We start from the raw sequence: 115,343 nt of genomic DNA, 5'->3' as shown, positions 1-115,343 counted from the left end.
ATTGACAATTTCGTTTCGGCTCGCAATCCACTTACATTCAATCCCTTCCCTATATGTTTTTATCTAATACACATAATATGAGCGGGATATATGAAAAGCTTGGACAATATAATTTTAACGTAAGGATATAATTAGTTACGCCTAACATCAATATGGAAATTACACCAATAATAAGTAATAACACATAATTTTTACTATAAATACATATAACAATTTCATCTTTCAATGAAAAAGCGTTATAATGAGGTGCAGCCTCTAAGATTACGTAATAAAGGAGATTAAAACAATGACTAAAATTAAAGTATATCAAGTAAAAGAAGAAAATATGGAAGCAGTAAAAAACATCATTGATGTTGAGGAACAAAACCCAACTGCTGAGAACTTACAAAATCTATATACATGTGTATTAGATACTGAAGATATGGCATTACCTGAATCATACGTTGAAGAAGATATCTTAATTGATTCTATGGAAGTTATGGTTAACGCTTCTCAAAGCAAGCTAAGAGACTTAGGTACATATGATGTAATCGAAGTTCAAAACAAAGGTAAGAAAACACATATTTTATTATTAGCAGACGAAGAATACGAAATTATCGAAGGCTAATTCGACTCCGTACATAAGAAAAAGCTCCTTTCAAAATTGAAAGGAGCTTTTTCTTTACGCTTTTGATGTCTCACTTTTCACCTTGTTTTGTGCTTTCTTATATACCATGCGCTCATTTCCCATAAAGAAAATGAATACGAACGCTAAACTTGCTGGAACTAACGCCCACATAAATGTCTGAACGATTGAACTAGAGAGAGCTTCAATAATTTTATCTAATATTTGCGGCGGAATTTGAGATCTTGCCGATTCTGATAGAATAGCTCTTGAATCTCCTAAAGCGTTTGTATTCATACCCCCGCTCATACCTTTAAACGCTTCTTCTAATTGATCCTGGAAACCAGTCCTTTGAATCATTCCAAAGATTGTAATACCAAGTGTCATACCTAATGAACGAATAAAGTTACTCGTTGAAGTCGCAGACCCGCGCTGTTCCATACCGAAGTTGTGAATAGCTGCCATACTTAGTACAGAGAATGAGAAACCAACTCCAAAACCGATAATAACCATATAAATTGTTAATAATATACGACTTGTTTCTGGCGTTAACGTACTTAATAAGAATAACCCGATTAGCATAATAACAGCAGAAATAATCATAATGTTTCGGTAGCTAAGTTTCGATGTTAAAAATCCACCTAACTGCGCTGTAACTACTGATCCTAACATCATTGGTAATAACAATAATCCTGAGTTTGTTGCAGTCCCGCCGTATACACCTTGAATAAATAACGGAATGTACACAGTTGCTGACATAAATGCCGCCCCGTAACATAAGGCAATAATTGTACTCATTCCGAATAGACGTTGTTTAAACATCTCAAATGAAATGATTGGTTCTTCTACTTTTCGTTCAATAACAATAAAAGCAATTACTAAAATAGCGAACCCAGCAAATAAACTTAAAATAAAGCTAGAATCCCAATCATACTTTTGTCCGCCTAATTCTAAGGCGAACATTAAACAAACTACTGCACCAACTAAAGTAATTGCCCCAAACCAATCAATCTTTTGTTCTCTATGAACTCGTGACTCTTTATAAAATAATGTAATAAAAATAAGTGCTAAAATTCCAAGTGGTAAGTTAATATAAAACACCCAGTGCCAGCTAATATAATCCGTAATATATGCGCCAAGTAATGGCCCGAAAATACTTGATAAACCAAATACTGCTCCGAATAAACCACCCATTTTCCCGCGCTTTTCTGGAGGGAAAATATCAAAAACGATAGTAAATGCGATTGGCACTAGTGCCCCGCCGCCAATACCTTGAATGGCACGATAAATACCTAACTGTGTAATATTTTCAGCAGTTCCACAAAGTGCCGAACCAATCATAAAGACGATTAAACCGAAAATAAAGAATCTCTTTCTACCATACATATCTGATAGTTTACCGAAAATCGGCATACCTGCCATTTCTGCGACCATATAGGCAGAAACGACCCATACAAAGTTTTCAAGGCCTCCTAAATCACCAACGATTGTTCCCATCGCTGTTACGACAATGGTATTATCCATTGATGCCATTAAAATCCCTAGCAATAAACCGGCAACAACGAAGCCGAGTTTATTATTCTTCTCAACCATATTTCTTGCTCTCCCTCATACTACTTATATTTGTTTGTTTTCTTTTACGACTGAATTCCCTTTTTGGTTAAAACTAGTATGATATTCTACAACACTAATTTCACAGCCAGGGCCAATTATAACATGATTTCCTCTTACTACGTCTGCTATTGTATGTTCTAAATAAATATCATCCCCCTCAATAATTGATGTTTGAAGGCTTCCTGCATGACTTGTAAAAGGAATAAATCTCGCTTTTTTACGTACTCTAATCTTTTTCCCACCGATTTCTCTCACTTTACTTCCTTCATAACGAAGTGAGATTTCAATATTTTCAGCATTAAGCAAACCATCACTTTCAAGACCACCAGTTAGTAATAATTCCTCTACTTCTATATCTCCCTTCACATTTAAAGCGCCTTTCACATCTACGAAATCGCCGGATAGCTTCCCTTTAAATTCTATCATACCTCTAACTTTTGTTTTATTAATTTGTCCGTCACCTTGTACTTGGGCATTACCATATATTTTTACATATTCCGCCTCCATATTCCCCTGTACTTCACTATCTCCATACACGACATAATTTTTCGCTTTCATATTGCCACGTACTTCACTCGTACCATACGTTTTAAAATCATTACAACTCAAATGATTAGAGATTGTTCCTTCGCCGCGAATCTTCACTTTATTATAATCTCCACCTGCCGAGCTACCTGATCCATTTACAGTAAGACTATGTTGATTTTCCATATCGATTGCTCCCTTCCTTTAAACCTGCTTAATTTCTTTCACACTTGCGTTTTTATCAACATTAAGTACACCTGTATATTCAATAAGATCAATCTCACAGTTCGGTCCTACTGTAACATTGTTTCCTCTTACTGTTTTAATGTGAGCATAATCAATATCGATATTGTCACCTTCTAACAATTCAGCCTCTAACTGCAGGCCAAATACTGTTTTAAAAAGTTTACTAAAAGTACTCAATCTATGTCTTACTTTAATTGTTTGACCGCCAATTTCTTTCGCTCTACATGTACCGTGAATATTAATATTAATTTCATCTGCGCTTAATAATCCACCAACTGTAAATTGTCCTTCAGAAGAAAAAACATCAACCTCGCAATTACCATCAATCGTCGCTTGACCATTGATTTTAAATTCTTCACCGGTGACATTTCCACCTATCGTACCTTTTCCTGCAATTTTTAAACTGTTCGCCTTTACATCTTGTGTAATTGTCGCTTTCCCATCGATTCGCATCATTTCTGCGCTAACTGTACCATCAACTTTACCCGATCCGCTAATTCTTGCATTACTACTTTTCAAATCACCAGTAACTGCACCGTAACCATTACATTCAAATTGCTCACATTCAACATTTCCATTAACAGTTCCTTTTCCGTTTAGCTGTACTTTGTGAAACTCACCACCATTCGATGAACCGTAACCGTTTATAATTAAATTTTCTGTACGCATGATTTCTCCTCCACTACAACAGTTTAGTTTTTAATGCTTCGGTATATTTCGTAATTGCTTCCCGTAAAACAATTTTTGTTCCCTTTTCAAAAATTAAATCGTCCACATTTGAAACTAAGAAACATGTAGAAATCCCTAACTTTCGAACGATAATTATGTCACAATTTTTATGCTTAATCGCTTCGTAATTTTCACTTAATACTTGTAAGAACATTTTCCCCTCTTCTAAACTAACGTCTCCTGATTGAAGAAGTTCTTCTAACATATACACGTAAAGAATATCTGCAAATTGAAACTCTGCCGTTTTATTCGTTTGTTCTATAAAAAATTGTAAGACTGGTTCTGATGCAATACCCTTACGTAACAAATCATCTTTTGTTAAATGAATTTCTGTCACGCTCGGTGAAAACATATTTGCTAATTCATCAAGTGATAGATCCTCTTTCATCGTTTGAATTTTATCAATACGTTCTAATATCTTTTCTTTCGGAAAAAATGTTTCCTGACCTGTGAACGTTGACTTCCGCACAAACCAATCTTCCGGTATTAAATTTTTTCTCTTCCACCTGTATAACTGTCCGTATGAAATACCAGTTAGTTCTAATAAATCTTTTTTTGAAATTAAATCTGTACTCAACTGTATAACACTCCTTCCTGATAACAATGTAACATAACACTGTTACGCTGTAAACGAACTTTTATAATAAGTATCGTAACAATGTGTAAAACAAACCTCCTTTTTATATAAAAAAAGGTTCTTACGCATTTCATCAAAATGCATAAGAACCTTTATATATCAAGATTTAAACCATATATCGTAATAATCAATCCAGCCTTGTGAATTAATCATTACATTTTGTATTTTTTCGTGTGAACTTACTCGCTGTTTATTACGATATAAAGGAATGATATGTACTTCACGTAACAGTGTGCCCTCAATATCGCGTAACAGTGTCACCCGTTTCTCTAATTGATTTTCTGTAAAATAAAGCTGTAATACTTCGTTAAAGTTTATATTGCTATGCTGATGAATAAAGCTGTTTTTTGTAAGAAACATATATAGTAAACTATCTTCTATCCGTTCGCTAATTGTCGCACTATCGTGCATTATATCAGCCTTTTGTATCGTACTCATTTGCAGTAACTCTTCTTGTTCAAGAAACTCAATATCAATTTTAATTCCGTATTTTGCACATTCTTTTTGTATCCAATGCGCATCTTCAACGTGATCTTGCCCTGTAAATGTATCTAATCGCAGTGTTTCATTACCGTAAGAGCTGCATTTAATAAGTGTATGTATATCCCTGTTAATTTGAATTGTACCGTTCTTTGTGAGTACTAATTCATCCGCTACTTCTCCGCGCTCTCCCTGTAATTCTTCAACAATTTTATTACCATGAATAATTTTATATAAAGCTCTCCGAAACATCACATTTTGCATAGGTCCTTCTTTTGCAGTATTTAACGTAATGTAAGTTACATTCGACTCAAGTCTAGATACTTCTTTATGATGGTTTTCTATATTTTTATAACGTGCTTTCGCTAATATATCGCACGTATTAACTCTGTGCTCTACATTCCATAATTCAATTCGATCGAGAAAAGGTCGTTCGCGAAAATATAAATCATTTGCTTCTAATACGAATACATCCTCATTCTTTTCACATAACCGAAACGGTCCAGTACCGATTAACTTCCCGTCTTCATCTTCATTTACAATAGAACATTGTTCTGTACTTAAAGCATGCAAAAACAGCTTATTATCTGTAGATAAGCGAATCTGCACAATGTAGTCATCAAGAATATGTAAACTTTCAACGTGCTGTAACATCCAAGCATGCGGATTCTTTTTCGCTTTCATAAATCGTTTAAATGTCTGTTCAACATCATAAGCGGTTAGTTCTTTTCTATTATGAAAGTGAACACCTTTTCGTAAGTAGAATGTCCATATATATTTCTGGTCATCATATTCCCAATAAAACGCAAGTCTTGGCTCTACACTGTTTGTATTTCCATCTACATACACTAATGTGTCGTATATATGTTTTACCATATGACATTCCGAACGCATCGTAGCGTAAACAGGATCTAATGCAATATCTAGATTCATTTGGACTTGCAAACGAAGCACATCTTTTCTTCCTTGAGACGTCCTTTCGACTTGATAACCGAATATCGAATCTATCCAAGTTTGAAATTGAGTTTGAAGTGATGGAAAATACGAGCTATACCTTTCAATAAATGCACTCCCGCTTTTTACATCCCCTTGTTTCGTTATTTCTTTTCCTCTTTCTAAAATTAAAGAAAGTGGATGTTTTTGAAATAACAACTTTGAACGATTCCCTCTCCCTCGGCCTGGAAACCACATAATCCAATTTAATTCTTCTAATTTTTTTATGATTAATTTACTATTTCGCTCTGTACAAAATAAAGTTTCAGATATATTTTGTATTGTTATTTCTAATCTTTCGTCCTCTGCTCTCCCTTTTCCATACTGGAGCCATAGGTGCATATATTGCTCCAAAATAATCATAAAACGCCCCCTAAAAGATGAAAAATCTTCCTCTTTCATTCTACCCTTTTTCATTTCTAGCTTCCATCTTATCATTTCAATATAGAAAGGAGGAAATAAAAATGAAGTATCTTTTAAAACGTTATAATAAGCCCATCCTCATTCGATTGTTCGGTGAATTGTTAGTCCGAACGACTGAAGCGATGTTAGCTATCATTTTTATTGTTCATGTTAATAAAGCTTTAAATGGTAATGTCATAGTTACAATGCTTCTTTTCGGATTACAGCCTCTCGCTGATATTGTGTTTACATTAATCGCTGGGGGTGTCACAGATAAATACGGCCGAAAGAAAATCATGTTAATCGGATTACTTTTACAAGCTTTTGCCGTAAGCGGATTCGTTTTTGCTGCATCGGTCGCCTTTTTCGCCTTATTGTATGTAGTAAATGGTATTGGCCGCTCTTTATATATTCCGGCACAACGCGCTCAAATCGCTGACTTAACGAGGGAAGAACAACAGGCAGAAATATTTGCTGTTCTGCAAACGATGGGAGCAATCGCCTCTGTAATTGGCCCATTAATCGGTGCCTTTTTCTATACTAGTCACCCTGAGTATTTATTTATTTTGCAAGGTGTAGCCCTTACGCTATATGCTGTTCTCGTTTGGACACAGCTTCCTGAAACAGCTCCACTCATGAAAAACATTAATAAAACTAAAGAAGTATATCCGCCAAAACAATTTATTTCAAAGCATTATGCTGTGTTTGGACTTATGGTTTCTACGCTACCTATTAGTTTTTTCTACGCTCAAACCGAGTCGAATTATCGTATATTCGCCGAAAGTGTATTTCCGAACTTTTTATTCATACTCGTATTTATCTCAACTTGTAAAGCAGTCATGGAAGTAATTCTCCAAATTTTCCTTGTGAAATGGTCTGAACAGTTTTCTATGGCTAAAATCATTGTTATTTCCTATACTTGCTATACGTTAGCTGCGATTGGCTACGGCTATTCCACAACAATATGGTCATTATTCTTCACATTGCTCTTTTTAGTAATTGGGGAAAGTATCGCTTTGAATCACTTACTACGATTCGTTTCACAAATGGCTCCAAGTCATAGTCGCGGATTATACTTTTCTATATACGGTATACATTGGGATATTTCAAGAACTTGCGGACCTTTTGTAGGAGCATTGTTATTAAGTAAATTAAGCGGTAGTACTCTATTTTATATTTGTGCCTTCTTATTAATAATTGGCGGTATTATTCAAGCTTTTTTTGTTCAATCGTTAGAAAAAAACAAAGTAAAAGAGCTGTCCCTATAGGAACAGCTCTTTTATTTAACCTGCCATTTTATTAATACTATCCTCCGGTGAGAACACAGAAATATGATGTACTTTACCAGTCGATTTCGGAATTATAAATTTTAATTCAAACTGGTCATTTACTTTATAAACGCATATTTTGTCATTACCACTTACTTTAACAGACGCTGGTTTTCCTAAAGCCTTTTCGATTTCTTGCAACGTAATCGATTTGAGTTCTGAATGATATGAGCGAACATCAAAGACTTGAGATCCTTTGTTAAAGCCAAATGCTACATTTTTACTTGTAAAAGTTGCATACATCCCGTTGCCTGCTTGATCAGTTTTATCTGCTTTTCCCCACTCTTTTTCTATTTCCTCGATGTCACCTGTATGTGCTGCATATGGTACGTTAGGTACTTTACCTTCTTTCGCTTGCTCAAATATATCTTTTACATGGTTAATTGATTTTTGATTAAGCACTGTATTTTTCGTATTAGACTCCGTTGAAGGTTTTACCGAATCATGACCTTTTGGTTTTTCCACAGACTCTTTCTCTTTTTTCGAAGCGGTGTCCTCATTATTTTTACCCGTTTCTGACGTATCGCTCTTTTTTTTCGTACTATTTTCTGATGTTGAATTAGTTTGTTTCTTTTCCTCAGCGTCATTACACGCGGTTAAAGCCGCTACACACGTTAAAGTTAGGAATACTATAAGCACTTTCATATATACTTTCATCATTTTCAGCCTCCCTCTTCAACATATTCACTTTTGCAACCATTCCATAACACTGCTCTTCAAATTATTTTCGCTCGAAAAAGTAAGTGCTTCGCTTTCTCCGAAAGTATGGACTATATACTCTATATATGATGTTCCTAAAAAATAACCAAGTCGGTTGTATCCGAAATAGGTCCCTCCTGATAAACGGAACCATTCTTTCTCTTTTCATCTGTCCACCCTTTAATATAATCTTGTGAAAAATGTTTCTTAATATGATCTTTATGTTCTTCATAGCAATACAACAAATCGTCACCATCATTATCATATGAATAATAGACTGATTTTTTTAACCCTTTAGCTATTCTTTGCGATAAATATGTCGCGACTCCTTCACGATATAAACTAACCGCTGCATCATTCCATTCTGCTTTAGTCCAATCCATTCCACTCTCTTGTAATGCTACATTATGATATATATGTCCGATTTCATGGGCAACGATAACATGAAGATGCTCCCTTTCAGGAGATAATTTTTCTGCCGCAAGAAATATATCCTCCATAATATCTCTTTCTACAAATGCATTGGAACCAAATCCACCTACAAATAGATGAAAAGTCAAATCTATATTAAAACCAAATTGAATGCGATACTCCTCACTAATTTCTTGAATAATAGATGGTAAAATTCCCGAAATAATACGAATGTCTTTTAGTTTTTCAGGATACTTTTTAAAATACTCTTCGAAGGCTTCTGGGTACATATCATAATATTTGTTCAAGTCATGTAATCCTATATCATCTCTTTCCGAAATATTCAAAAAGATTGGAATTGTATTGTTAATCATCTTATTCATCTCCTTCTATACACCTTCTCTCATTACTTATTACAATCCTTCTACTATAACTTAAAAGGAATTATCACAAAATTCACTTTAAATAAAAAAACAGAAAAAATTGTCGTTACATAAAAAAGTTCTTTATTAAAAAGTAGTATACATACCACATTTTAATAAAGAACTTTTTTATATCCCATTATTATATACAGTTATTAATAATCTCATTTGCACGGTATGAAGTAGAAAATACATTGAGGTTTTCTTGAGTTCAAAATCATATTTCGCTTTATTCCTGTACTATCAATGATTTAAGTAAGCTTATATCCACATTGAAATTTTTTAAGTTCATGTATATTAAGAAATTTCACACCATTTCAATTCATGTTTGTTCTATTTTTTTCATGTATAAAATTAAGAAGTTGAATATAATCATTTTCTTGTCCAATATCGAATCTTTTTCCATCAATAATTTTGCCATACACGTTCTTAGTCATAAGCAAAGACTCTATTGCATCAGTTAGTTGATACTCACCTCCATGTCCAGACTCAACCTTTTTTAGCAACTGGAATATATTTGGCGTAAAAATATAGCGTCCAATCACCGCAAGATTAGATGGAGGATTTACTTTTGGTTTTTCAACAATATTTGTAATCTGAATATAATCTGCTTTAACACTATTCCCATTTACAATTCCATATCTCCCTAAATCTTCATCTGGTACTGTATGGATACCTAATACACTACTTTTTGTCTCTTCGTATATCTTAATTAGTTGATTTAAGGCAGTTTCTTTATCAGAAATTATGATATCATCCGGCAAAAGCACAGCAAAAGGATGATTACCAATAAATGTTTCTCCTAATTTTATTGCCTCACCAAGTCCTCTCGCATACGGCTGTCTTACATAATGGATTTGAATGTTAGGAATATTATATTTTTTTAACAATTCGACTTTTTGTTCCCTTTCTAAAAATGCCTCTAGTTCTAATGAATAATCAAAGTAATCAACTATTAAGTTCTTTCTACTTGAAAGAACAATTAATATTTGTTCAATACCTGACTTCATAGCTTCTTCTACAATATAATGAATTGCAGGTTTATTACCTATTGGAAACATTTCTTTCGGAACTACCTTTGTAATAGGAAGACTCCTTGTACCATAACCAGCAGCTGGAATGATCGCTTTTTTTATCATTCCTCTCTCCCTCCTTCTTCAACATATTTTCAATATTATATTCAATAGAACCCTTAACCGCGCATCACAAATTTAAAAAAGGCTCCTATCTCACATCGCTTGTATGAATAGGCCTTTTCATATGTCACCATTCTAACTTGTCCGCTAATATACTGTAAAAACTAGTACTAACTTCAGAAAGGTGATTTGCCGTATGAATATATGTATTATAGGATCTGGCTATGTTGGACTCACATCGGCGGCGGTTTTAGCCGAATTAGGTCATTCTATTATTTGTGTAGACAAAAATTATAATAAAATCCAAGCTCTCCAAGGGGGAGAATGCCCAATTTACGAACCAGGTTTAAAAGAGCTTATTTACAAAAATCGAAAACAATTGAAATTCCAGCATGATATTAGTCTAGCTATACAACAATCATCCGTTATTTTTATCGCTGTAGGAACACCTTCTACCTCCAGTGGAAAGACAGATCTAAAATATTTATACTCTGTTATTGACCTACTAGTTCCAGAAATAAAAGAGTATAAAACAATTATTACTAAAAGTACAGTTCCACCTGGAACGAATCAACATCTATATGAAATGCTCATAAAAAATGGTGTACCGTCATCCCTATTTAATATTGTTTCTAACCCTGAATTTCTCCGTGAAGGATCTGCTGTTCAAGATATGCTTATTCCGGATAGAACTATTATTGGTATCCAAAAAAATGACACAAAGTCATTAGAAATTATGCAGAATATATATAAAAAGATTAATGCTCCATTCCTTTGCACGGGTTTAAACGAAGCTGAACTGATTAAATATACAGCCAATGCATTTTTGGCTACAAAAATATCTTTTATAAATGAAATCGCCCGGATTTGTGACGCTTATCACATTAATATTAATGAAGTGGCAAAAGGAATCGGCTACGACTTTCGAATTAATCCCCATTTTCTCCAAGCAGGAATGGGATATGGAGGATCCTGCTTCCCAAAAGATTTACATTCACTCATATATACAGCAAATGATAGACAGATAACAGTTCCTATTTTGCAAGCTGTACAATCCATTAATTCTACACAGATTGACCTCTATGTTGAAAAAATTAAAAATACTATAAAAGTACCATCTTCAAAAAAAATAACTATTTTAGGAATTTCCTTCAAACCAAACACTGATGATATTCGTAATTCACTTGCTGTCGAACTTCTTGAAAAATTACTTCCTCTTGGTTACAACCTTCATGCGTATGATCCAAAAGCTGCTCTTCCTCTGCATTTGAATAAACAAGTTACACAACATAAAAAACTACAATCCTCAATCACAAATTCTGATTGTATTATTCTTGCCACAGAATGGGACGAATTTAAAAAACTTAATTGGCAAGAAGTCAAACAATTAATGAAAGGATGCACAATTGTGGATGGACGAAATTGTATTGATAAAGATGAAATAGAGCAGTACGGTTTACGCTATATAGGAGTTGGTCGTTCATGAAAATACTTGTAACAGGCGCCGCCGGTTTTATTGGTTCTCATTTATGTCAAGCATTACTTAAAAACAAGTCATATCATGTAGTTGGAATTGATCACTTTATTGGTCCTACCCCAATACCCTTAAAAATAGATAATATTCAGACCCTTCAAACGAATCCACGATTTCAATTTATAAGAGAAAATATATTAACTACAGATTTACCCAAGCTTTTAAAAGATGTAAAAGTCGTTTATCATCTAGCTGCTATCCCTGGCGTAAGAACAAGCTGGGGAAAGGATTTCGATCCTTATGTAACCAATAATATACTTGCTACACAATATTTACTTGAAGCATGTAAAGAGGTAAAGTTAGAGAAATTCATTCAGATATCAACATCTTCTGTTTATGGAGAAAAATCCGGGAGGGTATCTGAAAACTTATTACCGAATCCCCTTTCTCCATATGGTGTCACAAAATTAAGTAGTGAACACCTATGTCATATTTACCACAAAAATTTTCAAATACCAATTGTGATTTTAAGATATTTTACAGTTTATGGACCCAGACAACGACCTGACATGGCATTCCACAGATTAATTAAACAAATACTAGAAAATAAACCTCTCACAATATTTGGTGATGGAACACAAACACGTGATTTTACCTATATCGATGACTGTATACAAGGAACCATAGCTGCTTTAGAGACAAGCGAACATATAGTAGGAGAAGTTATAAATATCGGTGGAACAGAACGATCTTCTATTTTAAATATCATTTCTACACTTGAAAAAATATCAGGTAAATCAGCACATAAAATTTTTCTGAAATCAATTCCTGGCGAACCAAAACAAACATGGGCAGATATATCTAAGGCTAATAAATTATTACAATATCATCCAGTTATTTCTTTAGCTAATGGATTGGAAGCAGAATATAAGTATATAAAACAACTTTATAAAGGAGACTAGTTCATGAAAATCGCATATATATGTACTGAAAAATTACCCTCTCCAGCAATTAGAGGTGGTGCAATTCAAATGATGATTGATGGAGTATCCCCCTATATATGTCAAGAATTCGACCTCACTATTTTTTCCATTTCAGACCCAAGTCTTCCAAAACAATCAACACAAAATAATATTCATTACATGTATTTCCCTCAAATAGAATATGAGCAGAATGTTATAAAAGCACTTCAATCCAATGCTTTTGATATTATACACGTTTTTAATCGTCCAAAAAATATCCCCCTATATAAACAAGCCTCTCCAGGCAGTAAATTTGTATTAGGTCTTCATAATGATATGTTTGCTGAACACAAAATATCTTTCCTTGAAGGCAACCTAATTATTGAAATGGTTACAGCTATCGTTACGGTTAGTAACTATATTAGAGAAACAGTAATTGAAAGATTCCCACAAGCTGAACATAAAATTTCGATCGTCTACTCTGGTGTAAATATAAAAACATCTCCTCCAATTTGGACTCCCAACGGACAAAAAATTAGAAACGAATTTCGGAAAAAATACGCTATCCAAGATAAAAAGGTAATTCTATTTGTCGGTAGATTGACCAAAAATAAAGGACCAGATATACTCATCCATTCTATGAAAGAGGTTATTAAAGCCCATAAAGATGCGGTACTCGTTATAGTTGGAGGTAAATGGTTTAGTGATAACGGAGTAAATAAATATATTAAAAAATTGCATAGTCTCGCTAAACCTATTAAAGAACACGTGCTTTTCACTAAATTTATTCCAGCAGATCAAATTCATAATATATTTTTAATGGGAGATATATTTGTTTGCAGTTCGCAATGGCATGAGCCATTAGCACGTGTTCATTATGAAGCAATGGCTGCTGGAACCCCTATCATTACAACAAACCGTGGTGGAAATGCAGAAGTTATAACAGATGAACATAACGGCTGTTTAATTGAACAATATAATAACCCGAAAGAGTTTTCTAGGCTTATCCAAGGTTTGCTATCTCAACCAGAATTCGCAAAATTGATGGCTCAAAATGGCAGACAGATTGTTGAAAAAAACTTTACATTTATGCATACAGCTAATAAGTTAAAACAAGTATATAAACAAGTTACAATACCAACACACCAACCTGTAAAAAATCTAATGCGACCACTTAAAATTCAAATTATATAAAGAAAAACTTTAATCAGTGTTTTTTTACTCCACTAATTACTAGTTGAAACACTCGGATTTTTACAGGCCGTTAATGCGTGAGAAAGTTAAACTTACTGAAGAATATATTTATCCTTTACTTCAACCTCTTATTTAGTATATAAATTTCATAAAATGAACAAAAGCATAAGAAAAATCCCCCCTAATATAAAGGGGGGATTTTTCTTATGCATCGTCTTCTTCGTCTTCTTCATCTTCTTCATCATCTTCGTCTTCTTCATCATCTTCGTCATCTTCGTCATCTTCGTCTTCTTCATCTTCTTCGTCTTCTTCGTCTTCTTCATCTTCTTCTTCTTCTTCTTCTTCGTCTTCTTCTTCTTCTTCGTCTTCTTCGTCTTCTTCGTCTTCTTCGTCTTCTTCATCTTCTTCTTCGTCTTCGCTTCTTCGTCTTCTTCATCTTCTTCTTCGTCTTCTTCGTCTTCTTTCAGTTTCTGCCTTCGTCTTCGTCTTCGTCTCTCTTCTTCTTCTTCTTCTTCTTCTTCTTCTTCTTCGTCTTCATCAGTAAAAGTTATTTCTGTTTCATCATTGTATTGAACTTCTACCTCTACACCAGTATGTGCTCCAGATTGAAATAACTTCAGCCAAAAGTTTGGATACACTTTACATCTTGATCAGAATTAATACTTGTGCTTATCTTCAAAATCTATTTTTATTTTTGCTCTTTTACATCAGCCATTTACATAACTCCTCCCTGTTTGATTTATATTTAAATATGCTAGAAAGTATAAAATGAGATTGTTGTAATGTGACTTTTCTATTATTTTTTTCTGAAATGTTGTTTTTAAAATTTGTATTATCCATGGTCTTTTTAATGGCTCGTTAGGTGTAATAATTTGTATTTTTATTTTTGGTTTTTCTGGTTCAGTAGCAAGTTGAAATCGATTAAATTAAGCCTTTTCTAACGATTTTGAACATCCCATCATTTATTTCATCATTATTCGTCCTTATCTATTGTTGTTGTTTTACTGTTTAGCTGTTTCTAAATTTATAATCCCATTGTAGGTAACTTGAATTGTAATCATATCTTAATAATTGCTAAATTCTAATATAGATGATTCATCAAGTACAATTTCTTTTTGTTTCTCTAGTGTTTGTCATATTCTGACATTTCCCATCCATGTACTTGGTGGAGAAAACATAAATTTTTCTAAATCTAAAATAGGCATGATTATTTCTTCCCATTCAATTTCGCTTTCTTCCTCCTCCACTTTTATTCTTGATTTCGTCATAAATATCTGAAATCGATAACTCCTCTTTAGAATCTTCAAGTGCACGTATTTTGTAATGCCCAAATATATTTTTCATCAGACTACGAACGCTTTTGCCCTAAATAATATTTTCAGAAAAATCATAAAATGTTAAATCAACCAGAAGTATGCGATATTGTTTTTCTGATAATGGATTTTCTGAATCGTAAGCACTCAGCATATGAATCACTAAATTACATTCAAAACTGACATTTTTTTCATTACTTTATTTTAAAATAATACGTAAATCTCTACTGTGTTCAGTTTGTAATAGAATGTAACTCCTTCATAAAAATAGAATCATCTATTTCTCAAATCTTGCCAATGTAAAATCTTGTTGAATAAAAACTTTAGATGCGATTACTTGCTTTGTCCGTCCGCGTAAAATGGTTCATCAATTTCTTGTAATACCCTTTTAGCACGAGCTATCATGTTATCAACATATTCTAAAAACATTGTTGAAAACACGTCATTTGGATAAGATTGTGCAATCCTTTTGTTTCCTTCTAATTCTTGTAATTTCCACTATATAACTAAAAGCATTTTCCAATCAATTTCTTCATTTTACTTTCTTTATAATTGTGCTTGAAGTGAAACTTACCTGCATATAAGCACTTTTTCCATTTGTTCTTTATTATAATAGTAAAATTACTTCTTCTCCTTGATGTTTATCATATAATACATATGTACACTACTCAGCTCCAATACAAAACTCCTCCTCTATTTGTTTTATGCATTTCTGTGATCGGCAATCCTTTGAAAAAGATGTAAATGCGCTCCAGCAATAAATAACATTCTTTTGGTTTCATATGTGCCATGTAATATTTTAATCCTTCATTTGTCTCCACTTCCCAAACAGTTCTCCCACTTCTACTGGATTGCAATACATATTAGATTAAATTTCGGTCGAGACAAAAACCAAGAATTTTATTAAAATGTTCTTCTCCAACTGTTTATTTCTTCCCAATTCCCTTCATCCTCTCTTGAATTCTATAGCACTTCCTTATATACTCCAACAATTAAATTCGCACGCGATTCGTTCAAAATCCTTTTTTCAACTTTCTTTGTCGTCCAGGTGATTTCATTTGGTTTCAGATTCATTATTTCTTACTAGATTAATAATTTTCTCTGCATATGCATCAGGATTCTCCGAAATCATTGACATAGAAGAGTATTGTTCCTTTCCTTCTTCGAATACTTCAGATTACCACCGACACAAGATAATTGCAAACCCGCCGCCATTGTCATAATACCTAAAGGGGAGGTTCCCGCCACTTGAGAAGTATCAGTTCAGTAGATTTGACATAGCGTGCAGTGTTAAATATTTAGGCTTAACAAATTTGATAATATTTACATTATTTTTTGAAACACGTTGTTCAATGTATATAAATGAGCGTATATAATTGTTTACATTGTTTCACGTTTTCAAACCATTTTTGATCCAATAAAACCATTACAATTTCTGGGGTTTTTTCAATGATTTAGGAGAGCTTGTAGCAAAATAGAGGTCCTTCACTTTTACTCAGACGTCCAACAAACAAAACCACCTTTTTATTTTGCAAATTTAATTCTTCTTTACATAATGTTTAATCTCTTTTCCATTTACAGTCCAAGCCGGAGATGGTATTCATTTAAATCTGTACCTGAATATACTGTTTTTGTTTTAGAATTTGCTGTCTTAAAGCGCGAGGTAATTGTTTCTCCAATATAATCACTACCTGTATACAATTTTCTAAAACAGCTTTAATACGCGTTTTTCACCTTCTTGATCACCATTCTTTGTTATATGCGAAATACTTCATTATGCACACTATTGTTCTTGTATTTGTTGTTGATTTAATTTAAAAACGCAATCCACTAGGGCGACATAGTAAAGGAATCACATCAAGATGCTCATTTTCAAGCTGCTCAAGAATATCATGAAGATAACCCTCTTCTGCAAAGCGTATATATCTTACACCACTCTTTTTCTTCCGTTTTTAAATTGATCCAAGTCGGAGATAACTGTTACATCATTTCCTTTAGAAGCAATAATGGAGGCGACGGAACCTATATAAATTTGAATAGCACCCCCTCTCACGGCAGTACTGGTAGCTTTTCAGTAGCAATTATTGCAATTTTCATTCTTTTCCCCTCCCTATTTCATAAAAAATACAATTTTTTTCAATATATGTTGCTTAAATGTTTTTTATCAGTTTGTGAATTAGTCAATGTTTTTTCATTCTTTACAATTAAATTAGGAAAGTATTGTCATTTTTTGTTTGATAGGCGAATGTCTCAAACAAAATGCACACAGCAAATGGTAAAGAAGGTAAGAGAATACAAAAGGATGGTGACATATTTGAAATCACGATAAGGAAGCAATGGTATAATTATCACCCGGAAGAGGAGAAAAATTAATATCATTAGCAGAAAGCATGATTAAAACATTGGGATATTCATACAACTCTACAATCGAACTTATACAAGGTGGGCAACTTACGTCTTAGGTGGAAAATTCATACTTCAGATGGACCATTTTGTTTAAAGAGAATTCATCGCCCTGAAAGAAGGGCTTAGCTTTCAATTCATGCTCAAGATTATCTTTCTAAAAAAGGCATGCGTGTTCCAAATATAATTCCTAATAAAAAGGAGCAACTCTATACAAAAATACTATCCATTTTTATTTGTTTTATACGAGTGGATTGAAGGTAGACCTTTTGAATTGGATTTATGCAAGAAGATCTAGTTGATTATGAAGGGATTAGCAGATTTTCACTTAGCTTTCCGTATTGGTTATAAGCCACCACCAGGTAGTACCCATCTTTGGCTAAAATTAGTCGTTGTACTAATCATTATATTAAAAGATTTCAAATGCAGATGAGGTTTGGAAAAACCTATCTGAGACCTTGATTGATGACCCTTTTTCACAACTATACTTAGCTGAAATCGATCCTTTTATTACAGAAGCAAAACTTACTTATCAACGTTTATTAGAGTTCAGCGAATATCGAAAGTGGATGGAAGAATTACGAGCATCCCCCAATTTATGTCACTATGGATTATGGAACAGGAAATCCTTTTACTGGATACGAATAATCAAATTTGGGTAATTGATTTAGATACCGTTTCGTTCGATCTACCGATTCGGGATTTACGCAAAATGATTATTCCTTTATTAGAAGATGTTAAACAGGTACATGGAACGAAGACCAATTTAACATTATGATTAATGCATATGAATCAGTTTCTCCTTTTAACAGCCGAGCAAAAATCATGTTTATTGATATGCTATTTCCCTACGAATTATATGATGTAATCCGTGAAAAATACGTTAGAAAATCACCACTACTTGCTGCTGAACTCACCGAAGCTATTATGGAGTATGAAAGGATAAAGTCAAGGGCTCTGAATATATTAATAGATAAATTTTAAGTCGATTGATTGTTCGATATGTTAAACTAAATCTACTATTTAAAATTTAATCAAAATATTTCTACGATTCCTAAAGAAAAGTGTGATTTTATGAGGCACATTCCATATGTCTAAGTTTTATGAACGGTTAGGAAATGCGATATTAGAAGAGATGTTCCAATTGAATTTGATACAAGAAATACCTAAATCAAAACAATCTAGTTATCCTTAATAATAAAATGAGGTTAAGAAATCTTTCTTATATAAATAAAGTAAGGTATTTTCTACTGTGGCACATGTAAAGTTATGTGTTAAACTAGTTCATAAATCACGTACACTTATAGTATTTAAATTTGACGTATATAAATAAAAGCACGACATAAAATAATCTGTACCCTTTGTAAAGGACATTTTGAAAAAGTTAGGCAACATCAAGGAGATGATTTCTGTATCCAACAGGAGTCATCTTTTTTAAATTCCATTGATATCTATAGTGATTATAGTACGTCATATATTTCTTAATCTCTTGTTTCAACTCAGTAAAAGACTCGCAAGGTTTTATATGTGCTTCATCTTTCAGATGACCAAAAAATGATTCCGGAGCGTTATCCCAACAGTTTCCTTCTTGACATAGATTGTCCGAGCTTTAGCTTTTTGACTAATTTTTGGTAGGTAGGGCTTGTGTAGTGGGCTCCTTGATCTGAATGAATATATGCACCGTTAGTCAATCGAATCCTCTTATTCCGTTTTAGTTTATGAAGAAGCTGTTGTTGATGATGTCCAATGTCATCTGTTCTTGAAACAGCGGTAAGCTAAAATTTCATTGGCTGAGCTATCTAAAATTGTAGATAAATAAGCTCTTTTATTCTTACCGTAAACTAAATAAGTGATATCTGTAAGAAGTGTTTTTCCTGGTGTTTTTGTTTAAATTCGATTTAATTGATTCGGCACTCACTGATGTTCTTTGAAGCTTTCATTCTTTATAAGGGTTTGCTTTCCGAATCGGACAGACAATCTCATATTTCTTCATGATTCTACGGATACGCTTTTTTAAATTGTAGACAAACCCCTGAAAATGACCCGCCAATGTCATTTTTATTTGACGAGCCCCTTTCTTTCGATTTCTAAATCGAAGTGCTTTTAATATGATTTTTCACGATTTCATCTTGATCGTTCTTTTGTTTCCGTTGTTCTTGAGATGAAATGGAAAATAATTATAGTATCCGAACGATGGCTCCGTAGCTACTACACAAGTAACTCACCATATTTCTTAAGTTATACTTTTTATGATGACAGAAAAATCAGATATATTTCTGACTAGGTGATAACGTTATTTCCTTCATCCTCCCTTCCATAAGTTTGATCTTTTTTAACAATTCATTTTCTGCCTTTAGTAAGTTCCGTTGTTCGGCTTTAAACGAGCATACTTTCTTCTAACGTAAGCCTTCTCAAGAGTTCCTTCTCCTGCTTGGTGTATCTCGTAAACCAAACATAACTGGTTTTTCAGCAGCACGCCATCTACTTCCTGATGATAATTCGTTTCATTCCAATCATATCTATATCAAAAAACCACATTCTTCAAAAATATTTCGGGGTAGTTTTCCCTTTCGCATTCTCCTCAATAAAAATACGCTTAAATTCATCTGTATAAGTGATACCTTTCTGACTTACAGATTTTATATATGGGTTATTTGATAGAATTTGAATGTCTCTTTCTGTAAATAGCTTTTTTGTCATTTTAACCTTCTCCGATTCCAATTTTCTCTCATTATACAAGAAATACCCTATAGAATAGACTTTTTTTCAGTGTCTATTCTATAGGGTACATTTTAAAATTGTCATGCTTTTTATTTTCAATCAATAACTTCTTTAGATTTAACCTGTTACAGAACCCTTTACTCAGTAAAAGACTGTTTTACTTGTTAACAGAAAGATAAATCTTTCCCTTTTGTTCTTGAATTTAATCAAACCATTTGTCGCTACCAGAAATCTATTTTCTGTTATGTAAATCAAAGCATTCATCATAATCCTAAAAACTAAAATAGGACAGTAATTTAACACTTGTACCACCTGCTTTATTCCTATCTTAAACATAAAAAAGCCTTGGCGACCAAACCAAGACTTTTCAAGGACCTAATAATATGACAAGAACGAGAATCAGAACCACCCGAATTCTTGTTCTTTAACCCCTGTCTTACAACCTCATTTTACTATACGTATTCCGAATTTCCAATCGCCTATAAATCTACTATTAAATACTGCTCTAAAAATGAAATCAAGAGGTGAATCTTAACTTCTTTAAATATGTAGAAAAAGTACTTTTTACAGTTTCAAAATTGTGAGCAAATGTATTGTCTCCACTTAACGATGTGATAACAGTTAATCCTGCTGCTTTTATAAAATGTTTTACATCTACGAGCATAGATATAGCCTCCATGAATTTAATTACGCTAATTATAACAGAAGTGTTGCGACTGAAACATGGAGGGAATAAACAATTTCCCCGAAAAGATTGAATTTCCAATCTCAACTTGTTTAACCTATAGGGCTTGAGGGAACGGCACTTGGAATTATATTTTAATAAAATTTAAAAAACTGCCCTATTAAAGGACAGCTTCAAATATGTATTTTTACACTTCGATTGATTTACCATCTTCAACGATATGGTAAAGTAAGTGTGCTAAATGATGAATTGGACCATTTTCTTCCTCTTCTTCATTTGTCTCACCTTGGAATTCAAGATCATTTAAGTATAGTGCTAAAAATTGATAGAACAATTTCAAATCAAATCCGTAGCAAGCACTTGGTTCTTCATGATCTCCTTCATATTGTAACATTAAGTATTGCTCGTTTCCTTCTGTATCTTCAGCATCAAAGAATACGAAGAAACCAACGTTTGTATCTAAATCAAATAGATGACGAGTACCTTTTTCTGTTGCTTTCTCGAAGTCCTCTTCACTTAATTTATGTACTGTTGTTGCCTTTGCATTATCCTCTTGATGAAAATTTACTGTAAATGATTTCAATGCTGACACCTCCTGATTGTATAACAGTAGCATAACAGATTAGACAACATAATACAAAGGGACTGCTTACAAATGTAAACAGTCCCCTGTATTCATTTCCGCATTGCGCGGAATATAAAGCTTACGATGAAAATCAAAACAATCGCGCCTATTAAAGCCGGAACAATCGCATATCCGCCTATAACAGGTCCGAATTTACCAAGTAACGCTGTACCAAGCCAAGAACCGACAATACCTGCAATAATATTACCGATTACACCGCCAGGTACATCCTTCCCAGTAATTAAACTTGCAAACCATCCTAATATACCACCAACGATTAAAGACCAAATCATATCATTTCCTCCTTTATAATTGACCAATAAAAATTATAATCAGAAACAATTGCTTACCATTAGTTATGTTACATTTTTCGTAAGTTATTCGTCTTATGAAAATCATTCAAATCTGCTCACCCTTTTAAGGACAATCTGGCTTCAATATTGTTCTCATAAATTCGTCTTTAAACGCTTGATAATTAAATTCAACGGCAATTTTTTGTATAGGACGATTATCAAACGTCGTTGGCTCAGCTATTTTTCTAAAATCTGCAACACTTTGACCTCTCGTTACATCATTCGTCGTACTAATCCAAACTGCTGATTTTTTATATTCAAAAATATCATCATTTATAAATGAAATGAACGGAAGTAAATCGTGAATCGGACTCCCAGCAATACCTGGATATTCTTTTTTGTAAAAGTTCTCGTAATAAAAATCGATCATTGGCTTTATGAGTTTCGCCTGCCCTGTTCCTTCTTTAGCAATAATATCGACCATTTCAGGGGTAATAAGAGCACGCTGCGTTACATTTAACGGATATATTGTAGCATTCTGCGCATATTTCATAACGATATTCGCGGCAATTGGATCGCCGTAAAAATTAGCTTCTGATACAGGTGTAACGTTTCCCGGAAATAGAAAAGCACCGCCCATTATATAATAAGAACATACTCGATTCATTAAATTGGGGTACAATAAAAATAATGTTGCAAGTGTTGTTAATCGTCCCGTCGCGACTATAATAATATCTTCTGGACAAGGCTCAATTAATTTAATCAATTCACAAAAATTTTCTCTGTCACAAATTCTCATTTTAGGTGGAATAATTGGACCTAAACCGTGATCCCCATGAATTTCAGGGAAAAACAAAGGTTCTTCAGCTGTCATTGGTCTACTGGCACCTTCAATAATCTTCACTTTTGTAGCATAGTATCTTTCTAAAAAATAAACATTTTCCGTAACAATTTCTCTTGATACATTTCCATACTCTGCAACGATACCTATAATATCTAATTTGCATGTTTTATTCGCATAAATTAACGTCACTGCATCATCAATACCAAAATCTCCGAAAAAGATTATTTTTTTATTAACTTTCCTCACCCCTCTCCAGCATAATCTACTATCATTATTATGCGAAAAAGACAAGGTGGTGAAACAGAGATAATTAAAAAAGCCGCCTATTTATTGGCGACTTCAATCTTTTTATAAGATAAATATGCTAGTATACTTTTGCTTGAATCATATTTCGGATTATTCCCTTTTCTTGGTTCTCTCATATGTGTTTTTTCAAACCCAGGAATGTCAGGCATTTTCTCTAAAAATTCAAGCATCTCTTCCTCAGTTCCCTCAATACGTACACGAATCATTATTACTATTCCTCAATTCTCATTTTCTCTGTACTAAGTATATCGTACATCAGAAAGACTGCAAGAAATTTATCTTTTTAATGTTGAACTTTTTTTACATACGAACAGTGCCATTTCAGTATAAAACGATTCTATTTTATTGTTTTCAAATTGAATTTTGAAAAATTCTTGCATTTCATTTGATGTTTTCATCATACACTCTGTTAACTTTACACGTTTTTGCATAGGAACATCCATCATATCGCACCACCAATCAAAATCGAACTTCTTGTCAAAAGTATGACATGACTGCATTTGCAAACCATGTTTTTCTAATAAAGTAATCCATTCTGTTTTTTTCAAAGCTCGTTCATGGCTTGGATCTCTCTTCTTTTCGATAAAGTTATAAAATGTATCAAACTCATTATTTTCTGGTGAAACGTTATCAATTAATATAAATAACCCATTATCTTCTAACGTTCGATTTACTTCAAAAATAAATTGCAAAGGATCAACAAAGTGATGTGCTGCAATTCGGCATGTAATTGTATCAAAGGATTCATCAGCAAATGGTAACCTTTCTGCATGTCCTGCTACAAATGATACATTTTCATGTCCGTTCCCTTCTATAAAACCTTTTGCTTTTTCTAACATTTTTTCTGTTAAATCAAGAGCGACTACCTCTTTGAACATTGGGGCTAACAAATTAGCAACATGTCCGCCACCAGTAGCAATATCAAGAAGACGAATATTATGACGAGTTTCAACTTGCTGAACTACATATTGTAAATCCAGTCCTTTTGCATGAATTTTACTTTTCACATACTTCTCTGCATTACTACCAAATTGTTGTTTCACAAGTTCTTCTTTACTCATTTTTATCATCTTCTTTCTATAAAGTATTATATTTAATTTATAAGTGCTCTTTATATAATTTCAAATCCTCTTTTAGGCTCGCCTCTTGTATTAGAGTCCTTCTATCAAAAAAATTTTACTTTGTTATTTTTAAGTACAAAACAAAAAAAGTTATGGGAACTTATCCCACAACCCCAGAAAGTATCTCTTATATTTGAGAATCTTCTTACATATCTAAATAACTTATATCCCCCTGTAACTTCACAAGAACTTCTACTTCGCTATTAGTAGCCTCTCTTGCATGCAATCCATATTGATCCATGCCAATCCATATCCACCCAGGACTATTATAAAGAATATCTATGTTGAAATGCTCCAACTTAGTAAGTTCTGATCTAATAAATTTATCCCTACTAGCGATTTGCTTATCAATTAAACCATATTCTTTCCCATTTTCAAATAGCGCTATCATCTTTCCTGCAAGTGGATGTATACGAACAATAAAGTGATATTCCTTTTCATTTATATTCACCACAATCGTACTTGAATCAGGTACATCACATCTAGAATTAGGCATATTCATATCGATCAGCTCCTTTATTGGTTTCACCAACATCATAACAGATGAATATTTAAATATTATTAATATAGTGTAAAAAATATAAAAGCTGACTTCCCTTTAGAAATCAACTTTTACACATTGCTTATCTTTAAACTTTTTACAAATTTTATAATGTTTCTTTCTCTTCATCATTTCCGGAAACTAAATCTCCTAAAACATCCAGCGTAACTTCAACTACAAATTCACAAATCCCTGCTACAACTTCTCCAATTACTTCCTCCATCTTTCTACCCCCTTGTTTTATGGAACTTATTTGTAGTATAGGAGATATTGGTTAATTTTAACTATCGGCAAAGGTGACAAAAACATTACAGATTTGTAAGCTATTTCAATGTTTTTTAATTTTATACTTCTCCCCTTTGAAACTTTAAGTATTATTAACAACCAGATAGGTCATCATAATATAAAGTATTTAAGAATCCTAATTTAAAGGAGGCGTGTAAAATATACTACGTAAAATTAATTAAAGGTCAATCTTTCTATGCTTTTGATCATCGATTCTTAGTGTCTCATGAAGAAGAGGTTTCAGAAAAAATTTTTAATTACTTACGCCGGAATGAATTCTTCGAAGTACGTAAAGAAGAATATTCTGCCTAAAGTATGAAAAGCATCAAAAAATGACTCTCATAATTGGGATTTTTTCTTGATGCTTTTATATTATCTCCCTTTATTCAACATTACTCCTCAATTCTCTTAAAATCTTATAGTATATGTTCAAGCTAATTCATCGTTACCTTCATATTTTAGTATATGAGGAGGTGACGAATATGACTCATATCATTGATTATCAAGCTACTCAACCTTTAAATAAAACAGGTGAAACAACTTTTGTAATTCCCTATTCCCCAGAAAAAGCAATTCTAGCAAGTATTAAATTAAAAATTTCAAGAAGAGATTCACGTAATAATCGAGTAGAATTAATTGCTACAGTTGGGGTTAAAGGTATAACTGAGATTTCACAAGTTTTATTCCGAATTTTCCGTGACAATACAGAAATCTTCAACGCTCAAGTAGGGATTGAATCTACAGATTCTGAGCAATTTTACGCGCAAACATTTCAAGCTATAGATCAAAATGTTAGCTGCGGGACTCACGAGTATTCATTAACTGTAGAAAACCTTACTAGTGGTGCAAGTGCAGACATTGTTGGTCCTCTGTCTTTTAGCGGTTTAGCTATTGGACAAGATCATAAGTGTTGCTAATTTAATCTATTTTGGTTTTTTGAGAAAAGTAAGACGTATTATCTGCGTTCTTACTTTTTTTTATTTTCCCCACACTTACCTTCCCTTTGAATTTACTTGTGAATTTTTTGTATTTTTAGTTACCCATTGTATCACTTAATTCATCATTTTTTTACAAATCAAAAAGATTGAAATCCATTAATGAAACACGTAATATAGACTCTGACTCTAAAAAAGTTCGTTAAAAATAATACATAAAATAAGGAGGTTTTATATACGAGTTTTTCATTTTAAAAGACGGAGAGGTTTTACATTATGTGGCGTAATAAAAATGTTTGGATTGTGTTAATTGGGGAGTTTATTGCTGGTCTAGGGTTATGGCTTGGTATTCTTGGTAATCTTGAATTTATGCAAAAATACGTCCCTTCTGATTTTATGAAATCCGTTATATTATTTATCGGACTGTTAGCTGGTGTTCTAGTTGGTCCAATGGCTGGGCGTGTTATTGATCAGTATGAAAAAAAGAAGGTTCTTCTTTACGCTGGATTTGGTCGTGTGATTAGTGTTATTTTCATGTTTTTCGCTATTCAATATGAAAGTATCGCATTTATGATTGCTTTTATGATTGCACTTCAAATTTCAGCGGCATTTTATTTCCCTGCATTACAATCTGTAATCCCACTCATCGTTAGTGAGCATGAGCTATTACAGATGAACGGTGTACATATGAATATCGGTACAATCGCTCGTATTGCAGGTACTTCACTAGGTGGAATTCTTTTAGTTGTAATGAGTTTACAGTATATGTATGCCTTCTCAATGGCAGCATACGCTTTATTATTCCTCTCAACTTTCTTCCTACAATTTGAAGATAAAAAATCCGCTACATTAAGTAAACAATCAGCTAAAGATAATAGTTTTATGGAAGTATTTCGTATTTTAAAAGGAATCCCTATTGCTTTTAAAGCACTTATATTAAGTATTATCCCTCTTTTATTTATAGCTGGATTCAATTTAATGGTTATTAACATTAGCGAAATGCAACATGACCCAACAATTAAAGGATTCATATATACAATTGAAGGTGTAGCGTTTATGTTAGGTGCATTCGTTATTAAACGTTTATCTGATCATTTCAAACCTGAAAAGTTACTATACTTCTTCGCATTTTGTACCGCTTTTGCACACCTTTCGTTGTTCTTTAGCGATATTAAATGGATGGCACTTGCCTCATTTGGTTTGTTTGGATTTAGTGTTGGTTGCTTCTTCCCTATTATGTCGACAATTTTCCAAACGAAAGTCGAAAAAAGCTATCACGGACGTCTCTTCTCATTCCGTAATATGTTTGAAAGAGTTATGTTCCAAATTGTCTTACTCGGCACAGGCTTCTTCTTAGATACGATTGGATTACAGTATATGGTTCTAATTTTCGGAGTCATTTCATTGGTAATTATATTTATTTCCTTATCTAAACAGAAACGATTTGAAAAACAAACGTCGCAATCTGCGAATTTATAAAACTAATACTTCTTAAGAATGGATCCCGTATTTTACTGGGTCCATTCTTTTTGAATTTCAAGGATTAAAATCTATTCTCTTTATGTAGTTCAAATATTTAAAGGATTATCTCCTACTACTTTCGAATAAAATAAATTATAGATTTTTCAAAAAGGAGCTGTGGAAATGTCTGATGGCATCCAATTATTAATTATCCTTCTTTTTTCATTGATCATGTTTGGTGTCCTTAATTTTTTAGCCATTTCCTTATCTCAAAATAACTTTAAAAGAAGGATTGTTGCAGGTTTCCTATTTTTATTGTTAACTCCCATTATCTTTTTGACTACTACAGCATTCACCTCTATATTCGATAAAGGTGGTTTGGGAGCAGCTAACCTAGTCTTCGTTATTGTAAATGTATATATTGTAAATGGAATTGTCATTCTTCTTTCCGCTTCATTTATCCTCAAAAAACATAACATAAGATAGAGAACTAGGCATGAATCTAGCATTACACTAGATTCATGCCTTTTTATTTTGAAAATCTCACCTTTCTCCAAATTTTTATGTGAAATTTAATAATTCTTTATAAAAATTTAAACTTTATTTTTTACAATATTCCTATCGTATTCGCACGTTTATAAAAACTAATAAGAAAGGAGTACACAATGAAAAAGTTTCTATTTATTTTCCCTATATTAATCGTTCTACTTAGTGGATGTAGCAATAATGATATATACGGCTCTTGGGAAGTCATTGATAATAAAAAAGGTGAATGCCCTGTATATTATAAATTTGAAACAGTTGTAAAAGAAGAAAAGAAAGAAAAGGTTGTTCACAATTTAGTGGAAATGCAAACAACAAATAAAAAAGAGGATTTATTTAAAGGATCGTTTGTTAAAAATTCTAACTTGTATCGTATTGATTATGGTAACTCGTTTACATCGGATCAATCTTTAAAAGTTGTCGATAATAAATTAAATGTATACTTTTTTACAACTGAAAAAACATGTACATACAAAAAAACAAACAAATAATTGTCATTTATAACGTGGAAAATATTTTCTGCGTTATTTTTATTTCCTCCTTACTATCCTCCCTCTAAATTTGTCAATCGTTTTAATTTTCATAAAAAAATGATAAAATGTAAACATGTGTTTTCAGAATAATTAAAAATACAGAAAGAAAACACTGTTTTTAGGAGGGGTTTTGATGACTTACACTTTAGCAACTAGAATGAAAGCATTCCAATCTTCTATATTTAGTGAATTAGGGGCCTATAAAAAAGAGAAAATTGCAGCAGGTCATAAAATGATTGATTTAAGTATCGGGAATCCTGATATGCCTCCTGCTGATTTTGTGAGAGAAGCTATGGTACATACTGCGAGTGAAAAAGAAAGCTACGGATATACATTAACTGGTATTCAAGAATTTCACGAAGCTGTAACTGAATATTACAATAACACTCATAACGTTAAATTAAATGCTGAAAAAGAGGTTTTATTATTAATGGGTTCACAAGACGGGCTCGTTCATTTACCTATGGTTTTTGCAAATCCAGGAGATATAATACTAGTTCCTGATCCAGGATATACAGCTTATGAAACAGGCATTCAAATGGCCGGTGCAACATCTTACTACATGCCATTAAAAAAAGAAAATGATTTCTTACCTAACTTAGAAGTTATCCCTGAAGAAATCGCCAATAAAGCAAAGATGATGATTTTGAACTTCCCAGGAAATCCAGTTCCAGCAATGGCACATGAAGATTTCTTTAAAAAGGTAATCGCATTCGCGAAAAAACATAATATTATCGTTGTCCATGATTTTGCTTATGCTGAATTTTATTTTGATGGTCAAAAGCCAATTAGCTTCTTATCTGTACCTGGTGGAAAAGAAGTTGGCGTTGAAATTAATTCTTTATCTAAAAGTTATAGTTTAGCTGGTAGCCGTATTGGTTATATGATTGGTAACGAAGAAATTGTCGGCGCGCTTACGCAATTCAAGTCTAATACAGATTACGGTGTGTTTTTACCAATTCAAAAAGCTGCATCCGCTGCATTACGACACGGCGCTGCATTTTGCGAAAAAAACCGTAGAATTTACCAAGAACGTAGAGATACTTTAGTGGACGGATTCCGCAAATTCGGTTGGAATGTCGATAAACCAGCTGGAAGTATGTTCGTTTGGGCTGAAATTCCGAAAGGATGGACTTCGCTAGAGTTCGCTTATGCACTTATGGATCGTGCAAATGTCGTTGTCACACCAGGCCATGCATTTGGTCCTCATGGCGAAGGTTTTGTACGTATTGCACTTGTTCAAGATAAAGTAGTATTACAAGAAGCAGTTGAAAACATTAAAAATAGCGGTATTTTCTCTATTGAAAAAATAGAAGAATTAGTTAAGAATTAATAATAACTCCCCTGCTTAACTTTAGCAGGGGTATTATTATTCCTGGAGGTACGATATGAATATTAAAGATACTCTTCCCCATCGCTATCCATTTTTTATGATTGATAAAATTACAAACGTTAAAGAATCTCAATCAGCTACAGGATACAAACTGATCACAAATAACGAGTGGTTTATTAATGAAAATCAAAACTATATGCCTCATATGCTAATTGTAGAAGCACTGGCTCAACTTAGTGCTTTTGTAAGTACAGGTGAATCTGAAGGACTTGGTTTCCTCTCCTCTTTAGATGGGGTGGAATTTCATGAAAATGCGTATCCCGGTGATAAACTTGACTTACATTATGAATTAACACGTAACAGACGAGGTTTTGTTCTTGGGAAAGGAATTGCCTCTGTAAACGGTCAATCAATCGTTACCATTGAAAAGCTATTAATATATCAAGCTGATTAAACAGATTACATAGTAAGGGGTAGGGAAATGCGGAATGTTATTGGTATTGATGCTGGGGGAACATTAACAAAAATTGCTTACTTTAACGAAATGAACAAATTAGTTTTTGAAAAATTTTATTCATATGAACAAGAAAGAATTAAAGAATGGCTTCATAATAATAATTCAATTACACAATTATGCATTACAGGTGGTAAAGCTAAACAGTTAGAACAACTCCTTTCAAGTTCATATAAAATAGTAGAATTAAACGAGTTTGAAGCTACTTTAGCAGGAGTACGATACATACTAAAAGAAGAAAAACGTGCTATAAACAACTTTGTACTAACAAATATCGGTACAGGTACTTCCATTCACTATGTTCACGACAAACAATATGTTCGCGCTGGTGGAACTGGAGTTGGCGGTGGTACTATTATGGGTCTTTCAAAACTATTAACAAATATAGATCATTTTGAAGACGTGATTCCGCTTACGAAAATTGGTTCAAGAAACAGTCTAGATATTACAGTTGGAGATATTTATGGCGGGATTCTCTCCCCTCTTGATAATAACTTAACTGCTAGCAATTTCGGAAAAGCGACCATTACAGACTCAAATTATAGTAGTTCAGATATACTAGCTACCGTTCAAGGACTTGTCGGTGAAGTCGTCACAGCATTAAGCCTTCAATTCGCCGAAGCAAAAAACATTGACCATATCATTTACATCGGTTCTACTCTATGTAATAACGTACATCTTCAAAATATTATAAGTAGCTATACAGAATATCAAAACAAAATACCTGTCTTTTTACAAGACGGCGGTTATAGTGGTGCGATTGGTACTTTACTTCATGGTATGAAATAAAAAAGCTGACTTTTGTCAGCTTTTTTGCAATGGTACTTCAAATTCAATAATTGATTCCCCATTCTCACCAATTCGTTCCACACTAATTCTATTGATTACACAGTTCAACTTCTCATGAAAACTAGGAATATCCTTCGCTATTTCAGCCGCTAACTCTGTGCTATGTTTTCTCCCCACTGTTACATGTGGTATGTATGGAATATCCGTTCTAAAAAATTGTAGTAAATGACCTGTATACAATCTATCGTGCAATTCTTCTATTTTTTCTTTCCCTCTTTCAACTTCCAAAAATAGATACTCTCCCTTGCTACTTATCCGGTTAGCAAACTCAATTTCAATCGTATGAATCCCTTTGGACACATTCAGAATATGTAATTTCAGATCATCATTCGAAATGGAACTTTCAAACGGGAATACAATTGTTATATGAGGAGGAATTAATCCAAATAAAGGATCATACTTTTCTCTCATACTTTCTATTTCATCAATGGGCATGTTATGTAAAAACAGTAGAATTGTACGCATTTTTATATCCTCTACTTTCCATCAAATTTTTTTATATTTATCATATTGTATGGTACCTTTCATTTCAACAAATCATTTCCCTTTTACAGAAAAAATAGTAAAAAGCACCACTTGCATATAAAAATAAAAACTTCTCATTTGAGAAGTTTTTATTTTTATATCACATGATTACTATTCCCGCGCCAAACTTTCCTAAATTTTATATAACAAGCAATTCTCCACGGAATAATATACGATACTGCAACTACGTAAAATAATAAACCTATTGTTTGCTGATCTAAGTCAACAATATATTGTCTTGAACCATATCTTAAAATAACAATTCCGATAAAAGTAATTAAAAAGGCAGCACTTTTTTTCGTATAAATGTTTCCGTCTTCTCTTCGTTCATAGTTTGTTAGAAATATAAGTGGGATTGCGAAAATCACCCCAATGGATGCTGCTATAGTCACTTGTAATATAGCTGGATGTACTGGACCAAAAAACAATAAAATACCCGGTGTTAAAAATAGTAATGGCCACAAAATACGTTTTCCCGTTCCCTTTATCGGCTTATACATAGAACGATATCGTCGCCAAAAAATTAGCAGTGCCACGCATAAAAAGACGGTTATTAGTGAAGAAGTATCTCCCATTGTCTTCCCTCTTTCTATAATAATCTAACAATATTTTAAACCGTTTGCTCAAATGAAACTTTACGAATAAATATACTACTAGTTATGATATATAGAATGGTTAATCCAATTGAAATCACAGTAAAATAGGGAATATCTATTAAAGATAGATCGCTTGTAAATAATAAATCTTTTATTCCTACCTCACCATAAAGCACACTGTTTGTTGTTAAAAAAAGTGTTCCACCAATCATAAAACCGATCCACTTAAATCGTTGTTTAAAAACAACTACTACTTGAAAGAAACATGCTGTCGTAACATAAAATAAAAATTGTAAAATAAACTGTTGTGCTAATAGTTCTCCAAAACTAGCATTCCCCATATTATATTTTATATCTTGTAAAAACATTACTTGAAGTAATGAAAATAGTCCGGATTGCAGTACAATATAACAAATCGCTCCGATAAAATATTGTATCCTTGTCACACCAAATGAAATGGCTAAACGAAATAAATCATCTTGTATGATGAAAGTACTCCCTATTATAAACATCATAATTGCTATAGAAGGATTATTGATAAATTCAGGTAAATAACCAATTTTCATTCCATATAAATTAACAGCATTCATAGCCCCTTTTATTAATAAAGCTGCGATCCAAAATATTAAAATTGCCTTATAATGAAAATTTATATGTAACTTCAACTGCTTCATTAACATCGTCATTTCACTTCACCACCAGTTATGTGAATAAATAGTTTTTGTAATGTAATTTCATCAACTGCTAATCCTTCTTTTTCAAGAGAGTAATAATCTTCATTAGTAAATTCTTCCCATATAACAGCAATGCCCTTATTTCCATAAACTTCTCGATTTATAACTTTTTTATTAATCGAAAACGCATCTACTTTATCTTTTTTCCCTGAAATTATATGCCCCTGTTGTAATAAATCTTCCACCGATGATTGAACAACTAGTCTTCCTTCTTTTATGATAATTACGTCTTCAATAACATGGGTTACTTCTTCTACTAAATGTGTTGATAATATAATTGTTCGAGGATACTCACCGTAATCTTCTAATAGTAAACTATAAAATAACTCGCGATGTGCTGCGTCTAAACCAGTAGTTGGTTCATCAAAAATTGTAATTGGTGCCCTACTTGCTAGGCCCTGAATAATCCCTACCACTGTTTGCATTCCGTGTGATAATTTATGATATTTCTCTTTCATATTAAGCTGAAATTTACCTGCCAGTTCTTCAGCGTACTTCTGATTCCAATTTTTATAAAACATGTTACATAACTTAAAAATTTCTTTTACTTTATAACTTAAAGGCGCTTCTTCTTTCACTCTAACAAAACAAATGCTTCGCATCGCTTTACTATTTTCAAAAACATTTTCGCCAAATATAGATACACTTCCACTACTTGAAATAATTTGTCCTGCAAGAAGGTTTAATAATGTTGTTTTCCCCGCTCCGTTTCTTCCAAGCAAACCATATATTTTATGTCTTTCCAATGAAATTGTTACTTCATTTACAGCTAGTTTCTTTTTATATTTTTTCGTTAAATCTTTCGTTTCAAGTGCAAACATTACTCTTTCCCCTCCTTCATAATTTTGTGTATCATGTCCATCAATTCGTCTTTTGATATTTCTAGTACTTTTGCTTCTTCCCACACTTTAGGTAAATACTCGGTCATAAAAGTATTTTGTCTTTTTTTTAGTACGACTTCTTTTGCTCCCTTTGTAACAAACATCCCGATCCCTCTCTTTTTATATAAAATCCCCTCATCCACTAGTAGATTTACTCCTTTTGCAGCTGTAGCCGGATTAATTTGTAACATCTTCGCAAATTGATTTGTCGATGGAACTTGTTCTTCTTCAAGCAATATGTCTTTTAAAATATCAGATTCAATGGTTTCTGCAATTTGTATGTATATTAACTTATTTTGTTCTAAAGTAGGTTTCACGATTTCACCACCTTAAGTTCATAGGTTCATTACTTATGTAATTAACCATAGCACATCGTTATATTTTTTTCCATAATTTTCATCGAAAAAGAGTCATTCGATAATGAATGACTCCCTTTAAAAATGTTCGTATTTTCAATCATGAAATAACCCCATCTCCCTCCCTATAACTTAGATTCCCGTACAGGATGTCCATCAAAAAATTGCTTTCGAAAATCTTTATTATTAACTAGCTTTTCTATTTTTTTTTGATTGCCGTAAAAGAAGTTCATTACGATTCCCCTATTCCATATAAGATCATCCTTTGGCAAATCATTAAATTCTTTATAGAGTATGGGTAAAAGTTCTTCTCTTTTCAATGCAAAACTTTGATTTTCAACCCGAAACTCCTACCCTTTCGCATTCGGTACTAAAACTGCAAGATAAATAGCATTAAAGAGAAAATTCTTCTTCATCGTATCCTTCCCATCAAACCAATACGTCTCAATCATTTCTTCTGTAAGATTTCCATTCTCTTTTGCACCATATTCCACTTTAATATTTTCATTTTCTAAATTTAAACTTTGAACTGTTTCACCACCAGGTAAGTTTTTAACAATCGCAAACACGTCGGAATTATTCCCAACGTATGTCCCTGTATATTTTTTAAAAGCCCCAGGTTCAATATGTGGTATTTCTTTTATTTGTTCCCCATTAGAACAAGCAGTACCAAATATAAAAATTGTTAGCATAACACCTGCTATTCTATTCATATACTTCATTAGACACCCCCACGTTCTATTTATTATCCAATCCATACAATGTATCCTTTTAAATATACGCATTTTAATCAAAATTAAAAATTTTCACTTTTTATGTTTACAATTATCCATTAATTGTATATACTTACTAACGTAAGAAAAATATTCTAAAAGGAGGTCGAAGGAAATGATGAAATTACAATTACATGCTTTAACTTTAGCGTTAACTGCACTTGTGTTTTTCGGACAATTAAATATGAATTCGACCACCCTAATGGAGAATTGAAAATCGTACTTTATTTCTATTAATTCATAAATTCGCCACAGGAGGTCGTATACTTTCCTGTGGCTTTTTCACGCCTAGCCATAGGAGAACGATACCTTCCTGTGGTTTTTTTATGCGATTTTTTAGTCTCTTACATTATTTTTTTAAGAAAGGAGCAACATTCGATGACTATTAACGTATTGTTTTTAAGTATTACGATTCAAAGAAATACACTTTCCAAAGCTGAAATTCTTCATAATGAGCAAATTGCAAAAGCAATGGATCGTGTTAAGGAGCGCCAAGCACATTATTGCGATCACTTGTAATTCCTTTTCGAAAGGAGGAATTCGATTATGACTTTTCATATTTTCTTTTTTACGACTGCACTTCAGAAAAAAACTTTATCTGAAGCTGAAATCTTTCGTAAACAACAATTAAAACAAACTATGGATAAAATAACGGACATTAAAAGTTCATATTATACACAAATGTATTAACTTTTTTTTAAAAGGGGTAATAACCTAATGAAATTTAAAGCTTTCTTTTTAACGATTACCATTCAAAAACGTAAACTTTCAAAAGTTGAAATTTATCGTGAACAACAAATTAAAAATATTATGGACGAAGTAAAAGAACGACAGTCCTCTTATTACAATCGTCTTTACTAATTAAATTATAAAGGGGCAATATCCTAATGAAATTTAAGGCTTTCTTTTTAACTATCACCATTCAAAAACGTAAATCTTCAAAAGCTGAAATCTTACGTGAACAACAAATTAAAAATATTATGGACGGAGTAAAAGAGCGTCAGTCCTCTTATTACAATCGTCTTTACTAATTAAATTATAAAGGGGCAATATCCTAATGAAATTTAAGGCTTTCTTTTTAACGATTACCATTCAAAAACGCAAACTTTCAAAAGATGAAATTTCTCGTGAACAACAAATTAAAAACATTATGGACGAAGTAAAAGAGCGCCGGTCCTCTTATTACAACCGTCTTTACTAAATAAATTATAAAGGGGTAAAAATCCAATGAAATTCAGAGTATTTTTTTTAACTATTACCATTCAAAAAAATAAACTGTCTGAGTCTGATATACTTCATGACCGACAAATTGAACAGTCGATGGACAATGTAAAAGAACGACAAAGTCATTATTGTAGTCACCTGTAATTCCTATTCGAAAGGAGGAATTCATGTATGAAGTTTCACCTTTTCTTTTTAACCATTACGATTCAAAAAGAAACTATATCTGCAAATGAAGCAAAACAAGAGAAACAGTATAAAAAGATTATAGATGAAATTCGTGATCGTAGAAGCAAGTACTACACTCACCTATAATTGCTTGAACTTATATTAGAAATGAAAGGAGTCGATTATGATGTTAATGACGCGGTGTAAAGAAATGATTTGGATAGTTCAGAGGGATTCCACATAGTTTATAAAGTGAAACTTTAATCAGTGGGGGTTTTACTGCCCGCAAATACCGGATAAAGTTTATTTAACAAAAATTTACCGACTGATTTGATGTGTAAAAAATATATAATAATAAGTATTTCATACACTCAAAAAAATAAAAGATACACCACTTATTAAGCGGTGTATCTTTCTCAACATATTCTATTTCCGTTTACTTCGTTTCGTCTTAAACAATCTCACTAAGTTCGAAACAACTGTTTTTGTTACCGCATAAGCTGGTACTGCTAAAATCATTCCGATAATTCCCGCGAAATTACCTACCCCTAAAATAAGGATGATAATTGTCAACGGATGGATATTTAATTTTGAACTCATAATACGCGGTGAAATGATGTTACTTTCAAACTGTTGTACGATTGTTACTATAATAATTACGTACAGAGCTTGCATCGGAGATACGAACAGACCTATAATGACAGCTGGTGCTGCTCCGATAAATGGACCTAAGTTCGGAATTATATTTGTAAATGCTGCGATAATTCCTAAAACGAAAGCATACGGTAAACCGATGATTAAATAACCAGTAAATGTAAAGGCACCAATAAACATACAAACGAGTGCTTGACCTTGAATATATGCAGATAATGTTTCGTTCGTTTCCTTTATGATACGAAGTCCTTCTTCACGGTAAGACTCTGGTAATACACTAACAGCTTTTCCTGGAAATGCATGTCCATCTTTAAACATATAAAATAAAATGAACGGTACTGTAAAGATAACTAACGCCACGTTCGTGATAATACCAAATAAAGCCGTTGCACTCGACGTAAGTGTGTTTGGTATTTCCTTTAAGTATTCAATTGCATTTTTCTCAATTGTCTCAATGGAAACGTAGTTTTGTGTAGATAGCCATTCAAATAATCTATGATGGGATAGATCTTGTATGTATACTTTTCCCTCTTTTATGTAAGTCGGCATATTTTTTACTAAATCCATTAACTGTTGTGAGATGGTTGGAACGACTACTCCAATAGCAACTCCAGTTAATGTAATGATAAAAAGGTACAGTAGTAAGATCGCTAAACCTCTAGGTACTTTTTTATTCTCCAAAAAGACTAACACAGGGTTAAATATGAAGTATAAAAATAGCGCGATTAAAATTGGGAAAAATAATGTTGATATGAAGATACCAATCGGTTGAAATAGAAACGATATTTTTGTGCAAATAAATATAATTCCTACAACCATCAGCACTTCTAATGTCCAAAAGTGCACTTTCGATTTCAAAAAAACGTCCTCCTTTAAACTAGCACTTCTCTTCATTGTACCAAATTAAACTTAGATTTCACATAATATTTTCCTTTACAATATTCCAAAATCCCATTAAATACACTACAATGAGATTACAGACAAATTTGCAGGTAAAGGTGATAAATATGACACAATGCATCATTTGCAGAAAAGATACGAAAGAACTTAGTGAACAATATGTCATTCCAGAGATATTATGTGGATATTATTTCATAAATTCAATTTGTGATTCATGTCATGAACATATGACAACAAATATTGACCGTCCTTTAATTAGACATAAATTAAGTCAATATAAGATTGAGCAAATGAAAAAACAAATCGACTCCCCTCTCTATACGAATGAACATGGTGAGGAGCTAGCAGCCGCTGAGACAGATGTAGTCGAAGTAAGTGATGAGATACTTTATTCCAATGCATTAATTATGAAACTATGTAAAAAGCACGATATTTCATTACATAATGAAATTTGGAAAGAAGAGCGCGTAACAAAAGTAGCTAGTTCTATTCAACGTGAATTGCTTTTAGATAACCGTAAATATAAAATGAGTGTATTAAAAATGGCTTATACTTTTGCTGTACAAACAATTGATGGCTACTTTGACGATCCAGATGCGATTGATATTTCTACCATTCTATTAAATGCCGATTTCATGGAATTAAAGGAAAAGAGTATCGTTCGTGACTTAAGCAAAAGCTCTTTATGGAATACATTAAATACAACGAGCGAAAACCATTACTTTATTTTACTTAGTGATAAAGACGGTCTATTCTGCTTCATTCGCCTATTTGATATTTTTGATGTTGTTGTTCATTTATCAGAAAAAAGATACAATCTTCCATCACCAATTGTCGGCGTAAATAATGTAGACAAAAAAGGATTTTTTGTGGAAAGTTTAAAACAGTATATGGATGGGCTATTTAAAGAAACTACACGTTCTATTTAATCCATATAGGAACATACGGTCTCCTTTCTTCATGAAAAGACACTGTGTTATAATGAGTGTGAAAAGAACAATACAATCACATAAAACAATTAAAACCTGTATATAAATAAAAAAGACTAGTGTGCGGCTACACACTAGTCCACGTAACTTAGCAGATTGGATTGTTCATTTATCCTATTTGTTTCGTACAAACACAACAACCCACTTTCTATAGGCATAGGTGGGTTGTTATTTTTTGAGCTTGTCAATTAAGACGACAATAAACGTTAACAATGCAATGAGAAACAGTCCACCTTGCAATAACAACGCAATTTCACTCACTTATTATCACCCCCCTCCTACTTTGGAGAAGTGATAATTGAACAACCAACCGTACCATAAGTTACCTCTTAATTTTATCATATTTTCTAATAGTTTACGATGAAAACCCGCAAGCTAGTAAGCTGCGAGTTTTTTTTATTTTTCATTATTTTTTTAGTGCATATGCATCAGCAATCATTTCACCAACGATTTTATTTTCTTGTTGCTTCTCGTCTTTTAATAAAGGGAATAACAGTTCTGCCACTTCTTCCCCCTCCTTGAACTGATTCATATAAATGAATGGATTCGGTTTTTCCAATCAGCGATACGTTATAGAATTAACTACATATTATAAAAACATTTCCTATAAGTTAACTAGTCTTTATTTAAAGACACATATGATTCGTTTGAACATCGTTACTGTTTGTTTGAAATACAGTTCGATTTATATTCATAAAAATTGTATATCTCTTTATTTGAAAGGTATTTTTCACTTACTATTTTTTATGGTCCTTAATCCGCTGTAACCAATAAGAAAACTCACATGCTAAATGCATTTGATGTGATTTAATAAGACTATTAGGACAAAGTGCTGAGAACTCAACAACTAGACTTACTTCTATCCCAGTATCAATATCTTTAAATTGATGCCGAACTCCACCAATAATAGTACCATCTTTCATACGTGCAACACCTGTTGATTGGTATTGGTAAGACTTATCTCTAGGTGTTTTCAATCCCGTTTCGTCACCAAAAACAATGAAAAATTGAACTGGGAACGGAGAATTACCTGTAGTTTCGATAACCTCTAATTCATTTTCCCCAAAGGGGCTTAGTACATAGTGATCAGGACAAGCCGATAAATTCACTTGATTATTTTCACTTGATTGTTCAAGCATAAAACTATCAATTCCATTTATAGCTTCTTCTGCTGTAATCCCATCTAAATAGATGCTTGTTTTTGAAAACTTTCGTCTATCACCAGATAAAACAGTACAGATACGCATACCTATTCCACTTAATCTAAGTTTTGATTTCAGTTTATCATACATTTCATTATATGAATATTTCAACTTTACTTCCGTTAGCTTTTTTATCATGACGTCTGTATCATTTATTTCAGGCCCTTTATGTCCTAATGTATTTAATGCTTTTTTAATACGTTCTCTTTTCCATTTTGTAAGTTGCTCTTGCGAAATATTGTTTCCATCGATAATAATCTTCATATACATTCACCTTCTTTTTGATCGTATCGTAGTGTAGTTAATACTAAATTAACCATTTCTTGCTTCGTATCTAGATTCAACTTTACTTCTGAATGAGCAATACTGCTAAGACCGTATAAAATAAATCCAGAAGCTAATGAGGAGTTGTCAGTATAAAAAATCCCCGTTTTCACTCCTTCTTCAATTACTTGTCGAATTAATGGTTGAATTCGTGTGAATAATTTCTGTTCCAGTTGAAAATGTTGTTCCGTCTGAAACGAACTCACATTTTTATAGGGTGCTAATTTTTCAATAAATGTCCAAAATATATCTAGAGAATCTTTCATCTTCTGCATTACAGACCGTTCATTTGAAATAAGTATTTCTTCAATTAACTCCATATTTTTCACAATGAAGCTATTTAAAGTCTCATCAACAAAATCTTCTTTAGATTTAAAGTAATAGTAAAACAACCCTGTTGCTACACCAGCCTGACTAACAACATCTTTTATGCTAAATCCTCCCATACCATTTTTCATATATAGTTCAAAACCAATATCCATTAACTCTTGGCGTCTTATATCGGGTTCTTTTGATATTCTTTTCATACGTCATCTCCTACTATGTTTTTTACCACGACTGAATCTGATTCAATCATAAACGACTGAACTTGATTCAGTCAATCTTATTTGATAAATTTAAAAATCAATTTAGAAACTAAGCAACAAAATCCCTACAAAAAAAGAGTAATCCCAAGAAATATGCTTCTAACCTTAGATTTATCAAAAAAGTTAGATCATATAACTTGAGACTACTCATTTTCATTAAACACGTATTCTCTTTTCAAATCGATTAAACTTTATTTTAGCCGCACCATTTCTGTCTCTACAATCATTTGAGGAAGCGACTTTTGAATTATTTCCTTTAATACATAAAGAGCTTCATCCACATAGCCACCTTCAAAACTCTCTAAGGGCTCAGGTAACTCATCCTCATCTAAAATAAAACATTCTCCACTTGGCATTACCATAATATCAATAATTAAGTCTTCAAATGACACTAGTTCGTCTGTTATTTGCGTATTTTTTACAACATTAAAATAAGCGCCTAAATACATTCCGTTCTTATCTCTCCATATGTATAAATTGTACGGACGATTTTCCCAGTAGTATGCAATGGTGTAACTTCCTTTTGGGATTGTTAAACTCGAATCATTTGTATTCATCGTAAATGAATACTGAACCTCATAAAATAACACGATACTTTGCGATTTCTTTTCAAGTATTAAGCAATTGTGATCTACTATTGTCGAGTCATATCGGATTTTTCTTTCTATAATTTCACTTTTAGGTGTTCGTAATTTATTCTTTTTTTTGTTTCCCCTTATGCTATTTCTAGTCTTAATTATATCCGTTTATATAGCGATAAAGAAGTGTACGGTCTACAATTACACAATAAAACTCCTTCTTATTTAGAAGGAGTTTTTCACTATCCACCATTCATATGTTTTAACCTTTCAGTAACCGCATCATAAAATTTTCGTTTCTCATCAACATTTAAGTGAACACGACTTACTGTTTTAGTAAATCCATACAACAACTGCACTTTCACTGGCTCTTTTAGCGTTATTTCAAAAGTAGCAGGTTCTTTTATGAACTCCATAACAGTTGCATCCAGCACCTCTTTTTCTTCTTTTGCTGTTAGGGATTCCCCCTTGTAGAATGCAATATTATCAATTTGTGTAAATGGCAATACAACTTTCTTTCCTAATCCAATTTGAATGATAACTTGTTCTTCTGTTACGACAATTGGATTTTTACGCATCGCTTGTATTTCAGCTAAAAAATAAATCATCGCATATACGTTTAGTATGAGTAAAATCCAAGCTATTACTGGATTCCATTGATGAAGTAAATAGTGAAAACCAATACTTTCAATTACTGTTGCGTGAATAATCATAATATAAACACCTATAGCGCCGGTCTTTTTGTGATAGGAATATGTGCATTCACCATCTGGTACTTTTTCACGCCACGATAAAAATGCATAATAGATTAATTTACACTCAGTAAGAATGATACTTACAGCCTTACTTCTTTTCATAGTAGCATCAAACGCTGCATCAATCGCATAAGAAAATGAAGAATACTCACTTCTATATTCTTTATATCGTTTTATTATTTTAGGAAGTACTCTTATAATTTTATATATAAGAAACAGTTCAAAACATACGAACACAATTTCTCCAGCAACTATTACATACGAAACAAATGAAAAAGCTTGTAAATAATCACTAGGAATTATAAATCTTGCGAACACGTATCCTGCTATAACTACAGGAAACATATACGTTAACGAATACCTTTTCCGTATAATAAAGAAATATGTGATGACTGGAATTACAAACATAAAATCTAATAATGAACCGAGGACTACTTCTTTCGGGGCAGCTGGCACTATTGGCAGGGCATACAATAAATAGTTTGATAACATAATTAAAGATACGAGTCCAATCCAAATGCCCTTTTTCCTTCGTGAAATTGATGGATTCATTCCTTCTCTCCTCTATTCAAAAACCTCATTTAAATGGTCTTTATAAAATGAAATAGCACGTTCAAATTCTTTTATCTCATCTACTTTCACAACTGTCTCTAACAGTAATTTCATCGCTTCTTCATGTTCGTTTACGTTATATTTTGCTAATGATAAAAACACTTTCATCACGTCATTTTCCGGGAACTTCTTTATCCCTGCTTCTAATAAAGTAATCGCTTTATCATATTCCCCTATACAACGATACGTACTGCCAAGACCGATATACGCACCGCAAAGGGATTCACCATCAAGTCCGTTCGCAATTGCCTGTTCATAATACGGAACCGCCTCCGTTTCAAGACCCATTACATCATGTATCCAAGCGCATTGATATAGTACTTCTGCATCCCTCGTAAAGTTTGTTAATCCTATAAGTATCTCTCTAGACTGCGCATATTTCTTTTCATTTCTAAGTTTAATAGCTTGCTTTAATAAATGTTCCATACAATCCACTCCTCACAAAATGTTCATTATGCATATATCATGTATTACACATTTACGAGCAGCTAATGGCCTATTTATTCCATTGACTCAATTTAATAATTAGTGAGGGCTAAGTTCCCCCACTAATTTAATATTAACTCCATTACATACTATGCGACTGCATCTCTTTCTAAAAGCTTAAATTTACATCGCAGTGATACGATTACATAAATGCTCTAACATATTGACAATTTCTTTTGCAGTTTCATCTTTCCCATTACATAACTTCACATTACCGTCTTGTCCAATAACGTGATGCACAGCACCGCGAGAATATAAAGAATGCGGTGAGTTTGCTACCATTACACTTGCTTTTGCATCTTCCATTCTTTTACTTGCTCTTTCAATAAGTTCTGCTTCATTTACGTCACTTTCAAGTTTAAAGCCAACGAGTATCGTTTCTGGATCCCAACTCTTTACTTGTTTTAATACTTTTGGCGCTTTTTGAAAATGAATAATTGGAGCGATGTCACTTGAAATCTTTCCGTTCATATTAAGAATATTTCCATCTTGATCACAAATCTTTTCGACAACCCAATCTGAGCCAGCAGCAGCCATAATAACTGCATCTACTTTTTCATGTGTAATAATACTTTTCATCTTATCTTGTAAATCAATAATCCCCTCAAATGGGTGCAATTCTAATTGGTTATTTACATCCATTGGCTTCTCAGCGAAATAGCCATGCAAATATATTACATGTGCGCCCTTTGTCATTAGCTCTTCCGCAATAATTCTTCCAATCGTACCTTTTGCTAAATTTGTATGTCCACGTACTTGATCCCATTTTTCTAGGCAGCCGCCGCTCGTAATTAATACTTTTTTCTCCTGCATAATAACCATCCCTTACTGATTTTTCGCACGAAACCACTCTGTTCCAAAGTCAACTGCATCACGCTGCCTCATAAAACGGCACGTCGCATTCCCTATCTTCCCACGCGTAACTGTTCCTTTAAGCTCATATTCAACTCCGATTTCTACAAACGTATCAGAATCGTAATCCATTTCAACGAATTCTTTCCATACTCTTACACCTTCTTCTATAATAGGTGCTCCTACCTTTATTAACTCGCGTGCACCTGTACGTACCTCAGATAAATGTATAGACGTATTAGAGTCATAACCAACACCAAGTAATAATATGTATCCATCAAAATCGTATATTTTTCGTAATGGCGATTCTTCACCAAAACTTATGGAAAGTGAATGATTCGCTGTAATTTCTTCTGCGTGTTGCCCCCATGCTGCAAAACTACTGAGTGGATGATTACTGCGCAATACATTCGGATATGTACGAAAACATTCAACTACTTCTCCCATTGCCCTTGTTGGTGTTATACGTGGATCAAATGCTGGGACGTTATCCCGAATAATTTGCCACCATTCTTCTGGTACAGGTGGTCTTGACCAATGTTTTGGATCGGATAAATCCGAAGATTGCGTCGGCATAATTATCGTTCCTTCTTCTGTAACAACTTTCATTAACGCTTCTACTACGGCAACTGCACCGCCTGATATCCAACCGATTGAACTTAATGAAGAATGTACAATAACTGTCATTCCCTTTTCTATCCCTAATGCTTTTAAATCATTTGTAATTGTTTCGATTGTATTTGGAAATTGTGTATTCGCCACTATGTCATTCATTTTCACGATTGTTCCCCCATTTTGCTTTAAACTAATACATACATATATTATCATACTTTTCTTAATTTTTAACTTAATCATTTCGATTACTATACCTCTGTCGTTTTTATCATATCGGAAACAGTTAAATTATTGTATATTAATTTAAAATAAATATAGAAAGGTGAACACAATCAAAAACTTTCAATCTAGCAATCTTAATTTATACTAATATGAAATAGCCCATCACAAATGATGAGCTATTTATTTTATTCATTCTCTAAATAACAATAAAACCTCTCTACCCCCAGATATTTCTCTCCCAAGCTTTCAATCTTAAAGTTACATTTTTTGTAAAATCCAACTGCCTCTGTATCTGTCTCCGCCTCAATATATGTTAACTCATATTCCCTAATTAGTTCTTTAATCATTTGAAGTGCAATTCCTTGATTACGATATTTTTCATCAACAGCTATGTGACACATTCTCGCTCTATTTGTATGAATTAGCGCTATACCTATGCAACCCTTATTCCCATATTTATATAGCACTGCCTGATCATTTTTATACATTGAAACTGCTTTAAATAAGCTTGCTTCACTCGGACCGGTCGCATGCTTTAATACTTTTTTAATGGGATCTATTTCTAAATACTCAACACGTTGTAACATCCTATTTCCATCCTTTCTCATGAAAAAAGATTAGCTCTTTATTGAAAAAGAGCTAATCTCATTACGCCGTTATTTTCTCTTCTTTTTTCACAACTACAGCTACATAACTATGAAGTATCATTCCGACAATTACAAGACTCATTCCAACCCACGATAAAGAAGACGGAATTGGAGCCGATAACCAGATCAGTTCTCCTACTAATGCAAATAAAACTTCACCAGACTGTGTCGCCTCGACTGTTGCTAATTTTTGCGGATCATCTTTTACAAGATCTGTCGCAAAGAAGAATAATACCGTTGCGATTAACCCTGAACTAACTGCTACAATAAAACATTGGAAAACTTGACTACTTGACGGTAGTCCGCCTGTTGATACTTCATAACCAGATAGTAAAAACCAAAATGGTAAACTTGCTAATGTCATACCGAGAACTCGTTGGAAGACATCTAATTCGCCCTTACATACTTGCATCATTTTTCTATTTCCAAGTGGATATGCAAACGCAGCAATGAGTACAGGAACCACACATAAAATGGTTTCACGAATCCCTAAAGAAGAAGCGTGTTCTACTTGCATAAGAACAACACCGAATAAAATAATGCCTGACATTACTAATTCTTTCATTGGAAGTTTTTTATGTAATGGGTCTACCGCAAAAAATGGTGTTAACAAAATCCCTGCAACTATTGTAATTTGCCAAGTCGAAGCGACAAGCCACCCCGGTCCAAACGCACCCGCGAAACTAAGCGGTGCATAAAAGAGACCAAACCCTACAATACTCCATAACAACCACTCTTTCGGATTGTTTTTCATATATTGCAAGAGTTGTTTTAAGTTCCCTCTATACATGACAATAAGTAGTAGCATTGGAACCATAAAGTAATACCGTAGTGATGCACTCCAAATCCAACTCCCGCCCCCTAAGTCCATCGATCGGTTTAACACAAAGGTAAAGGCAAAGAAAAACGATGCCAATATCCCTACTGCAATAGCTTTCATTATAAAACCCCTTATATAGTTTCTTTTTCTACTATATAACAAAATGAATATAATTAATATTCAAAAATTTAATCATACATGCGATCTACTTCTATATAACTTTCGTAATCGACTAATATGAGCTTGATGGTACCGATTATGATCGGCTATATGCCATATTCCCCACCTTATAGTCGCATTTTCTCCCTTTTCATAAAAAACTTCTCGTGTTAAATCATTTTCTGTTAGTTTCATACATTCCTCATAAAACATATGTTGCACAGCTTCATAATCTTGCATTAATTCTTGTAATTTGTACTTTCTTAAACTAGGCAATTCTCCCTTTTCATTCAACATTGGTCCATATTTATTTTCAAGTGCAGGCGGAACTCCCTCTTCTTTTAAACGGTACACCCAGTGTAAATCGACTACTGCTAAATGCTGAAGTAGCTGTCCAATGTTATTTTCATTATTTTCAGACCCTTTATAGGACAGTTCGTTCTTTTCAATACCTTCGACTAACCTTTGCAATCGTTTAAATGTATCAGTAACCGTTGCATACAAAATTGCCACGTTGGGGTTCATATCTTTTTCTAAATGGAGATCTTTCATGATAATATCCTTCCTTTAAAGAAACAACACCATATTTTCATCATCACTATACACACCATTCACCTTTATAGCTCTTTTTTCAATTCCATACGTTTTAAAGCCCATTGATTCATACAATTTTTTTGCTGGTTCGTTTGTAGATACAACACCTAATGTCAATTGCTCTAGTTTTATATCTCGCGCTCTTTGAATGGCATTTGTTATTAACTCACGTGCCAATCCGTTCCGCCTGTTTTGTGCATCTACATACATCGCAACGATATGACCTTTATGTTTATACGCCTCTCTCTCTTCTGTTAGTAAAGTGACAACTCCAACTAAATGATTTTCTTCATTAAATGCACCAAATGTACAACTAGTAGTAGCTGTTAAATTACTTTCCACTCTCTTAATAGGATTTTCCTGGCGAATCGCCTCTTCATAAGTTGTTACAAATGCCTCTGGATTTACTTGTAAAGCTTGTAAACGTAAGTCCCAATATTTTTCCGCATCTTCTTTCGTAAGTAATCGAATCATATTTATCCTGCCCCTTTAAGTTAACATAATATTTTTATAAGCTACTATTTAAAGATTGGTATTCTTCTCTTAACATACTATAGCGATAACGATGAATGAACTTCCCTTTACGTAACCGATCATTTCTCATTATTCCTTCACAAACAAATCCTGCTTTTTCATAACTCTTTCTAGCTTGTAAATTATCTTCGTCTACTCGTAGCCAAATTTTTTCTAATTTGAATTCAGAAAAACCGATTTGTAACATACTGTATAGGGCCGCCATTCCATATCCTTTACCCCAATATTCTTTATTTCCAATTGCAATCCCTAGTTCAGCATTTTTATTTGTATTATCAAAGTTTTTTAGGTCTACCCATCCAATGTGTATACCTTCCTTTGTAACGATAGCTCGTTGTTCATAACCATTCTTTCGACTTATGCATGCTTCAATCCACCTTCTCGTATCTTCACGAGTGAACGGTGGATATTGATCTGGTACAACTAAATGCTTTGTTACTTCTGTATCTAATGACCATTGATATCGATCTTCTACATCATCTATTGTCAGTTCTCTTAATTGAACGAATGGTACATTCACTTTGCTATCCCCTTTTCATTTCCCTATAGAAAATCCTTCGAACATTCTTCCTCCATACTGCTCTAACGTATTTTCTATAAAACTAATTAATTCATTTTTCTTCTCTGTTTTATAAAAATGATCAAAAGCCGCTACAAAATGTTCTGCATATCGCTCGTCATACCTTCTTAACACTCTAATAAACCATTTTGAATTTCCAAGCCATTGACCATTTACCCTTAAAACATATTCATGTACTAAATCAGCTAATAAATTGGCGATGAACAATTCTTCTTCTCTCTTTGTTGCACCAATGAAATCATCCAAGGTATCCGTAATAAAATAGCGGTTCTGCTTCATCGTTTCTTCTGACCATTTTTTTGGTCCTTTATTTAATAAACCATTCGCTTCTCTTTTAAGTGTCTCTACAATTTCATCTTTTCCTTTTAGCACAATCCCTTCTGAAACTAATTGAGGTAATGAAGGTCTCCCGCGCTCACAATCACTTTTAAAAAAGGTTTTATACGTTTCAAAATTATGTACGAATACTTCAACAGGCCAGCCATTACTATAGAAAGATTCTCTATAACAAGATGACAAACTTTGGTCGAATATTACAATATCAAGGTCAGATGTTTTCGTAGCCTCTCCTCTAGCCACACTTCCCCCTAGTAAAGCAACATCACAATTCGAAAATTGTGATGTAATTATGCTTTGTGCCGCTTCAATTGGTTTCATAATCTTACCCCTTCTTATTTTACTTTCTTTTTTTCAGCTCTTTCTCTCGCTTTTTTTATATACGGTTCTGCGTCTGGTGTTTTGCATGACGTTGCCCCGTGATCAACTTGTACTTTCCCAATTTCACGTGCAATTTCAATCGCTTTTCGCTCTAAGTCTTCATTACGAATTCCTATCGCGATTAAAGCACTATTCATCGCTTCTTTTTTTCTATTTTTTTCATTATGTATATTTGCTTTAATTTCTTCGAGATACGGAGTGAAGAATTCATCATGTAACGTTTTATTTTTAATCGCTATATTCGCTAATAATGACCAACCAGCTCTTCCAATCCATTCTTCATCAGACTTCGTCCATTCTTCCATTCTTTCTATCGCGATTGGTGACGTACATATAGCTGTCATAAGAACGTCCATTAAACAATAGTAATCAACATCCTGAACCCATCTATTTAGTTGTTCTGACGTTAGTTTCTTCGGATCTAAAATCATCGTTGCTAAAGTCATTGCATCCATATTTTTTGTTTCCCATAATGAAATTGCTAAATCATGATCTTTTTTTATCTTCTTTTTTAACAATTTTAAATTTGCAAAACTAACTCCAAATAACGGCTCTTTCGCTCCATGATTTTTAAAGGTTTTACGGTTTTGTTCTGTTCCATATTCTTCCAGTTGCTGCATTACTTCTTCAAGTAACATAGGTCCACCTCTTTTATATATTTTGTTGCCTTCACATATGTATGTACGATATATTCTACATTATTTTTTGGTTTTCCTATATTTATTTTTTAAATACGGTATGTGAAATTTTGTTGATGTTCTTTAAAATAAAAAACATCCTCTTCCTTATTTTTCACACGGTTGTTCATTCACACTCTGTATACAATACTCCACAAGCGCATTCAACGGATTTATTATGTTCCTTCCCATTATATTTTCTACCCTTGTAGTAGCGTCTACCATAGATAATTGTGCGACTGAAAGCATTTCGTTTCTATCTTTCATAATTTCATATAAATACTTTTCTAATTTAACATCATGCTCTTCTTTACGACCTTGCATAATTAACTCAAATATCCCTTCTATCACTTCTACTTTTATATGTATGGATTTATTATTCTGCCGAGCGTATTGTTTTAAACGTTCCATCGTTCCTGAAACCGTACGATTATTTGTAAAAAGTATTGTTTGTGGCTCTTCAATATGACAAATCATTTCAAAAAATGGCTCATCAATTTTCAATATAGGTATGTCTATTTTGAAATTCTCATCTAATAGCGTAATATAATCTGTACAAGTTAATAAAAGTGTATCTACATCACTTTTGGCTATATACTTTATAATATCTTTTAAATTACTCCGTGCTTGTTCTTTTTCAAAATCGCAATCTTTTTTTAATATGCGTGATAAGATGGGATCTACAAAATGGAGTATTTCGATTCCAAAAGATCGCAACGCTCGGTCAATGTATTCAATATTTGAATGATGAGCATGTAAACAAGCTAATTTTTTCATACTTATCCTCCCTTTCTAAAACAAAAAACATGAATGAACCATTTTACATGCAGTTCCATACATTCAATTCTTGTTTCATTTTTTTAAACCTGCAAAACGTTGAAATCTTGCATATTTTTTTACAAACTTTCTTACGCTTGTAAAAAAGTTTTTTTGCATTTCCCCCTCTAAAATTGCTAATATAGTAGAGTAGAACTTTTATAGAGAGAAGGAAAATTATGCGCAATGGAATTCGGATGACAACTTTAATGAAAAGGGCTCTGTTGATATGCGTCGGGGTATTGTTTACATACGAAGCTGCTTATGGATCAACACATACTGCTCTAGCAAGTACAGAGGATGAAACTAAATCTGTTCAACTTGTAAGTGAAATCCAAACATCCCTAGCACCAAAAGAAGCTCCAAAACACTATAACGGGCAGGTTAGAAAAGTTGCTTACTTAACATTTGATGATGGTCCTGGAAAATACACAGCTGAGCTTTTAGATATGTTAAAAAGTGAAAATGCAAAAGCAACATTCTTCCTAATTGGTTCAAACGTGAAGGCTTTCCCTGATCTTGTAAAACGTGAAAATACTGAAGGCCACTACGTTGGGATGCACAGTATGACTCATAACTACAAGAAGCTTTACACAGAAGGTCATTACGTTGATGAAATGAAAGAAGACCAAGGCTTAATCGCTGGCGTTCTAGGAAAATCACCAGTATTAACTCGTCCAGCTTACGGCTCAATGCCAGGATTAAATGAAGCCCTTCGCAACAAAGTTGTCGAAAATGGTTTAAAAGTTTGGGACTGGACAATTGATTCATTAGACTGGAAATACAACAAAATGCCAGTAGACGCTGCATCTGCTAAAATCGTAGAAAACGTTCTACATGGTGCTACAAACCCAACAGAAGTTATTCTAATGCATGATATTCATCCACAATCAGTTAAAGCAGTACCTGGAATTATTAAAGGGCTGAAAGAAAGAGGATATGAATTAGAAGCCTATAATGAGAACGAACACTTCCCATTAAACTTCTGGCATGATAATCGTATGTAATAAAAAGACTTGATTCCCTCTTGTAGGTTATCAAGTCTTTTTTTATCGTTTTGGGAATTTCCTTTGTTGCTCTTCAATAGAACGAATCATATTCTCTCTATCCTCTTGAGTTATACTGATAGAAAATTCGTACTCCTCTTCCTTACACCATGCGGGTTTAAGTTCCAGCGATAAGCGAATAACAAGATGAAACTCCTCTTCTTTTTCTCCCATAAATTCAAACTCTAAATTTGGTTCCATGAAAGCTAGTTCGTTATATGTGGGGTTTGGTAATGCTTGAAACCATTTTATCATGTACTGTAAGTCGGAAGTTTGTAAAAAAGGATCCATCGTTTCAAAAACTTTATTTTCTTCTGATAGTTTCGCTTTTACTCTTAACCAATTTCTATCACACTCGTCTTTTGCATCTTTATATTGGTAATTTACAACCTCTAAATGTAATGATATTTTTTCATTTTTAAAATTCATGCATAGACCCCTTTCATTTTACCCTATTTTGAAAATATACTTTTCTGTTTTAATATTAGCCCTCAAGAAAAATCAAAAAGTGTACAAACAATCAATACAATAATAACACATGTTATTTCAAACTAACTCCTATATTCAAATCCCCTCACTATCTTACACTATAATATTTACATTTAATAAAAAGACTTGAATTCATAATTAGAATTCAAGTCTTTTTATGCTCTATTCTTTAGAAAATATTACCCAGCAATTTCGCAATTTCACTAATTAAAATACCAACAACAGCAAAGTCAGAATCACCGAATGTTGTATTTTCAAATCCTAATCCACCTAATATAGGTAGTAATATAGCTGGTAGGAATGAGATTAATAATCCATTTACAAAAGCTCCAAGTATTGCTCCTCGTCTTCCTCCAGTTGCATTTCCAAATACAGCAGCTGTTGCCCCTGTGAAGAAATGAGGGATTAATCCTGGCACTATTACACTTAATCCGATAAATGGAAGAATAAACATAGATAGTAATCCAGCAATAAAACTTGTTAAAAAGCCAATAATAACTGCATTTGGCGCGAATGGGAAGATTGTTGGACAATCTAATGCTGGTTTGGCATTTGGTACAAGTTTATCTGCTATCCCTTTAAATGCAGGGACAATTTCTGCAATCAACATACGGACACCAGCTAGAATAATATATACACCCGCAGCGAATGTAATCGCTCGCATGAATGAATACACGAGATAATTTTGTCCGTTACTTAATTCTGTTTCGATAAAGTTTTTCCCAGCAAATGGTGCAACAATAAAGAATAACACAGCCATTGTTAATGACATAGAAACTGATGTATCACGTAAAAACCCTAATGACTTCGGTACTTTAATTTGTTCTGTAGATTTTTCCTTATTTCCAAATTTACTACCAACAAATCCTGCTGCTAAATACCCAACTGAACCGAAATGGCCAATTGCGATATCATCCATTCCCGTAATTTTTCTAACATACGGTTGAAGTAGAGCTGGAAAAATGACCATAAGTAATCCTAAAATAATAGACCCACTAATAACTAGTGAAGCGCCTTTCATCCCTGTAGTTGAAAATACAGCTGAAATTAAACATGCCATGAATAAGGTATGATGACCAGTTAAAAATACATATTTAAATCTTGTAAATCGTGCAATTAGTAAATTAGCAATCATCCCAAATACCATAATTAATGCCGTTTCTGTTCCTAAAGTTTGCTGTGCTATCGCAACAACAGCTTCGTTATTTGGAATAATCCCTTTAATATGAAATGCTTTATCAAATATTTTACCAAAAACATCTAAAGCCCCTATTAATATAGTGGCTCCGCCTCCTAAAACGACGAAGCCCATAATTGTTTTTAATGTTCCTGAAACTGTATCTGCAAAATTCTTTTTTTGCAATAGTAAACCACACATAGCAAACAATCCAACTAATATTGCAGGCTGTCCCAAAATATCCTTCATTATTAAATCAAACATAGCACTACTCCCCTTTCACCGTTTCTACATCAGGTGTTTTTGTAATGCTTCTTTAATTTCATTTAAATCTAGAATGTTTGTTAATCCAGCAACTGTGCGAGTACCATCTTCAAGGTTGCAAATGATATCTTTCGCACCTAAATATAGATCTGCTTGTTCTGATTTACTTGATGCTAAATCCGTATGAGAAACTTCAGCTTGCATACCAAGTTCAGTTAATATTTTCTTTACATTCATTTCTATAATAAAACTACTTCCTAATCCATTTCCACATACAACTAATACTTTTTTCATTTCAATCTCCCCTTTAATTAGAATATTTAGCTATCATTTCTAGCATTTTATCTTTTGAATTTGAATGCATTAACATTTCTATGTTCGTTGGTTCAGATAACATCTCACTTAATTGTGCCAATGCCTTCAAATGTGTCTCGTTATCTATAGCTGCTAATACAATAATTAAATTTACAGTATGCTCTTGTTTTTCTGAAAATAACACACCCTCTTTTAGTTGTAATAAACTCATCCCTAATTTTTTGACACCTGCTTCTGGACGAGCATGAGGTATAGCGATTTTAGGTGCAATTACAATATACGGGCCTAACTTCTTTACATTCGCAATCATTTCAGAAATATATTCTTCAGAAATATGTCCACTTTGTAATAAAGGTTCCGACGCAACACGAATTGCTTCCTCCCACGTCTCAACGTGATTCTCAAGCTCTATAAATTCTCTAGTTAATAGCTCGTTTAACATAGGCTTATATTTCTCCTCCTTATCAATATGTACCGGACCACTCATAAACTCTCTCAATTCATTTTTTAAAGATTTTTCATCTAAAATGTCTGTGTATTTTTGGATAATACCCATCATCATATCAACTGAATCATTTTGATTTTCGCCATATAAAGTTACATTAACTTTTCGTAGTAACGATGCTTTTTCGGAATCGGTCAAAATTGGATTTACCATAAAGATAGGAATTTTCCCCTTCTCCAGTTCAGTTGTAGTAATAATACAATCTACATCAAATGTATTTGATTCATATTCCCGCTTTGAAATGGCTTTTAAAATATCTACACTTGAAAACACTTGCTCTAATTGGTACTGCAACATACGTGATGTACCAATACCATTTGGACAAACAAGTAGCGCGGTTTTTCTTGGGCTGGGAACGATTCCCTCTTTCCTCATCCAAGCACCAAAGTGCATAGTAATATATGCCATTTCATCATCTGAAACTGTTTTTCCAACATATTCTTCAAAATAATGAATTACTTTTTTTGTAAGAGTATATACTTCTTCATAATTTTGCTGGATTGTATAAAGTAATGGATTTTCTATTTCAATCCCGTACTTTACACGATAATATGCCGGTTTCATATGCAGATATAGGTCTGAAGCAAGTCCTTTAAAATCTTGAAATATAACACAAGCATAATGTTGAAAATCCTTTATCATATATCCGACCATTGAATGTATTCCATCAATCTCACTTTTTTCAAAGTCTTTTTGTTGAGCATTTACTTTTGCTCCTAACAAATGAGTCGTAATATAATAAATTTCATCTATTGGAAAATCCACGAAAAATACTCTTTCAAACTGTTTTGCAATATATTTTGCTGCTTCAAATTGTTTTGTTTCTCTTAGTACATCCTTTTCAGCATCTTCCATCTCAACACATTTTCCATTTACAATACGATTGCGGAATAAATACATGTAAACGCTTAAACTTTCAAGTACCTCATCTGTGTACTGGACCCCTAAAAGCTCTTCACAATTTGATAAAATATTTTTTATTATAAGAAGTTCCTCGTGATCTTTATTACCTTTTACACTTTTATTATCATTCGTAATATATTTCACATGTGATATTAAATATTCCCATCCATGCTTTGAAATTATTTGTGAAAGATTTAAGATTAATATATTTCGTTTTCCATGTTCATTCCCTATAATATTGTAGCCATGTTTACGATTAAAGTTTAATGCGAGCTTAAACTTCACTAACTCTGCTTTTATTTTTTTTAAGTCAGCAAGAGCAGTATTACGACTGACTTGCACAAGTTCTATTAAGTCTTCTAATAGAATCCTTTTCTCCGTTGTTAGTATATAAAGAACCAGCAATATTTTTCGTTCATGTGGAGAATATTCATATTGGCTTGTTGTAAATCCATTTAACTTTTTTATCACTCTTTGCTTCGTTTCATTATCAAAACAGTAGCCTAAAGGGCGAATATATTCATATGAATTTAAATCCTCTGCAACTAACCAGTCTTCTATTTTCTTCATATCATAATAAATTGTTCGCTTTGAAACTTGTATGACTTCCATTAATTGAGATACAGAAACATAGCTATCTGCTTGAATAATTTGCTGTAAAATACTTATACTTCGATTATCTAATATCATATATGATATACACCCTTTCTATACTTGTTCTTAAATAGAATTGCAAGTATAGATACTAACTTTGCAAAATTAGAGTTTGAAATCGCTTTCTATTAATATCTTATCTTGTATCTCTTCTAAAATTAAGTCCAAATTCTTGTTTATGCACAGTGCAATGATTGTACTTTCATTTAAAAATTTTACTATATACATGCGGCATATGAAATTATACAATACGATTTTTTATTTTAAAGACAATTTGTCAATCTAAGTGCGACAGTTCTTCCTGAAACCCTTCATGGGCAGTTTTCTGTATGAAGTAAGTGATGTGATAACTTCTACTTTATACGAAGCGATATGGGCTTTTTTCTTTAGGTGTCGCACTTAATAATACAATGTGTCGATACATAAAATATTTTTAACTCATTACCCTCTGTACATGAAATAAATTTGATTTGCAATATAATCTGAACTAAAGTGAAGTCCATTCCTTATCCACCACATGATAATACCTACCAATGAAGCTGTTTTAATATCAACCGCAACATAATCATCAGGCAGATCCTTTTTCGTATTCTCTCTTCTCGTTTCTATTAACTCTTTTAAAAATAAAAATAGTTGCTCCTCAAATTGATTCATTTTAAATAATATAAATAAATAATTTCGATGGATATATAAATAATCAAGTAATTGTGTTAGCTTTTGTTTTTCTGATAAATCTTTTGCATGTATTAAATCAGCTATTTTATTTGAAAGTTCATTTGAAATCTCATTCGTGATTTGGTCTAGTAAATCTTGAATATCTTGATAATGTAAATAAAAGGTTGTTCGGTTTAATCCTGCTTTTGTTGCGACTTTTTGAACCGTTAAACTTGAAATACTAGGATTCTCACATAGGAGAGAAAAAACAGCATTTTTAAACATTTCTCTTGAACGAACTGTACGAGGATCTTCTTTTTTAGGTGTAGACATTTTGAAACTCCTTTATAGATTTTCTCTTTACTTACTCGACAGTGCATACCTTCAGTGCCGAGTAGTGAACATTTTCAACAAAACTGTTCATGGTCAAAGAAAATTTATTTTGTTACCATTAATTTTATCGACACAATGTCGATAAATCAAGACAACAATGAAGGAGTTTACCAATGCAAAAGGAAATATCAGAAAGAAATAAAAAAATTATATTAATTGTGCTCATTTCCGGTTGTTTTTTATCAACATTAAATCAGACGCTATTAAATGTAGCGATGAGTAATTTAATGGAAGTATTTGATGTTACAGCTGCAACCGTACAATGGCTATCAACAGGCTTTATGCTCATAAATGGCGTTCTAGTGCCAATTACTGCATTTTTAATGAAACGATTTACAACAAGGCAACTGTTTATTTGCTCGATGCTCTCTTTGTTTATCGGGACTGTTCTTTGTGCATGCGCCATGAATTTTGGCATTTTGTTAACAGGAAGAATGATTCAAGCAGTTGGAGCAGGAATTATTATGCCACTAATGATGACAGTTATTTTATATTTATACCCTAGTGAAAAACGTGGAAGTATTATGGGAACCATCGGTTTCGCCATAATTTTTGCGCCAGCCATCGCTCCAACATTATCTGGCTTTATTATTGAATATGTATCATGGAGATGGTTATTTATTGGATTCGCTCCATTTGTATTAATCGTTATTATTCTCGCGCTAAAATATTTAATGAATGTTGCTGAGACAACAAAAGCAAAATTAGATATCGTAAGTGTCATTTTATCAACGATTGGCTTTGGTTGTATTATATTCGGATTTAGTAGTGCAGGAAGTAAAGGATGGGATCATCCAGTTGTTATTACTACAATTATCATCGGAATAATTGTTACAACTCTATTCTGTTTACGTCAAATAAAGTCTAGCGATCCACTATTAAATTTATCCGTATTTAAGTATAAAATTTTCACTCTTACATCAGTCATTAACGTACTCATTACGATGATTATGTATGCTGATTTAATTCTTTTACCGATTTACTTGCAAAACGGACGAGGTTTTACTGCTTTTGAATCAGGTTTACTTCTATTACCTGGAGCTGTAATTAATGCATTCTTATCACCTATCACGGGTAAAATGTTTGATAAATATGGGGCAAAACCACTCTTTATTATAGGTTTAATATGTATCATTATATCGATGTGGGGTGTAATTGATTTGACCGAATCCACCACTTATATGTATTTAATGGTTCGTACCATTATTCTACGCATTGGACTAAGTTTCATTTCGATGCCTTTAAATACAGCAGGTTTAAACGCTTTACCAAGAGAACTCGGTTCACATGGTTCCGCAGTGAATAATACCGTACGTCAATTAGCAGGTGCTATAGGAACAGCAGTCATTATTACTGTGTATACAATTCAATCCACTTCACATACTTCACAGTTATCTAGTGAGAACGGAAGCATATCAGCTATGCAAGTAACAAAATTAGCTTCTATCTTCAGCTCAAGTGATGCCTACGTATTTATGTTAGTTTTATCCTTTGTAGCTTTGATTATTGCATGTTTTATGCCTAAAAAAGTAGCACTCCAAAAATCTGAAAGTAAATCTTAAAACAAAAAATCCTACTCGTTTTCTATACGAGTAGGATTTTTTATTATTTATTTCGTTTCCACGTCTTCAGTCGTCTTCACCTTCGTTTTATCTTTATCACGATTGTTATAGTTATATTTAGAAGGTTCTACCGGTGTAAATCCTTCTGGTGTGTAGAATCGTAATAAGTCACCGTTAACAACTTGGTCGGAGTATTTTAGTGATTTTTGAACCATTTGCTCATTTTGTTTTATTTCATCTGTAAATTCTACAGGTTTCCCAGTCGCTGTATCATAGTATTTGCCGTTAAGTGCAGTAACTGTAGGGCTTACGTAGTTACCGTTACGGAACGGAACGACTTGTTTATGCTCTGGTGATAATAAATCTGATCCGAATTGGACATAATTTTTCGTATCTGTACCTAGTAAGTGTAATAACGTTGGAAGAACGTCAATTTCTCCGCCGTATTGATGTTGTACGCCGCCTTCCATTCCTGGTACGCGAATGATTAATGGTACACGTTGTAATTGAGCATTTTCAAATGCGTTCATTTCTTTACCCATTATTTGAGACATTGCTGCACTATGATTATCTGAAATACCGTAATGATCACCGTACATAACGATAATTGAGTTATCGTATAGACCAGATTGTTTCAAGTAATCAATGAATCCTTTTACAGATTCATCTAAATAGCGTGCTGTTTGGAAGTACGTATCTACTGATGAATCACCTGTTTTAGCTGGTTCAATCGTTGCTTCCGCTTTATCAATCGGATAAGGGAAATGGTTCGATAACGTAATGAACTTCGTATAGAACGGTTGTTTCAACGTTTGTAATAACGGAATTGATTCATTAAAGAACGGTTTATCTTTTAAGCCATAGTTTACTACATCTTTTTCATTCATATCGTAGTATGACGCATCAAAGAATTTATTAAAACCAAATGATTTATAAACTTCATCACGGTTCCAGAATGTTTTGTAGTTACCGTGGAACACTGCTGATGTGTATCCTTGTTGTCCTAAAATAGCCGGTGCTGATTGATACGTGTTATGAGCTTTATTTGTAAAAACAGATCCTTGTGGTAATCCAAACATTGAGTTCTCTAACATGAACTCCGCATCAGATGTTTTCCCCTGCCCTGTTTGATGGAAGAAGTTATCAAAGTATAACGTATTCGCATCTTTTGTAAATGAGTTTAAGAATGGTGTAACCTCTTGACCATTTAGCTTGTAGTTTAGTAAAAAGTTTTGGAATGACTCTAAATGAATATAAATTACGTTCATTCCTTTTCCTTTACCGAAATACTCAGGGTTTGGACTTGCATAAGTTGATGAAAGATAGTTTCTAACTTCTGTCATATTATCTCCATCCGCTAATGCTCGTTCTGTTGATGCTTTCGCACTTTGAATACCATCATAAATCGTAAAGTTGTACGCCCCTAAATATTTCACGATATAATTGCGGTCAAATGTTCTTGTTAACAATTCAGGACGGTCAGATTCTGCCAGACCTAAGTTAACGCTAAATAATAAAATACCTGCTACAAATACTAGAGATAATTTATGCTTCGCAACACGGATTGGTTTAGGATTTACAAATTTTGTTGCGACTAAAACAATTAAAATGATTGTATCTAAGAAATATAGTGGATCATATAAGTGTAGCAATGCAAAAATACTACCACCTAAATCTCCAAAGTTATTCGATTGTGTTAATGTCGGGAACGTAATAAAGTCGCTGAAAAAGCGATAATATACTACGTTTGCGTATAAAAGTATAGACATTAGCAAATTAATAATAATTAACCAAATGTAAGCTCGTTTCCCTTTTGCGAATAGTGCGAGCCCTAAAAATAGAACCGCTGAGCTTAACGGGTTGAAAAACAGTAAGAACTTTTGGATTGTGTTCGATATCCCTAAATTAAATTCTGTCACATATGCGGCATATGTTTTTAACCAAAGTAAAATAACGGCAAATACGAAAAATCCAAAATGATTACTTAATACTCGTTTACTCTTCAATAAAAATTGTTGCATCTCTCCACCTCTTTTGATCATCCAAGGCTTATTTTATATAAGTCTGTCTCTCTATTCAATTTCTCTTCTTCAAATAGATTTTATTTGTTTAACTATATGAAGAATATTAGTAATTATAATTTGTAGCTTTTATTTATTCAACTATTTCTTTTTAAACATTTTGACCTTGGTTTCTATTTAACAAAATACATTTGTAACATTTCCTGTTTTCTCCCAAGGCTCATCCACTAATTATGACTCCACAAACTATAATCCTTTATTTCCTCATTTGCAAACTAACCTATCTCCAATTTTGGTACATTCATGTAAACTACCCAATTTCATAAAATAAAAAGTGTAGTTTGGGCAATTTGCTCAAACTACACTTTTTCGACTACCGTTTATCATCCTTTGTAGCTATTCCCTCTTCTTTTAACCAATTCTTTCAGTCCCATGAATATTACATTCCAACCATGCTCAGAGCCAGCATGACACCCCTTTAAAGCTTTTTCAATATCATATTTTGTCCAATCTTCTTCATGAGCAACGATTATATTTTGTGAAAATATCATTTTAAATCTTTGTTGTTTCTCTTTTATTTCAACTGTGATTTTATCTAATAATTCACTAAACTGCGGCGTTTTTAATGTAAATACTAATTTTTTTAGGACGATTCATTTCGATATATTCCCCAATTGCTCGATAATCTTTTCCGCCACGATGATCAATAATTTCCCAACTCCCTCCTACTTCAGGAGTATTTCCCGTTACTTTATCCGTCCCTTCCAATGTAAAAAACCATTTCTTCATCATTTCAGGGTTTATCCACGCTTCAAAAATTTCTTACCATCGCTAATGTTATTTTTGAATAATTATTCATTTTAATCCTCCCCCCACTTTATATTAAAACGAATATTTGTTTACTTAAAAAACCCCCGCTCTCATAAAAGAAAGCGAGGGTTTTAATCATTTATTATTGACCTTTGTACATTGCATCAACTTGTTTTTGAAGTTCTTGACTTTCTAAGAACTCATCATACGTTGCTACCTTATCAACTACACCGTTTGGCGTTACTTCGATAATACGGTTTGCAATTGTTTGTACGAACTGATGGTCATGAGAAGTGAATAGTAATGTTCCTTTAAATGTGATTAATCCGTTGTTTAATGCTGTAATAGACTCAAGGTCTAAATGGTTCGTCGGATCATCAAGTGTTAATACGTTTGCACCGCTTAACATCATTTTAGATAACATACAGCGAACTTTTTCTCCTCCAGATAAAACAGAAACGTTTTTCTTTACTTCTTCACCAGAGAATAGCATACGGCCTAAGAAACCACGTAAGAAACTTTCTGATTCATCTTGTGGAGAGAACTGACGTAACCAATCAATTAAAGTGTAATCACTGTTCTCGAAGTACTCAGAGTTATCTCTTGGGAAATGAGCTTGAGATGTTGTTACACCCCATTTGAATGAACCGCTATCTGGCTCCATTTCACCCATAAGAATTTTAAATAATGTTGTCATCGCAATATCGTTACGTCCGATAAATGCAACTTTATCACCTTTATTTAAAGTGAAGTTCACATTATCTAATATTTTTTCGCCATCAATCGTTTTCGAAATACCTTCAACTGTTAATAGGTCATTTCCTACTTCACGTTCTGGTGTGAAACCAACGAACGGATAACGACGTGATGATGGTCTAATATCATCTAATGTAATTTTATCTAACAATTTTTTACGAGAAGTTGCCTGTTTCGCTTTAGATGCATTTGAGCTAAAGCGTGCAATAAAGTTTTGTAACTCTTTTACTTTTTCTTCTTTTTTCTTGTTAGAATCTTGCGTTAGTTTTAATGCTAATTGGCTTGATTCATACCAGAAGTCATAGTTACCAACGTATAATTGAATTTTACCGAAATCAAGGTCAGCCATGTGCGTACATACTTTATTTAAGAAGTGACGGTCATGGGATACAACGATAACTGTATTTTCAAAGTTCATTAAGAAGTTTTCTAACCATTGAATCGCTTTTAAGTCCAAATGGTTGGTAGGCTCATCTAGTAATAGAATGTCAGGTTGACCGAATAAAGCTTGAGCAAGTAATACTTTTACTTTCTCTGCCCCTGTTAATTCAGACATCTTTTTATCATGAATATCTTCACCAATACCTAATCCTTTTAGAAGGATTGCAGCTTCTGACTCAGCTTCCCAACCGTTTAGCTCAGCGAACTCACCTTCAAGTTCTGCAGCACGCATGCCATCTTCATCACTAAAGTCTTCTTTCATGTAAATTGCATTTTTCTCTTGCATTACTTTATAAAGACGTGTGTGACCCATCATTACTGTTTCTAGTGCAGGGAATTCTTCATATTCGAAGTGATTCTGTTTTAATACTGCTAGACGCTCACCTGGCGTAATATGTATGTCACCTGTTGATTGGTCAATTTCTCCAGATAAAATCTTTAGAAATGTTGATTTACCAGCACCGTTTGCTCCAATTAAACCGTAGCAATTACCTGGCGTGAATTTTATGTTAACATCTTCAAATAATTTGCGATCCGCGAAACGCAAACTAACGTTACTTACTGTAATCATTTGTGTCCTCCTACTAATACCTAGGGTTTCTCAACCCTTCTCCAATTTTAACAGAAATCCGTAATTTACGATTCCTTTATTTTCATCTGTAAACAATTCTACTAGAACATGCTTATCATTACAACTTATAATTATGATATAAGTTGTTTTATTACTTTTTTTAAAGAATTATTTAAAAATCTCCTCTAAAATCCATTAATAATTTAAGACGCTAAACACCAGCAATATAATCACAAGAATTGCTACCATTAAAGTATTTAACAACGTAATTTCTCGGCGACGTTTCCTATTGCATACAAAAAAGAGATGGAAACCCCGTAGGATCTCCGTCAAGTTGCGTTATTTATTTCATACGTTTCTTATACGCTTCGTTAAACAGTCCAACCGATCCCGCGGCCCGTTACGTTTAGGCCTTCGTTTTCTGCTTGTATCAATTCGAATACACTGTCGGGGATTAACTCGGCTAATGGCTGACCAATCGCACTAGAAACGTCATTTTATATAACAATAGCGTGCTCGTGTAACATACACCACCTAATGTGTAGATATGGTATAATTTTCTTGTGAAAATATTATAGGAGAAGAAGGGATGGTATGGTACAAATAAAAGTAACACCTGAACGTCTAGAGCAAGTAGCCAAGACGGTAAAGGGCGTACGGTACACCTTAGAACAGATACATAACGGTTTATATAATCAAACAGAACACATAGCTGCAAACTGGACAGGGGCAACTAGCCAACATTTCTATCAAATGTTTAACGAGGCAAAGCCGAAAATGTTCACTGTTTTAACGGAATTCGATAAAATAGCTGACGAACTAGAAAGAGCTGCGGAAAAATTCCGCACAGCAGATGCTGAATACGACGGCAATCTAGTTGAAGATGAGATTGTAGCTAATGCCGCTTCTTCAGAAAATAACAACACATCACCTAGTGCATCTTCTTCGAAAAAAGGGGACGAAAGTTTAGAGAAAGTTACTAGAGACCTAGCGGGCGAGTTATCGGGTGAATATGATGTACGACGCGTTATAGAAGGTGTTGACCCCGACACTGGCGAAAAACTTTCGTGGTGGGAACGCACTGGTGCTGGTGTCATGGTTTTTGCGGGGCTTACTCCTGTTGGTAAGGGAATAAAAGTCGTTAAAGGTGCCAAAAAAGTTTCCAATGCAATAGATGCAGCAGCCACACTAGAAAAACAACGGAAAACTTTAAAAGCTAATAGCTTAGCAGGTAAAGAATACGAAACAAAAATGTTCGAGGTTATAAAACACCAAAAACCTAAATCTGAATTGAATGAACAAATAACCGTACAAACAAAATCGGGCGTACGCACTCGTATAGATATAGGAGGCAAGGACGCAAATGGTAAGATTGACTTAGTGGAGTTAAAATCGTCACCTACTGCACCCCTTACTAAAAATCAGAAAAAAGCCTTCCCCGAAATTGCGGAATCAGGTGCAATTGTTAAAAGTAGGAACAAACCACCATTTGAACATTTAGAAGAGATTCCACCAACGAAAATAAATGTAATAAGAAAAGAAGAATAAGGAGGCTTTTATATGGCATTACATGATACGGATCAAGTCGATTTAGTTTTAATAGACGAGGATAATAAAGATAATGTGTACTTAACAATCTTTGATGCTTTAGAGTGGAATAAAAGCGAAGAACTTGACGATGAGCACATTTTACTTCTACAAGACAAAATCAATACATATTTAGGATTCATTGAAAGTGATGAAATCCATGAAAAAGTTCCCAGTACAATAGGAAGAACACAATTCATTATACAAGTGTATTCGCAGAATGAACCTAGTTTTTATGGGAAAAAGTTTTATAACATTGTAAGTGAACAATTAGGAGAATCTGGATATGGATTTGAGTTCCACCATAAACCTATTGATTCTTTAAGTTAAATAAGAGGAACAGGGCGCATTGATATGATCCCCTTATAGTAGACAGGAAAAAGAAAGCACATTAACCTGTTTACTATGGAGGGGATTTTTTCATGGGAAAAATTAGAGTCACTTACGATGTAGAATTTAAGAAACAAGCTATAGATTTATACTTAAAAGAAGGCATGAGCTATAAAACCATTGCGAAAGAATTAGGTATTCATCACTCGGTTGTAAGTCGTTGGGTGAAACACTTTGAAGCTGAAGGAATCAAAGGACTAGAAGAAAAACGCGGTAAAGCGAAAGGACCAGGTTTAGGTAGACCAAGGGTTAGACCCGAAGATCCTGAAGCTAAGATCAGACGATTAGAAGCGGAAAATGAAATGTTAAAAAAGCTCTTAGGGATGTAAAAGGAGGAATGAAAGTCGTATCCAAAATAAAAAAATTCGAAGTCATCCATGAAATGACAAAAACAGGTTATACAGTGACCATTCTATGCGATATTGCTGGTGTAACCAGAAGTGGATACTACAAATGGCTAAAACGGCATACGACGCCTTCTAAAAAACAATCAGAGGATATCGAAATTAAGAAAAAGATATTGGAGTGTCATAAAAAATTAAGAGGAATTTATGGATATAGAAGAATACAAGTGTGGCTGAAAGCCACATATAACCTTCATTTGAACCATAAGCACATCCAAAGATTGATGAGTGAACTAGGTATCAAAGCCGTAATTAGGAAAAAACGACCTTATTACGGAAAAAAAGAAGCTTATGTGATTTCAGAGAACCATCTAAATAGGGAGTTTCAGGCTTCAAAACCGAATGAGAAATGGGTAACCGATATTACCTATTTGATTTTCAATGGACAGCGCTTGTACTTATCCGCTATTAAGGATTTATACAATAATGAAATTGTTGCCTATGAAACCAGTCGTAGAAACGACTTAAAGCTTGTGTTAGATACGCTTAAAAAGGCAAAGAAAAAACGAAATGTGAAGGGAATCCTCTTACATAGTGATCAAGGATCCCAGTATACATCTCGTCAATATAATCAATTACTTAAAAAATATCAGATGAAGGCAAGTATGTCTCGAAGAGGCAACTGTTGGGATAATGCTTGTATGGAAAACTTCTTCAGTCACTTTAAGGCAGAGTGTTTTCATTTATACTCCTTCCGTAAAGCGAATGAGGTCAAACTTGCCGTGCGTAAATATATGCACTTTTATAATCATCAAAGATTTCAAAAGAAATTAAATAACCTGAGTCCATATAAATATAGAACTCAGGTTGCTTAGTTGCGCTTTTTAAATACTGTCTACTTGACAGGGGTCACTGCACATAAATGGCGCTCTTTTTTTTATTCGCGAAAGAAGTGCGTACACAACTGCTAGACATCGAAGAAAAGGCGCATGCAAATGTTAAAGCAATGGATATTAACGAAGAAATGCGCATAAAAAAGAGGCAATGCCATTACACATCGCCCCTCTCACGCTATCACTTATTACTATTATTATTACCTATTATCGTTATACTCTCTTATCTCGACAGCGTAACGCCGTTTCCGTAAGCTGTGCGGCTATGACAGATAAGGCGAATAGTGCCGAAAATAATTGTATGTAAAAGTTACCCGATACATTCAGCAGCCACAATGCGAATAAAGCCAGCGTAAGTAATATAATAGACGGTTTCCGCCCCTTCTTAATCTTAATTCGAAGCATGTAAACCCCTCTCTTTCCTCAGTATCCCTAATTAATTACATCCATATAAAATGAAAAGCGCTAGGGTGGTTAATCCTGCGCCTTTCTGTATAACGGCTATTGCCGTCCTGTGGTGATTTATATTATCGGCATGGCTGCGTATATCTTGCGCCAGTGGTGAGCCGATTGCTTTACAATTAATATTATATAGGTCTATATTTTTCCGCACAACACGAATGCACGTTCTAATAAATACACATTTTTACAAATGCGCGCTCCTGATCTTTCTTGTAAAAACTATACGCCACACTATGCTGCCTCCTGTTTAAGCTCCGCCGTAATTATTTCCCTTCCTTTGTGTCCCTGTATGCGTTGCGGTGTACAAAACGCCGTCCTTATATGTTACACTCACCGTTGCCGCAGGTGCGTTATACGTGTACCCTAATACCTCGATGTTTCCACCCGTTTCTACATCCCTCATTTGAATTTTTACCGCTCGTTCTGCGTTTCTGTCTAGTGTCTGCGCTACCTCCTTCGGATTCATTCCGATTTTCAGCGCATTAAATGAGCCTATGTGTACCGCGTATCATACGAAGCGCCATACAGTCGTTACATACGTCTAACCCTTCGATATAATCGACCACACTTCGCATATATCTACATTCGGGGCAACGTCTAATACTTACCGAAATCCCTTCACATTCTAGCGTAACTATATCGCCACCAATTAGTAAAATGTTTCGTGCCTTTTCTTCGGCTTTCTTTAGTTCTACCGTCGTAAGCCGTCGGAATCCATTAGCAACCAATCTATTATTTTCAAATCCATTAGCACACGCGTTACAAATTCCCTTACGCCCACCTATTCCGCTCCTAGACTCTTCAAATTCTTCTAGTACTTTCAGCGCATTACATTTCCTACAGTATTTAGCCTTGTAGTATACGCCATCGACTTCTATTGTTGTTAGACCTTTTTTATGTACCATTCTAAACGCACCCCTATACGAATCGTCTCTGTTTTTCCTCAATCCGAATAGCCATATCAAAAAGTTCGCGCGCCCGATCTTTAGAAACGTTATGCGCTAATAGCTCTAATAATCCGCTAAACTCTTCGTAAGTCATTGCATAATATCCCGTATCATTCGTAGTTTTTCTCATAGCGAGGTGTACGCTGCTCTCGTCGATATTAAGCGCCATTACAATACGTTGTGGCGTTGTTTCCTTCGCTACATGGAAAGACCCGCCGTCACATACGTGTGTTTCTACTAGACTACGTGAGATATCTGCGGCAAAGCCTGTAGTTTCCGCTAATTTATCGAATATGGATTTCCCTAGTAATAACGCATTTGATTTTCTACACCCGCTTGTAATATCATTTTTAAATTCGTCAGTATGTGTAATTGTGTTTGTATTTGTCAGGTTTTCCGCCTCCCGCTGTAGGCATGTCTCCCCCAACAATTAATCAATCTCTGCGTTCCTCTAAATCTTTAATATTATAGCTTATTACAGGTGACTCCTTCCCCTCTGATTCACGCCACCCTCACCAAACACGTTGATTATATCTATCCTTTTTTGTTCCCATTTCTTGTTATGCTTCGACATACCTACAGTCCTATTACCTTTAGATTCTGTTTTGGGGTAGCACTAACAAAACGAAATTTTTTGGTATTACCCCTTTTTAAACTCTGCAACAGAACCCAAAATATCAATCGGTATATTCTATGTTACACTCTATTAATCCAATAATCCCAACATATCTAAAAAGAGAAATGCTGGTATCATTGTAATGATATATATGAGAATTTTACAAATAAAATGAATCTTAATACCTAACTTATCTGGAAGAAACCATATCGACAATCCCAAAAATATACGCCCTATAGCTAAATATAATTGAGGCAAAAGATCATTATCTATTTTTACCTCAATATACTTTTTACCAGATTCAAACAATACACTATATACAATCAGTATAATAAAATAAGAAACAAACACTTTTACGTAATTTCCCCATTTATTTTCTCTCAACTTACAAACTCTCCTTTTACCTTCTTGCTTCGTAGTTATACAACCAAATCCATTCTATCTATTGCGTCCAGTTCTTCACCTACTAGCTGCAATACCTTGCACTTTCTTCCTCTCTCACTGCAATAATAACGCACACTCTGGTATATATATGTCTTCGCTCTTCCATCGAAGCTCCCCTTCTCTATATCAAAAGACCTTACTGTGTACTCTACCTTTCGATAACAGTTGTCTATAAAGTGCGCTTCGTTATTATTATATTTCGCTAGCCCTTCTATTAGCGGCATATAGTGCGCTTTAATATCCCACATTCTCGCTGTATTCGTTTTAGCTTCGATTGCTGCTGTATTAAGTTCTTCGCTTCTCATATTTCTTCCCCTTGTGATGTACTTGTGTTTACCTACGCCTTTCCACAACTCTTCGTCAGTGGCTAATAATTCCACCTTTCTGCTTGACTTTGGTTGACGCATTTACTAGCAGATGGAGGAAGGTCTAGGAAACGTGGCGCAGGCTTCACCCCTACTCGCAAAAATGTAAGCTATCAATGCGAATAAGAGGTAAAGCACAGTACTAGCGTCAGTCGTTGGCTGAGGTTGCCGAGTATGCCCCTTCCGACTTTAAACTTTCGTCTATATCGTCTTTCTACATTGCAGCATGTCCCACAATGCGATATCTAACGATACACCCTGTTCCCATAAGAACAACATGCGTCCACCCCTTACCGTTTATGCCCGTAACCAGCTAGACCTACACACGCATGGAAGGGTTATGCGTTGAATTGTATAGCGCTAGTGTTTGCAGCGGTCTAGCTCCCCTTTTACGTTTTTATAGCGGTACGGCTTCCGCTTTTTGACTTACCGCATCAATACCTAAAAAAGACATTACTAAAGACGCCTTGCAATCTTCGAATTTTTTCGATAGAATGCAAAGTAGATGGTCGAACTGATACGGCTTGTCCGTTATTTAGTTTCGATGTGTATAGTTTTGAGTCTCCAGTTGGCGCTGGGGACTTTTTTCTGTTTAATTAATCGCTTAATTTCCTTAATGGACTGTATTTTTTATGTAACTCTGTTATATCGTCAAACATAAAATGCGTGTATCTCCTTGTCATCGTAATATCGCTATGACCCATTATTTGTTGTAGTGAAAATAAATCTCCACCGTTCCTTAAATATATGGATGCAAATGTATGTCTAAAAATATGAGGACTACACCTAGATTGAATGTTTGCTAATTTGGCATACTTATAAATCATTTGTCTTAATCCACTATTTGTTAAAGCATTTCCAGATATTCCACAAAACAATCTTTTTGTATACACCTCCCCCCTTATCAGTAACCATCGCTTTAGTGCGTTTTTGGTATTATCTGTAATCGTCACTTTTCTTTGATGATAAGTTTTAGTATGTTTCACTAATAATAAATCTTGTTCCCATACTACATCTAATACACTAAGATTCAATATTTCATTTTGCCTTAATCCTGTCTCTATTAAAACTAATAAAATGGCATAATCTCTAATACCATTCCAGGTCTTTTTATCTACCTTAGAAAGTAAAGTTTTAAGCTGTTTTGGCGTAAGAACTTCAACCTCTTTTGTACGAGTTTTTAATTTTTTAATATCTTTTATTGGATTTATGGGGATGTGTTTGTTCTCAAATAGAAATTTAAAAAATGTTTTATTTGCCCTTATTACAATGTTGATTGTTGATGGCTGCAAATTTCTTTTTACTTTACAGAATACAATAGCATCCTCTATATGTTCTTTCGTTACCTCGTATGGCTTAATTCCAACAGGTAATGACCTTAAAAGTGATTTCAATTGGGCTTGATAGTGAAATAAAGTCGCTTCCCTCAATCCTTTTAAAATGCCCGCTTTGTGAAAAAGTTCAAAAGCCTCCTCCCAACTCTCGATATATTCCTCAGCTGCTTCCAATTCTCCGAGAACATCTAATTCTTCCATAGACAATCTGAAATTTCTTTTCGTTTTACTTTTTTTAACCATTAAAAAACCCCCAGTTTACGATTCAATAAAGCAGAACCGCAAACTAGGGGTTGTTATAACTGGTTTTATATAGGTTTTATAGAGGAGTCAAATAATTTGCGATCTGCGAAACGCAAACTAACGTTACTTACTGTAATCATTTGTGTCCTCCTACTAATACCGCTTATTTCAGCGTTTTCTCACCGATTGTCTTAAAAAATCGCATATTACGACTCAATTATTGTAGACTATAGCTATTATATAGTAGAAGCTGGATGAATAGCAACGGTTGATTAGCTTTCTACAACGAAATCGAATAGTTTTTATCCATTCCCCTAGCTATTTTTTGTATATCATCGACCTCTTTCTAATATCCCTATTCGCTTCTCATTCTTTAATACATTGAATCATTTTTTCATTTCATATTTTATATACAAAAAACCTGTAGAGAAAACATTCCCTACAGGTTTTTCTTATTTCGTATTTATTATTTTCTCTTTATAACTCTTCAATTTACTCGTCAATCCTATTAAAGCAGGTAACAATATCGGCATTACAATTAAAGCTAATAGTAAAAGAGCAACGCCAACAACGGATGCTACTTGTATAAGTGTCAATACTCCTGAAGGAATTAACGCTGCAAATGTCCCTCCTAAAATAAGTGCCGCTGATAATACGACTCCTCCTATGTGACGAGATGCATTTACAATTTTCGTTACTGAATCCCCTTCTAGCTCATTGTATCGCATCATAACGAAGATGCTATAATCCACTCCTAAAGCGACAATCATAATGAAGCTAAAGAATGGAACATTCCAGCTTAATGACTCTACGTTTAATACATGTGCACTAATTTGTTCACTTATACCAAGTGATGCAAAGTACGCTAAAATTAAGGACCCAATAATAAAGATTGAGTTTAAGAATGAGCGTGTAATCACGATTAATACAAGCGAAATCCCTAATAACATAATCGTAGCAGTACGTAGGAAATCTTGCCCGGTTACTTCTTTTAAATCAACGTTTCTAGCTGTTGTCCCGCCAATTGCTTTTTTCGCATCATTTAGTTCTGTTCCCTTTAACGTACCATCTATCGTTTTATTAATTTCTTGAATGATAGGCATCGCTTCTTTTGAATACGGGTTTACGTCTAAAATAATTGTCATTTTAGCAGTCTTTCTATCATGTGACATGTACGTATTCAATGCTTTTTGGAAATCTTCTCCTTCTAAAACTTCTTTCGGAATATAAAATTTCTCAGAGCTTTTCGACTCATTTAGCTCTCCTAAATATTTTTGAGCGTCACCTAGACCGTTACTTACTTTTCCTAAACCCTCTGTACTTTTAGATAAACCTGATTGCAATTGCCCCATCTTTTCTTGTAAATCTTTCAGTCCAGTTAATAACTGTCCTTGCCCATCGTTTATTTTCGTTAATCCAGATTGTAAGTCAGCCGATTTGTTCGCAATTTGTTTTGAACCTGTAGCCCCTTCGCTCAATCCTTTGTTCAGCTCAGCAGCCCCTTTTTGTAACTTGGTAACTCCATTGTTCATTTCTTTTAAACCGTTATCTACTTTCAGTAACGATTGATTCGCTTCTTTAAATGAATTCATCGCTGCTTTATGCTGCACCGCCAATTGATTTAATTCTTTTGAAAGTCCAGTTAATTGTTTTTGAGCTTCTTTAGCAATTCCTAATGTTTGCTGCACATTAGGATCATTTGCTAATTCTGGTTTTGTTTGAATGAAATTGTTCATTAACGTTTCAATTTGTTCATATCCTTTTTTCGCACCATCAATCGCTTGAGAAATACTTCCGAAATATTGATCGTACGAACTTAAACCTTTTTCTAACTGAGCATAACCAGCATGAAGCTGCGAAGTTGCATTTGACAGGGCATTGATATTTCCGTTTAATGATGCTAGCCCATCCTCTATTTGCTTCGCTCCTTGTGCTCCATTGTTTATTCCATTCGATAATTGATTTAAAGCTGTCCCTAAGGCTGATACGCCATTTTTCGCTTCATTTGTTCCATCAATTAATTTTTGAACATTTGCAAGACTATTTGAGTCATTATTACCCATTTTATCTTTCGCATCAGTTAATCCTTCATTAATTTCTTTTATGCCACCATTTGCATCGCCTAAGCCTGTATTCAATTCTCCGGCTTGTTTATTTATATATAATTCTTTAATCTTATCTCCAGTTGGACGCGTCGGTGAATATACTTCTGAGACTCCTTTAACTTTCGAGATTTTATCAGTAAGTTCATCTAAAGTTTGTAAAGAAGTCGCCTCATCTAACTTTTTATCCGATTGAATGACTAACGTACTTGGTGAAGAAAAACCAGGCGGAAAATGCTCTTCTATTACGTTAATCCCCATTTTTGATTCATATTTATTATCCACTTCAAATAAATCATTGTAATTAAGCGTGTTAGAATATTTTAATACGAATGGAATCGATATCACGAATACGATAATTAAAGCGATAAATGGTCTTGCTACTGAATTTTTTGCAAAGAATCCCCATAAGCGACTATCCTCATGACCTTTAAATGTTTTAACTGGATAAAACATTCCTTTTCCTAAAAGCACCATGAAAAATGGATTTAAAGTAGTTAATACGAGTAGTAGTACTGCGACACCAATTGCTACCGCTGAAGTAGATTGATATAATTTAAAACTCGCTAAAGCAAGAGATGCAAAGCCAATTAGTACTGCTATCCCGCTATATAAAACGGTTTTACCTGCCGATTTAAACGTTTCTTTCGTAGCCAAAAATGCATTTTCTTGTTTACTTAATTCTTCTTTAAATCTTGTATATAATAAAATGTTATAGTCTGTTCCCACTCCAAACAGGACGACTACTACAAACACTTGCGTAAAGTTTGAAAACGGAAAATTAAATTGATCTACAAGATGGGCAATAATCCCCATTGAAATTAAATACGAAACACCAACTGTAAGAAGAGAAATAATCGGAACAACTGGTGAACGGAATACAATGATTAATACTACAAGAATGAAAATGATCGAAATAACTTCTGTCTTTTTCACGCCCTCTTGAGAGGATGTAAGAAAATCACCCGCTATTAAATCACTTCCTGTTAAGTACGTTGTAACTCCTTTCGTTTGCACTTTTTTATGAAGATTATTTGCAATTTTTGACATTTTACCATGTTTTTTATCTACCGATATTTGCGTTAAAATAGTCGTATTATCTTTAGAAACTAATTGTTTCTGCAGTTCTTTATTATCTAAATGTGAAACGACTTCCTTAATTCCTAATTGCTCTTTTTCATTTTGCAGGGCATTGATCGTTTTCGTTATTTCCTCTTTTTGCTCATTTGTTAAAGCCTTCTTACTTCCACTATTAAAGACAGCTATAATTTCATACTTTTCAGCCCCTTCTTTATCCATCTCCTTTATCATCTTGTCAGCAATACTGCTTTGTTCTGTATTAGGAATCGTGATTTGCCCTTTTTCCTTCACTAACTGATCCATATTAGGCATCGTTACGATCATTGCAATAGTAATAACTATCCATAATAGAAAAGATAAACTTCTCCAACTTTTTAGCTTGCTCATTTGAATCATCTCCTGTTATTAGAGTTTCATGGTGCATAGGGAATGAATATTCATTCCCTATTTTTGAAAATATCATTCAGGAATGAACGTTCATTCCTATTATCCTATTAAATTATTTTTCAATTTTATCAAATCACTACCCACGGAATGAATGTTCATTCCTGTCCTTATAAGGCTATAGAATCAAATGATTCTAATAGCATTCCAAGAGCTTTCTTCCAATTCTTTTACTAATTCTTTTGAGTATTCTAACTGCCCTGTCGCCATTACTTTTATTAATTTTTCAAGTGGTTGATATACAATAATAATTAAAGCAATTATAGGCAATGGACGAAGAAAACCTTTTTCGATTCCATCTTCAATAATATTCATAAAGAAGCCTATAAAATCGTCAAATATTTTCTTACTCTGTTCATCAAGAAAATAACTATCACAGTGAGAATTTGTAAAAAGAAAAGCATCCACATTGTTTCTCGCAAATTCAAATAAACGGTTATACGTATGACTAAACTGTTCTCGAATATTTGCTTCAACAGGAAAATCAGTCTTTATTGTTTCAGATAGCTGTAGCATGCTTTTTGAAAATAATGAGTTAACGAGTGCCTCTTTATTTTCAAAATAGCGATAAATAGTACCAGCGCCGACATTTGCTTTTTCAGCGATCATCGGAATTGTCGTACCATCGTAACCACGCTCTGCGAAAAGTTTTATAGCAGCATCAAAAATGTCTTCTTGTTTATTTTTAGCCATTTTTCTCACCTCAATTTCCAGGAATGAAAATTCATTCCGTTTATAATTATAAATTACATGGATTAAAAGTCAAGTGTGTAAATACGCTATTGAAACATTTATCAAATAACACACTCAATTAAGATATTAATACATTTTTTGCGTTATCCCATCAAAAAAATTCTTTGTATCATCATGACTTAAAACCCTCAATACATCTTGTATCTTAAAAAATTGAACTTGACTTATTTCATTATCTTTTGGATGTAAATCTATTCTGTCACCTATATATTCTACATAAAACATAGTAGTTTCTTGCTCTTCATATCCAATTTTCATTTTGAGTTCTTCAGGAAAGCCAAAGCAAATTTTATCTTCAAATTGCTTTATAACTTTAAACTTTGTAGATCCAGTTTCTTCTTCCAGCTCTCTCAACATAGCACTCTCTAAATCATTATCTGTATGTTTCACTCCACCTTTAGGAAAATCCCATTCCCCCTTTGACATAGCATATTCTCCATCTATGTCGCTAATTTTCACCTTATGTACCAATAAAAATTCACTGTGTTGGAATACGACCGCACCTACGGCTTGCCTAATCATTTTACTTTTCCTCCTAAAACAATGATTCCACTCTATTAAATAGAAAAGTACTATAATAAAAAGTTTATCATTATAGTACTTTGTTACTCATACATAGCACATGACATTAATTAAAAGAAATCATAAATAAACGGCTTACGCACCGGCACTACATTCTCAAATGCACGTATCTCCTCTTCGCTACCGCTTATTAAGTCTATTTCATTTAATTCTAGCGGTCGCTTGTAACCAAACATAATAGTAGATAACGCATTAATATCGATTTGAATTCCATTTTCTTTTGCTGTTTCTTCTTTAACGATTGTTATTTCATTATTTTTAAGTTGAACCGTTACGTTATTCCACGGTGCAAATGAATCTGTAATATGTAAAATTACTTCTTGCTCTTCGTTGTTCCAGTTCCATTCATATTGTTTGAAAAACTGTTCTACATCTACAATTCTTCCCATGAAATATGGAGTTACTTCTGCTTTTACTCGTGGTTCTTGTAATGTGTAAAGAAGTGGTTCTGTCTCACTTAGTATCATTTCTAGATCTTTAATCATAGAATCATGTTGGCAGATGAAGTTCCAAAGACCAATTCTTGCTTCATTATGTAATGGGACAAATTCTTCTACTTTCATTTTAGAATTCTCTATTTTGTATAAAATGTAACCAGCCGCCGTTTTATTTTCATCATAGTAAACTGCCAATGTTAAATCATGATACACCGCTTGTAGCCACCATTTACGTCCGCGAACTAACATACCAGAAAATCGTTCTGCAAATGTTTCATATAGATTCTCTACTTCTTCTGGATGATTATCTTTACTAAAACGTTTCACTGTACCATTCACTTGTTTTTTAATTATTAAATCGCTCTTTGTCATCTGACATACGATTCGATTCGCACAAAGTTCCCAGCCGTATTTACGATAAAATGAAACGGCAAATGGATGTAACATCGATACACTATATCCATCTCTTTTCATAGTTTGCAGTGAATGCTGAAGTAACTCTTTTACATATCCACTTCTTCTATATTCCGGATACGTCGCTACCCCCGCAACGCCGCCCATTTTAAACTTTTCTTTTCCTATGTAAATATGAAAAGGAATTAAGTGCAACTTTGCAGCTAACTCTTCTCCTTCCATAATACCGTATATTTGATGGCTTTCCTTCATTCTTGCAATTTTCTGCTCTATCCATTCTTCATTTGCTTTATATTGAAAAGCATATTCTGATAAACGTAATGCTTTTCTAAACTTATCTTCTTTTAATTGTATAACGTTCATATATTTCTCCTCCATTCCTCGTTTGAATTATATCATAATTCAAACTATTATAGTTCGGTAAGTGAAATTACGAGGATGTTTCAACAAAAGATATCGATTTAGAAACACTCTAACATAAAGGCTCTTTTCAACTGCTTTCTATTGGCGGCATAAGAATATTAAAAGCCTTGCGTTCTCTTGGGTTTGCGAAGCTAAGAGGTACCATTGAAAGTGATGAAACTTATGACAACGGCAACATTACGGACATAAAAAAACCAGTTGATTGAGAGAAACTGGTTCAATAAAGGTTTATATTGGATATTCATTCAACCAAATTAATGCTTGTTCATAATCATCGAAAAATTTTACGGATTCTTTTGTATTGGATTGTTGTAAATAATTCATTGTCTCCCCTTCTTCAAGGAGAAACGCAATTGCCTTACTGTGATTCAAAATGGTTTCATTGAAGAACTTATCTTTCCATGCTTTTTGAACAGAAAAATGATCTGGCGTGTATCCTTTTCTATCCACCAACAATTTGTATTTCCGACCCTCGGAAATGAATTGCTGACAAACCTGCTCGAAGCCATTAAACCATTCATAAACATCAGCTGTATTAATCTTGCCAATTAGATGGGTAACAATTAAATCCCCTGAAACTGTTGTGCTGATATTCTGTTTACTCAACTTGGAACCATCTCCCTTAGTTACAATTATGCGTAAAAATCTCATAAAATCAATAAGGATAAAATTCTTACGCAATAAAGCAACATTATTTACGAAAAAAGCCAACATAAAAAAGCAGATACATTGCATATCTGCTTCTCATCACTTTATTTAGCTAACGTTTGCAGTTCTTCAAAAAATGTAGGATACGATACACCTACTGCTTCTGCATCTTCAATCGTTGTTTCTCCTTCAGCTATACAGCCGGCAATCGCAAGCATCATTCCAATGCGGTGATCACCGTGACTATGTACTGTATTTCCTTTTAGCTTACATTTACCGTAAATAATCATTCCGTCGTCGGTCGCTTCAATACGAGCTCCTAGTTTCGTTAGTTCCGCAACGACTGTATCGATACGATTCGTTTCTTTCACTTTTAGCTCGTGTGCATCTTTAATGACTGTAATTCCATCTGCTTGTGTTGCCGCTAAAGCGATAATTGGGATTTCATCAATCAGTCGTGGAATGATATCTCCACCGATTTCGATTCCTTTCAGCGGCGATGTTTCAATTGTAATATTTGCAGCAGGTTCTGATGCTCCTTCGTTAATCTGCTCTACAGTAAACGTAGCGCCCATTTTCTCAAGAACATCAATAATACCTGTACGAGTCGGATTCATTCCCACATTTTGTAATAGTAGTTTACTATTTGGAATAATTGCACCTGCTACTAAGAAAAATGCCGCTGATGATACATCACCTGGCACTTGAACATCTGTTGCGGTTAACTTCTGTCCTCCTGCTAGTTTCACTGTTTTCCCCACGCGAGTTACTGTAACGCCAAACGCCTCAAGCATTCTTTCTGTATGATCGCGGGAAATATGAGGTTCTGTAACAGTTGTTACACCTTCTGCGCGAAGGCCTGCAAGTAAAATAGCTGATTTCACTTGTGCACTTGCTACCGGTGAAGTATATTCAATCGCCTTTAAATTCCCGCCTCGTATTGTGAGCGGCGTAAACGTTCCTTCTTTTCGGCCATCAATTTTTGCACCCATTTGCTTTAGTGGATTTGTTACACGTTGCATCGGTCTCTTCGCAATTGAAGCATCACCTTGCACGCAAGAAAAGAATGGTGTGTTTGCAAGTATTCCTGACATTAATCGAATCGTTGTACCAGAATTACCAACATCTAATACAGCTTTTGGCTCTTGTAAACCTTCTAATCCTGTTCCAATTACCGTAACTTCGTCTCTATTTTGTGTAATCTCTACTCCCATTTCTTTAAAACAAGAAATAGTACTTAAACAATCCGCACCAGGAAGAAATCCTTTAATTGTTGTTTTACCTTCCGCGATTGCGCCAAACATGACAGCGCGATGGGAAATTGATTTATCTCCAGGGATTGTAATTGTACCATTCAATCCGTTATTTACAGTTTGTACTGTTTTTTCTTTCACGTTCTCACCCTCCTCATTAAATTGTTTCATACGTTTGGTATTCTTCTTTTCCGAGCGCAATTTTTGCCTGCGTTCGATCTTCTTCTCTTTGGAAACTAATTCGTAAAACTCCGAGCAATCCTTCTCGCGCTTCTAATATTTGCAAGTTCGTAATACTAATTTCTTCTTCTGCTAGAATGCTTGTGATATGGGCTAATGCCCCTACTTTATCTAAAACGTCGACGTATAAGTCGTGATAGGCAGGAATCGCCCCTCTTTTTCGAACTGGTAAAGAGTCACGATATTCTTTCGCATCTGCAAAATAACTTTGTATTTCTCCTGCATCTCCTTTAGAAACCGTCTTATATAGCTCTTCCATTTCTGAAATCCATTCTTCTAATAGTTCCAATAAATGCCCGCGATTTTGCTTTACGATATCACTCCACATTTTCGGACTACTTGATGCAATACGTGTTATATCTTTAAATCCGCCTGCCGCTAGTTGATGAATAAGCGGATTATCACCAGCATGTTTCTCAACTTGTTTTACTAATCCTGCTGCAATTAAATGTGGGAAATGACTAACTATTCCTGTTACATAATCATGTTCTTTTGTATTTAATACAAGAAAATGAGAGCCTGTTCCTTTTAACCATTCTTTTAGCTCGTCTACTTGATCCGCCTGCACGTGATTCATTGGCGTTAAAATGTAAAATGCGTTTTCAAAAAGGTGTGCCTTTGCACTTTCAACTCCTGTTTTGTGAGAACCTGCCATCGGATGACCGCCGATAAATGAAACTTTCTTTGTTAATAAAGCTTCCGCTTCATTCATGATTGTCCCTTTCGTACTTCCTACATCGGTAACAATGACATCTTCTCGTAAATGAAATGATGCAAGTTTGTGTAACAACTTTTTCGTTTCTTCAACTGGAGAGGCAAATACAATTAAATTTGCCTCCTCACATGCACGCTGTAAATCTACTGCTACTTCATCAACTACATGTAATTCTTTTGCGCGCTCTACTTGCTCTTTAAATATGTCATAACCGATAATCGTTACATCGTGCTCTTTTTTAATCGCTAATGCAAGAGAGCCTCCTATTAATCCAGTACCGATTAATACTACCTTTTTACACATTTGCCTCATCTCGAGACTTACCTTTTTTATTTTCAAAGTGTTGTTTTAACACTGAAATCACTCCTTCATTTTGTTCCCTAGTTCCGATTGTAATACGGACACCATTTGGGAACGGACGAATAATAAACCCTGCATGCGCACAAGCTTCATAAATTTCCCCAGCATCATCTACCGGCAAGAAGATAAAGTTCGTTTGCGACGGATAAAATGGAATTTCATTTTCTGTACAAAAACTTTCGTATTGTTGTAATCCTTCTGTATTAACACGAACTATTTCTTCAATAAACGCTTCATCGTTAAAAGCAATCGTCGCTGCTTTTTGCGCTAATGAAGATACGTTAAATGGCAAACGTACGACATTTAATTTCTCGATTAACTCTTCCTGTCCAATCGCATAACCAACGCGGAAAGAAGCTAATCCGTACGCTTTAGAAAACGTTCTAAGTACAAGAATGTTGTTATGTTTTTCTAGAAGCGGTAATGTCTCAGGGAAATCTTTTGCTGTTACGTATTCATAGTACGCTTCATCAATGACAATTAACGTATTTTCACTAATGCTTTCAATGAATTGAGTCAATTTTCGCTCATTCACATATGTGCCTGTCGGGTTGTTCGGATTACAAATCCATACGATTTTTGTATGTTCATCAACTGCTGAAGAAATTTCATCGAGATCATATACACCGTTCTTTAAAGTAATTTCTTTCACTTCACAGCCTTCAATAATTGCATGATGACGGTACTGAGGGAATGTCGCGCCAGCAGTTACGATATTATCTCCTTTACAGAGCACTGCACGACTTATAATTTGAATGACTTCATCAAGTCCACTACCACAAAGCACTTGTTCCATTTGCACTTGTAATTTCTCTGCAATTGTTTGACGGAGTACTTCAGCACCTCCGTCAGGATATAAAGCATGTTCCTGCCACGATTTTTGTAATTCTCCTAAAACACGAGGTGAACAGCCAAATGGATTTTCATTTGATGCTAACTTAACAAATGAATGATTCCCGTATACTTCTTTCATTTGCTCTGGTGATTTACCTGGTTTATACGGTTGTAATGATGATAGTTGATCTTTTACTCGCATGTTAAATCCACCTTTTCATTAAAATTCTTTTGCGTATTTGTTATGTTGCGAAATATTTTGTTTTAGTAATTCCATGCGATCTTTTCCGAATTGCTCGACTAGTGCACCGGCAAGTTCCCATGCAACGACAGCTTCAGCTACAACACCTGCTGCTGGTACTGCACAGCTATCAGATCTCTCAATACTCGCTTGGAACGCTTCTTTCGTATCAATATCTACGCTTGCTAACGGTTTATATAATGTAGGAATTGGCTTCATTACGCCTCTTACGACAATTGGCATACCTGTTGTCATACCGCCTTCTAAACCGCCGGCATTATTCGTATTTCTCGTGTATCCTTTTTCTTCATCCCATAAAATTTCATCGTGCACTTTACTTCCCGGCTGTCTTGCCGCTTCAAAACCAATTCCGATCTCAGCACCTTTAAACGCATTCACGCTCATAATAGCACCGGCAAGTTTTGCATCTAATTTGCGGTCGTAATGAACGTAGCTACCAACTCCAATTGGCATTCCTTCTGCAATGACTTCGACAATACCGCCTATAGAATCTCCGCTACTTTTCGCATCATCAATCGCATTCATCATTTCTTGTTCTACTTCTTTATCTAAACATCGAACTGGTGAATTTTCAGTTATCGTTTGAATTTCTTCAATTGGTAAGTTTGAAATACGCTTCGCTTGTACCCCACCAATTTCAAGAACATGTCCTGCGATTTCCACACCTAGTTCTTTCAAAATTTGTTTCGCAACTGCACCAGCAGCAACACGAACTGTCGTTTCTCTTGCAGAAGAGCGCTCTAATACGTTTCTTATATCACGATGGCCGTATTTAATTGCCCCGTTTAAATCCGCATGTCCTGGACGTGGTTTCGTTATAGTACGTTTCATTTCTTTACTTTCTTGCTCCGAAATTGGTTCAGCACCCATTACTTTCGTCCAATGTTTGAAATCATCATTTTTTACGATTAACGTAATTGGTGAACCAAGTGTCATTCCGTGACGTACACCACTTGCAATTTCAACTGTATCTGTTTCAATTTGCATGCGTCTTCCGCGCCCATGCCCTTTTTGTCTTCTTAATAATTCTTTATTAATATGTTCCGCTGTTAATGTTAAACCTGCTGGTACACCTTCTAAAATAACTGTTAACTGCGGCCCATGTGATTCTCCAGCTGTAATATATCTCATTTCTCTTGCCCCTTTACTATTTTTTTGTACAAAAAAGTCCCTACTGAGCGCTCAGTAGGGACGATGTTTATCGCGGTACCACCCTAGTTGTAGACTTCTTTCGTCTACCTCTCTTCTTCTTTAACGATCGTTTGACCGTCTTTCTCTCCAAAAGTTGGCGGGAAAGATGCTCCAAGGCTGTAATTCATGCTTACCTTTGTACTGATTCACACCGGCCATCAGCTCTCTTTAACAGTGAGATAAGCACTACTGTTTCCTCTTCAGCGCATTTATGATATGGAATTATGATATGGAATTAAGATAATTTATTTTTGAAACCTTTTAACTCATCCATGAATCTATGGAATTCTGGAATATCCATTTGTTGCGCAGAATCTGATAACGCAACTGCTGGGTCTGGATGAACTTCAGCCATTACTGCATCTGCTCCAATTGCAAGTGCCGCTTTCGCTGTTGGTAATAATAAATCTCTACGTCCTGTTGAATGTGTTACGTCAACGATAACTGGTAAATGTGTTTCTTTCTTTAAAATCGGTACTGCTGAAATATCTAATGTGTTACGTGTCGCTCTCTCGTATGTGCGAATACCGCGCTCACAAAGAATAATTTGGTCATTACCTTGTGCAATAATGTATTCCGCTGCATTAATGAACTCATCAATTGTTGCTGCTAATCCACGTTTTAATAATACTGGCTTATTAACTTTACCTACAGCTCGTAGTAAATCGAAGTTTTGCATGTTACGTGCTCCAACTTGAATTACATCAACGTATTCTAGCGCCATTTCTACGTCATTCGGATTTAAAATTTCACTAATAATCGCTAAGTCGAACTCATCTGCTACTTGTCGTAAAATTTGTAAACCTTCTACTCCTAAACCTTGGAAATCGTATGGAGACGTTCTCGGTTTGAAAGCACCGCCGCGCATTAATTTAAGTCCTTGATCTTTCATCGCTTGCCCTACTTGGCGAACTTGCTCTAAACTTTCTACCGCACAAGGTCCCATGATGAACGTTTGTGTTCCGTTTCCAATCAATTCACCTTTAACATTAACAATTGTATTTTCTTTTTTCTTTTTACGTGAAACTAGTAATGCTTTACGGTTATCATCTTCTTGTAATTCTAAGCTTGCTTTGAAAATCGTTTTGAAAATATGTTGAATCGTTGACGTTTCGAATGGTCCTTCGTTATGCTCTGCAAGCATATCAAGTACTTCACGCTCACGTACTGGATCAAAGCGTTTCGTACCTTGTACTTGTTTTTGCTCCCCAATCTTTTGAACGATTTCACCGCGTTTGTTTAATAGGTGTAATAGTTGTAAGTTAATTTCATCTACCTGTTTACGTAATTGATCTAATTCATGATTTGCCATTTGGAAATCCTCCTCTAATGTTTTAAAAGTATAGTAAGAGAATAAAAAATTCTCTATTTTCTGAACTGGTTAATTATACAAATTTAAAGTGGAATCGATACCTCTTCTTATTTTAAACTAATAATTACCATAAAGACACTAACTACTAGTTAATAAGCCACTTTTTTGTACAAAAAAGCCCTACTGATTCAATCAGTAGGGACGATATTTATCGCGGTACCACCCTAGTTGTAGACTTATTTCGCCTACCTCTCTTCATTGTTAACGATCATCTGACCGTCTTTCCCTTCATAAAGACAATAACTATCTTTACTACGAAAAAGATGCTCCAGGACTGTAATTCGCTCTTGTTTTTGTACTGGTTCACACCAACCACCAGCTCTCTGTTACAGGGAAACAACAACTACTGCTTTTCCTTTCAATGCATGACTATTTTATTTTCAAGTTGGACCACTAAAATACAAAAAGTCCCTACTGAATAAATCAGTAGGGACGATATTTATCGCGGTACCACCCTAGTTGTAGACTATATTTCTGTCTACCTCTCTTCACTGTTAACGATCATTTGACCGCTTTTCCTTCATAAAGACAATAGTATCTTTACTACGAAAAAGATGCTCCAAGACTGTAATTCATGATTATCCCTGTACTGGTTCACACCAACCACCAGCTCTCTGTTACAGTAAGACTAACCACTACTGTGATCTCTTCATTGCACTTTGTTTATTCAAATGTTTTTGAAATTGAATAAGTATGATTCGTATTATAGAACGCTTTTCAAAACACTGTCAATAACTTTTTATATATTTTTTTAAAATTCCACTTCCGCCCTATGATTCCTCTTGTAAATTCTCCGTTACGATTCCGATGCGAATTATTTCATTTTCTATTAAATTTAATACATGTCTTTCTACTTCATACCTGGTTAATAGTTCTTTTACTTGTATGATCTCACTTTCAAGTAAATCGGCTTCTTGACACGTCTGCAGTAAAGTGAAAAACACATTTGCATACAATTCTTTATACGCTTTCATACGCTCTTTCTTTTCAAGTATCTCTATAAACAACTGTTTCATTTCTTCTTGATTAGATTGTCCTTCCACACCTTGAAATTTACTAGAAATAATATTTAATCCTTTTTCTAAAACCTCATCCATGCATAACACAATACGTAAAAGCATCATATATTCTCTCGTTGTTATTACGCCCATTTTCGGACGTTCTCTTAAAAACACACTAAGCCACGCTGTCCAAAATTTTCGTTGTTCCTTACCACTTAACGTTTTTACGTAGTAGCATAAATACTGCATAAATTTAATTTTATTCTCTTCGTTTTCTTGCATCAAAAGTGGATATAACCAATCTGTTTTTTGCTCCCAATATAATACGCATTTAATAAATACAAAGCTAAGCCATTTTAAAAATGCTTCTCTCGTATATGGATGTAGTGCATCTAAATGTTCTACTGCATACTTAATATATCGTCTTATTTCTGTAAACAAAGGTAGATTAATTTGCGTATAACATAATCCCGCCCACGCATATTTCGTAAGCTCACTTTCTTTCTTTAAATCTAAGTAAGGTAGTACATTTTTCCGACACCATTGCTTCTCAATATGGTATAAAAACGTAATATCTGCTGTTAAACGAGCTAACATAAAGTTCGTTCGTTCCGAAGTAACCCTTACCTGTTCTTCAAATAAAAATAAATATTCATATACATTGCGATCATATAAGTGATCGTACGCTAACAGTTTTAGCAATACAGCTGTCATCTTCCCAACAGGATGCTGTATAGACTCATTGTAAAACTCTTGTTTTCCAATTTTAAAATCTGTTTCCCCTCTCATAACATGTGGAAATACTGAAAAAGCAAAGCGCTTTACAACCCGTATACTGTTTTCTTCTAGCTCTTCTAATCGATTGCTAATTTCATATAGAAAACTACTAATTAGCCAATGAAAAGCAGTATTTCTAATAAATTTCTGCAATAACGGAATGATTTTTTGAATTTGTTCATTCGTCAAATTCCGGTTATTTCGCCACTCTCTTATACACACAAACCATACTTCATTACTAATTTCGTGCACGCCTACTAGTTGATAAGCAAACGAAATACTCCACTCTACATTCAATTTACACGCTTTTGATAACATCTCTAAAAAATGGCGTTGTTCAAAAACACCGTCTCTTGAAAATTGCCGAACTTGCTCCATTATTTCATCGTCTTTCAGCTGCAGTAATCCATCAGCTGTTACATTGCATGTAATACGTTGTTCATTTGCCTCTTTCTTTGGAACACTGTATAGATCTGAAGAAAAATGGGGGTGTTTCTGTTTCATTAGCTCGTATCCTTCCGCCGTAAACTTACTATTCGAATCACACGTGAATAGTAAGTCTAATACAAGACAAGCATCAAACGCCCTCTCTTCTGCAAGATACTCTAATACATGTTGAATTACTTCTTCTTTCGTTTCCTCTAAAGCATCTGCGTAATAATTCTTTAAAAGTTGAAACACTTCATGTTTACATGTGAAATCTAACAGAACATCTACATGTAACAGCCACTTCAGTTTGTCATCCGCTGTAACGAATACATTATTAATCATTGCTTCAATTGCAATTCGCTTTTGAAGTACACTATCAGTTTCTATCATTTCTGTAATATAATGATTTGCTTTTTTCTCATTGTTTTCACATAAATATGTAAGACACTCTTTTACAATTTGAATTAAAAATGTAAAATCATTTTGCTGTAACTCCTGCTCTGAAATTTCTCTATCTCTTTTTTTCAGTGCATTTTGTCTTAATGACAATAGTTGTATTTTTTCTAACCCCGTAACCATAATCGGATTTGCGTAGTAAGTAATATGTGGTCTCATTTTCTCTTTCCAAATTCGCTCCACATGAGAAAAAATAGGCATCGGTATACGACTCGATTCCTCGAGTTCAATCGACTCTTGCGTATCATTTCCCCATTTTCTTACACGCTTCAATTTTAGTTTTCCATCTAAAATAAACGTTAATAGCAACAAGCCAATTTCTTTATGCTCAGGGAAAGAACATTTTTGCAATAAATATGTGATCATTTCAATAGAGCTACTATCTTTCTCTGCTGTTTCTAATAAAAGCAATGTCCATCTTGCAAACAACAAAGGGTCCATCGTTTCTTTCGTTTCGTTTAAGTAAGTACAAATTGTTCGCCACCATAACGGGGATATTTTAGAATGATTTTTAAAAATCAATTGAAATAGTTCTTTTTGATGACTAAATAGAAATTGCTCCACTAACCATTCCGCAAGCAATTCATCTACTTCATCATAATTTGCTGTAAGCAGAAATAAATTTCTTAGTTTCCCTTCTGCTTCAAGCCATTCCACCCATTCATAATCACGAGCAAATTCAACGAAGTACCGAACGGTTTCAATTTTTTTTATTGACTGTTTTATATAGGATAATTGCTCCTGCTCTACTGATGGAGGAACGGTTACAATATCACGAATACGCATTCTTTTCGTAATATAATTATCCCCCATTAATTCCGCCCACCGCTTCACCGCTTTCACAAGCGCCTGATGATTATTTGCTTTATTCGGATACACAATCGGTCTTATCCCTAAATGCTCCCAATGATATGTATTATCACCTTGTGCGACGAAAGCATAACGCCTTGTACTCGGTGGTAAGCCTGTTGCTAAATATTTCATTACAGGATCATTATGACTATACCCAACGAATAAAACAGTGTAATTTGAGAATAAATCAACTAAAAATCGTCTCGCCCATCCTTCTGTTAAGTAAGCCCTTCCAAAATCACCATCCGTTAAAATTAAAGCTTCTTTCTCTTGTTCTACATTCCCATGTATGTAAGCCAACCCTTTAAACGCTCTCCCTGTCGGTAAAGCAGGTGCATAATAAATATTCAGCTCTCTATTCATTTCTGTAATTACAGACGTAAAATGTTGGTCAAAGTTTGTCGTTACAATTCGAACATCTGTATCTAACGGAAACAGCCTTGGAATCGCATAGTGTAATGGATTTGGTTTTGATTTTTCTATATTAACGAGGTCTCTTGCAACTTGATGCACATCTTTCGTTTTCGCAATTTTACCGAGATAATAATCGTGGGGTTCTGTCATCTCACGCCTTTCGACATATAAAGCTTTCGAAATTTCATCAACTAAATCATCGAAATTCGGTAAGTTTGATTTCCCCTTCATAGAAACTCCTGCTCCAACGAATAATACTAACTTACCTTGTTCAAGGTGATCGATTAAATCATCTGGAATTTCTACTTCTGAAGTTATCCACATCCCGGATTCCCCCTTACCTAAAAATGTCATACGCTCTCATTTCACTATAACATTTTTTAATTGTTTTTTTAATATTTAGATAAAATTTCAGCATGATAAAGTTTTATATAAATTAAACCGTTCCAATGTATGAACTCCTGAATTTATTGTAAAACTATGTATAAATGGGAGGTGTAAATATTGAGTGATATTACTGTAATACTTATCAAATTTATATCATGCATCATCGCTTTTAGTATCGGACTAGCTCTATTTTTCCCAGCAACGCTCGTCCAAATCATTTCTTTTAGTCTCTTCGTCACAATCGTTTCTTATATGTTTGTTGATAAAATTATTTTAAATCGAATTGGCAATTCCGCTGCCATTATGACGGATTTCTTACTTACGTATTTAAGCGTTTGGATTTTTGGTAATATTTTATTAGACAACTACATGCAAATTGCATGGGGCAGTATCCTTTCTGCCATCGTCTTTACATTATCAGAAGTAATCGTCCATCGCTTTTCTAATTCCCACACAAGGCACAGCAATGATAACATTCGAATTAATCGCCGGTTTGCATATGGCACGGAGTTTGCTGAAGAACAGAATGTGTTGGATAAAGATAAGAAGAAATAAAGCCATAATTACTGGTGCAAAAAAGTAGCTGTCTCATCAGTCGAATTTTTGACGATGTGGCGCTCCTTTTTGTTTTTTGTACTATCAATACGGTGAATGAAATTATATCAACGATTTTGGAAATATATCTATCGTAACTCTAATTATATCAACGATTCGACAATAAATATCGATTTGTCGACAACGTTTGATAGGCTATCTTCAAATAAAAAAGCTGCCCCATTAAGAGACAGCAACTTCTGTAATTACGCTTTTACTTTTAAATCTTTTAACGTAATAACATCTGCAAATGATCCAAACACAACATTATGATGTTTTACAATATCTTCAGCGCGTAATACATCTGTGTCAAATGTGCTATGTGCATCACTTACTAACGTTACTTTATATCCTTCACTAAATGCTCTACGCGTTGTTGTGTCCACACAATACTCTGTTTGCATTCCTGAAATAATAACGTGTTCAATGCCTTTTTCTTGTAACACTTCGTTTAAGTTCGTCTTATGGAATGAATCTGGCGTCGTCTTTTCAACGATATTGTCCCCTTCTTGCGGAGCAATCGCCGCATGCACTTTCCAGCCACCTGTACCTTTTTCTAACGGATGACCTTTCGGCCCGTTATGTTGTACATAAATAACCGGAATACCATTTGAACGACATTCCCCAATGAGCTCTTGCAACGTTTCTAAAAACTTTTCCCCATTATGTACTGGGATTCCTGCTGTATACATACCCGCTTGCACATCAATAACTAGTAATGCCTTTTTCATTTCACACAGCTCCCTTTATTTTTATAAGCCCCTGCATATTTATTATAATTGTTTATATTCTACCATCCAACAATCTTCTAATTTCCCCTCATGCAGTTCATGTTTCTTTAATATCTTCACCTTTTTAAATCCGCATTTTTCATAACAGCTTATCGCACGTTCATTATTTACTCTAGGATCCATCGCGATTGCTTCCGCACCCAATTTCTCCATAATGTATGTAATAGCTGCTTGAACAAGTTTTGTTCCAATTCCTTTTCCCCAATACACTGGTTCACCGATGAATTGGTCCATGCCCATATATTTTGTGATTCTTCATATCCATATAAAGCTTTCCATTCAGAATCAACAGGATACATTTGTATATAACCGATCGATATTTCATTGAATTCTACTAGACATCGTTTTTCATTACTATTTGGATTATGTATAAAATGTTCAAGTACATTCTCTATAGATTGCAGATTATCTCTTCCTTCGTAGTACTGCAGGACTTCTGGGTCTGTTAGCCATTTTGAAATGATAGATGCATCGTTTTTTATTACGTATCTAACTAATAATTGTCCCTTTTGGAATAACATAGGTCACCTCCTTATTAGTTACTCTCATAATAACTTTTCTATATGCGGATAGTAAATTTGTCAAACAGCTTTACTTGCATAATCCCACAATAAGAAATTATCCTGTTCAACCTATACTGAGTATCATAAACTATTATTTAACTAACTAAAAGAATGTTTCCCATAATGAAGTTCTTTTGTAACAGGACCTAAAAAACTAAAACAATTTGGAGATGAGAATTTGAAATCAACATTAATTATTCTTCGAGGGAACTCCGCAAGTGGTAAAACAACAATCGCAAAAGAACTGCAAGAGCATTTTGGCCAAGGGACACTACTAGTCTCTCAAGATGTCGTGCGTAGAGACATGTTAAAAGTGCACGACACAATGGGTAACTTATCTCATGATTTACTATTTGAAATTACGAAGTATGGAAAAGGAAAATGTGAATTTGTTATTTTAGAAGGTATTCTAAACAGCGGTAGATATGGAGATATGTTAAAAGAATTAATACATTATTTTGACGACGCACATACATATTACTTCGATTTATCACTAGAGGAAACCATTAGACGACATAATACAAGAGAAAAACGGCATGAGTTTGGTGAGGATTTATTAAGTAAATGGTATAACCCTCACGATACAATTGAAGTTGATAAAGAAACTATTTTTACAGATGATTTCATACAAAAAGACATCTTTCATGCGATTCTTAATGATGTGACACATCAAAAATAAGACTGACTTTTTATGTCAGTCTTATTCTTTTATGTTCCTTGAATTTCAGTTTTCATAACGGAACAATCTTTACATACATAATAATATATATTCATTTCCCCAAACTGGAAATCAACTACTGAAATAAGTTCCCGTTCTTCAAGATCTTGTGTAATTGTAGCAACATATTTCATCTCTTTCGAACAAGTTGGACATCCTAAATCTTCTGGAACATCACCATATAAAGGCGCTCCTAACAATCTACATATATATTCCGAACCGAATAAGTCAAAAGCTTCCCAGTAACTATCTTCATCAGTAGGTATATCTTCATTTTTCATATTCGTTAGCTTTACATTAGTTTTTGGAAGATTGACCGGTAGCTTATACTCAGCTTCCATAATCCACTCTTCCGTATTGTCTTGTTTTATTATTTGTACCGTTTTGCCCCCATTACTTAATTGAAAATATTGCGGCTCCCACACCATCGCACAATTCAAACAAGAGATGAATGGTAATACAATCAATTCAGCATTTTTAAGTTCAGCAAGTTTCTCATCTTTCAAATCAAAACAAAAAATTTGATGCATTTTCTCACCGCATAACTTACACAATGGTAATTCACAATCTTGACCACCGAAATAATGATTATATGAATCTTTCCCTTCCATTACTCTATACCCTTTTATTCCATCCCAATGTTCGCCATATAATTCCATTGTCATTTTTAATCCTCGCTTCATTTAAATCTGATCCACTTTATTATAAGAAAATAAACATTACAAGTCGTCATCTTCCTGAATAGTTTCTATAATAAAACCTTTTAAATTTGGGGCTATTTCTTCAATTTCAGCATCTTCGTGATACCAAATATATATTTCATCATCCATTATTCCGTTATTTATTTTAAAACACAATTTATCCCCTGAACCATCGTCACCAATTATAATAAGATCTTCAGGCATATGCTCATCGCTCAACTCAACGTTTTGTCTAACTATATCATCCCAAGTTTTCATTAAATTTCTATTATCTTTAATAGGATATAGTATCCATTCTCCTATTTCGGCGTTATTAACTAATTTAAAAAGATCCCTATATTGTGCTGGAAAAATAGCACCTAACTTTTCTTCGGTTTCTTTTATATGTAATTCAAATACTCCTTGTTTCTTTGTTTCAATATATCCTCTTACTTTTTTCATGAAATACACCTGTCCTTTAAACTTAATTACAATATTGTCATTCAAAATATAATTGCCAATAAACCGCAACTTCATCACTTTCAGCCTGATTACTCCAACAATTATGTTATATAAAAATGCTATGTAAATGATTTAATCGGTTTTATTTGTATATTTCATTATACGTTAACTCTTCATTGCCATCATACTAGTATTCTGTATTTCCCGATAAATTTCAGTTCCACACCAAACCACAAACTCACTTAAATAAAAATTAAAACTCAGCTCGTTCTTAATATATTTGTATTTTATAGACATAATACAAGTTTCATGTTTAATTTAAGTTTTGGTGCAGATTTAGCAACACATCCCTTAAAAATCCTATGTCAGATCAACAAAGTTTTCCAATGAATTACACTAACTCAAAAACAAAAGCCAGTCTCAATATTAGAGAACTGACTTCTATTTGGATAACTATAATTATTATAAAACTTTTACTTTAACAGTTTGCCTTCCCCAGTTCATAGCTTTACTTTTTGAACCCATTAAAACATCAATACGATTTCCTTTAATAGCACTACCAGTATCACCAGCAATAGCTTCTCCATAACCTTCTACCCATACTTTAGATCCTAATGGAATTACCTTCGGATCTACTGCGATAATTCTCATATTAGGATTTGCCGTTAAATCATGACCCATCGCAGTTAAAACGCGTCCACCATATGTACCATTTTCACTTGGATCAGCAGTATATGCTGTCGCTACTACCGTTAATTCACGTTTAGCAGACTGTTTGTTATTTTTAGATACTTCTTGTGTCTTTGTTGCTTCTTTTGCTTTCGCTTTTTCTATTTCTCGTGCTTGCGCTTCTTCCTTAGCCTTTGCTATTTCCTGCACTTTTGCTTCTTCTTTTGCTTTTTCTATTTCTCGTGCTTGCGCTTCTTCCTTAGCTTTTGCTATTTCTTGCGCTCTTGCTTCTTCTTTTGCTTTTTCTATTTCTCGTGCTTTTGCTTCTTCCTTAGCCTTTGCTATTTCCTGCGCTTTTGCTTCTTCTTTTGCTTTTTCTATTTCTCGTGCTTGCGCTTCTTCCTTAGCTTTTGCTATTTCTTGCGCTTTCGCTTCTTCTTTTTCTATTTCTTTTACTTTTGCTTCTTCTTTAGGCTTTACTATTTCTTCTGCTTTCGTTTCTTCCTTAACTTTTACTCTCTCTGTTACTTTTGCTTCTTCTTTAGGCTTTACTATTTCTTCTGCTTTCGTTTCTTCCTTAACTTTTACTCTCTCTGTTACTTTCGCTTCTTCTTTAGGCTTTGCTATTTCTTTTACCTTCACTTCTTTCTGCTCTTTTGTTGTTTCTTTCGCTTTTGCTATTTCTTGTACTTTTACTTCTTTCTGCGTTTTTACTTCTTCCTTTGCTTTAACTGCTTTTTGTACTTTCTTTTGTACTTTCGCTACTCGCTTCGTTTTCTCTTCAGCTTTCTTTTCAATTGGTGCTGTACTTGATAGGAAAGAAACATTTGCATAGGCTGTTTTTCCTTTATACTCAAATTGCAGCCATCCATCTTTTACTTGATGTGTTGATTCAATTACATCATCTTGTTTCAGTCTGCCAAGAATTTCTGATTCTGTGTTTGCTTCAGTACGTACATTTAATAGGTTTGCTGTTACATGATAAATATCTTTTGTATACTCCGAACTTACAAACAATTCTTTACCATTTAAATCAATTTTTGACCATCCTTCTTCAGTATGTATGACCTTTAACTTTTGTCCTTCTTTTACTTTTTCGACAACTTTTGATTCCGTAGTTGGCTTTTCACGTACGTTGAGTACATCCGCTGTTACGATAGTTTCTGCGATAGCAGATGTGGTAAAAGCCCCCAATCCAAGAACTGTTGCTGTTGCTGCGCCAATTATTTTTTTCATAATAGCCTCCATTACATTTTTTTGAATTCTATGAAATCCTTCCATAAAATTAGGGGGTTCCACAGAGTATCAAAACATTTGTAACAGTATATTAATACCACTTAATATACTGTTTTTAAAACTTCCTACTCCAATATTATCAAATTTTCATTTCTAATTCTATACATTATAAATCTACTTATCTTCTATAAACTCTTCATGACCTTCTACTTCACACTAGATAGTTGTCGCAATTCCAGCCAAAAATAAACTTACAATTGCTAAAAATGGCGTTCCAGCTATTGCACCTCTTAAGTGAAACTTATAGTCTTTATATCCTTTCATTCCCTCAGTACTAGGAATAACAGCAAATCTTGGAGTAATCCAGCAAAATATAAGCCAATCGATTATTAATAAATCTACTAAATTGAAAATCATTACAATCCCAAAAGTATGTAAATAGGCTTCAATATACAATAATTTCCCATGGTGATGTAGTATATATGTAGAAACTAAAGGCGTTCCGAAGAGAATAATATTGTAAATAATTCCGAAATAAAATGTTTGTTTTTTTTCATTTATCGATTTTGGCAATACTACTTTTTGAATATCTTTCGGATAATCATTTAACCAAAGGCGAGGATTATAATATGTAGACCCTAATATCATAATAGACAGTATAAATGACATGGAAATACCGACAATCACCATTTGTTCAAATTGCCCCACAAATGTCCCTCCTTATTTGAAATTTTGACGTACGTAATTCACTTAATTAGACATTGTATGCATGTTATGACTTAAAAATTATCTAATACCATTAATAAAAATTTTCATTACAATCCGCTTTTTCCTAACGTCCATTCTTATTTCTTGCAATATGCATGCAAATTTAATAAAGTGAACATCTAATTAGTGTTGTTGAATTTCGCTAATTATTACAGAGTACATATTTTTTAATTTACATAAAGAATGGATTGGTGAAACGAATGAAAATCGAACATATAGCAATTTGGGTAAATGATTTAGAATTAATGCGTACTTTCTATACTAAGTACTTTAACGGTAAAGCAAACTCTTTATATCATAACGAAGCAAAGCAATTTGAATCTTATTTTATTACGTTCGAATCTGGAGCAAGGCTTGAACTTATGCGTAAAAAAGGTATAGAAAATGAGCCTAACCTTAATATTACTGGTTATGCACATATGGCATTCTCAGTTGAAAGTGAAGAACGTGTAAATGAACTAACAAAAACGTTAAAAGAAGCTGGTTCTCCTTTATTAAATGGACCCCGTTTCACTGGAGATGGCTATTACGAAAGTGTAATTAGTGATCCGGAAGGCAATCAAATAGAGATCACTATTTAACTATCGTTTATCTTTTCTGAAGAACTAATAAAAATTCGTTTGGAGGAACCCTATGCATAAACTGCATTTCAAAAAATTTGAAGCAACAGATTTTAGTCCATATTTCCAGCTCGTATCAAATGAAAGAGTGATGGCACAAATTACAGAGCGTGCTATTCCGCTAAAAGAGGCACAAAACGACTATGAAAAATTGTTAAGGCGCAATGAAAAGCATAAACTGTTTGGGTCTTATAAAGTTTATGACAGTGCAACAAATGAATTTATCGGCCTTGGACATGTAACAGTGAATGAAGATCATGTAAAAGAAGCTGAAATTGGGTATATGATTTTGCCAGAGCACTGGGGAAAAAGATATGGTAGTGCAATTGCAAAGGAATTAATAAATATAGCGAAGCAGACAGATGTAAACGTACTAAAGGCAATTATCGATCCGAGCAATACCCCCTCTCGGAAGATTTTACTAAACGTTGGTTTTACATCTGAAAAAGTTTGCGAGATTGATGGATTACCTGGGGAGATTTTGAGTACATATATTTAAATATATAAAAAAGCAATGCTACATTTGAACTAGCCGTAGCATTGCTTTTATCTTTTATTATTATAAAAGTCCATTTTCACTTTAATACGAACTAAATCATTATTTCTTTATCTCGTCTACTACACTTTGAACTAAAGAGATAAGAGCTTTCTTTGTATCCTCATCTGTTATTTTTGCATCATCACTAAATTTAGTGCGCACAGATGGGATTAATAGCGAACCATTTTGAACGACAATTGTATCTAGCATACCTAGCGTAAGTAATAATGATTCATGAGCTTTATCCCCTCCAGCAATCGACGGTGAAGCTGTTATAATAGCAACTGGCTTTTTATAAAGTTCCGCTGATGAAACAAGCCATTCTAATGCATTCTTCAAAACTCCTGGAATACTTTTTGCGTACTCTGGTGTACAAATAATAAGTGCATGTGCTTCACTTAATATCTTTCGAAATTCTTCAATAACAACCGGTGCTCCAACTCGATCTACATCCGGATTAAAATGAGGTAGTTCCTCTATCCCATTATAAATAGTGTAATCTATACCTTCTGGAATAAATGCTGCTAAAGTTTTTAATATGTTTGTGTTGGATGATCCTTCCCTAATACTTCCTGAAATCGCTATGATTTTTTTGTGTATACTCATATGATCCCCTCCTACAAACATCATACTTATGCAGCCATAGAAAAATCAAAAATATTGAACTATTTAACAGGCTGTACATTCATCAATTTTATTTACATAATAATATTATGGTTTATTTTTAACCTTTTATAAAATAGGTAAGGAAACTCCATATTTGTTATCCTATTTGAGAACGGACAAATCATGTTTGTAAATGGTTTTCACGACTATTATGAATGTTGGCCAGCTGGGGTCCAATGTGAGGATTTGCTTGTAGTTGCTGCACCTGTTATCAAAGGTGAAAAGTGGGTTATGACGCAATGGATGAGTAGAAGAGCATTGTTGTAACAAGTAAATTTACCGACTTTATCATTTTAACCGAGAAGCCCTCCTCCTCTAGACCAAGTGAAGGTTGGGATAGTTCAATTCCAATCTACAATTGAAGTTTTTTGTGAAATTCATTAAAAACATACAAACAGCCATCGTTTCATGGAATGATGGCTGTTTCTGTTTACCATTATACATAATCTTAACTTGGTGGCTGCGTTATTTATAACAGCCGATCAACCTTCCTACTATACAATAGAAAACATCATGTACACTCCAACAACGAAGAAAACGGCTAATGTCTTAATTATCGTAATACCAAAAATCTCTTTATAAGCTTCTCGGTGTGTTAATCCTGTAACTGCAAGTAAAGTTATAACTGCTCCGTTATGAGGGAGAGTATCCATACCTCCCGCTGCCATTGCAATTACACGATGAAGCACATCTAACGGAATATCAAAGTTCGCTGCCGCTTCAATATATTTATCTGCCATTAAACCTAATGTAATACTCATTCCACCCGAACCTGATCCCGTCAGACCGCACAAAATATTCGTCATGACCGCTCCGCTAATTAAAGGGTTTGAAAATGTACCTGTCAAAGAATTTTGAATCATGACAAATCCGGGTAAAGCTGCTATAACGGCACCAAATCCATACTCGGCTGCAGTGTTCATGGCAGCTAAGATTGAACCACTTACGCCCACGCTTGTAATAGATTGAAACTGTTCTTTTACCGCTTGGAAGTTTAATAATATAGCAGCAAGTATTCCGATAAGAAGTGCCATTTCCACTGACCAAATACCTACGACTTGTCCCATATCAATCGTTCCGTACTCCTTCAAACCTATAGATGCAAAATCAAATCCCTTTGTATACCAAACCGGGATGAATTCTGTAAAGACTTTATTCATCACTCCGACCAGTACAAGCGGAAGAAAAGCTACCCAATAACTAGCTGGAATAACATCGCTGGAAACAATAGGCGCTTGCACCAATTGTGCGCTAGTTGTGGCAGCCAGTTCAGAAGTGGCACCGCCTTTTCCGAAGTACCCCTCTCCCTTAGCAGCAGCCTTCTTCCTACACCTTTCCAAATACAGCATGCCACATATAAAGATAAACAGTGCTCCGATAATCCCTAATGTAGGAGCTGCATAAATATCTGTTTTAAAGAACGTAGTTGGAATAACATTTTGGATTTGAGGTGATCCAGGAAGTGAATCCATCGAAAACGTGAATGCACTGAATGCAATTGTCGCTGGAATGAGACGTTTCGGAATATCCGCCTCGCGAAATAATTGCGCCGCAAACGGATAAATCGCAAATACTGCGACAAATAAACTGACACCACTGTATGTAAGAATCGCTCCCATTAACACGATGGAAAGAATAGCTCTTTTCACGCCTATAAAATGGATGATAATTTTCGCGATTTTTTCTGCTATTCCAGTGATTTCTACCACTTTACCGAATATCGCTCCAAGCAAAAATACAGGAAAATATAATTTTATGAATCCGACCATCTTCGCCATAAAAACATTAGAAAAGAATGGTAAAACATTCGCCGGTTCCGTTAAAAATACAGCCAACAAAGCACATAACGGAGCGAATAAAATGACTGAGAATCCTCGGTAAGCTACAAATATAAGCAAGCCAAGCGATAGCAATACAATCAATAAATCCATAACCTCACTCCCCCTCAATAAAATAGATTCTCTTAAATTTACTTTACACCCTTTTATATTTATATATATTATTGCAACACCTGCCAGAGGCAGGCATTACTTTTTGTTATTTTATTTATGATGAAAAAGCGGTACCCTCTTTTCTATAAAAGCCTCCACTCCCTCTCTTACATCACTCGTTTGAAATACATGGCCGAAATTCTCAGCTTCTATTTTTAGCCCGTCCTCAAGAGAAGAAGATAATCCCTTATTGATAGATTGCTTCATCAAAGATAAAGCAGGAAGGGAAAATCGAGCCATCTTCGCGGCTAGTTCCTTCGCCTTATTCAGCGCTTCGCCACGCGGAACAACATGATTCACCAAACCAACTCGCCAAGCTACCTCGGCAGTGAACGGTTCACCAGTGAACATCATTTCTTTCGCACTTGCAGTTCCTATTAATCGAGGCAAACGTTGCGTGCCTCCCGCACCTGGAAACAATCCTAACTTCACCTCTGGAAGTCCGATTTGGGCATGTTCTTCTATAATCCGTAAATCACATGATAAGGCTAATTCACACCCGCCCCCAAGCGCTAATCCGTTAATAGCAGCGATTACAGGCTTCGACAATCTTTCTATTTTATTTAATGGATTCTGAAGCCACAATGATTTTCCCTCTGCATATTCATTCCCTTTCCCAATCCATTCCGGAAATGACTTGATGTCTCCTCCTGCAACGAAGGCCTTTTCTCCAGCGCCAGTTAGAAGTACAGCAATTACTTCATCATCCCGTTCGATTTCATCGACCACCACCGTCAGTTGCTCAACCACAGCACAGCTCAGTACATTCACAGGAGGATTATCAATGATAATCGTCGCGATTCCTTTTTCTTTCGCCCATGTAACAACCCGCTTATTTTCCAATGAAATCCCTTCTTTCCAATATGTAATGAGATAAAAAGCAAACTGTTTTACTACCCTTCAACACATCAACTCGTTCTTTTAATTACATAGCCGACCTGTTCGCGATCCCAAGCAGTACTGATTCCTTCCTCCTTCAGCTTGAACTTCTGAATCCGTTCCGTCGCGGTTTTTGGGAAAGTTTCACTGAACTGAACATATCGCGGCACCATGAAGTAAGCCATACGTTCTTGACACCAATCTATAATCTCTTCATGGGACATCGTTTCTCCTTTCTTTACAATCACATATAATTTGACATCCTCTTCTCCCACTTCCGATGGAACACCGATGGCCGCTGATTCAAGTACTTTCGGGTGATTATTCACGACTTTTTCGATTTCCCAAGAGGAGATGTTTTCTCCACGCCTCCGGATACACTGTTTGATTCGATCGCAAAAATATAAGTAACCTTCCTCATCTAGATAACCGCGATCTCCTGTATGGAACCATCCCTCATTCATCGCCTCCTCTGTTTTATCCCGCATTTTATAGTAGCCTTCCATGAATGCTTGTCCCTGTAAGGAACGTATAAAAATCTCTCCAATTTCACCAGTCCGCGCTTCATTTCCATCCTCATTGACAATCTTCGTCTCTACGTAAGAATAAGGCTTTCCAATAGAAGGCGGCTTATTGGCATTCAATGGATTCGTTACACAAAAACCCGTCGTTTCCGTTAATCCGTAACCTTCTACAATCTGGACGCCAAACCTCTCCTCAAACGGCTTCCAAAATTCCTTAGGCGTAGCAGCACAAGCCGTCACCCTTACAAAATTTTCATTATCGTTTTCCTTTTCTGGTTGCTTGCAGAGAATAGGAATCATAGATCCTAAAGAATTAAAAATGGTTGCGCCATGACCGCGAATTTCATCCCAAAATCCAGAAGCACTAAACCGCTTGCCAAGAGCAATTGTCGCATTGGAAGAAATAGCACCGAGTACTGTATGGGCCTGGGCGTTAATATGGAATAACGGCAGCGCTGTAAATAAAATATCTTTCGAACTTGCGCCAACCATATAGGTGGCAAATGACTGCGCAGAATTTACATAGGCAGAATGACTTAACATGACCCCTTTAGGTAATCCAGTCGTTCCAGAGGTATAAAGAATACTGTTAATAGAAGAGGAGGAAACAAATTCAGTTGGAAGGTGATGATTATTTGTATTCAGTACATCTTTCAATTCGATTACCAGCGGTTCTTTACCATCGTTCAAAATAATTGCGCTTTCATCATTTCCGTAAACGACAATTTGAATGTCCCTTTGTATAAATGGCAAACAAGAAGCAATTTGAGGAACAAATTCCTTATCAACGATAATCAGCTTGCAATCAGAGTGAGATAAAATATACTGCAAACCTTCCCCTTTTAAATGCACATTTAGAGGCACCGCAATTGCTCCCATAAAAGATAAAGCAAACCATACATCCAGATATTCAGGAGCGTTATGAAGCATAATACAAACCTTATCCCCTTTTTGAATACCGAGCTCACAAAATCCCGCTGCAGCTTTTGTAATTCGATGATAGAGCTCCTCATACGTAACTCTTTGTTCTTCAAATTGTAAATAGACCTTACTTGGTGTTTTTTCAATACTTTGCATAATAAAATGTGGCAAACTGTGATTTTCCAGCATTGAATTCCATCCCTTCTTGCTATAATCTTTTTTATTTATATAGCAAGAAACATGCCAAAAATCGACTCATTCTCTATTCCCTTATTCCTTCAGGGACATACCCCAAGTCTCCCTTACATGTCCACCTTCACATGTCGCATTTGCGCTACAAATGATTACGATCATGTCGCATCTATAAGAAAGTGTCGCAAAAAAGAGACAGTATGTATTACTGCAAACCAAACAAAAAAAGGGCCTGTTTGCCCTTTGCTTCCTTTCACGAAATTCCATATTTTTCTATTTTACGATATAAGCTAGCCCGATGAATCCCTAAAAGCTTGGCTGCCTCTTTTATATTTCCAGCTGTCTTTTCCAAAGCCCTTGTAATCGCCCGTTTTTCAGCCGATTCCACTTCCTCCTGCAGTGAATAACTCATCTCATTCTTCTCTTGATCCACCGCAAATATTTCATGATATAACTCTTCTTCCAAATCTTTTTTCCGCAAATATACAGGAAGATGATGCACTTGAATAATCATTCCTTCTATAACATTCATCGCTCGTTCTAACACATTCTCTAGCTCCCTAATATTGCCTGGCCAATCATGCTCCATGAATATATTCCTTACTCTCTCATCCAATGAAAGAACGCTACTACCCAGCTCCCCATTCAATTTCCGAATTAAAAATTCCATTATATGTATCATATCTTCCTTTCTCTCTCGTAACGGAGGAATATCGATCGCAAACACATTCAACCTATAATATAAATCCTCCCTAAATTCCCCTCTTTGCACCATTTCACGAAGATTTCGATGTGTCGCCGCAATGAAACGGACATCAATCTTTTGAATTTTCGTACCACCAATTCTTTCAATCTCTTTCTCTTGCAACACACGCAGCAACTTCACCTGCATGTCCAAAGACATATCACCGATCTCATCTAAAAACAACGTTCCCTTATGGGCCAACTCAATCTTCCCAGGCTTACCACCTTTTTTCGCTCCTGTAAAAGCCCCCTCTTCGTATCCAAATAATTCAGCCTCCAAAAGATCCCTCGGAATCGCAGCACAATTCAAACGAATAAATGAACCCCTAGCACGCGGACTTGCACGATGTACCGCATGCGCAAAGAGCTCCTTCCCTGTACCGCTCTCTCCTCTTATCAAAACGGTAGACCGACTTTTAGAAACCTTCAAGGCCATCGTTTTAACTTCTTTCATTTTCGCACTCTCTCCTATAATACTTTGAAAGGACAACCTACCTTCTTGCAACCGCTGTAATTCAGTTTGATAGTAAGATAACTTTGATTCCATTGCACTAATCTGATCCCCCAAAGCTTTAAACTGCTGTATATCATGAAACATAATTTTACCAATCGCACCAATAACCTCACCGTCCTTAACAATAGGTATACGAGTTGCGATAATATTCCGATTACTTATACGCTGGATATGCCCAATTTCCACCTGTCCCGTCTTCACGATAATATGCATCCTCGTATTCTCAACAACCTCCGTACAATGCTTACCTATCGCTTCCTTTGGATCATCAATCCCTAAAAATTGTGCATAAGAACCACTTAAAAAATTGACAATCCCTTGTTCATTTACCCCTAGAATACACTCCGACAGTAAATTCAAGGCATTTTCATACCGACTGATGATACTTTCCAAGGACTGTATACTTTTTTCCTTGTTTTCCAAAATGGCAATTGATCCATCTTCTTTCCCGCTCTGATATACACGGGATTCATTTATAATCAATACTTGGTTGCCCACCTTACACTCGTACTTGTACAAACTATCATTTTGATTCACTACTAGCTTTTTACGATCAGGAATAATCGTTGATATATGCTTACCTATTATTTCATTTTCTTTTTTATGTAACATGCTGCAGAATGGTTGGTTGCTGAATGTGATGATTCCATCATGACTTATGACAGCAATTCCGTTATTCATTACCTGAAGAGCCTGGCCTGTTAACTGCAAATTCATTCTTTCATCCATATGCATTTGGAAGCCCCCCCTATCAAATTGTGCTCTTTCTCGCATGTATTATATATTCATTTTAAACATTTACTTTCCTTCGGCTCTTCCGTTTGAAGTAATAATTTCTTGAACCAGTAATATAGCTGATTAACCGGTAGGTTCTTTTTTGACACCTGTCAGGTTTTAATAATCCAATTTCTTTAAATCCTTGGATGTAAGAAGATGAATCTCATGGGCTATTTACAACTTGTAGGTGAGGAATATTTGACGCTTACCTTAGATACCTAATGAGTTTTATGAAAAGTAAAAAACAGTTGATGGAGTGTCTTCCATCAGCTATTTTAATTACGAATTTTGGTGATGAAACCCATAATTATTAGATTTACTTTAGCATAGCTTCTTATCCCCCAATCCCCAACTAAACCATCTCCCATGCCCTTCCGTTTCCCCAACAGTTTCACAATATTCGTTTCCGTTAATATAATAATCAATATGAAGGTCCCGGTCCCACATATTGTTATATAGGTGGAATACATCACGTTTTGCACCGATTTCTTTAATTTGTTTTTCTAGCGCATGTTTTACTTGCTTAGGTATTTGATTTGCGACGTGTGTATGGAAAATGCAGATAACAGCATCTTCACTTATTTGTTCAATAATAAATGGCAACAGCTCTACACCGTCTCCTTCTATTAATCGGACGGATTCATTTTTAACTAAAGATGCTGCTTGATCGAACAGTTCAAGTCTTTCTTTATGCTCTGGCCAAATTAGTGCACGTAGCCATAAATAATCTTCCTCATTATGTAAATCATTCACATGTAAATCAAGCCCGATTCTTTCTACGACAGGTGGACTTTGTTTTAGAAAACGGGGCACATTCTCCCCTCTTATTTCAGAGGTTAAATGTACATTCGAATTTATATTTCCATATGTTTCATCTGTTCCGTACGAATAGCTATATTGGTCCCAGAACAGTTGTAATCCAGAACTTGTACCAATTTCAATTACCACTAACGGTTTATTCACTTTGTTAAATATATAGCAGAAACTTGGGTATAAGTATGCACATCGTCTTACTTCATTCGTTTGAACGAGTTTCGTTTGTAATAAAGTAATGATTTCTTCTCGGTACTCATTACAGAAATCTTTAAATTGTTCAAAAGCTTTATCTAAATTTGTTTTAGCATTTTCAACTAAGCTACTATAATACGTTTTTAAATGATGGTCTTTCCCTTTTAGCAATAAATAATGTACTGCACCTAATAATAAGTTTGGGATTGGTTGTCCTACTTGAGCGTAGGAAGATAGTGTAAGCACTTCCTCATCTTCAGAAATCTTCATTGATAAGTATTCGTATAAATCACTTGATCCTTTACATTCCTTGATTGAAAAATTTCGAAATAAGTTTGCGACTTGTTCTTTTGTAAGCATTGGTATCCCTCCTTGATTATTTTCAGAATAATCTTATCATTTATTTGTTATTTACTCTATTTTTTCAAATTAGATGTCACGAAAATAGAATTTTACTAGTTTCCAAAGATAAAACATAAAAATAGAAGTTTTTTTGACATAACATCAAAATGGAATTCTTCTCCAAATTCCGCTTTACTACTATGCTTTTTACCCTTATGACAGAAGAATTCTATGAAATAAAACGTTAAATAGTTTAAAATTATCAGATAACACTAGATATTTTAGTCTATTAATTATTATAATAGACTATGAGATGGTTATATAATTGAGACAAAAAAGGTAAGTACCTAGGTGGGGCCTAGGCGGTGTTTTCTTTTTACGGCTTAGATATAAAAACACCTACTCTTTTTTGCCAATATAGGGGATGGAGAGATTATCATGAGCAACATGCAGCAAAAAACAGACGTTATCTTAATTGGCGCAGGAATTATGAGCGCAACGTTAGGATCATTACTTAAAGAATTGGCACCTGAATGGGAAATTAAAGTATTTGAAAAACTCGCTAATGCCGGAGAAGAAAGTTCTAACGAATGGAATAATGCTGGTACAGGACATTCTGCGCTATGTGAGCTTAACTATACATCCGAAAAATCTGACGGGTCTATAGATATTGGTAAAGCTGTAAAAGTAAATGAGCAATTTCAACTTTCAAGACAATTTTGGGCTTATCTTGTAAAAAGAAACTTAATTCGTAATCCACAAGATTTTATTATGCCACTACCTCATATGAGTTTGGTGCAAGGGGAAAAAAATGTAGAGTTTCTAAAAAAACGTTTTGAAGCGCTTTCAAAAAACGCTCTATTCCAAGGAATGGAATTTTCTGATGCACCTGACACATTAAAAAAATGGCTTCCACTCATTATGGAAGGTCGTAATTCTAATGAAGCTATGGCTGCAACGAAAATTGACTCTGGAACAGATGTTAACTTCGGTGCGTTAACGCGCATGTTATTTGATTACTTAAAAACTAAAAATGTTGAGCTAAACTACAAACATAGTGTTGAAAATATTAAACGCACGAAGAATGGTTTGTGGGAAGTAAAAGTACATGATATGAATAGTGGCAAAATCGAACATCATACTGCAAAATTCGTCTTTATCGGCGGCGGTGGCGGTAGTCTACCTCTACTTCAAAAGACTGGTATTCCTGAGTCAAAACATATTGGAGGATTCCCAGTAAGTGGACTATTTATGGTATGTAAAAACCAAAAAATTGTAGAGCAGCATCATGCAAAAGTATACGGAAAAGCTAAAGTTGGTGCTCCACCAATGTCTGTACCTCACCTTGATACGAGATATATAGACAATAAAAAAGCTTTACTGTTTGGACCATTTGCAGGCTTCTCACCTAAATTCTTAAAAACTGGCTCAAACCTTGATTTAATTGGTTCTGTAAAACCGAATAACGTCTTAACGATGTTAGCCGCCGGTGTAAAAGAAATGGGATTAACAAAATACTTAATCCAACAAGTTATGTTATCACACGAAAAGCGTATGGAAGAATTACGTGAGTTTATTCCGAACGCTAAAAGTGAAGATTGGGATACTGTCGTTGCTGGACAACGTGTGCAGGTAATTAAAGATACTGATGCAGGTGGTAAAGGAACACTTCAATTTGGTACAGAAGTTGTTAGTGCAAATGACGGATCAATCGCTGCGTTACTTGGCGCTTCTCCAGGTGCTTCTACTGCTGTTCACGTTATGCTTGAAGTATTAGAAAAATGCTTCCCAGAACGTATACTAGAATGGGAGCCAAAGATAAAAGAAATGGTCCCTTCTTACGGCGTGTCACTTACGGAAAATCCAAGACTGTTCCAAGAGCTTCACGCTTCAACAGGACGCACACTTGGGTTAAATGAAAAAGAAGCTGTTCACAATTAATGAATAGATTAAAAAAACGACATAATAAAAACGTCCGATATATTCGGACGTTTTTATTTTCTACTAGAAAGTATACTTATCAATATTATCCTTCGTAAATACAACTCGTTCAGGTAATACGATAATACCATTTCCTTCTGCCTCATAGTCATACCCTTGAATAGAGTTCGGCTCTACTTTCACTTTTCCGATTCCTTTTACTTCAAAGCTATCCCCGACTTTTAACTTCTTCCCTTTTACAACAATTTCATTTGCAACATACGTTGCGAGGGCACCTTGTTGTTTTACATCCCATAATCCAAATTGTTGTACTGTTCCTCGTTTTACATAATCACGCATAACGTTCGGTGTCGAAAATCCCGTTACGACTACTTTCTTATCCATTTTCAAATTCTCAGCTGCTTGCGCCATTGCTGGTAGTGCTGTTGCATCTGGACATATTACTGCGTTAATATCTGGATACGTTTTTAAAATACTCTCCCCTACCGATAAAGATTTTTGCGCATTATTTTCACCGTATTGCGTCGTTACAATTTCCCAATTCGGATATTTTTCTTTAATAATCTCTTTCGCCTTCGTTACCCATTGATTTTGATCTGTTACAGTCGGGCTTGAATAAAAGAATGCGACCTTCCCTTTATCTCCAATTTGCTTAGATGTCATTTCTATTAATAACTTTGCTAGTTGGTCTGGTGTACCTTGGCTAATATAAAACGAACGGTCTTTCGGATTCACATCAGAATCCCACGTTAATACGGTCATCCCCTTTTTCTTTGCACGTTGTAATGATTGCGAGAGACCATCAACTGACGTAGATGAAACCATAATTGCATCGTAGTTTTGATTAATAAAATTATTTATATATTTTACTTGCCCTGATACGCTCGCTTCAGAAGGTCCATCATATTTCACTTGTACACCTAACTTATCTCCCATCTCTTTTGCACCTTCACCGCCTGATGTAAAGAAGCCAACTCCCGTTAATTTCGGAATGAATGCAAATTTCACATCATCTGCTTTTTTCTTGTCCGCTGTTTGGCTAGAACAAGCAATTAAACCGATTAAACAAATACACATAATAATAACAATCCCCAGTTTTCTCTTCATGACATTTCCCCCTTATGCAAATTCCTTCTTTTCCCCGTAGTGAATCGTTGTAATTTAAAATGTCTCATAATAACAGAAACAATAAGGATAATACCTATTACTACATTAGATTGTTCATTCGTTAAGCCCGTCATTTGTAAACCGTACTGCATGAGTCCTATAAAAATACTCGCTAGTACTGTCCCAATAATACTCCCTTTTCCGCCTGTAATAAGTGTGCCGCCTAATACAACTGCCGTAATTACTGGCAAAATCGTTTCACTTCCAATATCTGCACGAGCTGAACCGAAATAAGCTGTTAAGAAAGCTCCTCCTAATCCACCTCCTAACCCAGAAAGTACGTAAGCAATAATTACTACTTTCTTCGTTCGAATGCCGGAATATCTCGCCGTACTTTCATTTGCGCCAGTTAATTTTGCGTAGCGACCATATGTTGTACGGTGAAACAATATCGTAAATACTATCGTTAAAATGACAAGGAGCCATAATAGATTAGGTATACCGATAAAACTACCATTTGCCATTTGCACATACGAATCTGGTAAACCACTTATTCCTTCATAGCCCGCTGCACCCGAACCACCTGAAATAACAAGGGCGATTCCTGCATATAAAAACATCGTTCCAAGTGTAACGACAAGAGGTTCTACATCTGTCATTTTTATAATAAGTCCATTTAATCCGCCCGCTATGCAACTTATTACGAGCGCAATGATAACGGCCAACAGTATAGGCATGCCATTCATCCAAAGTGCTCCGATAAGAATCGAAGTAAGCCCCATAATAGATCCTACTGATACATCAATTCCGCCAGTTACAATGACAAATGTCATCGGAATAGCCGCGATTGAAATAATGAGGAAATCGTTCATACTAAAAAGGAGGTTACTAATGTTTAAGAAATCACTATTTATGAAACTAAAGAGAATGAGTTCTACGAGAAGCAATATGAGAAGAACCCCTTCCCATCTATACAAACTACGTATTCCCCTCATAGATTCACCCTTCTTTCTTCTAGTTGCCGGAGTTTCTTCCATTTTTTCAAGACACTATCTAATATGATGATGAGTAAAAGTAAAAATCCTGAAATAGCACTATTCCAAAATGCAGGTATTTTTAAAAAGACGAGTGAACTGCTTATCACTTCTAAAAAAAATGCACCTAATGCCGCTCCAAATATAGAACCTGTTCCTCCTTTTAAATGTATACCACCTAAAACAGCAGCGGCGATAACTTGCAATTCTATCCCTGTACCTGTTTGATTTGGAACGAATCCAATATTCATTACGAATATACATCCAGCGAGCCCAGCGCTTATGCCTGATATGATAAACGCGTATATTTTCACTTTATCTACATGTATTCCAATAAGCCTTGCACCATCTTCATTATCACCGACAGCATAAAAATATCTTCCAATTTGTACTTTCATTAAAAAGAAATATAGTAGTAGTAATATGATAAGAACGGTCCATACCGTTACCGGAATGCCTAACATCATAATAGAAGAAATTTGTTTATACTCATTCGGAATATCTTCAATCCACTTTCCGCCCGTGAATAGTAACATTGCACCTCTAATAATACCGAGCATTCCTAATGTCATAATGATAGCTGGCACTCGAAATTTCGTAACGCCAATTCCATTTACCATACCAATAAGAGCACCAAGTATAATTGCCACAAATATTGAAATAAAGGCACTGTATCCATCTGTTAACAACATCCCGCAAACCGCAGCGCTTAATCCCATAATAGATCCTACTGATACATCTATATTTTTCGTAAACAATACGAAAGATTGACCAATTGCCAAAATAACTAAAATAACGCTTGATTTCATAATTAAAGATAAAGAGCTAAACTGAACAAAACTAGGATTCATTACTCCAACGAAGGCTATGTAAAGAAGTAATAAAATAATAATAGACGTCTCATGCATTTTAAATAAACGGTTCACTCCGTTACACCTCCCTTTCCTCCGTACGCAAGGCGTGTAACTTCATCAATACAAATTTCCTTCTTCTCCAAATGAGAGACGAATCCTCCGTTTCTCATCACATAAACACGATTCGCTAATTGAGCGATTTCTTCCATATCTGAAGAAATTAATATGAGCGCAAGTCCCTTTCTCTTCAAACTTTGTATCGTTTCGTATACTTCTAATCTTGCTTTCGCATCAATACCACGGGTCGGTTCATCAAGAATAATCACTTTCGGATTACATGCAAGATATTTTGCTAGCACGACCTTCTGTTGGTTCCCACCTGATAAAGACGTCAGCTCTTCATTCATATGAGGGACAACAATTCTAAACTGTTTTATATACAATTCGGATAAAGCGCTTTCTTTTTTACTATTTAAAAAGAAGCTACTCATACTGTTTAAAGATGCAGATGTTATATTTTCCTTAACAGACGCAATTGAAAAAATACCATTCCCTGCTCGATCCTCCGGTACATACACCATACCTTCCTTTATTCGCTTATGTACCGAATACTTTGTAATGGATTTCCCATCTAATAAAACAGAACCTGATTTCAAAGGCTTTAATCCACATAACGATTCAGCTAGTTCAGTCCTACCTGATCCAACGATCCCAGCAATCCCAACAACTTCTCCAGCGTGTACAGTAAATGATACATTTTGAAACGCATATCTTGATGCATTCGTGACATCTAATAGTTTTTCCGAATGCTCTGTTTCCTCTTGTATGATCTCTTTTTTCTCCTCAAATTTATATCCTTTCGGTAATAACCCCTCCATTAGCATGTCATATGTATACCTTGATACATCACCTTGACTTACAATCATTCCGTCACGTAAAATTGCTACTTTATTCGCAATTTCAAAGATTTCTGGAAAACGATGCGTAATATAAATCATGCCAATTCCTTTTTCTCTTAAACTTTTCATCAACACAAAAAGACTCTTAATTTCGTGAGTTGTTAATGTCGATGTTGGCTCATCTAAAATAAGAATCTCAGCTTCTCTTATTAATCCCCTCAATATTTCTACTAATTGTTGCTGGGCGATGGATAACGATACCCCTAGCTCACGAAGTTGAATGTTCCACCCTAAGTCTTCTAGCAACTTTTTAATTTTATTTCGAAGCTCTTTCTTTTTCGCTTTCATTCCGATACAAATGTTCTCTTCAATTGTCATATGAGGAAAGATGAGCGGCTCTTGTGGTATTAAGTAAATACCATGTTGATGCGCCTCTGCTGTGTTTGAAAACTTTTGTATTTCCCCCTTCACATACATTTTGCCAGCATCGTATGAATACAAGCCCGTTAGTATTTTCATTAACGTTGATTTCCCGGCACCATTTCCTCCAACTAAAGCGTATATATCTCCACGCTCTAATTGTAAATTGACTTCTTTTAATACGAGTTGATCTGCAAATGATTTACTCATCTTTGTAACTTGTAATAAGGGCACGCTCTCCACATGTTGTCACCTGCCTTTATGCAGAACATTTTTTGAGAAAATGATTTTTTGTTCTACTTGTTTTGTAGCATTGTATATTTCTTTTTTCATATCTAGAACACTTTTTTCACTGGGCTATTTATCGCTTCAACTGGAATAAACAAAATAACGAGCACATATGTTTAAGCAGTGGTCAATTGTTGAAAGGGATGAAGAGCATGTCACAGCTGAGCTTTGAAGACAATTTGTTAACAAAAGTAGCTTGGTACTATTATAAAGATCAATTAACCCAGCAAGAAATTGCTTCACTTCTTCACATTTCAAGAAATAAAGTCGTTCGGTTGTTAGATAAAGCACGGACGGAAGGTGTCGTCACATTTCACATAAAAGGTACTGGTTTACACTGTTTAAGCATCGAACGTGACCTTATAAAAAAATTCCATCTAAAAGATGCTTTCGTTATTCCAACGCCAACTGAGAATTATGCATTTTCACTCGGAAAAGCTGCCGCACAATATTTAGAAACTCAGTTGCAACAAGGTGATTTACTTGGGATTGGCTGGGGAGAGACGATAAGTAAAATGCTAGAAAACATTCATTTTGATAGCTCTATGAGTCTTTCAATCGTTACTCTTACAGGAGGTGTAAATCACTATATTCCAAGAAATCAAAGCTATTTAAACTACATGCAAGGCGATCTTCATATTATTCCTACCCCTTTTCTAACATCTACAAACGAAATGACACAAATTATTCTATCTGAACCGAGCGTGAAAGATATGCTTCACGTCGCTTCACTCGCTCATACAGCAGTAGTTGGCATTGGCAGCTTATCTCAAGACGCCACAATTGTGAAAGAAGAAAAATTAACACTACGTGAAATGACTTATATACGTAGTCAACACGGGGCTGGAGATATTTTAGGGCAATTTTATAATACTGACGGAAAACAATTAGAACTTCCCCATCATAACCGTCTTATCGGCACACCACTCTCTGTTCTTCAAAATATGAAACATGTCGTTGGTGTAGCTGGCGGTACGGAAAAGATAGCTGCAATTTACGGCGCCTTAAAAGGAAAGTTCATTCATACATTAATTACCGATGAAGAAACTGCCCTCTCCTTATTAAGAAAGGAAGGTGACTCTTAATGTCTACTCTATTAGCTTACGACGCTGGTACAGGGAGCATTCGAGCAGTTCTTTTTGATTTACAAGGAAATCAGCTTGCAGTCAGTCAAAAAGAATGGATTCATAAATCAGATAGTCGTTACCCTGGTTCTATGAATTTTGATGTAACTGAAAACTGGCAGCTCGTTCAACAATGTACGAAAGAGGTTCTTCAAAAAAGTAATACGTCCTCCTCTTCTATTAAAGGTATTAGTGCAACGAGTATGCGTGAAGGCTTTGTTTTATACGATAAAAACGGGCAGGAAATATGGGCTTGTGCAAATGTTGATGGCCGCGCGTCAGCGGAAGTTAGTGAACTAAAACAAATTCGTTCCGAAATTGAAAAGGATTTATATAAAAAATCCGGTCAAACTTTTTCATTAGGTGCTTTACCTCGCTTACTTTGGATTAAAAAACATGAACCAGACGTGTACAGGAGCATTCATTCTTTCACGATGTTAAACGATTGGATTTTATATAAATTGTGCGGCGTACTACAAATTGATCCTTCAAACGGATGTACGTCTGGTATATTCGATTTACAAAATAGAGCTTGGGATAACTGGGTTGCTGAGCAATGCGGTCTTACTCTAGCCTTTTCTCCAAAAGTAAATGAAGCTGGTACAGTTATCGGGAATATCACAAAACGAAGTGCTGAGTTAACAGGATTACATGAAGGAACACCGGTCGTTGCTGGCGGCGGAGATGCACAAATGGCATCGCTTGGAACTGGAGTTGTAAAACCTGAACAAACATTTATATGCGGGGGCAGTTTTTGGCAACAAGAAGTAAATATAACAAAACCAGAAACTGATCCAAATGCGGCACTTCGCGTAAATTGCCATGTCGCTCCTAACCTATGGCAATACGAAACAATCGCTTTCTTCCCTGGCCTTGTTATGAGGTGGTTTCGAGATGCCTTTTGCCATGAAGAAAAACGGCTCGCTGAAAAACTCGGTGTAGATGCTTATGAATTACTAGAAGAACAAGCAAAAGATGTTCCTATAGGCTCTCACGGTATAATCCCTATTTTTTCAAATGTAATGAATTATATTTCTTGGCGACATGCTGCACCATCCTTTTTAAATTTGAGCTTAGATGCTGATAAATGTGGGAAGAAAGAGATGTTTCGTGCAATTGAAGAGAATGCGGCCTTCGTTACACTTGGCAACTTGAAATTAATTGAAGCTCTCACTGGTAAATTCCCTTCTGAAGTAATCTTTGCTGGCGGTGCTGCTAAAGGAAAACTATGGCCACAAATTCTTTCAGACGTACTCGGAATTCCTGTGAAAGTACCAGTTGTAAAAGAAGCAGCAGCTTTAGGAACTGCAATTGCTGCTGGGGTTGGTGCTGGCATATATTCATCTATGGCAGAGACTGCCGAACAATTTGTACAGTGGGAAAAAACATTTGAGCCAGTCACTGAAAATCATGAACTATATAAGGAATTCTATGAAACATGGAAAACTGTGTATAACAGTCAGCTCGCTTTAGCCGATAAAGGCCTCACCTCACATATGTGGATTGCACCCGGTGCTCTGTAACACATTACATAAAGTGAAACTTTAATCAGTGGGGGTTTTGTTCCTCCCCCACTGATTATTAGTTGAACCAATCGGGCGTTTACGGGCAGTTGACCTCCCCCTAACTTCTTTGCTCCAGCCAAATTTTGAGATGGGAGTTTTACTGCCCGTTAACGCGGGATAAAGGAGTGAAATGTATGTTAAAAGCGAATGAAAATGATTTCTCCTATCGCTTCGGTGATAACGGGCCTAAATATTTAATACAAGGTCCAAATATCGATCTTGGCCTAGTCGTGATTCAGCCTGGGCAAGAGTTTCAAAATCACTATCATACAACGTGCGAAGAAGTCTTCTATGCGTTAGAAGGCGAAATAGATTTCTATGTGAATAACGAGAGAGTTCCGATCAAACAAGGGGATGTCTTGCAAGTTCGACCTCATGAATCCCATTATCTTATTAACCATTCTGATAAGCCTTTTAAAGCTGTTTTTATAAAGTCACCACATTTACCAAATAAAGATACTGTACAAACTGAAAATCCAACCTTAACGAAGGAGTGATTCCTAATGACTTGGGGATTTAAAAATCGATTAAACACAATTTTACCTGACGGCAGAGCGGTTATGTTAGCGATAGATCACGGCTACTTTTTAGGGCCAATTCACGGACTTGAACAACCGTTAGAAACAGTTAAAAACTTGCTTCCTTATACAGACTCCCTCTTTTTAACTCGAGGTGTACTCAGCTCCTGTATACCTGAAAACTGCAGCACACCAATGGTTATGCGTGTATCAGGCGGGGCAACTGTAGTAGGCAAAGATTTAGCGAATGAAACAATTGTTACACCTGTGAAAGAAGCAGTAAAACAAAACGCGATTGGCGTCGGCGTTTCTGTCTTTGTTGGATCAGACTATGAAACACAAACTGTTTCAAATCTCGCAAACGTAGTCTCTGAAGCTCACGATTACGGCCTGCCAGTACTCGGTATTACCGCCGTTGCGAAAGAACTACAAAAACGTGAAGCTCGCTTTCTAGCACTCGCCTCCCGCGTATGTGTTGAAATGGGAGCTGATATTATTAAAACGTACTACTGCGAAGGATTCGAAAAAATCACAAGCACATGCCCTGTCCCAGTCGTAATCGCGGGAGGACCAAAACTAGATTCAATCGAAGATGCATTAAACATTACGTACAACGCTCTCCAAGAAGGCGCAATCGGAGTAGACATGGGCCGAAACATATGGCAATCCGAACATCCATCTGCGATGATTCAAGCAATTCATGGCATTGTGAAAAATGGATTTAGTGTGCAAGAGGCGCTGGAACTATATAATGATGTGAAAAATTAATGTAAAAAGATGGACTATTTATTATAACGGGTTCAGTTAAGAAGAGTAAAACTTGTTTTGACACTCAAACTACACAAGGAAAAGGATGGCAAGTGCCATCCTTTTTGACATACATTGAACTTTTACTGTTTTCAAGTTTTTTTCTTCGACTAACGAGCCAAAAATTTTAATCAACCTTTAACTTTATAGCTTTTGTAGCAATAAAAGTTTTAATATGCTTATCTAATATCCTTGTTCCACCAAAATCATCCTCATAAAAACCCGTTATAACAAAACCAGCT

At 34.6% G+C, this 115,343-nt stretch carries 116 protein-coding genes, 7 pseudogenes and 3 other annotated features (2 of these 126 only partly in view); of the genes and pseudogenes, 38 read left to right on the top strand and 85 right to left on the bottom strand.

Going from position 1 to position 115,343, the window contains the following annotated elements; all coding sequences use genetic code 11:
* On the bottom strand, positions 1 to 31 hold the beginning of the coding sequence (locus NSS74_RS09625) for a BC_2878 family exosporium-associated protein (protein ID WP_002136819.1). It extends 749 nt beyond the left edge of the window; the window shows 31 of its 780 coding nt (coding positions 1–31); its start codon is at positions 29 to 31; the stop codon falls past the left edge of the window.
* Between the two features lie 255 nt (positions 32 to 286).
* On the opposite strand from NSS74_RS09625, the gene NSS74_RS09620 reads away from it, so the two are divergent.
* A complete protein-coding gene (locus NSS74_RS09620; protein WP_002110396.1) occupies positions 287 to 607 on the top strand; it encodes a hypothetical protein in 321 nt (106 codons plus the stop codon).
* 54 nt (positions 608 to 661) lie between these two features.
* Here NSS74_RS09620 and NSS74_RS09615 read toward each other — a convergent pair whose 3' ends face one another.
* From NSS74_RS09615 to NSS74_RS09595, 5 genes are all read right to left on the bottom strand, one after another.
* Entirely contained in the window at positions 662 to 2,197 is a 1,536-nt protein-coding gene (locus tag NSS74_RS09615; RefSeq protein WP_002142147.1) for an MDR family MFS transporter, read from the bottom strand.
* Between the two features lie 24 nt (positions 2,198 to 2,221).
* Positions 2,222 to 2,929 (bottom strand): polymer-forming cytoskeletal protein, encoded by a 708-nt coding sequence (locus NSS74_RS09610; RefSeq protein WP_002142148.1) that lies wholly within the window; start codon positions 2,927 to 2,929, stop codon positions 2,222 to 2,224.
* Between the two features lie 18 nt (positions 2,930 to 2,947).
* Positions 2,948 to 3,658, bottom strand: a complete 711-nt coding sequence (locus NSS74_RS09605; protein WP_002136823.1) for a polymer-forming cytoskeletal protein — start codon at positions 3,656 to 3,658, stop codon at positions 2,948 to 2,950.
* A gap of 13 nt (positions 3,659 to 3,671) precedes the next feature.
* Positions 3,672 to 4,295 carry a YhbD family protein gene (locus NSS74_RS09600; protein WP_002142149.1) on the bottom strand — a complete coding sequence of 208 codons (624 nt, stop codon included), beginning with the start codon at positions 4,293 to 4,295 and terminating at the stop codon, positions 3,672 to 3,674.
* 159 nt (positions 4,296 to 4,454) lie between these two features.
* Positions 4,455 to 6,230, bottom strand: a complete 1,776-nt coding sequence (locus NSS74_RS09595; RefSeq protein ID WP_002142150.1) for an SgrR family transcriptional regulator — start codon at positions 6,228 to 6,230, stop codon at positions 4,455 to 4,457.
* A gap of 62 nt (positions 6,231 to 6,292) precedes the next feature.
* On the opposite strand from NSS74_RS09595, the gene NSS74_RS09590 reads away from it, so the two are divergent.
* On the top strand, positions 6,293 to 7,498 hold the full coding sequence (locus NSS74_RS09590; protein ID WP_340813458.1) for an MDR family MFS transporter: 1,206 nt from the start codon (positions 6,293 to 6,295) through the stop codon (positions 7,496 to 7,498).
* A gap of 15 nt (positions 7,499 to 7,513) precedes the next feature.
* On the opposite strand, the gene NSS74_RS09585 is transcribed toward NSS74_RS09590, so the two are convergent.
* From NSS74_RS09585 to NSS74_RS09575, 3 genes and pseudogenes are all read right to left on the bottom strand, one after another.
* Positions 7,514 to 8,218 (bottom strand): YjgB family protein, encoded by a 705-nt coding sequence (locus NSS74_RS09585; protein ID WP_002142152.1) that lies wholly within the window; start codon positions 8,216 to 8,218, stop codon positions 7,514 to 7,516.
* A gap of 24 nt (positions 8,219 to 8,242) precedes the next feature.
* Positions 8,243 to 9,042 (bottom strand): annotated as a pseudogene (locus NSS74_RS09580) (aminopeptidase).
* A gap of 365 nt (positions 9,043 to 9,407) precedes the next feature.
* Positions 9,408 to 10,229: a UTP--glucose-1-phosphate uridylyltransferase gene (locus NSS74_RS09575; protein ID WP_002142155.1), complete on the bottom strand. Its 822-nt coding sequence runs from the start codon at positions 10,227 to 10,229 to the stop codon at positions 9,408 to 9,410.
* Positions 10,230 to 10,422: 193 nt separating this feature from the next.
* Between NSS74_RS09575 and NSS74_RS09570 the strand changes: the two genes are divergently transcribed.
* From NSS74_RS09570 to NSS74_RS09560, 3 genes are read left to right on the top strand one after another with little or no spacing between them, the layout of a single operon-like run.
* Complete coding sequence (locus NSS74_RS09570; protein ID WP_002142157.1) at positions 10,423 to 11,712, top strand: UDP-glucose dehydrogenase family protein; 1,290 nt, start codon at positions 10,423 to 10,425, stop codon at positions 11,710 to 11,712.
* The gene (locus NSS74_RS09565; RefSeq protein ID WP_002142159.1) at positions 11,709 to 12,662 is read left to right on the top strand and encodes an NAD-dependent epimerase/dehydratase family protein; all 954 of its coding nucleotides are present in this window, start codon (positions 11,709 to 11,711) and stop codon (positions 12,660 to 12,662) included. The genes NSS74_RS09570 and NSS74_RS09565 overlap by 4 nt, the downstream gene beginning before the upstream one ends.
* A gap of 3 nt (positions 12,663 to 12,665) precedes the next feature.
* A complete protein-coding gene (locus tag NSS74_RS09560) occupies positions 12,666 to 13,856 on the top strand; it encodes a glycosyltransferase family 4 protein (protein WP_002142160.1) in 1,191 nt (396 codons plus the stop codon).
* 146 nt (positions 13,857 to 14,002) lie between these two features.
* On the opposite strand, the gene NSS74_RS09555 is transcribed toward NSS74_RS09560, so the two are convergent.
* Together NSS74_RS09555 and NSS74_RS27930 are read right to left on the bottom strand one after the other, a co-directional pair.
* The gene (locus NSS74_RS09555; RefSeq protein ID WP_340813455.1) at positions 14,003 to 14,494 is read right to left on the bottom strand and encodes a hypothetical protein; all 492 of its coding nucleotides are present in this window, start codon (positions 14,492 to 14,494) and stop codon (positions 14,003 to 14,005) included.
* A 441-nt stretch (positions 14,495 to 14,935) separates the two neighbouring features.
* Positions 14,936 to 15,124: pseudogene (locus NSS74_RS27930) on the bottom strand (hypothetical protein); the annotation flags it as partial.
* Between the two features lie 2,347 nt (positions 15,125 to 17,471).
* On the opposite strand from NSS74_RS27930, the pseudogene NSS74_RS09550 reads away from it, so the two are divergent.
* A pseudogene (locus tag NSS74_RS09550) lies at positions 17,472 to 18,556 on the top strand (CotS family spore coat protein).
* A gap of 400 nt (positions 18,557 to 18,956) precedes the next feature.
* Here the strand turns inward: NSS74_RS09550 and NSS74_RS09545 are convergent.
* From NSS74_RS09545 to NSS74_RS09510, 8 genes and pseudogenes are all read right to left on the bottom strand, one after another.
* A pseudogene (locus NSS74_RS09545) lies at positions 18,957 to 20,272 on the bottom strand (IS3 family transposase).
* A gap of 538 nt (positions 20,273 to 20,810) precedes the next feature.
* Positions 20,811 to 20,957: a hypothetical protein gene (locus NSS74_RS09540; RefSeq protein WP_002142171.1), complete on the bottom strand. Its 147-nt coding sequence runs from the start codon at positions 20,955 to 20,957 to the stop codon at positions 20,811 to 20,813.
* Between the two features lie 208 nt (positions 20,958 to 21,165).
* Positions 21,166 to 21,561, bottom strand: coding sequence for a hypothetical protein (locus NSS74_RS09535; RefSeq protein WP_002084959.1), 396 nt, complete (start codon positions 21,559 to 21,561; stop codon positions 21,166 to 21,168).
* 92 nt (positions 21,562 to 21,653) lie between these two features.
* Positions 21,654 to 21,896 (bottom strand): GlsB/YeaQ/YmgE family stress response membrane protein, encoded by a 243-nt coding sequence (locus tag NSS74_RS09530; protein ID WP_002013368.1) that lies wholly within the window; start codon positions 21,894 to 21,896, stop codon positions 21,654 to 21,656.
* Between the two features lie 124 nt (positions 21,897 to 22,020).
* Positions 22,021 to 22,986 (bottom strand): nucleoside hydrolase, encoded by a 966-nt coding sequence (locus NSS74_RS09525; RefSeq protein ID WP_002142172.1) that lies wholly within the window; start codon positions 22,984 to 22,986, stop codon positions 22,021 to 22,023.
* Positions 22,987 to 23,063: 77 nt separating this feature from the next.
* Positions 23,064 to 23,252 carry a DUF3970 family protein gene (locus NSS74_RS09520; RefSeq protein WP_002065918.1) on the bottom strand — a complete coding sequence of 63 codons (189 nt, stop codon included), beginning with the start codon at positions 23,250 to 23,252 and terminating at the stop codon, positions 23,064 to 23,066.
* A 69-nt stretch (positions 23,253 to 23,321) separates the two neighbouring features.
* Complete coding sequence (locus NSS74_RS09515; protein ID WP_002142173.1) at positions 23,322 to 24,107, bottom strand: class I SAM-dependent methyltransferase; 786 nt, start codon at positions 24,105 to 24,107, stop codon at positions 23,322 to 23,324.
* 205 nt (positions 24,108 to 24,312) lie between these two features.
* Entirely contained in the window at positions 24,313 to 24,669 is a 357-nt protein-coding gene (locus tag NSS74_RS09510) for a hypothetical protein (protein ID WP_002142175.1), read from the bottom strand.
* A gap of 483 nt (positions 24,670 to 25,152) precedes the next feature.
* Between NSS74_RS09510 and NSS74_RS09505 the strand changes: the two genes are divergently transcribed.
* From NSS74_RS09505 to coaW, 8 genes are all read left to right on the top strand, one after another.
* Positions 25,153 to 25,305: a YqbF domain-containing protein gene (locus tag NSS74_RS09505; RefSeq protein ID WP_080001761.1), complete on the top strand. Its 153-nt coding sequence runs from the start codon at positions 25,153 to 25,155 to the stop codon at positions 25,303 to 25,305.
* A gap of 170 nt (positions 25,306 to 25,475) precedes the next feature.
* A complete protein-coding gene (exsC, locus tag NSS74_RS09500) occupies positions 25,476 to 25,910 on the top strand; it encodes an exosporium protein ExsC (protein WP_002142176.1) in 435 nt (144 codons plus the stop codon).
* Between the two features lie 294 nt (positions 25,911 to 26,204).
* Positions 26,205 to 27,407: an MFS transporter gene (locus NSS74_RS09495; protein WP_002065912.1), complete on the top strand. Its 1,203-nt coding sequence runs from the start codon at positions 26,205 to 26,207 to the stop codon at positions 27,405 to 27,407.
* Between the two features lie 165 nt (positions 27,408 to 27,572).
* A complete protein-coding gene (locus tag NSS74_RS09490) occupies positions 27,573 to 27,875 on the top strand; it encodes a hypothetical protein (protein WP_002136836.1) in 303 nt (100 codons plus the stop codon).
* Positions 27,876 to 28,054: 179 nt separating this feature from the next.
* Positions 28,055 to 28,423, top strand: coding sequence for a hypothetical protein (locus NSS74_RS09485; protein WP_002142177.1), 369 nt, complete (start codon positions 28,055 to 28,057; stop codon positions 28,421 to 28,423).
* Positions 28,424 to 28,598: 175 nt separating this feature from the next.
* On the top strand, positions 28,599 to 29,798 hold the full coding sequence (locus NSS74_RS09480) for an LL-diaminopimelate aminotransferase (RefSeq protein WP_002142180.1): 1,200 nt from the start codon (positions 28,599 to 28,601) through the stop codon (positions 29,796 to 29,798).
* A gap of 55 nt (positions 29,799 to 29,853) precedes the next feature.
* On the top strand, positions 29,854 to 30,252 hold the full coding sequence (locus NSS74_RS09475) for a 3-hydroxyacyl-ACP dehydratase FabZ family protein (RefSeq protein WP_002142182.1): 399 nt from the start codon (positions 29,854 to 29,856) through the stop codon (positions 30,250 to 30,252).
* Between the two features lie 27 nt (positions 30,253 to 30,279).
* Positions 30,280 to 31,101, top strand: coding sequence for a type II pantothenate kinase (gene coaW, locus NSS74_RS09470; RefSeq protein WP_002142183.1), 822 nt, complete (start codon positions 30,280 to 30,282; stop codon positions 31,099 to 31,101).
* 15 nt (positions 31,102 to 31,116) lie between these two features.
* Here coaW and NSS74_RS09465 read toward each other — a convergent pair whose 3' ends face one another.
* The 6 genes and pseudogenes from NSS74_RS09465 to NSS74_RS09440 form a co-directional block, all read right to left on the bottom strand.
* A complete protein-coding gene (locus NSS74_RS09465) occupies positions 31,117 to 31,626 on the bottom strand; it encodes a 2'-5' RNA ligase family protein (protein WP_002142184.1) in 510 nt (169 codons plus the stop codon).
* 155 nt (positions 31,627 to 31,781) lie between these two features.
* Positions 31,782 to 32,261, bottom strand: coding sequence for a CcdC family protein (locus NSS74_RS09460; RefSeq protein ID WP_002136841.1), 480 nt, complete (start codon positions 32,259 to 32,261; stop codon positions 31,782 to 31,784).
* 35 nt (positions 32,262 to 32,296) lie between these two features.
* Entirely contained in the window at positions 32,297 to 32,968 is a 672-nt protein-coding gene (locus NSS74_RS09455; RefSeq protein WP_002142185.1) for a DUF4052 family protein, read from the bottom strand.
* Positions 32,965 to 33,837 (bottom strand): ATP-binding cassette domain-containing protein, encoded by an 873-nt coding sequence (locus NSS74_RS09450; protein WP_002142187.1) that lies wholly within the window; start codon positions 33,835 to 33,837, stop codon positions 32,965 to 32,967. Before NSS74_RS09450 ends, NSS74_RS09455 begins: the two co-directional genes overlap by 4 nt.
* Entirely contained in the window at positions 33,837 to 34,214 is a 378-nt protein-coding gene (locus NSS74_RS09445; protein WP_002142189.1) for a GntR family transcriptional regulator, read from the bottom strand. The genes NSS74_RS09450 and NSS74_RS09445 overlap by 1 nt, the downstream gene beginning before the upstream one ends.
* Before the next feature lie 164 nt (positions 34,215 to 34,378).
* A pseudogene (locus tag NSS74_RS09440) lies at positions 34,379 to 34,975 on the bottom strand (DUF4825 domain-containing protein).
* Positions 34,976 to 35,404: 429 nt separating this feature from the next.
* Here NSS74_RS09440 and NSS74_RS09435 point away from each other — a divergent pair.
* The 7 genes from NSS74_RS09435 to NSS74_RS09405 are packed head-to-tail and all read left to right on the top strand — an operon-like array spanning position 35,405 to position 36,562.
* On the top strand, positions 35,405 to 35,545 hold the full coding sequence (locus NSS74_RS09435; protein ID WP_340813451.1) for a YrzI family small protein: 141 nt from the start codon (positions 35,405 to 35,407) through the stop codon (positions 35,543 to 35,545).
* A gap of 27 nt (positions 35,546 to 35,572) precedes the next feature.
* Positions 35,573 to 35,716 (top strand): YrzI family small protein, encoded by a 144-nt coding sequence (locus NSS74_RS09430; RefSeq protein WP_000142704.1) that lies wholly within the window; start codon positions 35,573 to 35,575, stop codon positions 35,714 to 35,716.
* Positions 35,717 to 35,743: 27 nt separating this feature from the next.
* Positions 35,744 to 35,887, top strand: coding sequence for a YrzI family small protein (locus NSS74_RS09425; protein ID WP_340813450.1), 144 nt, complete (start codon positions 35,744 to 35,746; stop codon positions 35,885 to 35,887).
* Between the two features lie 26 nt (positions 35,888 to 35,913).
* Complete coding sequence (locus NSS74_RS09420; protein ID WP_002142196.1) at positions 35,914 to 36,057, top strand: YrzI family small protein; 144 nt, start codon at positions 35,914 to 35,916, stop codon at positions 36,055 to 36,057.
* Positions 36,058 to 36,083: 26 nt separating this feature from the next.
* The gene (locus NSS74_RS09415) at positions 36,084 to 36,227 is read left to right on the top strand and encodes a YrzI family small protein (RefSeq protein ID WP_002142198.1); all 144 of its coding nucleotides are present in this window, start codon (positions 36,084 to 36,086) and stop codon (positions 36,225 to 36,227) included.
* Between the two features lie 26 nt (positions 36,228 to 36,253).
* A complete protein-coding gene (locus NSS74_RS09410; RefSeq protein ID WP_033716369.1) occupies positions 36,254 to 36,394 on the top strand; it encodes a YrzI family small protein in 141 nt (46 codons plus the stop codon).
* A gap of 27 nt (positions 36,395 to 36,421) precedes the next feature.
* Positions 36,422 to 36,562: a YrzI family small protein gene (locus NSS74_RS09405; protein WP_002142199.1), complete on the top strand. Its 141-nt coding sequence runs from the start codon at positions 36,422 to 36,424 to the stop codon at positions 36,560 to 36,562.
* A gap of 279 nt (positions 36,563 to 36,841) precedes the next feature.
* Here NSS74_RS09405 and NSS74_RS09400 read toward each other — a convergent pair whose 3' ends face one another.
* On the bottom strand, positions 36,842 to 37,927 hold the full coding sequence (locus NSS74_RS09400) for an AI-2E family transporter (protein WP_002136851.1): 1,086 nt from the start codon (positions 37,925 to 37,927) through the stop codon (positions 36,842 to 36,844).
* A 149-nt stretch (positions 37,928 to 38,076) separates the two neighbouring features.
* On the opposite strand from NSS74_RS09400, the gene NSS74_RS09395 reads away from it, so the two are divergent.
* Positions 38,077 to 38,898, top strand: a complete 822-nt coding sequence (locus NSS74_RS09395; RefSeq protein ID WP_000189680.1) for an HNH endonuclease — start codon at positions 38,077 to 38,079, stop codon at positions 38,896 to 38,898.
* A 228-nt stretch (positions 38,899 to 39,126) separates the two neighbouring features.
* Here the strand turns inward: NSS74_RS09395 and NSS74_RS09390 are convergent, their stop codons facing one another.
* The 17 genes and pseudogenes from NSS74_RS09390 to NSS74_RS09310 all read right to left on the bottom strand — a co-directional run bounded on the left by NSS74_RS09390 (position 39,127) and on the right by NSS74_RS09310 (position 50,696).
* The gene (locus NSS74_RS09390; protein ID WP_001289318.1) at positions 39,127 to 39,219 is read right to left on the bottom strand and encodes a putative holin-like toxin; all 93 of its coding nucleotides are present in this window, start codon (positions 39,217 to 39,219) and stop codon (positions 39,127 to 39,129) included.
* A 145-nt stretch (positions 39,220 to 39,364) separates the two neighbouring features.
* Positions 39,365 to 39,478 (bottom strand): annotated as a pseudogene (locus NSS74_RS09385) (alkanesulfonate monooxygenase); the annotation flags it as partial.
* Positions 39,479 to 39,695: 217 nt separating this feature from the next.
* The gene (locus tag NSS74_RS09380; RefSeq protein ID WP_002142201.1) at positions 39,696 to 40,424 is read right to left on the bottom strand and encodes a hypothetical protein; all 729 of its coding nucleotides are present in this window, start codon (positions 40,422 to 40,424) and stop codon (positions 39,696 to 39,698) included.
* Positions 40,421 to 41,011: a TetR/AcrR family transcriptional regulator gene (locus NSS74_RS09375; protein ID WP_002142202.1), complete on the bottom strand. Its 591-nt coding sequence runs from the start codon at positions 41,009 to 41,011 to the stop codon at positions 40,421 to 40,423. Before NSS74_RS09375 ends, NSS74_RS09380 begins: the two co-directional genes overlap by 4 nt.
* A 251-nt stretch (positions 41,012 to 41,262) precedes the next feature.
* Positions 41,263 to 41,790: a DUF402 domain-containing protein gene (locus NSS74_RS09370; protein ID WP_033716370.1), complete on the bottom strand. Its 528-nt coding sequence runs from the start codon at positions 41,788 to 41,790 to the stop codon at positions 41,263 to 41,265.
* Between the two features lie 101 nt (positions 41,791 to 41,891).
* Positions 41,892 to 42,956: a hypothetical protein gene (locus NSS74_RS09365; protein ID WP_002142204.1), complete on the bottom strand. Its 1,065-nt coding sequence runs from the start codon at positions 42,954 to 42,956 to the stop codon at positions 41,892 to 41,894.
* A 12-nt stretch (positions 42,957 to 42,968) separates the two neighbouring features.
* A complete protein-coding gene (locus NSS74_RS09360; RefSeq protein ID WP_002013416.1) occupies positions 42,969 to 43,442 on the bottom strand; it encodes a tetratricopeptide repeat protein in 474 nt (157 codons plus the stop codon).
* A 183-nt stretch (positions 43,443 to 43,625) separates the two neighbouring features.
* Positions 43,626 to 44,315, bottom strand: coding sequence for a phosphopantothenoylcysteine decarboxylase domain-containing protein (locus tag NSS74_RS09355; protein WP_002142205.1), 690 nt, complete (start codon positions 44,313 to 44,315; stop codon positions 43,626 to 43,628).
* 12 nt (positions 44,316 to 44,327) lie between these two features.
* Positions 44,328 to 45,128, bottom strand: a complete 801-nt coding sequence (locus NSS74_RS09350; RefSeq protein WP_157404378.1) for an AAC(3) family N-acetyltransferase — start codon at positions 45,126 to 45,128, stop codon at positions 44,328 to 44,330.
* Positions 45,129 to 45,376: 248 nt separating this feature from the next.
* Positions 45,377 to 45,778, bottom strand: coding sequence for a GNAT family N-acetyltransferase (locus NSS74_RS09345; RefSeq protein WP_002142207.1), 402 nt, complete (start codon positions 45,776 to 45,778; stop codon positions 45,377 to 45,379).
* A 61-nt stretch (positions 45,779 to 45,839) separates the two neighbouring features.
* Positions 45,840 to 46,778, bottom strand: coding sequence for a DMT family transporter (locus NSS74_RS09340; RefSeq protein WP_002065948.1), 939 nt, complete (start codon positions 46,776 to 46,778; stop codon positions 45,840 to 45,842).
* 72 nt (positions 46,779 to 46,850) lie between these two features.
* The gene (locus tag NSS74_RS09335; RefSeq protein WP_002142208.1) at positions 46,851 to 47,369 is read right to left on the bottom strand and encodes a DinB family protein; all 519 of its coding nucleotides are present in this window, start codon (positions 47,367 to 47,369) and stop codon (positions 46,851 to 46,853) included.
* A 15-nt stretch (positions 47,370 to 47,384) separates the two neighbouring features.
* A complete protein-coding gene (locus tag NSS74_RS09330; RefSeq protein ID WP_002032747.1) occupies positions 47,385 to 47,885 on the bottom strand; it encodes a GNAT family N-acetyltransferase in 501 nt (166 codons plus the stop codon).
* A gap of 34 nt (positions 47,886 to 47,919) precedes the next feature.
* Positions 47,920 to 48,465, bottom strand: coding sequence for a GNAT family N-acetyltransferase (locus NSS74_RS09325; RefSeq protein WP_159146790.1), 546 nt, complete (start codon positions 48,463 to 48,465; stop codon positions 47,920 to 47,922).
* 15 nt (positions 48,466 to 48,480) lie between these two features.
* Complete coding sequence (locus tag NSS74_RS09320; protein WP_340813449.1) at positions 48,481 to 49,182, bottom strand: nucleotidyltransferase domain-containing protein; 702 nt, start codon at positions 49,180 to 49,182, stop codon at positions 48,481 to 48,483.
* A gap of 14 nt (positions 49,183 to 49,196) precedes the next feature.
* Positions 49,197 to 49,880 (bottom strand): DNA alkylation repair protein, encoded by a 684-nt coding sequence (locus tag NSS74_RS09315; protein ID WP_340813448.1) that lies wholly within the window; start codon positions 49,878 to 49,880, stop codon positions 49,197 to 49,199.
* A gap of 147 nt (positions 49,881 to 50,027) precedes the next feature.
* On the bottom strand, positions 50,028 to 50,696 hold the full coding sequence (locus NSS74_RS09310) for a hypothetical protein (protein WP_159146793.1): 669 nt from the start codon (positions 50,694 to 50,696) through the stop codon (positions 50,028 to 50,030).
* Between the two features lie 218 nt (positions 50,697 to 50,914).
* On the opposite strand from NSS74_RS09310, the gene NSS74_RS09305 reads away from it, so the two are divergent.
* A complete protein-coding gene (locus NSS74_RS09305; protein ID WP_033706904.1) occupies positions 50,915 to 51,742 on the top strand; it encodes a peptidoglycan-N-acetylglucosamine deacetylase in 828 nt (275 codons plus the stop codon).
* Between the two features lie 42 nt (positions 51,743 to 51,784).
* On the opposite strand, the gene NSS74_RS09300 is transcribed toward NSS74_RS09305, so the two are convergent.
* From NSS74_RS09300 to NSS74_RS09280, 5 genes are all read right to left on the bottom strand, one after another.
* Positions 51,785 to 52,210, bottom strand: a complete 426-nt coding sequence (locus NSS74_RS09300; protein ID WP_002065936.1) for a WapI family immunity protein — start codon at positions 52,208 to 52,210, stop codon at positions 51,785 to 51,787.
* Positions 52,211 to 52,439: 229 nt separating this feature from the next.
* Positions 52,440 to 53,711, bottom strand: coding sequence for a PTS ascorbate transporter subunit IIC (locus tag NSS74_RS09295; RefSeq protein ID WP_159146794.1), 1,272 nt, complete (start codon positions 53,709 to 53,711; stop codon positions 52,440 to 52,442).
* A 24-nt stretch (positions 53,712 to 53,735) separates the two neighbouring features.
* Complete coding sequence (locus NSS74_RS09290; RefSeq protein ID WP_000757313.1) at positions 53,736 to 54,005, bottom strand: PTS sugar transporter subunit IIB; 270 nt, start codon at positions 54,003 to 54,005, stop codon at positions 53,736 to 53,738.
* 13 nt (positions 54,006 to 54,018) lie between these two features.
* Positions 54,019 to 56,124 (bottom strand): BglG family transcription antiterminator, encoded by a 2,106-nt coding sequence (locus tag NSS74_RS09285; RefSeq protein WP_002136886.1) that lies wholly within the window; start codon positions 56,122 to 56,124, stop codon positions 54,019 to 54,021.
* 405 nt (positions 56,125 to 56,529) lie between these two features.
* Positions 56,530 to 57,075, bottom strand: a complete 546-nt coding sequence (locus NSS74_RS09280; protein ID WP_002127851.1) for a TetR/AcrR family transcriptional regulator — start codon at positions 57,073 to 57,075, stop codon at positions 56,530 to 56,532.
* A 173-nt stretch (positions 57,076 to 57,248) separates the two neighbouring features.
* Between NSS74_RS09280 and NSS74_RS09275 the strand changes: the two genes are divergently transcribed.
* A complete protein-coding gene (locus NSS74_RS09275) occupies positions 57,249 to 58,697 on the top strand; it encodes a DHA2 family efflux MFS transporter permease subunit (RefSeq protein WP_002142223.1) in 1,449 nt (482 codons plus the stop codon).
* Between the two features lie 47 nt (positions 58,698 to 58,744).
* On the opposite strand, the gene NSS74_RS09270 is transcribed toward NSS74_RS09275, so the two are convergent.
* The 3 genes from NSS74_RS09270 to NSS74_RS09260 form a co-directional block, all read right to left on the bottom strand.
* Complete coding sequence (locus tag NSS74_RS09270; protein WP_002142225.1) at positions 58,745 to 60,718, bottom strand: LTA synthase family protein; 1,974 nt, start codon at positions 60,716 to 60,718, stop codon at positions 58,745 to 58,747.
* Positions 60,719 to 61,324: 606 nt separating this feature from the next.
* Positions 61,325 to 61,510, bottom strand: coding sequence for an SRPBCC domain-containing protein (locus NSS74_RS09265; protein ID WP_002142226.1), 186 nt, complete (start codon positions 61,508 to 61,510; stop codon positions 61,325 to 61,327).
* 160 nt (positions 61,511 to 61,670) lie between these two features.
* Positions 61,671 to 63,296: an ABC-F family ATP-binding cassette domain-containing protein gene (locus NSS74_RS09260; protein WP_002032778.1), complete on the bottom strand. Its 1,626-nt coding sequence runs from the start codon at positions 63,294 to 63,296 to the stop codon at positions 61,671 to 61,673.
* Between the two features lie 594 nt (positions 63,297 to 63,890).
* Here NSS74_RS09260 and NSS74_RS09255 point away from each other — a divergent pair.
* From NSS74_RS09255 to NSS74_RS09235, 5 genes are all read left to right on the top strand, one after another.
* The gene (locus NSS74_RS09255; RefSeq protein ID WP_002142228.1) at positions 63,891 to 64,844 is read left to right on the top strand and encodes a WXG100 family type VII secretion target; all 954 of its coding nucleotides are present in this window, start codon (positions 63,891 to 63,893) and stop codon (positions 64,842 to 64,844) included.
* Positions 64,845 to 64,856: 12 nt separating this feature from the next.
* Entirely contained in the window at positions 64,857 to 65,213 is a 357-nt protein-coding gene (locus NSS74_RS09250; protein WP_002142229.1) for a DUF6572 domain-containing protein, read from the top strand.
* 92 nt (positions 65,214 to 65,305) lie between these two features.
* On the top strand, positions 65,306 to 65,602 hold the full coding sequence (locus tag NSS74_RS09245; RefSeq protein ID WP_002135468.1) for a transposase: 297 nt from the start codon (positions 65,306 to 65,308) through the stop codon (positions 65,600 to 65,602).
* A gap of 8 nt (positions 65,603 to 65,610) precedes the next feature.
* Positions 65,611 to 66,492: an IS3 family transposase gene (locus NSS74_RS09240; protein ID WP_002140633.1), complete on the top strand. Its 882-nt coding sequence runs from the start codon at positions 65,611 to 65,613 to the stop codon at positions 66,490 to 66,492.
* Positions 66,493 to 66,539: 47 nt separating this feature from the next.
* On the top strand, positions 66,540 to 66,764 hold the full coding sequence (locus NSS74_RS09235) for a hypothetical protein (RefSeq protein WP_002142230.1): 225 nt from the start codon (positions 66,540 to 66,542) through the stop codon (positions 66,762 to 66,764).
* 455 nt (positions 66,765 to 67,219) lie between these two features.
* Here NSS74_RS09235 and NSS74_RS09230 read toward each other — a convergent pair whose 3' ends face one another.
* From NSS74_RS09230 to NSS74_RS09150, 17 genes are all read right to left on the bottom strand, one after another.
* Positions 67,220 to 67,438 carry a hypothetical protein gene (locus NSS74_RS09230; RefSeq protein ID WP_002142232.1) on the bottom strand — a complete coding sequence of 73 codons (219 nt, stop codon included), beginning with the start codon at positions 67,436 to 67,438 and terminating at the stop codon, positions 67,220 to 67,222.
* A gap of 16 nt (positions 67,439 to 67,454) precedes the next feature.
* Positions 67,455 to 67,877: a hypothetical protein gene (locus NSS74_RS09225; protein ID WP_002142233.1), complete on the bottom strand. Its 423-nt coding sequence runs from the start codon at positions 67,875 to 67,877 to the stop codon at positions 67,455 to 67,457.
* 13 nt (positions 67,878 to 67,890) lie between these two features.
* Positions 67,891 to 68,349 (bottom strand): hypothetical protein, encoded by a 459-nt coding sequence (locus NSS74_RS09220; protein WP_002142234.1) that lies wholly within the window; start codon positions 68,347 to 68,349, stop codon positions 67,891 to 67,893.
* Between the two features lie 276 nt (positions 68,350 to 68,625).
* A complete protein-coding gene (locus tag NSS74_RS09215; RefSeq protein ID WP_002142235.1) occupies positions 68,626 to 68,919 on the bottom strand; it encodes a hypothetical protein in 294 nt (97 codons plus the stop codon).
* A gap of 35 nt (positions 68,920 to 68,954) precedes the next feature.
* On the bottom strand, positions 68,955 to 69,284 hold the full coding sequence (locus NSS74_RS09210; RefSeq protein WP_002142236.1) for a hypothetical protein: 330 nt from the start codon (positions 69,282 to 69,284) through the stop codon (positions 68,955 to 68,957).
* Between the two features lie 656 nt (positions 69,285 to 69,940).
* On the bottom strand, positions 69,941 to 70,921 hold the full coding sequence (locus NSS74_RS09205; protein ID WP_002142237.1) for a tyrosine-type recombinase/integrase: 981 nt from the start codon (positions 70,919 to 70,921) through the stop codon (positions 69,941 to 69,943).
* Positions 70,922 to 71,373: 452 nt separating this feature from the next.
* Entirely contained in the window at positions 71,374 to 74,490 is a 3,117-nt protein-coding gene (locus tag NSS74_RS09200; RefSeq protein ID WP_340813447.1) for an MMPL family transporter, read from the bottom strand.
* 183 nt (positions 74,491 to 74,673) lie between these two features.
* Entirely contained in the window at positions 74,674 to 75,240 is a 567-nt protein-coding gene (locus NSS74_RS09195; protein WP_002013443.1) for a TetR/AcrR family transcriptional regulator, read from the bottom strand.
* A 126-nt stretch (positions 75,241 to 75,366) separates the two neighbouring features.
* Complete coding sequence (locus NSS74_RS09190) at positions 75,367 to 75,822, bottom strand: NUDIX hydrolase (RefSeq protein ID WP_340813446.1); 456 nt, start codon at positions 75,820 to 75,822, stop codon at positions 75,367 to 75,369.
* Between the two features lie 110 nt (positions 75,823 to 75,932).
* Positions 75,933 to 77,096, bottom strand: a complete 1,164-nt coding sequence (locus NSS74_RS09185) for a GNAT family N-acetyltransferase (protein WP_340813445.1) — start codon at positions 77,094 to 77,096, stop codon at positions 75,933 to 75,935.
* A gap of 288 nt (positions 77,097 to 77,384) precedes the next feature.
* Entirely contained in the window at positions 77,385 to 77,891 is a 507-nt protein-coding gene (locus NSS74_RS09180; RefSeq protein ID WP_002142244.1) for a SpoIIAA family protein, read from the bottom strand.
* A gap of 17 nt (positions 77,892 to 77,908) precedes the next feature.
* Entirely contained in the window at positions 77,909 to 79,198 is a 1,290-nt protein-coding gene (aroA, locus tag NSS74_RS09175; protein WP_044438257.1) for a 3-phosphoshikimate 1-carboxyvinyltransferase, read from the bottom strand.
* 16 nt (positions 79,199 to 79,214) lie between these two features.
* Positions 79,215 to 80,315 (bottom strand): prephenate dehydrogenase, encoded by a 1,101-nt coding sequence (tyrA, locus tag NSS74_RS09170; protein ID WP_033716373.1) that lies wholly within the window; start codon positions 80,313 to 80,315, stop codon positions 79,215 to 79,217.
* Positions 80,308 to 81,408, bottom strand: a complete 1,101-nt coding sequence (hisC, locus tag NSS74_RS09165) for a histidinol-phosphate transaminase (RefSeq protein ID WP_002142248.1) — start codon at positions 81,406 to 81,408, stop codon at positions 80,308 to 80,310. Before hisC ends, tyrA begins: the two co-directional genes overlap by 8 nt.
* Positions 81,409 to 81,426: 18 nt before the next feature.
* A complete protein-coding gene (gene aroC, locus NSS74_RS09160; RefSeq protein ID WP_002013434.1) occupies positions 81,427 to 82,599 on the bottom strand; it encodes a chorismate synthase in 1,173 nt (390 codons plus the stop codon).
* A gap of 53 nt (positions 82,600 to 82,652) precedes the next feature.
* Positions 82,653 to 82,872: a binding site (T-box leader), on the bottom strand.
* 22 nt (positions 82,873 to 82,894) lie between these two features.
* Positions 82,895 to 83,971, bottom strand: a complete 1,077-nt coding sequence (locus tag NSS74_RS09155; RefSeq protein ID WP_002013433.1) for a bifunctional 3-deoxy-7-phosphoheptulonate synthase/chorismate mutase — start codon at positions 83,969 to 83,971, stop codon at positions 82,895 to 82,897.
* A 194-nt stretch (positions 83,972 to 84,165) separates the two neighbouring features.
* Positions 84,166 to 84,402: a binding site (T-box leader), on the bottom strand.
* 54 nt (positions 84,403 to 84,456) lie between these two features.
* Positions 84,457 to 84,693 (bottom strand) — a binding site (T-box leader).
* A gap of 108 nt (positions 84,694 to 84,801) precedes the next feature.
* Positions 84,802 to 88,314, bottom strand: coding sequence for a DUF4020 domain-containing protein (locus NSS74_RS09150; protein ID WP_340813444.1), 3,513 nt, complete (start codon positions 88,312 to 88,314; stop codon positions 84,802 to 84,804).
* 150 nt (positions 88,315 to 88,464) lie between these two features.
* Between NSS74_RS09150 and NSS74_RS09145 the strand changes: the two genes are divergently transcribed.
* Positions 88,465 to 88,902 (top strand): YndM family protein, encoded by a 438-nt coding sequence (locus NSS74_RS09145; RefSeq protein WP_002032800.1) that lies wholly within the window; start codon positions 88,465 to 88,467, stop codon positions 88,900 to 88,902.
* 245 nt (positions 88,903 to 89,147) lie between these two features.
* On the opposite strand, the gene NSS74_RS09140 is transcribed toward NSS74_RS09145, so the two are convergent.
* Together NSS74_RS09140 and NSS74_RS09135 are read right to left on the bottom strand one after the other, a co-directional pair.
* Entirely contained in the window at positions 89,148 to 89,672 is a 525-nt protein-coding gene (locus NSS74_RS09140; protein ID WP_002142250.1) for a cysteine hydrolase family protein, read from the bottom strand.
* Positions 89,673 to 89,714: 42 nt separating this feature from the next.
* Positions 89,715 to 90,253, bottom strand: a pseudogene (locus NSS74_RS09135) (GNAT family N-acetyltransferase).
* A 220-nt stretch (positions 90,254 to 90,473) separates the two neighbouring features.
* Between NSS74_RS09135 and NSS74_RS09130 the strand changes: the two are divergent.
* Entirely contained in the window at positions 90,474 to 90,974 is a 501-nt protein-coding gene (locus NSS74_RS09130; protein ID WP_002142252.1) for a kinase, read from the top strand.
* A 29-nt stretch (positions 90,975 to 91,003) separates the two neighbouring features.
* Here NSS74_RS09130 and NSS74_RS09125 read toward each other — a convergent pair whose 3' ends face one another.
* From NSS74_RS09125 to NSS74_RS09110, 4 genes are all read right to left on the bottom strand, one after another.
* Positions 91,004 to 91,678, bottom strand: coding sequence for a hypothetical protein (locus NSS74_RS09125; protein ID WP_002142254.1), 675 nt, complete (start codon positions 91,676 to 91,678; stop codon positions 91,004 to 91,006).
* A gap of 54 nt (positions 91,679 to 91,732) precedes the next feature.
* Positions 91,733 to 92,155, bottom strand: a complete 423-nt coding sequence (locus tag NSS74_RS09120; RefSeq protein WP_033716456.1) for an SMI1/KNR4 family protein — start codon at positions 92,153 to 92,155, stop codon at positions 91,733 to 91,735.
* A gap of 462 nt (positions 92,156 to 92,617) precedes the next feature.
* Complete coding sequence (entB, locus tag NSS74_RS09115) at positions 92,618 to 94,060, bottom strand: cell wall-binding protein EntB (protein ID WP_340813442.1); 1,443 nt, start codon at positions 94,058 to 94,060, stop codon at positions 92,618 to 92,620.
* Positions 94,061 to 94,276: 216 nt separating this feature from the next.
* Positions 94,277 to 94,768, bottom strand: coding sequence for a hypothetical protein (locus tag NSS74_RS09110; RefSeq protein WP_002032812.1), 492 nt, complete (start codon positions 94,766 to 94,768; stop codon positions 94,277 to 94,279).
* 260 nt (positions 94,769 to 95,028) lie between these two features.
* Between NSS74_RS09110 and NSS74_RS09105 the strand changes: the two genes are divergently transcribed.
* A complete protein-coding gene (locus NSS74_RS09105; protein WP_033709223.1) occupies positions 95,029 to 95,409 on the top strand; it encodes a VOC family protein in 381 nt (126 codons plus the stop codon).
* 52 nt (positions 95,410 to 95,461) lie between these two features.
* Positions 95,462 to 95,947 (top strand): GNAT family N-acetyltransferase, encoded by a 486-nt coding sequence (locus tag NSS74_RS09100; protein WP_256485744.1) that lies wholly within the window; start codon positions 95,462 to 95,464, stop codon positions 95,945 to 95,947.
* A 99-nt stretch (positions 95,948 to 96,046) separates the two neighbouring features.
* Here NSS74_RS09100 and NSS74_RS09095 read toward each other — a convergent pair whose 3' ends face one another.
* The 6 genes from NSS74_RS09095 to NSS74_RS09070 form a co-directional block, all read right to left on the bottom strand.
* The gene (locus tag NSS74_RS09095) at positions 96,047 to 96,592 is read right to left on the bottom strand and encodes an NADPH-dependent FMN reductase (protein WP_340813440.1); all 546 of its coding nucleotides are present in this window, start codon (positions 96,590 to 96,592) and stop codon (positions 96,047 to 96,049) included.
* A gap of 554 nt (positions 96,593 to 97,146) precedes the next feature.
* Positions 97,147 to 98,583 carry a GntP family permease gene (locus NSS74_RS09090; protein ID WP_002168153.1) on the bottom strand — a complete coding sequence of 479 codons (1,437 nt, stop codon included), beginning with the start codon at positions 98,581 to 98,583 and terminating at the stop codon, positions 97,147 to 97,149.
* Between the two features lie 111 nt (positions 98,584 to 98,694).
* Positions 98,695 to 99,486: an enoyl-CoA hydratase gene (locus tag NSS74_RS09085; protein WP_002142267.1), complete on the bottom strand. Its 792-nt coding sequence runs from the start codon at positions 99,484 to 99,486 to the stop codon at positions 98,695 to 98,697.
* Positions 99,487 to 99,551: 65 nt separating this feature from the next.
* On the bottom strand, positions 99,552 to 101,156 hold the full coding sequence (locus NSS74_RS09080; protein ID WP_002142268.1) for an ATP-dependent acyl-CoA ligase: 1,605 nt from the start codon (positions 101,154 to 101,156) through the stop codon (positions 99,552 to 99,554).
* Positions 101,157 to 101,412: 256 nt separating this feature from the next.
* Complete coding sequence (locus NSS74_RS09075) at positions 101,413 to 103,152, bottom strand: sigma-54-dependent Fis family transcriptional regulator (protein ID WP_002032827.1); 1,740 nt, start codon at positions 103,150 to 103,152, stop codon at positions 101,413 to 101,415.
* Positions 103,153 to 103,515: 363 nt separating this feature from the next.
* Positions 103,516 to 104,562, bottom strand: coding sequence for a DUF2332 domain-containing protein (locus NSS74_RS09070; protein WP_002142269.1), 1,047 nt, complete (start codon positions 104,560 to 104,562; stop codon positions 103,516 to 103,518).
* 420 nt (positions 104,563 to 104,982) lie between these two features.
* On the opposite strand from NSS74_RS09070, the gene NSS74_RS09065 reads away from it, so the two are divergent.
* Positions 104,983 to 106,485, top strand: a complete 1,503-nt coding sequence (locus NSS74_RS09065) for a malate:quinone oxidoreductase (protein WP_002142270.1) — start codon at positions 104,983 to 104,985, stop codon at positions 106,483 to 106,485.
* A gap of 63 nt (positions 106,486 to 106,548) precedes the next feature.
* Here NSS74_RS09065 and lsrB read toward each other — a convergent pair whose 3' ends face one another.
* Genes lsrB through NSS74_RS09045 form a run of 4 tightly spaced genes read right to left on the bottom strand, consistent with a single transcriptional unit; the run spans position 106,549 to position 111,042 of the window.
* Positions 106,549 to 107,592: an autoinducer 2 ABC transporter substrate-binding protein LsrB gene (lsrB, locus tag NSS74_RS09060; RefSeq protein ID WP_002142271.1), complete on the bottom strand. Its 1,044-nt coding sequence runs from the start codon at positions 107,590 to 107,592 to the stop codon at positions 106,549 to 106,551.
* Positions 107,589 to 108,587, bottom strand: coding sequence for an ABC transporter permease (locus NSS74_RS09055; protein WP_002189993.1), 999 nt, complete (start codon positions 108,585 to 108,587; stop codon positions 107,589 to 107,591). Before NSS74_RS09055 ends, lsrB begins: the two co-directional genes overlap by 4 nt.
* The gene (locus NSS74_RS09050; RefSeq protein ID WP_002142273.1) at positions 108,584 to 109,552 is read right to left on the bottom strand and encodes an ABC transporter permease subunit; all 969 of its coding nucleotides are present in this window, start codon (positions 109,550 to 109,552) and stop codon (positions 108,584 to 108,586) included. Before NSS74_RS09050 ends, NSS74_RS09055 begins: the two co-directional genes overlap by 4 nt.
* A complete protein-coding gene (locus NSS74_RS09045) occupies positions 109,549 to 111,042 on the bottom strand; it encodes a sugar ABC transporter ATP-binding protein (protein WP_002142276.1) in 1,494 nt (497 codons plus the stop codon). Before NSS74_RS09045 ends, NSS74_RS09050 begins: the two co-directional genes overlap by 4 nt.
* A 197-nt stretch (positions 111,043 to 111,239) precedes the next feature.
* Between NSS74_RS09045 and NSS74_RS09040 the strand changes: the two genes are divergently transcribed.
* The 4 genes from NSS74_RS09040 to lsrF all read left to right on the top strand — a co-directional run bounded on the left by NSS74_RS09040 (position 111,240) and on the right by lsrF (position 115,062).
* On the top strand, positions 111,240 to 112,172 hold the full coding sequence (locus NSS74_RS09040; protein WP_340813437.1) for a sugar-binding transcriptional regulator: 933 nt from the start codon (positions 111,240 to 111,242) through the stop codon (positions 112,170 to 112,172).
* Entirely contained in the window at positions 112,172 to 113,734 is a 1,563-nt protein-coding gene (gene lsrK / locus NSS74_RS09035; protein WP_340813435.1) for an autoinducer-2 kinase, read from the top strand. The genes NSS74_RS09040 and lsrK overlap by 1 nt, the downstream gene beginning before the upstream one ends.
* A 176-nt stretch (positions 113,735 to 113,910) precedes the next feature.
* Positions 113,911 to 114,273, top strand: a complete 363-nt coding sequence (locus tag NSS74_RS09030; RefSeq protein ID WP_000909986.1) for a cupin domain-containing protein — start codon at positions 113,911 to 113,913, stop codon at positions 114,271 to 114,273.
* Between the two features lie 6 nt (positions 114,274 to 114,279).
* Complete coding sequence (lsrF, locus tag NSS74_RS09025; RefSeq protein WP_340813432.1) at positions 114,280 to 115,062, top strand: 3-hydroxy-5-phosphonooxypentane-2,4-dione thiolase; 783 nt, start codon at positions 114,280 to 114,282, stop codon at positions 115,060 to 115,062.
* 166 nt (positions 115,063 to 115,228) lie between these two features.
* Here the strand turns inward: lsrF and NSS74_RS09020 are convergent, their stop codons facing one another.
* A protein-coding gene (locus NSS74_RS09020) for a class I SAM-dependent methyltransferase (protein WP_016101165.1) crosses the window boundary here: on the bottom strand, positions 115,229 to 115,343 show its 3' end. It continues 668 nt past the right edge of the window; 115 of the gene's 783 nt are visible here — the last part of the coding sequence; its start codon lies off the right edge, out of view — the gene reads right to left on this strand; it ends in the stop codon at positions 115,229 to 115,231.

This window comes from Bacillus sp. FSL E2-8868 (genome assembly GCF_038005505.1).
GTDB classification, from domain to species: Bacteria; Bacillota; Bacilli; order Bacillales; family Bacillaceae_G; genus Bacillus_A; species Bacillus_A mycoides.
The sequence above is the reverse complement of the archived record's forward strand: the minus strand, read 5'-3'. Positions and strand labels throughout refer to the sequence as shown.

Bases quoted from the DNA above. Each gene is read 5' to 3' on its own strand.
- exsC (WP_002142176.1), top strand. From the start codon at position 25,476: ATGACTCATATCATTGATTATCAAGCTACTCAACCTTTAAATAAAACA.
- NSS74_RS09280 (WP_002127851.1), bottom strand. From the start codon at position 57,075: ATGTCTACACCTAAAAAAGAAGATCCTCGTACAGTTCGTTCAAGAGAA.
- NSS74_RS09155 (WP_002013433.1), bottom strand. From the start codon at position 83,971: ATGGCAAATCATGAATTAGATCAATTACGTAAACAGGTAGATGAAATT.
- NSS74_RS09460 (WP_002136841.1), bottom strand. From the start codon at position 32,261: ATGGGAGATACTTCTTCACTAATAACCGTCTTTTTATGCGTGGCACTG.
- NSS74_RS09410 (WP_033716369.1), top strand. From the start codon at position 36,254: ATGAAATTCAGAGTATTTTTTTTAACTATTACCATTCAAAAAAATAAA.
- NSS74_RS09265 (WP_002142226.1), bottom strand. From the start codon at position 61,510: ATGATGAAGAAATGGTTTTTTACATTGGAAGGGACGGATAAAGTAACG.
- NSS74_RS09335 (WP_002142208.1), bottom strand. From the start codon at position 47,369: ATGAAAGATCTCCATTTAGAAAAAGATATGAACCCCAACGTGGCAATT.
- NSS74_RS09490 (WP_002136836.1), top strand. From the start codon at position 27,573: ATGTCTGATGGCATCCAATTATTAATTATCCTTCTTTTTTCATTGATC.
- NSS74_RS09345 (WP_002142207.1), bottom strand. From the start codon at position 45,778: ATGTTACAACGTGTTGAGTATTTAGAAATAGATCCCATTAAAAAAGTA.
- NSS74_RS09420 (WP_002142196.1), top strand. From the start codon at position 35,914: ATGAAATTTAAGGCTTTCTTTTTAACTATCACCATTCAAAAACGTAAA.
- NSS74_RS09140 (WP_002142250.1), bottom strand. From the start codon at position 89,672: ATGAAAAAGGCATTACTAGTTATTGATGTGCAAGCGGGTATGTATACA.
- NSS74_RS09090 (WP_002168153.1), bottom strand. From the start codon at position 98,583: ATGGATTTATTGATTGTATTGCTATCGCTTGGCTTGCTTATATTTGTA.
- NSS74_RS09295 (WP_159146794.1), bottom strand. From the start codon at position 53,711: ATGTTTGATTTAATAATGAAGGATATTTTGGGACAGCCTGCAATATTA.
- NSS74_RS09570 (WP_002142157.1), top strand. From the start codon at position 10,423: ATGAATATATGTATTATAGGATCTGGCTATGTTGGACTCACATCGGCG.
- NSS74_RS09350 (WP_157404378.1), bottom strand. From the start codon at position 45,128: ATGAATGACATAGTGGCGAATACACAATTTCCAAATACAATCGAAACA.
- NSS74_RS09040 (WP_340813437.1), top strand. From the start codon at position 111,240: ATGTCACAGCTGAGCTTTGAAGACAATTTGTTAACAAAAGTAGCTTGG.
- NSS74_RS09485 (WP_002142177.1), top strand. From the start codon at position 28,055: ATGAAAAAGTTTCTATTTATTTTCCCTATATTAATCGTTCTACTTAGT.
- NSS74_RS09530 (WP_002013368.1), bottom strand. From the start codon at position 21,896: ATGATTTGGTCTTTAATCGTTGGTGGTATATTAGGATGGTTTGCAAGT.
- NSS74_RS09540 (WP_002142171.1), bottom strand. From the start codon at position 20,957: ATGCTCGTAGATGTAAAACATTTTATAAAAGCAGCAGGATTAACTGTT.
- NSS74_RS09620 (WP_002110396.1), top strand. From the start codon at position 287: ATGACTAAAATTAAAGTATATCAAGTAAAAGAAGAAAATATGGAAGCA.
- NSS74_RS09475 (WP_002142182.1), top strand. From the start codon at position 29,854: ATGAATATTAAAGATACTCTTCCCCATCGCTATCCATTTTTTATGATT.
- NSS74_RS09430 (WP_000142704.1), top strand. From the start codon at position 35,573: ATGACTTTTCATATTTTCTTTTTTACGACTGCACTTCAGAAAAAAACT.
- NSS74_RS09250 (WP_002142229.1), top strand. From the start codon at position 64,857: ATGGCATTACATGATACGGATCAAGTCGATTTAGTTTTAATAGACGAG.
- NSS74_RS09200 (WP_340813447.1), bottom strand. From the start codon at position 74,490: ATGAGCAAGCTAAAAAGTTGGAGAAGTTTATCTTTTCTATTATGGATA.
- NSS74_RS09465 (WP_002142184.1), bottom strand. From the start codon at position 31,626: ATGCGTACAATTCTACTGTTTTTACATAACATGCCCATTGATGAAATA.
- NSS74_RS09520 (WP_002065918.1), bottom strand. From the start codon at position 23,252: ATGATTCGTGTACGTATTGAGGGAACTGAGGAAGAGATGCTTGAATTT.
- NSS74_RS09315 (WP_340813448.1), bottom strand. From the start codon at position 49,880: ATGTTACTTGAAGAAGTAATGCAGCAACTGGAAGAATATGGAACAGAA.
- NSS74_RS09320 (WP_340813449.1), bottom strand. From the start codon at position 49,182: ATGAAACCAATTGAAGCGGCACAAAGCATAATTACATCACAATTTTCG.
- NSS74_RS09605 (WP_002136823.1), bottom strand. From the start codon at position 3,658: ATGCGTACAGAAAATTTAATTATAAACGGTTACGGTTCATCGAATGGT.
- NSS74_RS09330 (WP_002032747.1), bottom strand. From the start codon at position 47,885: ATGATTCGATTACTTACGAAAGAAGATGCGGAAAAATATTGGGACTTA.
- NSS74_RS09590 (WP_340813458.1), top strand. From the start codon at position 6,293: ATGAAGTATCTTTTAAAACGTTATAATAAGCCCATCCTCATTCGATTG.
- NSS74_RS09030 (WP_000909986.1), top strand. From the start codon at position 113,911: ATGTTAAAAGCGAATGAAAATGATTTCTCCTATCGCTTCGGTGATAAC.
- NSS74_RS09080 (WP_002142268.1), bottom strand. From the start codon at position 101,156: ATGCTGGAAAATCACAGTTTGCCACATTTTATTATGCAAAGTATTGAA.
- NSS74_RS09365 (WP_002142204.1), bottom strand. From the start codon at position 42,956: ATGAATCCATCAATTTCACGAAGGAAAAAGGGCATTTGGATTGGACTC.
- NSS74_RS09585 (WP_002142152.1), bottom strand. From the start codon at position 8,218: ATGATGAAAGTATATATGAAAGTGCTTATAGTATTCCTAACTTTAACG.
- NSS74_RS09560 (WP_002142160.1), top strand. From the start codon at position 12,666: ATGAAAATCGCATATATATGTACTGAAAAATTACCCTCTCCAGCAATT.
- NSS74_RS09100 (WP_256485744.1), top strand. From the start codon at position 95,462: ATGCATAAACTGCATTTCAAAAAATTTGAAGCAACAGATTTTAGTCCA.
- lsrB (WP_002142271.1), bottom strand. From the start codon at position 107,592: ATGAAGAGAAAACTGGGGATTGTTATTATTATGTGTATTTGTTTAATC.
- NSS74_RS09595 (WP_002142150.1), bottom strand. From the start codon at position 6,230: ATGAAAGAGGAAGATTTTTCATCTTTTAGGGGGCGTTTTATGATTATT.
- NSS74_RS09405 (WP_002142199.1), top strand. From the start codon at position 36,422: ATGAAGTTTCACCTTTTCTTTTTAACCATTACGATTCAAAAAGAAACT.
- NSS74_RS09415 (WP_002142198.1), top strand. From the start codon at position 36,084: ATGAAATTTAAGGCTTTCTTTTTAACGATTACCATTCAAAAACGCAAA.
- lsrK (WP_340813435.1), top strand. From the start codon at position 112,172: ATGTCTACTCTATTAGCTTACGACGCTGGTACAGGGAGCATTCGAGCA.
- NSS74_RS09230 (WP_002142232.1), bottom strand. From the start codon at position 67,438: ATGAATCCGAAGGAGGTAGCGCAGACACTAGACAGAAACGCAGAACGA.
- NSS74_RS09225 (WP_002142233.1), bottom strand. From the start codon at position 67,877: ATGGTACATAAAAAAGGTCTAACAACAATAGAAGTCGATGGCGTATAC.
- NSS74_RS09340 (WP_002065948.1), bottom strand. From the start codon at position 46,778: ATGAAAGCTATTGCAGTAGGGATATTGGCATCGTTTTTCTTTGCCTTT.
- tyrA (WP_033716373.1), bottom strand. From the start codon at position 80,315: ATGTGTAAAAAGGTAGTATTAATCGGTACTGGATTAATAGGAGGCTCT.
- NSS74_RS09375 (WP_002142202.1), bottom strand. From the start codon at position 41,011: ATGAAAAGAATATCAAAAGAACCCGATATAAGACGCCAAGAGTTAATG.
- NSS74_RS09105 (WP_033709223.1), top strand. From the start codon at position 95,029: ATGAAAATCGAACATATAGCAATTTGGGTAAATGATTTAGAATTAATG.
- NSS74_RS09565 (WP_002142159.1), top strand. From the start codon at position 11,709: ATGAAAATACTTGTAACAGGCGCCGCCGGTTTTATTGGTTCTCATTTA.
- NSS74_RS09515 (WP_002142173.1), bottom strand. From the start codon at position 24,107: ATGAGTAAAGAAGAACTTGTGAAACAACAATTTGGTAGTAATGCAGAG.
- entB (WP_340813442.1), bottom strand. From the start codon at position 94,060: ATGAAAAAAATAATTGGCGCAGCAACAGCAACAGTTCTTGGATTGGGG.
- NSS74_RS09610 (WP_002142148.1), bottom strand. From the start codon at position 2,929: ATGGAAAATCAACATAGTCTTACTGTAAATGGATCAGGTAGCTCGGCA.
- NSS74_RS09380 (WP_002142201.1), bottom strand. From the start codon at position 40,424: ATGAAGATTATTATCGATGGAAACAATATTTCGCAAGAGCAACTTACA.
- NSS74_RS09480 (WP_002142180.1), top strand. From the start codon at position 28,599: ATGACTTACACTTTAGCAACTAGAATGAAAGCATTCCAATCTTCTATA.
- NSS74_RS09275 (WP_002142223.1), top strand. From the start codon at position 57,249: ATGCAAAAGGAAATATCAGAAAGAAATAAAAAAATTATATTAATTGTG.
- NSS74_RS09245 (WP_002135468.1), top strand. From the start codon at position 65,306: ATGGGAAAAATTAGAGTCACTTACGATGTAGAATTTAAGAAACAAGCT.
- NSS74_RS09210 (WP_002142236.1), bottom strand. From the start codon at position 69,284: ATGAGAAGCGAAGAACTTAATACAGCAGCAATCGAAGCTAAAACGAAT.
- NSS74_RS09095 (WP_340813440.1), bottom strand. From the start codon at position 96,592: ATGAGTATACACAAAAAAATCATAGCGATTTCAGGAAGTATTAGGGAA.
- NSS74_RS09355 (WP_002142205.1), bottom strand. From the start codon at position 44,315: ATGCAGGAGAAAAAAGTATTAATTACGAGCGGCGGCTGCCTAGAAAAA.
- NSS74_RS09235 (WP_002142230.1), top strand. From the start codon at position 66,540: ATGGCGCTCTTTTTTTTATTCGCGAAAGAAGTGCGTACACAACTGCTA.
- lsrF (WP_340813432.1), top strand. From the start codon at position 114,280: ATGACTTGGGGATTTAAAAATCGATTAAACACAATTTTACCTGACGGC.
- hisC (WP_002142248.1), bottom strand. From the start codon at position 81,408: ATGCGAGTAAAAGATCAACTATCATCATTACAACCGTATAAACCAGGT.
- NSS74_RS09290 (WP_000757313.1), bottom strand. From the start codon at position 54,005: ATGAAAAAAGTATTAGTTGTATGTGGAAATGGATTAGGAAGTAGTTTT.
- NSS74_RS09360 (WP_002013416.1), bottom strand. From the start codon at position 43,442: ATGGAACATTTATTAAAGCAAGCTATTAAACTTAGAAATGAAAAGAAA.
- NSS74_RS09615 (WP_002142147.1), bottom strand. From the start codon at position 2,197: ATGGTTGAGAAGAATAATAAACTCGGCTTCGTTGTTGCCGGTTTATTG.
- NSS74_RS09450 (WP_002142187.1), bottom strand. From the start codon at position 33,837: ATGTTTGCACTTGAAACGAAAGATTTAACGAAAAAATATAAAAAGAAA.
- NSS74_RS09150 (WP_340813444.1), bottom strand. From the start codon at position 88,314: ATGACATTTTTAGGTAAGGGGGAATCCGGGATGTGGATAACTTCAGAA.
- NSS74_RS09305 (WP_033706904.1), top strand. From the start codon at position 50,915: ATGCGCAATGGAATTCGGATGACAACTTTAATGAAAAGGGCTCTGTTG.
- NSS74_RS09455 (WP_002142185.1), bottom strand. From the start codon at position 32,968: ATGACGATGTTAATGAAGCAGTTGAAGTTACATATAAATTTTCATTAT.
- NSS74_RS09120 (WP_033716456.1), bottom strand. From the start codon at position 92,155: ATGAAAAAAGTAAGAGGATATATTGAAACAAAGAAACAAGGAGTATTT.
- NSS74_RS09575 (WP_002142155.1), bottom strand. From the start codon at position 10,229: ATGATAAAAAAAGCGATCATTCCAGCTGCTGGTTATGGTACAAGGAGT.
- NSS74_RS09055 (WP_002189993.1), bottom strand. From the start codon at position 108,587: ATGAGGGGAATACGTAGTTTGTATAGATGGGAAGGGGTTCTTCTCATA.
- NSS74_RS09255 (WP_002142228.1), top strand. From the start codon at position 63,891: ATGGTACAAATAAAAGTAACACCTGAACGTCTAGAGCAAGTAGCCAAG.
- NSS74_RS09070 (WP_002142269.1), bottom strand. From the start codon at position 104,562: ATGCTTACAAAAGAACAAGTCGCAAACTTATTTCGAAATTTTTCAATC.
- NSS74_RS09270 (WP_002142225.1), bottom strand. From the start codon at position 60,718: ATGCAACAATTTTTATTGAAGAGTAAACGAGTATTAAGTAATCATTTT.
- coaW (WP_002142183.1), top strand. From the start codon at position 30,280: ATGCGGAATGTTATTGGTATTGATGCTGGGGGAACATTAACAAAAATT.
- NSS74_RS09495 (WP_002065912.1), top strand. From the start codon at position 26,205: ATGTGGCGTAATAAAAATGTTTGGATTGTGTTAATTGGGGAGTTTATT.
- NSS74_RS09425 (WP_340813450.1), top strand. From the start codon at position 35,744: ATGAAATTTAAAGCTTTCTTTTTAACGATTACCATTCAAAAACGTAAA.
- NSS74_RS09075 (WP_002032827.1), bottom strand. From the start codon at position 103,152: ATGCATATGGATGAAAGAATGAATTTGCAGTTAACAGGCCAGGCTCTT.
- NSS74_RS09395 (WP_000189680.1), top strand. From the start codon at position 38,077: ATGACACAATGCATCATTTGCAGAAAAGATACGAAAGAACTTAGTGAA.
- NSS74_RS09510 (WP_002142175.1), bottom strand. From the start codon at position 24,669: ATGAATATGCCTAATTCTAGATGTGATGTACCTGATTCAAGTACGATT.
- NSS74_RS09185 (WP_340813445.1), bottom strand. From the start codon at position 77,096: ATGAACGTTATACAATTAAAAGAAGATAAGTTTAGAAAAGCATTACGT.
- NSS74_RS09260 (WP_002032778.1), bottom strand. From the start codon at position 63,296: ATGATTACAGTAAGTAACGTTAGTTTGCGTTTCGCGGATCGCAAATTA.
- NSS74_RS09065 (WP_002142270.1), top strand. From the start codon at position 104,983: ATGAGCAACATGCAGCAAAAAACAGACGTTATCTTAATTGGCGCAGGA.
- NSS74_RS09180 (WP_002142244.1), bottom strand. From the start codon at position 77,891: ATGCAATGTATCTGCTTTTTTATGTTGGCTTTTTTCGTAAATAATGTT.
- NSS74_RS09300 (WP_002065936.1), bottom strand. From the start codon at position 52,210: ATGAATTTTAAAAATGAAAAAATATCATTACATTTAGAGGTTGTAAAT.
- NSS74_RS09310 (WP_159146793.1), bottom strand. From the start codon at position 50,696: ATGAAAAAATTAGCTTGTTTACATGCTCATCATTCAAATATTGAATAC.
- NSS74_RS09125 (WP_002142254.1), bottom strand. From the start codon at position 91,678: ATGACAATGGAATTATATGGCGAACATTGGGATGGAATAAAAGGGTAT.
- NSS74_RS09240 (WP_002140633.1), top strand. From the start codon at position 65,611: ATGAAAGTCGTATCCAAAATAAAAAAATTCGAAGTCATCCATGAAATG.
- NSS74_RS09190 (WP_340813446.1), bottom strand. From the start codon at position 75,822: ATGATTAGGCAAGCCGTAGGTGCGGTCGTATTCCAACACAGTGAATTT.
- aroC (WP_002013434.1), bottom strand. From the start codon at position 82,599: ATGAGATATATTACAGCTGGAGAATCACATGGGCCGCAGTTAACAGTT.
- NSS74_RS09285 (WP_002136886.1), bottom strand. From the start codon at position 56,124: ATGATATTAGATAATCGAAGTATAAGTATTTTACAGCAAATTATTCAA.
- NSS74_RS09435 (WP_340813451.1), top strand. From the start codon at position 35,405: ATGACTATTAACGTATTGTTTTTAAGTATTACGATTCAAAGAAATACA.
- NSS74_RS09205 (WP_002142237.1), bottom strand. From the start codon at position 70,921: ATGGTTAAAAAAAGTAAAACGAAAAGAAATTTCAGATTGTCTATGGAA.
- NSS74_RS09195 (WP_002013443.1), bottom strand. From the start codon at position 75,240: ATGGCTAAAAATAAACAAGAAGACATTTTTGATGCTGCTATAAAACTT.